Source organism: Glutamicibacter soli, assembly GCF_052322135.1.
GTDB classification, from domain to species: Bacteria; Actinomycetota; Actinomycetes; order Actinomycetales; family Micrococcaceae; genus Glutamicibacter; species Glutamicibacter soli.
On sequence record NZ_CM125969.1, the window covers coordinates 1,312,824 to 1,426,358 of the forward strand.

Annotated in this window: 107 protein-coding genes, 1 tRNA gene, 1 other RNA gene and 2 pseudogenes (2 of these 111 running past the window's edge); 77 read left to right on the forward strand and 34 right to left on the reverse strand. The window is 67.2% G+C overall.

All coding sequences use genetic code 11. From position 1 onward, the window contains the following. Positions 1-307, reverse strand: partial view of a hypothetical protein gene (locus tag ACTX90_RS06245; protein ID WP_443443506.1) — the 5' portion only. The gene continues 128 nt to the left of window position 1, outside the view; 307 of the gene's 435 nt are visible here — the first part of the coding sequence; the start codon lies at positions 305-307; the stop codon falls past the left edge of the window. Further along, entirely contained in the window at positions 304-1,077 is a 774-nt protein-coding gene (locus ACTX90_RS06250; RefSeq protein ID WP_053797763.1) for an alpha/beta hydrolase, read from the reverse strand. The genes ACTX90_RS06245 and ACTX90_RS06250 overlap by 4 nt, the downstream gene beginning before the upstream one ends. Positions 1,078-1,222: 145 nt before the next feature. Between ACTX90_RS06250 and ACTX90_RS06255 the strand changes: the two genes are divergently transcribed. Further along, the gene (locus ACTX90_RS06255; protein ID WP_047118685.1) at positions 1,223-1,897 is read left to right on the forward strand and encodes a lysophospholipid acyltransferase family protein; all 675 of its coding nucleotides are present in this window, start codon (positions 1,223-1,225) and stop codon (positions 1,895-1,897) included. 104 nt (positions 1,898-2,001) lie between these two features. Next, the gene (locus tag ACTX90_RS06260; protein WP_047118686.1) at positions 2,002-3,393 is read left to right on the forward strand and encodes a class II 3-deoxy-7-phosphoheptulonate synthase; all 1,392 of its coding nucleotides are present in this window, start codon (positions 2,002-2,004) and stop codon (positions 3,391-3,393) included. A gap of 88 nt (positions 3,394-3,481) precedes the next feature. Here the strand turns inward: ACTX90_RS06260 and ACTX90_RS06265 are convergent, their stop codons facing one another. Both ACTX90_RS06265 and ACTX90_RS06270 read right to left on the reverse strand, forming a co-directional pair. Next, positions 3,482-5,704, reverse strand: a complete 2,223-nt coding sequence (locus ACTX90_RS06265; RefSeq protein ID WP_443443509.1) for a Stk1 family PASTA domain-containing Ser/Thr kinase — start codon at positions 5,702-5,704, stop codon at positions 3,482-3,484. A 202-nt stretch (positions 5,705-5,906) separates the two neighbouring features. After that, positions 5,907-6,155 (reverse strand): WhiB family transcriptional regulator, encoded by a 249-nt coding sequence (locus ACTX90_RS06270; protein ID WP_047118688.1) that lies wholly within the window; start codon positions 6,153-6,155, stop codon positions 5,907-5,909. Between the two features lie 349 nt (positions 6,156-6,504). Between ACTX90_RS06270 and ACTX90_RS06275 the strand changes: the two genes are divergently transcribed. Continuing rightward, a complete protein-coding gene (locus ACTX90_RS06275) occupies positions 6,505-6,918 on the forward strand; it encodes a hypothetical protein (protein ID WP_053797765.1) in 414 nt (137 codons plus the stop codon). On the opposite strand, the gene ACTX90_RS06280 is transcribed toward ACTX90_RS06275, so the two are convergent. Further along, complete coding sequence (locus ACTX90_RS06280) at positions 6,919-10,641, reverse strand: FtsK/SpoIIIE domain-containing protein (protein ID WP_443443512.1); 3,723 nt, start codon at positions 10,639-10,641, stop codon at positions 6,919-6,921. It lies immediately after the preceding gene. Positions 10,642-10,926: 285 nt separating this feature from the next. Between ACTX90_RS06280 and ACTX90_RS06285 the strand changes: the two genes are divergently transcribed. The 14 genes from ACTX90_RS06285 (at position 10,927) to ACTX90_RS06350 (ending at position 21,963) form a co-directional block, all read left to right on the forward strand. Then, positions 10,927-12,153 carry a TadA family conjugal transfer-associated ATPase gene (locus tag ACTX90_RS06285; protein WP_424679068.1) on the forward strand — a complete coding sequence of 409 codons (1,227 nt, stop codon included), beginning with the start codon at positions 10,927-10,929 and terminating at the stop codon, positions 12,151-12,153. Continuing rightward, on the forward strand, positions 12,150-13,001 hold the full coding sequence (locus ACTX90_RS06290) for a type II secretion system F family protein (RefSeq protein WP_443443514.1): 852 nt from the start codon (positions 12,150-12,152) through the stop codon (positions 12,999-13,001). Before ACTX90_RS06285 ends, ACTX90_RS06290 begins: the two co-directional genes overlap by 4 nt. Further along, positions 12,998-13,939 carry a type II secretion system F family protein gene (locus ACTX90_RS06295; protein ID WP_053797769.1) on the forward strand — a complete coding sequence of 314 codons (942 nt, stop codon included), beginning with the start codon at positions 12,998-13,000 and terminating at the stop codon, positions 13,937-13,939. Before ACTX90_RS06290 ends, ACTX90_RS06295 begins: the two co-directional genes overlap by 4 nt. Positions 13,940-13,994: 55 nt before the next feature. Beyond that, a complete protein-coding gene (locus ACTX90_RS06300; RefSeq protein WP_231735973.1) occupies positions 13,995-14,228 on the forward strand; it encodes a hypothetical protein in 234 nt (77 codons plus the stop codon). Positions 14,229-14,235: 7 nt separating this feature from the next. Then, positions 14,236-14,655: a TadE family protein gene (locus ACTX90_RS06305; protein ID WP_424679124.1), complete on the forward strand. Its 420-nt coding sequence runs from the start codon at positions 14,236-14,238 to the stop codon at positions 14,653-14,655. Then, entirely contained in the window at positions 14,648-15,094 is a 447-nt protein-coding gene (locus ACTX90_RS06310) for a hypothetical protein (protein ID WP_443443516.1), read from the forward strand. Before ACTX90_RS06305 ends, ACTX90_RS06310 begins: the two co-directional genes overlap by 8 nt. Next, positions 15,087-15,548: a hypothetical protein gene (locus ACTX90_RS06315; protein WP_443443517.1), complete on the forward strand. Its 462-nt coding sequence runs from the start codon at positions 15,087-15,089 to the stop codon at positions 15,546-15,548. The genes ACTX90_RS06310 and ACTX90_RS06315 overlap by 8 nt, the downstream gene beginning before the upstream one ends. A 49-nt stretch (positions 15,549-15,597) precedes the next feature. Beyond that, positions 15,598-16,713, forward strand: a complete 1,116-nt coding sequence (gene prfB / locus ACTX90_RS06320) for a peptide chain release factor 2 (protein ID WP_047118712.1) — start codon at positions 15,598-15,600, stop codon at positions 16,711-16,713. A 328-nt stretch (positions 16,714-17,041) separates the two neighbouring features. After that, positions 17,042-17,848, forward strand: coding sequence for a cell division ATP-binding protein FtsE (ftsE, locus tag ACTX90_RS06325; RefSeq protein WP_047118713.1), 807 nt, complete (start codon positions 17,042-17,044; stop codon positions 17,846-17,848). After that, positions 17,845-18,759, forward strand: coding sequence for a permease-like cell division protein FtsX (ftsX, locus tag ACTX90_RS06330; RefSeq protein WP_047118714.1), 915 nt, complete (start codon positions 17,845-17,847; stop codon positions 18,757-18,759). The genes ftsE and ftsX overlap by 4 nt, the downstream gene beginning before the upstream one ends. A 59-nt stretch (positions 18,760-18,818) precedes the next feature. Then, on the forward strand, positions 18,819-20,252 hold the full coding sequence (locus tag ACTX90_RS06335; protein ID WP_053797773.1) for a M23 family metallopeptidase: 1,434 nt from the start codon (positions 18,819-18,821) through the stop codon (positions 20,250-20,252). Positions 20,253-20,306: 54 nt separating this feature from the next. Next, the gene (gene smpB, locus ACTX90_RS06340; protein WP_047118716.1) at positions 20,307-20,786 is read left to right on the forward strand and encodes an SsrA-binding protein SmpB; all 480 of its coding nucleotides are present in this window, start codon (positions 20,307-20,309) and stop codon (positions 20,784-20,786) included. 130 nt (positions 20,787-20,916) lie between these two features. Beyond that, positions 20,917-21,285, forward strand: a transfer-messenger RNA (tmRNA) gene (gene ssrA / locus ACTX90_RS06345). A gap of 171 nt (positions 21,286-21,456) precedes the next feature. Then, positions 21,457-21,963 carry a DUF2568 domain-containing protein gene (locus ACTX90_RS06350; protein WP_424679126.1) on the forward strand — a complete coding sequence of 169 codons (507 nt, stop codon included), beginning with the start codon at positions 21,457-21,459 and terminating at the stop codon, positions 21,961-21,963. Positions 21,964-22,051: 88 nt separating this feature from the next. On the opposite strand, the gene crcB is transcribed toward ACTX90_RS06350, so the two are convergent. From crcB to aroA, 7 genes are all read right to left on the reverse strand, one after another. Beyond that, positions 22,052-22,435 (reverse strand): fluoride efflux transporter CrcB, encoded by a 384-nt coding sequence (crcB, locus tag ACTX90_RS06355; RefSeq protein ID WP_047118718.1) that lies wholly within the window; start codon positions 22,433-22,435, stop codon positions 22,052-22,054. Next, the gene (locus ACTX90_RS06360; RefSeq protein ID WP_082123841.1) at positions 22,432-22,938 is read right to left on the reverse strand and encodes a fluoride efflux transporter FluC; all 507 of its coding nucleotides are present in this window, start codon (positions 22,936-22,938) and stop codon (positions 22,432-22,434) included. The genes crcB and ACTX90_RS06360 overlap by 4 nt, the downstream gene beginning before the upstream one ends. 62 nt (positions 22,939-23,000) lie before the next feature. Further along, complete coding sequence (locus tag ACTX90_RS06365) at positions 23,001-23,477, reverse strand: universal stress protein (RefSeq protein WP_052772303.1); 477 nt, start codon at positions 23,475-23,477, stop codon at positions 23,001-23,003. A 57-nt stretch (positions 23,478-23,534) separates the two neighbouring features. Next, complete coding sequence (locus ACTX90_RS06370) at positions 23,535-24,161, reverse strand: metal-dependent transcriptional regulator (protein WP_443443522.1); 627 nt, start codon at positions 24,159-24,161, stop codon at positions 23,535-23,537. Between the two features lie 6 nt (positions 24,162-24,167). Further along, positions 24,168-24,971, reverse strand: coding sequence for an inositol monophosphatase family protein (locus ACTX90_RS06375; protein ID WP_053797778.1), 804 nt, complete (start codon positions 24,969-24,971; stop codon positions 24,168-24,170). 12 nt (positions 24,972-24,983) lie between these two features. Beyond that, positions 24,984-26,078, reverse strand: a complete 1,095-nt coding sequence (rsgA, locus tag ACTX90_RS06380; protein ID WP_181728172.1) for a ribosome small subunit-dependent GTPase A — start codon at positions 26,076-26,078, stop codon at positions 24,984-24,986. Beyond that, positions 26,078-27,523 (reverse strand): 3-phosphoshikimate 1-carboxyvinyltransferase, encoded by a 1,446-nt coding sequence (aroA, locus tag ACTX90_RS06385; RefSeq protein WP_443443525.1) that lies wholly within the window; start codon positions 27,521-27,523, stop codon positions 26,078-26,080. Before aroA ends, rsgA begins: the two co-directional genes overlap by 1 nt. 194 nt (positions 27,524-27,717) lie before the next feature. Here aroA and ACTX90_RS06390 point away from each other — a divergent pair, with 194 nt between their 5' ends. Both ACTX90_RS06390 and rsrA read left to right on the forward strand, forming a co-directional pair. Next, positions 27,718-28,365: a sigma-70 family RNA polymerase sigma factor gene (locus tag ACTX90_RS06390; RefSeq protein WP_047118721.1), complete on the forward strand. Its 648-nt coding sequence runs from the start codon at positions 27,718-27,720 to the stop codon at positions 28,363-28,365. Position 28,366: 1 nt separating this feature from the next. Next, the gene (gene rsrA, locus ACTX90_RS06395) at positions 28,367-28,627 is read left to right on the forward strand and encodes a mycothiol system anti-sigma-R factor (protein ID WP_047118722.1); all 261 of its coding nucleotides are present in this window, start codon (positions 28,367-28,369) and stop codon (positions 28,625-28,627) included. Between the two features lie 92 nt (positions 28,628-28,719). Here rsrA and ACTX90_RS06400 read toward each other — a convergent pair whose 3' ends face one another. From ACTX90_RS06400 to ACTX90_RS06410, 3 genes are all read right to left on the reverse strand, one after another. Next, a complete protein-coding gene (locus tag ACTX90_RS06400; protein WP_369299107.1) occupies positions 28,720-28,794 on the reverse strand; it encodes a 50S ribosomal protein bL37 in 75 nt (24 codons plus the stop codon). 126 nt (positions 28,795-28,920) lie between these two features. Continuing rightward, positions 28,921-29,526: a GDSL-type esterase/lipase family protein gene (locus ACTX90_RS06405; protein ID WP_181728173.1), complete on the reverse strand. Its 606-nt coding sequence runs from the start codon at positions 29,524-29,526 to the stop codon at positions 28,921-28,923. A 169-nt stretch (positions 29,527-29,695) separates the two neighbouring features. Continuing rightward, complete coding sequence (locus ACTX90_RS06410) at positions 29,696-33,430, reverse strand: multifunctional oxoglutarate decarboxylase/oxoglutarate dehydrogenase thiamine pyrophosphate-binding subunit/dihydrolipoyllysine-residue succinyltransferase subunit (protein ID WP_443443528.1); 3,735 nt, start codon at positions 33,428-33,430, stop codon at positions 29,696-29,698. Between the two features lie 430 nt (positions 33,431-33,860). Between ACTX90_RS06410 and ACTX90_RS06415 the strand changes: the two genes are divergently transcribed. From ACTX90_RS06415 to ACTX90_RS06430, 4 genes are all read left to right on the forward strand, one after another. Continuing rightward, a complete protein-coding gene (locus tag ACTX90_RS06415) occupies positions 33,861-35,180 on the forward strand; it encodes a hemolysin family protein (RefSeq protein ID WP_047118724.1) in 1,320 nt (439 codons plus the stop codon). Continuing rightward, positions 35,177-36,247, forward strand: coding sequence for a hemolysin family protein (locus ACTX90_RS06420; RefSeq protein ID WP_047118725.1), 1,071 nt, complete (start codon positions 35,177-35,179; stop codon positions 36,245-36,247). The genes ACTX90_RS06415 and ACTX90_RS06420 overlap by 4 nt, the downstream gene beginning before the upstream one ends. 195 nt (positions 36,248-36,442) lie before the next feature. Continuing rightward, on the forward strand, positions 36,443-37,315 hold the full coding sequence (locus ACTX90_RS06425) for a metal ABC transporter ATP-binding protein (protein ID WP_231735972.1): 873 nt from the start codon (positions 36,443-36,445) through the stop codon (positions 37,313-37,315). 2 nt (positions 37,316-37,317) lie between these two features. Beyond that, positions 37,318-38,175, forward strand: a complete 858-nt coding sequence (locus ACTX90_RS06430) for a metal ABC transporter permease (protein ID WP_047118727.1) — start codon at positions 37,318-37,320, stop codon at positions 38,173-38,175. A gap of 170 nt (positions 38,176-38,345) precedes the next feature. On the opposite strand, the gene ACTX90_RS06435 is transcribed toward ACTX90_RS06430, so the two are convergent. Then, the gene (locus ACTX90_RS06435) at positions 38,346-38,582 is read right to left on the reverse strand and encodes a hypothetical protein (RefSeq protein WP_443443531.1); all 237 of its coding nucleotides are present in this window, start codon (positions 38,580-38,582) and stop codon (positions 38,346-38,348) included. Positions 38,583-39,059: 477 nt separating this feature from the next. Between ACTX90_RS06435 and ACTX90_RS06440 the strand changes: the two genes are divergently transcribed. Further along, the gene (locus ACTX90_RS06440) at positions 39,060-39,251 is read left to right on the forward strand and encodes a hypothetical protein (protein ID WP_047118728.1); all 192 of its coding nucleotides are present in this window, start codon (positions 39,060-39,062) and stop codon (positions 39,249-39,251) included. A 217-nt stretch (positions 39,252-39,468) separates the two neighbouring features. Here ACTX90_RS06440 and ACTX90_RS06445 read toward each other — a convergent pair whose 3' ends face one another. After that, positions 39,469-39,873, reverse strand: a complete 405-nt coding sequence (locus ACTX90_RS06445; RefSeq protein ID WP_047118729.1) for a Fur family transcriptional regulator — start codon at positions 39,871-39,873, stop codon at positions 39,469-39,471. 169 nt (positions 39,874-40,042) lie between these two features. Between ACTX90_RS06445 and ACTX90_RS06450 the strand changes: the two genes are divergently transcribed. The 3 genes from ACTX90_RS06450 (at position 40,043) to ACTX90_RS06460 (ending at position 42,127) form a co-directional block, all read left to right on the forward strand. Next, positions 40,043-40,783 (forward strand): MBL fold metallo-hydrolase, encoded by a 741-nt coding sequence (locus ACTX90_RS06450; RefSeq protein WP_053797780.1) that lies wholly within the window; start codon positions 40,043-40,045, stop codon positions 40,781-40,783. Further along, complete coding sequence (locus tag ACTX90_RS06455) at positions 40,780-41,622, forward strand: sulfurtransferase (protein ID WP_120990266.1); 843 nt, start codon at positions 40,780-40,782, stop codon at positions 41,620-41,622. The genes ACTX90_RS06450 and ACTX90_RS06455 overlap by 4 nt, the downstream gene beginning before the upstream one ends. Positions 41,623-41,698: 76 nt before the next feature. After that, positions 41,699-42,127 (forward strand): HIT family protein, encoded by a 429-nt coding sequence (locus ACTX90_RS06460; protein WP_047118731.1) that lies wholly within the window; start codon positions 41,699-41,701, stop codon positions 42,125-42,127. 135 nt (positions 42,128-42,262) lie between these two features. On the opposite strand, the gene hrpA is transcribed toward ACTX90_RS06460, so the two are convergent. Next, on the reverse strand, positions 42,263-46,255 hold the full coding sequence (hrpA, locus tag ACTX90_RS06465) for an ATP-dependent RNA helicase HrpA (RefSeq protein ID WP_443443534.1): 3,993 nt from the start codon (positions 46,253-46,255) through the stop codon (positions 42,263-42,265). A 399-nt stretch (positions 46,256-46,654) separates the two neighbouring features. Between hrpA and ACTX90_RS06470 the strand changes: the two genes are divergently transcribed. The 3 genes from ACTX90_RS06470 (at position 46,655) to ACTX90_RS06480 (ending at position 49,460) form a co-directional block, all read left to right on the forward strand. Then, positions 46,655-47,653, forward strand: coding sequence for an ABC transporter substrate-binding protein (locus tag ACTX90_RS06470; protein WP_053797783.1), 999 nt, complete (start codon positions 46,655-46,657; stop codon positions 47,651-47,653). A gap of 102 nt (positions 47,654-47,755) precedes the next feature. Beyond that, on the forward strand, positions 47,756-48,676 hold the full coding sequence (locus ACTX90_RS06475; protein ID WP_053797784.1) for an ABC transporter permease: 921 nt from the start codon (positions 47,756-47,758) through the stop codon (positions 48,674-48,676). Then, positions 48,669-49,460, forward strand: coding sequence for an ABC transporter ATP-binding protein (locus tag ACTX90_RS06480; protein WP_161449476.1), 792 nt, complete (start codon positions 48,669-48,671; stop codon positions 49,458-49,460). The genes ACTX90_RS06475 and ACTX90_RS06480 overlap by 8 nt, the downstream gene beginning before the upstream one ends. Before the next feature lie 146 nt (positions 49,461-49,606). On the opposite strand, the gene ACTX90_RS06485 is transcribed toward ACTX90_RS06480, so the two are convergent. Next, positions 49,607-49,682: transfer RNA gene (locus ACTX90_RS06485), tRNA-Arg, on the reverse strand. 152 nt (positions 49,683-49,834) lie between these two features. Here ACTX90_RS06485 and argS point away from each other — a divergent pair. The 20 genes from argS (at position 49,835) to ACTX90_RS06585 (ending at position 71,216) form a co-directional block, all read left to right on the forward strand. Next, positions 49,835-51,478, forward strand: a complete 1,644-nt coding sequence (gene argS, locus ACTX90_RS06490) for an arginine--tRNA ligase (RefSeq protein WP_047118736.1) — start codon at positions 49,835-49,837, stop codon at positions 51,476-51,478. A gap of 6 nt (positions 51,479-51,484) precedes the next feature. Next, positions 51,485-52,906: a diaminopimelate decarboxylase gene (gene lysA, locus ACTX90_RS06495; protein ID WP_443443537.1), complete on the forward strand. Its 1,422-nt coding sequence runs from the start codon at positions 51,485-51,487 to the stop codon at positions 52,904-52,906. Beyond that, positions 52,907-54,196: a homoserine dehydrogenase gene (locus ACTX90_RS06500; protein ID WP_443443539.1), complete on the forward strand. Its 1,290-nt coding sequence runs from the start codon at positions 52,907-52,909 to the stop codon at positions 54,194-54,196. Position 54,197: 1 nt separating this feature from the next. Then, positions 54,198-55,298 (forward strand): threonine synthase, encoded by a 1,101-nt coding sequence (thrC, locus tag ACTX90_RS06505; RefSeq protein ID WP_443443541.1) that lies wholly within the window; start codon positions 54,198-54,200, stop codon positions 55,296-55,298. Between the two features lie 139 nt (positions 55,299-55,437). Further along, positions 55,438-56,367, forward strand: coding sequence for a homoserine kinase (thrB, locus tag ACTX90_RS06510; protein ID WP_053797787.1), 930 nt, complete (start codon positions 55,438-55,440; stop codon positions 56,365-56,367). Positions 56,368-56,704: 337 nt separating this feature from the next. Further along, positions 56,705-58,894 (forward strand): transcription termination factor Rho, encoded by a 2,190-nt coding sequence (gene rho, locus ACTX90_RS06515; RefSeq protein WP_443443543.1) that lies wholly within the window; start codon positions 56,705-56,707, stop codon positions 58,892-58,894. A 155-nt stretch (positions 58,895-59,049) separates the two neighbouring features. Continuing rightward, complete coding sequence (gene prfA, locus ACTX90_RS06520; RefSeq protein ID WP_047118742.1) at positions 59,050-60,123, forward strand: peptide chain release factor 1; 1,074 nt, start codon at positions 59,050-59,052, stop codon at positions 60,121-60,123. A gap of 17 nt (positions 60,124-60,140) precedes the next feature. Further along, entirely contained in the window at positions 60,141-61,016 is an 876-nt protein-coding gene (prmC, locus tag ACTX90_RS06525) for a peptide chain release factor N(5)-glutamine methyltransferase (RefSeq protein WP_443443545.1), read from the forward strand. A 37-nt stretch (positions 61,017-61,053) separates the two neighbouring features. Next, positions 61,054-61,740 (forward strand): L-threonylcarbamoyladenylate synthase, encoded by a 687-nt coding sequence (locus ACTX90_RS06530; RefSeq protein WP_047118744.1) that lies wholly within the window; start codon positions 61,054-61,056, stop codon positions 61,738-61,740. Continuing rightward, entirely contained in the window at positions 61,737-62,855 is a 1,119-nt protein-coding gene (locus ACTX90_RS06535; protein WP_047118745.1) for an MraY family glycosyltransferase, read from the forward strand. The genes ACTX90_RS06530 and ACTX90_RS06535 overlap by 4 nt, the downstream gene beginning before the upstream one ends. A 166-nt stretch (positions 62,856-63,021) precedes the next feature. Continuing rightward, a complete protein-coding gene (locus ACTX90_RS06540) occupies positions 63,022-63,456 on the forward strand; it encodes a hypothetical protein (protein WP_047120647.1) in 435 nt (144 codons plus the stop codon). A 263-nt stretch (positions 63,457-63,719) separates the two neighbouring features. Continuing rightward, positions 63,720-64,532, forward strand: a complete 813-nt coding sequence (gene atpB / locus ACTX90_RS06545) for a F0F1 ATP synthase subunit A (RefSeq protein WP_047118746.1) — start codon at positions 63,720-63,722, stop codon at positions 64,530-64,532. 105 nt (positions 64,533-64,637) lie between these two features. After that, a complete protein-coding gene (locus tag ACTX90_RS06550) occupies positions 64,638-64,844 on the forward strand; it encodes an ATP synthase subunit C-like protein (RefSeq protein ID WP_022876338.1) in 207 nt (68 codons plus the stop codon). A gap of 80 nt (positions 64,845-64,924) precedes the next feature. Further along, the gene (locus ACTX90_RS06555) at positions 64,925-65,479 is read left to right on the forward strand and encodes a F0F1 ATP synthase subunit B (RefSeq protein WP_047118747.1); all 555 of its coding nucleotides are present in this window, start codon (positions 64,925-64,927) and stop codon (positions 65,477-65,479) included. Then, on the forward strand, positions 65,479-66,291 hold the full coding sequence (locus tag ACTX90_RS06560) for a F0F1 ATP synthase subunit delta (RefSeq protein WP_047118748.1): 813 nt from the start codon (positions 65,479-65,481) through the stop codon (positions 66,289-66,291). The genes ACTX90_RS06555 and ACTX90_RS06560 overlap by 1 nt, the downstream gene beginning before the upstream one ends. Positions 66,292-66,415: 124 nt before the next feature. Continuing rightward, complete coding sequence (gene atpA / locus ACTX90_RS06565; RefSeq protein WP_443443548.1) at positions 66,416-68,053, forward strand: F0F1 ATP synthase subunit alpha; 1,638 nt, start codon at positions 66,416-66,418, stop codon at positions 68,051-68,053. 78 nt (positions 68,054-68,131) lie between these two features. Continuing rightward, entirely contained in the window at positions 68,132-69,025 is an 894-nt protein-coding gene (locus tag ACTX90_RS06570) for a F0F1 ATP synthase subunit gamma (RefSeq protein WP_047118750.1), read from the forward strand. 33 nt (positions 69,026-69,058) lie between these two features. Then, positions 69,059-70,507 (forward strand): F0F1 ATP synthase subunit beta, encoded by a 1,449-nt coding sequence (atpD, locus tag ACTX90_RS06575; protein WP_047118751.1) that lies wholly within the window; start codon positions 69,059-69,061, stop codon positions 70,505-70,507. Positions 70,508-70,509: 2 nt separating this feature from the next. Then, entirely contained in the window at positions 70,510-70,779 is a 270-nt protein-coding gene (locus ACTX90_RS06580) for a F0F1 ATP synthase subunit epsilon (RefSeq protein ID WP_047118752.1), read from the forward strand. 8 nt (positions 70,780-70,787) lie between these two features. Continuing rightward, complete coding sequence (locus ACTX90_RS06585; protein WP_052772306.1) at positions 70,788-71,216, forward strand: DUF2550 domain-containing protein; 429 nt, start codon at positions 70,788-70,790, stop codon at positions 71,214-71,216. Between the two features lie 199 nt (positions 71,217-71,415). Here ACTX90_RS06585 and nagA read toward each other — a convergent pair whose 3' ends face one another. Continuing rightward, on the reverse strand, positions 71,416-72,624 hold the full coding sequence (gene nagA / locus ACTX90_RS06590) for an N-acetylglucosamine-6-phosphate deacetylase (RefSeq protein WP_443443550.1): 1,209 nt from the start codon (positions 72,622-72,624) through the stop codon (positions 71,416-71,418). A 9-nt stretch (positions 72,625-72,633) separates the two neighbouring features. Next, positions 72,634-73,329, reverse strand: a complete 696-nt coding sequence (gene nucS / locus ACTX90_RS06595) for an endonuclease NucS (protein WP_053797791.1) — start codon at positions 73,327-73,329, stop codon at positions 72,634-72,636. Positions 73,330-73,389: 60 nt separating this feature from the next. On the opposite strand from nucS, the gene ACTX90_RS06600 reads away from it, so the two are divergent. Continuing rightward, positions 73,390-73,770: an Rv1322 family protein gene (locus ACTX90_RS06600; RefSeq protein WP_047118755.1), complete on the forward strand. Its 381-nt coding sequence runs from the start codon at positions 73,390-73,392 to the stop codon at positions 73,768-73,770. 27 nt (positions 73,771-73,797) lie between these two features. On the opposite strand, the gene ACTX90_RS06605 is transcribed toward ACTX90_RS06600, so the two are convergent. Next, entirely contained in the window at positions 73,798-75,201 is a 1,404-nt protein-coding gene (locus ACTX90_RS06605; RefSeq protein WP_443443551.1) for an AI-2E family transporter, read from the reverse strand. 161 nt (positions 75,202-75,362) lie between these two features. Here ACTX90_RS06605 and ACTX90_RS06610 point away from each other — a divergent pair, with 161 nt between their 5' ends. The 4 genes from ACTX90_RS06610 to ACTX90_RS06625 all read left to right on the forward strand — a co-directional run bounded on the left by ACTX90_RS06610 (position 75,363) and on the right by ACTX90_RS06625 (position 80,437). Further along, on the forward strand, positions 75,363-77,078 hold the full coding sequence (locus ACTX90_RS06610; RefSeq protein ID WP_443443552.1) for a hypothetical protein: 1,716 nt from the start codon (positions 75,363-75,365) through the stop codon (positions 77,076-77,078). Between the two features lie 2 nt (positions 77,079-77,080). Continuing rightward, positions 77,081-77,992 carry a co-chaperone YbbN gene (locus ACTX90_RS06615; protein ID WP_047118757.1) on the forward strand — a complete coding sequence of 304 codons (912 nt, stop codon included), beginning with the start codon at positions 77,081-77,083 and terminating at the stop codon, positions 77,990-77,992. Between the two features lie 139 nt (positions 77,993-78,131). Further along, positions 78,132-78,896: an ABC transporter ATP-binding protein gene (locus ACTX90_RS06620; protein ID WP_113607943.1), complete on the forward strand. Its 765-nt coding sequence runs from the start codon at positions 78,132-78,134 to the stop codon at positions 78,894-78,896. Continuing rightward, on the forward strand, positions 78,872-80,437 hold the full coding sequence (locus ACTX90_RS06625) for a transporter (protein WP_443443553.1): 1,566 nt from the start codon (positions 78,872-78,874) through the stop codon (positions 80,435-80,437). Before ACTX90_RS06620 ends, ACTX90_RS06625 begins: the two co-directional genes overlap by 25 nt. A gap of 78 nt (positions 80,438-80,515) precedes the next feature. Here ACTX90_RS06625 and ACTX90_RS06630 read toward each other — a convergent pair whose 3' ends face one another. Further along, positions 80,516-82,453: an HNH endonuclease signature motif containing protein gene (locus ACTX90_RS06630; RefSeq protein ID WP_443443554.1), complete on the reverse strand. Its 1,938-nt coding sequence runs from the start codon at positions 82,451-82,453 to the stop codon at positions 80,516-80,518. A 310-nt stretch (positions 82,454-82,763) separates the two neighbouring features. On the opposite strand from ACTX90_RS06630, the gene ACTX90_RS06635 reads away from it, so the two are divergent. From ACTX90_RS06635 to ACTX90_RS06655, 5 genes are read left to right on the forward strand one after another with little or no spacing between them, the layout of a single operon-like run. Beyond that, positions 82,764-83,015 carry a DUF3039 domain-containing protein gene (locus tag ACTX90_RS06635; protein ID WP_443443555.1) on the forward strand — a complete coding sequence of 84 codons (252 nt, stop codon included), beginning with the start codon at positions 82,764-82,766 and terminating at the stop codon, positions 83,013-83,015. A 58-nt stretch (positions 83,016-83,073) separates the two neighbouring features. After that, positions 83,074-84,840: a DEAD/DEAH box helicase gene (locus ACTX90_RS06640; protein ID WP_047118762.1), complete on the forward strand. Its 1,767-nt coding sequence runs from the start codon at positions 83,074-83,076 to the stop codon at positions 84,838-84,840. Positions 84,841-84,891: 51 nt separating this feature from the next. After that, a complete protein-coding gene (locus ACTX90_RS06645) occupies positions 84,892-86,583 on the forward strand; it encodes a bifunctional lysylphosphatidylglycerol flippase/synthetase MprF (RefSeq protein WP_443443557.1) in 1,692 nt (563 codons plus the stop codon). Beyond that, on the forward strand, positions 86,583-87,458 hold the full coding sequence (locus ACTX90_RS06650) for a DMT family transporter (RefSeq protein WP_443443559.1): 876 nt from the start codon (positions 86,583-86,585) through the stop codon (positions 87,456-87,458). Before ACTX90_RS06645 ends, ACTX90_RS06650 begins: the two co-directional genes overlap by 1 nt. Beyond that, on the forward strand, positions 87,455-88,177 hold the full coding sequence (locus tag ACTX90_RS06655; RefSeq protein WP_443443561.1) for a DUF998 domain-containing protein: 723 nt from the start codon (positions 87,455-87,457) through the stop codon (positions 88,175-88,177). Before ACTX90_RS06650 ends, ACTX90_RS06655 begins: the two co-directional genes overlap by 4 nt. Positions 88,178-88,256: 79 nt before the next feature. Here the strand turns inward: ACTX90_RS06655 and ACTX90_RS06660 are convergent, their stop codons facing one another. Both ACTX90_RS06660 and ACTX90_RS06665 read right to left on the reverse strand, forming a co-directional pair. Continuing rightward, positions 88,257-88,850 carry an isochorismatase family protein gene (locus ACTX90_RS06660; protein WP_047118764.1) on the reverse strand — a complete coding sequence of 198 codons (594 nt, stop codon included), beginning with the start codon at positions 88,848-88,850 and terminating at the stop codon, positions 88,257-88,259. An 89-nt stretch (positions 88,851-88,939) separates the two neighbouring features. Further along, on the reverse strand, positions 88,940-90,238 hold the full coding sequence (locus ACTX90_RS06665) for a nicotinate phosphoribosyltransferase (RefSeq protein WP_443443562.1): 1,299 nt from the start codon (positions 90,236-90,238) through the stop codon (positions 88,940-88,942). A 143-nt stretch (positions 90,239-90,381) separates the two neighbouring features. Between ACTX90_RS06665 and clpS the strand changes: the two genes are divergently transcribed. The 6 genes and pseudogenes from clpS (at position 90,382) to ACTX90_RS06695 (ending at position 94,460) form a co-directional block, all read left to right on the forward strand. Continuing rightward, positions 90,382-90,666, forward strand: coding sequence for an ATP-dependent Clp protease adapter ClpS (gene clpS, locus ACTX90_RS06670; RefSeq protein ID WP_047120652.1), 285 nt, complete (start codon positions 90,382-90,384; stop codon positions 90,664-90,666). Positions 90,667-90,668: 2 nt separating this feature from the next. After that, complete coding sequence (locus ACTX90_RS06675; RefSeq protein WP_443443564.1) at positions 90,669-91,247, forward strand: DUF2017 domain-containing protein; 579 nt, start codon at positions 90,669-90,671, stop codon at positions 91,245-91,247. Between the two features lie 5 nt (positions 91,248-91,252). Beyond that, positions 91,253-92,176 carry a glutamate racemase gene (gene murI / locus ACTX90_RS06680; protein ID WP_047118767.1) on the forward strand — a complete coding sequence of 308 codons (924 nt, stop codon included), beginning with the start codon at positions 91,253-91,255 and terminating at the stop codon, positions 92,174-92,176. Further along, a pseudogene (locus tag ACTX90_RS06685) lies at positions 92,173-92,967 on the forward strand (MBL fold metallo-hydrolase); the annotation flags it as partial. The gene murI and the pseudogene ACTX90_RS06685, both read left to right, overlap by 4 nt. Positions 92,968-93,168: 201 nt before the next feature. Next, entirely contained in the window at positions 93,169-93,783 is a 615-nt protein-coding gene (locus ACTX90_RS06690; protein WP_443443565.1) for a DUF6308 family protein, read from the forward strand. A gap of 227 nt (positions 93,784-94,010) precedes the next feature. Then, a complete protein-coding gene (locus tag ACTX90_RS06695) occupies positions 94,011-94,460 on the forward strand; it encodes a PACE efflux transporter (protein ID WP_443443566.1) in 450 nt (149 codons plus the stop codon). Between the two features lie 100 nt (positions 94,461-94,560). On the opposite strand, the gene ACTX90_RS06700 is transcribed toward ACTX90_RS06695, so the two are convergent. From ACTX90_RS06700 to ACTX90_RS06715, 4 genes and pseudogenes are all read right to left on the reverse strand, one after another. Then, positions 94,561-94,797 (reverse strand): oxidoreductase C-terminal domain-containing protein, encoded by a 237-nt coding sequence (locus ACTX90_RS06700; RefSeq protein ID WP_443443994.1) that lies wholly within the window; start codon positions 94,795-94,797, stop codon positions 94,561-94,563. Between the two features lie 147 nt (positions 94,798-94,944). Further along, positions 94,945-95,738 (reverse strand): annotated as a pseudogene (locus tag ACTX90_RS06705) (NAD(P)/FAD-dependent oxidoreductase); the annotation flags it as partial. Beyond that, positions 95,735-96,457, reverse strand: a complete 723-nt coding sequence (folE, locus tag ACTX90_RS06710; protein WP_443443568.1) for a GTP cyclohydrolase I — start codon at positions 96,455-96,457, stop codon at positions 95,735-95,737. The gene folE and the pseudogene ACTX90_RS06705, both read right to left, overlap by 4 nt. Beyond that, positions 96,454-96,927, reverse strand: a complete 474-nt coding sequence (locus ACTX90_RS06715) for a hypothetical protein (RefSeq protein WP_443443569.1) — start codon at positions 96,925-96,927, stop codon at positions 96,454-96,456. Before ACTX90_RS06715 ends, folE begins: the two co-directional genes overlap by 4 nt. Before the next feature lie 90 nt (positions 96,928-97,017). Here ACTX90_RS06715 and ACTX90_RS06720 point away from each other — a divergent pair, with 90 nt between their 5' ends. Genes ACTX90_RS06720 through rdgB form a run of 3 tightly spaced genes read left to right on the forward strand, consistent with a single transcriptional unit; the run spans position 97,018 to position 99,089 of the window. Then, complete coding sequence (locus tag ACTX90_RS06720) at positions 97,018-97,677, forward strand: helix-turn-helix transcriptional regulator (RefSeq protein ID WP_443443570.1); 660 nt, start codon at positions 97,018-97,020, stop codon at positions 97,675-97,677. Positions 97,678-97,722: 45 nt separating this feature from the next. Next, complete coding sequence (gene rph / locus ACTX90_RS06725; RefSeq protein WP_047118770.1) at positions 97,723-98,457, forward strand: ribonuclease PH; 735 nt, start codon at positions 97,723-97,725, stop codon at positions 98,455-98,457. Next, positions 98,454-99,089, forward strand: a complete 636-nt coding sequence (gene rdgB, locus ACTX90_RS06730) for an RdgB/HAM1 family non-canonical purine NTP pyrophosphatase (protein ID WP_424572170.1) — start codon at positions 98,454-98,456, stop codon at positions 99,087-99,089. Before rph ends, rdgB begins: the two co-directional genes overlap by 4 nt. 114 nt (positions 99,090-99,203) lie before the next feature. Here rdgB and ACTX90_RS06735 read toward each other — a convergent pair whose 3' ends face one another. From ACTX90_RS06735 to ACTX90_RS06745, 3 genes are read right to left on the reverse strand one after another with little or no spacing between them, the layout of a single operon-like run. Then, complete coding sequence (locus ACTX90_RS06735) at positions 99,204-100,856, reverse strand: CotH kinase family protein (protein ID WP_443443571.1); 1,653 nt, start codon at positions 100,854-100,856, stop codon at positions 99,204-99,206. 11 nt (positions 100,857-100,867) lie between these two features. After that, positions 100,868-101,659 carry a polyphosphate polymerase domain-containing protein gene (locus tag ACTX90_RS06740; protein ID WP_443443573.1) on the reverse strand — a complete coding sequence of 264 codons (792 nt, stop codon included), beginning with the start codon at positions 101,657-101,659 and terminating at the stop codon, positions 100,868-100,870. After that, on the reverse strand, positions 101,656-102,324 hold the full coding sequence (locus tag ACTX90_RS06745) for a DUF4956 domain-containing protein (protein ID WP_120990312.1): 669 nt from the start codon (positions 102,322-102,324) through the stop codon (positions 101,656-101,658). Before ACTX90_RS06745 ends, ACTX90_RS06740 begins: the two co-directional genes overlap by 4 nt. 333 nt (positions 102,325-102,657) lie before the next feature. On the opposite strand from ACTX90_RS06745, the gene ACTX90_RS06750 reads away from it, so the two are divergent. The 5 genes from ACTX90_RS06750 to ACTX90_RS06770 all read left to right on the forward strand — a co-directional run bounded on the left by ACTX90_RS06750 (position 102,658) and on the right by ACTX90_RS06770 (position 106,482). Further along, positions 102,658-103,017 (forward strand): GntR family transcriptional regulator, encoded by a 360-nt coding sequence (locus ACTX90_RS06750; protein ID WP_047118773.1) that lies wholly within the window; start codon positions 102,658-102,660, stop codon positions 103,015-103,017. Between the two features lie 36 nt (positions 103,018-103,053). Next, positions 103,054-103,971, forward strand: coding sequence for an ABC transporter ATP-binding protein (locus ACTX90_RS06755; protein WP_047118774.1), 918 nt, complete (start codon positions 103,054-103,056; stop codon positions 103,969-103,971). Positions 103,972-103,979: 8 nt separating this feature from the next. Then, positions 103,980-104,663: a hypothetical protein gene (locus ACTX90_RS06760; RefSeq protein ID WP_231735970.1), complete on the forward strand. Its 684-nt coding sequence runs from the start codon at positions 103,980-103,982 to the stop codon at positions 104,661-104,663. A 331-nt stretch (positions 104,664-104,994) separates the two neighbouring features. Next, positions 104,995-105,996 carry a 3'-5' exonuclease gene (locus ACTX90_RS06765; RefSeq protein ID WP_047118776.1) on the forward strand — a complete coding sequence of 334 codons (1,002 nt, stop codon included), beginning with the start codon at positions 104,995-104,997 and terminating at the stop codon, positions 105,994-105,996. A 96-nt stretch (positions 105,997-106,092) separates the two neighbouring features. Beyond that, positions 106,093-106,482, forward strand: coding sequence for a hypothetical protein (locus ACTX90_RS06770; RefSeq protein ID WP_443443576.1), 390 nt, complete (start codon positions 106,093-106,095; stop codon positions 106,480-106,482). Between the two features lie 71 nt (positions 106,483-106,553). Here the strand turns inward: ACTX90_RS06770 and ACTX90_RS06775 are convergent, their stop codons facing one another. Next, positions 106,554-107,495 carry an ADP-ribosylglycohydrolase family protein gene (locus ACTX90_RS06775; RefSeq protein WP_052772310.1) on the reverse strand — a complete coding sequence of 314 codons (942 nt, stop codon included), beginning with the start codon at positions 107,493-107,495 and terminating at the stop codon, positions 106,554-106,556. Positions 107,496-107,547: 52 nt separating this feature from the next. Here ACTX90_RS06775 and ACTX90_RS06780 point away from each other — a divergent pair, with 52 nt between their 5' ends. The 3 genes from ACTX90_RS06780 to ACTX90_RS06790 all read left to right on the forward strand — a co-directional run bounded on the left by ACTX90_RS06780 (position 107,548) and on the right by ACTX90_RS06790 (position 113,203). Then, positions 107,548-108,714 (forward strand): exonuclease SbcCD subunit D, encoded by a 1,167-nt coding sequence (locus ACTX90_RS06780; protein WP_443443578.1) that lies wholly within the window; start codon positions 107,548-107,550, stop codon positions 108,712-108,714. After that, complete coding sequence (locus ACTX90_RS06785; RefSeq protein WP_443443579.1) at positions 108,711-111,815, forward strand: AAA family ATPase; 3,105 nt, start codon at positions 108,711-108,713, stop codon at positions 111,813-111,815. The genes ACTX90_RS06780 and ACTX90_RS06785 overlap by 4 nt, the downstream gene beginning before the upstream one ends. Before the next feature lie 158 nt (positions 111,816-111,973). After that, positions 111,974-113,203 (forward strand): MFS transporter, encoded by a 1,230-nt coding sequence (locus ACTX90_RS06790; RefSeq protein ID WP_443443581.1) that lies wholly within the window; start codon positions 111,974-111,976, stop codon positions 113,201-113,203. 105 nt (positions 113,204-113,308) lie between these two features. On the opposite strand, the gene ACTX90_RS06795 is transcribed toward ACTX90_RS06790, so the two are convergent. Beyond that, on the reverse strand, positions 113,309-113,535 hold the 3' end of the coding sequence (locus ACTX90_RS06795) for an IclR family transcriptional regulator (RefSeq protein WP_424572180.1). The gene runs 469 nt beyond the window's last position; 227 of the gene's 696 nt are visible here — the last part of the coding sequence; its start codon lies off the right edge, out of view; its stop codon occupies positions 113,309-113,311.

A 113,535-nucleotide genomic window follows, 5' to 3' on the forward strand; every position in this document is an offset into this window, starting at 1 on the left:
TCACGCACAGCAGCAAGCCGATGGGCCCGCCGGCGGCCATCGTCCAGGCGAGGTTGACCATCGGGTTGCCGGAGCCCAGCGCCGCCGGCTCGTCGGGGATGAACTCCTCCTCGGTGTCCTCGACCTCGTAGTCGCGGGGGCCGGTGACCGCGCCGGGGCCGGTGGAGAACAGTTGGCGCAGCTCGGCCTGGCGCTCTGCGGCGCTCGGTTCGCGCGTGGTGCCCTGGTCCAGGGTGCGGAAATTCTCAACGAGTTCGTCCCAGCGCGGATCATCGGCGCCGGACGGCTTATTTTCTGCAGGGTTCATGGCCTGCCCTTCGGGGAGTGCGTGGCCTGCCCGGCTAGGTGGTGGAAGAACCGGGCGGATTCCTCGAAAATCTGCGCGGCGTCGTAGTCAAGGGTCGCGACATGCTTCGAATGCAGCAGCTGGTGGTGTTCGGCCAGGGTGCCGGGGTTCAGCCCTTCGGTCAGCGCGTGCACCGAGGCGTCGGAGACCACGTTGTCCACCGTCGAACGGAACAGCTGGACCGGCGCGGTGACCAGGCCAAGCCTGCTGCGGGTCTGCGCGAACAGCTGGTACAGCTGGTGCACCGCGGCCACCGGGGTGCGCCCGTAGGCCTTTTCGTCGGCCCCGCGTTTGGCGATGTCGTTGCTGATCGGGGCGACCGAACGCACCATACGCCGCAGGTACTTGGTATAGGGGGCCAGCGGACTGTCCACGACCAGCCCCGGATTCACCAGCGAAACCCCGGCGACGTTGCGCCGGGTAGCCAGGTGCAACGCCAGCGCGCCGCCCATCGACAGCCCCGCGACGAACACCTGCTCGTGCGTTGCTGCAAGTTCGTCGAACGACTGCTCGGTGGCCAGGATCCATTCGGAGAAATTCCGGCCGATCATGTCCTGCCAGGAGGTCTCATGGCCGGGCAGGACCGGGCACAGGGTGTCGAATCCGGCGGACTCGAGCGCCTGCGCCCACGGCAGCATGGCGGTCCTGGATCCGGTGAACCCGTGGATCAGCAGTACGGCAGGCTTCCTTGCCGGCTGGCCAGCCGCGCCCTGATGTACGTCGTGGCTCATCACGTCCCCCTTGAGGTGCTGCGTTGTACTGCATTCTTATTCGAGCGTAGTGCACAATTGAAGGGTACGGACCCACGCCAGTCAACACCTCGACGGGCGTGTCCGCCCACGACGCCTGATGACGAGAAGAAGGAACCGCCCCATCGTGCTGTACGACTTTCTGAAACGCTTCGCGGTCAAGCCGCTGCTGCGAATCTTCTTCAAGATTGACATCCAGGGCATCAATAATATTCCCGTCGCGGGCGGCGCGATCCTTGCCTCCAACCACCTCTCGGTCAGTGATTCGGTGTTCCTGCCGGCGATGATCGAGCGGCCGGTCGTGTTCCTGGCCAAGGACGACTACTTCAACGGCAAGGGCCCCAAGGGACGGCTTGTCGCCTGGTTCTTCCGCAACATCAACCAGCTGCCGATGGACCGTTCGGGCGGCCGTGGCTCGGCCGCCTCCCTGGCCAGCGCCAATACCGCCCTGGCCGAGGGCAAGCTGCTGGGCATCTACCCCGAAGGCACCCGTTCACCCGACGGCCGGCTCTACCGGGCGAAGCTCGGCGTCGCCAAGCTGGCCCTGGAATCCCGCGTGCCGGTGATCCCGATCGCCATGATCAACACAGACAAGGTGCAGCCCATCGGCCAGCGCCTGCCGCACCCGGGCCGCATCGGCATCAAGATCGGCAAGCCGCTGGACTTCTCCCACCTCGCCGAGCAGTCAGGTGACCCGGCGGTGCTGCGCCAGGTGGCAGACGACATCCGCAAGGCCATCAACGTGCTGTCCGGGCAGAGCTACGTCGACGTCTACGCGCCGACCAAGGCCAAAAAGAAGTAGCCGGCGCCCGGGGCAGGGGAACCAGCGGGGAGCGTGCCCTGTGTTACGTCCGGTTGTTACATTGCACGCGGTGCTTTGCGCGCAAGGCACGTAGACTTGTCAAGGTGAGCGAAGAAAACCGAACCCCATTGCCCGGCTCATCCGTAGCCGGCCCCGCCACCGACCCGCAACTTGATCTGTGGCGTGATCTGCCTATTGCCCAACAGCCCACCTGGAGTGAGCACCCGGACTATAGTGCTTCCATTGCTGAACTGGGTTCGCGTCCGCCACTGGTTTTTGCCGGCGAGGTCGACGTTCTGCGTGAACGCCTGGCTCAGGCGGCCCAGGGCAAGGCCTTCCTGCTTCAGGGCGGCGACTGCGCCGAGACCTTCGCCGACGCTACCGCGGACAAGATTTCCGCCCGCGTGCGCACCATTTTGCAGATGGCCGTCGTGCTGACCTACGGCGCCTCGATGCCGGTGATCAAGATGGGCCGCATGGCCGGACAGTTCGCCAAGCCGCGTTCCTCGAACGACGAGACCCGCGACGGCGTCACCCTGCCGGCGTTCCGTGGTGACATCGTCAACGGCTACGACTTCACCCCGGAGTCCCGTGCCCACGACCCGAAGCGCCTGGTCCAGGCCTACAACACCTCCTCGGCCACGCTGAACCTGATCCGCGCGTTCACCCAGGGCGGCTTCGCCGACCTGCGCAGCGTGCATTCCTGGAACCGCGGCTTCATGGCCAATCCGGCGCACTCGGCCTACGAGCAGCTGGCTGGCGAAATCGACTCCGCCATCCGCTTCATGGACGCCTGCGGCGCCGGCTTCGAGGGCCTGACCCGTACCGAGTTCTTCGCCTCCCACGAGGCGCTGCTGCTGGACTACGAGCGTGCGCTGACCCGTACCGATTCGCGCACCGGCCTGCCGTACGACACCAGCGGGCACTTCCTGTGGATCGGTGAGCGCACCCGCCAGCTGGACCACGCCCACGTGGACTTCCTGTCCCGCGTGCGCAACCCGATCGGCGTGAAGCTCGGCCCGAACACCTCGGTCGAGGACACCCTGGCCCTGATCGAGAAGCTGGATCCGAACCGCGAGCCCGGCCGCCTGACGTTCATCACCCGCATGGGCGCCAAGAACATCCGCGAGAAGCTGCCGAACCTGGTGGAGAAGGTCACCGCCACCGGTGCGCAGGTCCTGTGGGTCACCGACCCGATGCACGGAAACACCGTCACCAGCAAGAACGGCTACAAGACCCGCAACTTCGACGACGTCATGGACGAGGTCCGCGGTTTCTTCGAGGTGCACGACTCGCTGGGCACCAACCCGGGCGGCCTGCACGTGGAGATGACCGGCGACGATGTGGCCGAGTGCCTCGGCGGCGCCGATCCGATCCGCGAAGAGGACTTCGACGAGCTCTACGAGTCGGTCTGCGATCCTCGCCTGAACCACCGCCAGTCCCTGGAAATGGCCTTCCTGGTCTCCTCGGCACTGCAGAGCCGCGCTCGCCGCTAGGCGCGCACCGGAGAACTGAAAAGGTCTGGCCCGTCACCCCTCGGGGGGATGATGGGCCAGACCTTTTGCGTGCACCGGCTGTTGCCTGCTAGAACGCGTAGATGCTGATTTCGCTGCCCAGCTCGATGCTCTGGTTCAGCGGCGACTGCATGCGCACCGTCTGCGAGAAGTCGCCGAGCACATGGTGCGCCTTGACGGTGAACCCTGCCTCTTCCAGCACGCGGGTCGCCTCCTCGACACCCAGACCGATCACCGAGGGGACCTGGGCGAACTCCGGGCCCTGCGACAGGTTCACGATCACGGAGCTTCCCACCTCGGCGGTGCCGTTCTGAGGTGACTGCGCGGCGACCAGGCCCGAAGGGACCTCGCGGGAATACACCGGATCGCCCACCTGCAGGCGCAGTCCCGCTGACTCGAGGGCCGCAGCGGCGTCGTCTTCGCTTAAGCCCTGCAGCGCCGGAACCTGCACCGGGGCCGGTCCCTTGGACACCGTCAGTGTGATGGCGTCCTTGCGCGCGGCGGTCTTGCCCGCGGCCGGCGAGGAGGAGATGACCTTGCCCTTCTCCACCTCTGAGGAGTATTCGCGGACCTCCTTGACCTTGGCCAGCTCGTGCTCGGCCAGCAGCTCGGTGGCCGACTGGAGGCTCTTGCCCTCTACCTGCGGGATCTCGAAGCGTTCGGGGCCCTGCGAGACGATCAGCTCGACCCCCTGGAACTTCATGATGTTCTCGCCGGTGGCCGGATGCGAGTCGACGACGCGCCCGATGGCGATCTCGTCGTCGAAGGCGGAGCCGAGCCTGACCGGGACGCCCTGCTCGGACATCTGCGAAACCGCCTGTTCCTGCAGCAGGCCGTTCAGCGACGGGATGCGGATCACCGTTCCGGGGCCGCGCCCGAAGAACCAGCCTGCGGCGGCCACCAGCGCCACGATCAGCACCCATGCCGCGATGAACCCGGTCTTCTGCGCTGCGGTCCTGGGCTTGCGCAGCCGGTGCGTGGGCACCTGGGCTTCCTTGCGCCACTGCTTCTGCGCCGCCTTGGTGGCACGCTTCTCGCCGCGCGGGGAGCGCGCGGCCGGCTGTGGATCCTGCTCGTTGGGCTCACCGGCGCCGAAGGTTTCGATGTCTGTCCGCGAGTAGGCGGCGGTGGCATCTGCTCCGGGGGAGCCTGCGCCGGCCGTTGGGGCGTGGACCACGGTGGCCTGCGCATCGCGCAGATCCAGCACCTCGGTGGCATCCGACGCGGCGATGATGGTGGTGGTCTCTTCCGGATCGGGCTGCGCGTCCAGCGAATAGCCGTCCGCCGTGGCGCCGGTTCCCTGCAGCTGCCAACGGCGTTCGCGGGCTTCTTCGCGCTCGCGCTGCCAGTCGTCCAGGCGCTGCTGCACGGTGGTGGGCATGTGTGCCATGGAGCCAGGGGTCAGGTCCTCGATGCCACCCAGCGTGTCCGCGTCGAAGTCCAGCTGCTCTTCGCTGAGCGTCGAACGGATCTGGATGACCTCGTCCAGCAGCAGCTCGGCGTTCTGCGGCCGCTTCTCGGGGTCCTTCTCGGTGCACCACTGCACCAGCTCGTCCAGATCGGTGGCCAGCCCGGGCACGACATCCGAGGGCAGCGGCATGGGGGAGTCCAGATGGTGCTTCATCAGCGCGGCCGCATTGGTTTCCGAATACGGCAGGCGCCCGGTGAGCATTTGGTAGATCATGATGCCGACCGCATAGATGTCGCTGCGCGAATCGGCCGGTGCGCCGGAGACCAGCTCCGGGGAGACATGGGAAAGGGTGGCCACCAGCGTTGCGGACTGGGTGTGGGCGCTGGCCGCGCGGGCCAGCCCGAAGTCGGTCACCTTGACCTCGCCGGTATCCGCCAGCAGCACGTTCGCTGGCTTCATGTCGCGGTGGATGATGCCTTCGGAGTGGGCGGCGCCCAGCCCGTGGCAGACCTGCTCCAGCACGCTGAGCATCTGGCGCGGCGTGAACCGACCGCGTTCGGAGATCACCTGGTCGAGGTTGCGTCCGCGGACGTACTCCATCACCAGGTAGACGATGTTGTCCGTGACGTTGTGGTCGCGGATCGACACCACGTTCGGGTGGGTGATGTTCGCTGCGATCACGGCTTCTGATTCGAAGCGCTCGCGGACGGTGGACTCGCTGGCGAAGTTGTCGTTCAGGATCTTCACGACCACCGCGCGGTGCAGGCGCTTGTCCATGGCGCGGTAGATCCTGGACATCCCGCCCAGCGCGAGCAGGTGGTCGATGCGGTAACGGTCATCGAGGGTCGTCCCCAGATTGGGGTCGGCAAGAGCAGGGCTCATGGTGCACGCACTCCTGACTTGGGATGGCGCGCCGCATAGGCGTGATTCACCCACTGCTCCTTTCGAACATGATTACTACCTTTTAATGTACCCAGCCGACCTGAGAATTTCCGGTTTAAAGCCGAAATCCGCCAGTGGTGTCTACCTCTGGCGGATTTCGTGCAGCTTCCCGGGTTGCGAGATCTACCTCGGGAGCGGTCTCTTAGGATGCGCGGCGGGCACGTGCAGCGCGGCGCTTCAGAGCGCGACGTTCGTCTTCGCTCATTCCACCCCACACACCAGCGTCCTGACCGGACTCGATGGCCCACTGTAAGCAGGTTTCGGTCACTTCGCACCGACGGCAGACGCTTTTGGCCTCTTCGATCTGTAAGAGGGCCGGACCGGTGTTACCCACCGGGAAGAAAAGTTCCGGGTCCTTATCCAGACACGCCGCGCGGCTACGCCAATCCATGCTTATTGATGCTCCTTGAAATCTTTGAGGGGGGACGAAATGCTCATGATCTGAACACACGAACGCCCCGCCTTGGAAAGGTCAGCGGGGGACGGTGTTAATGCCGTAGTGCTTTTCGCATCGTCGGACGTGAACGACGGGGTCATCGTTTTGCCAACCACATAAGGTTTTCATGTTACGAGAAAGTAAACAAGGGTCAGTGATGCGAAATATGTCGTATTGCCTGAGTGCTTTCTCACATGGAAATCGGCCTAGGCTTAGGCTAGTTGACGCGGATGTGGCAGGGGCTACAAGCCCGTTGCGGCGCTGTCGTTTGAGTTCCGCAAGCGCCTCAACGAAAATGGTTGGGGTGAGCAACGAAGAAACTAAAATCCCGCGTCCGAGCAGTGTCATTGCCGTCGCAGCACTGGTGATGTTCGAGGCGCTGGCGGTGCTTGCCTACGCCGTCGACTACGCCATCCATCTCACCTCGGATGGCGTGGTGAACATCGGCGGACGTCTTTTCATGCTTGCGCTGTGCCTCTTCTTGGCCATCTGGCAGGGCTCGGTGGCCATCAACTTCTTCCGCGGCAGGGCGTACACCCGAGCCCCGATCATCGTCTGGCAATTGTTCCAGTTGATCCTCTCGGTCTCCTTCTTCCAGTCCGATATGCCGATCGTCATTTCCGCGGCGGTTTTGTCGATCATTGTGGCCGGAACGACCGTAGTGCTGCTGTTCGCGCCGAAGACCACTCAATTCCTCGGAGACCGTCCCTCGCAGTAGTCATGGCCCGATGATGATGGCGCGTGGTTGCCCGGCAAAGCCGGCGATCGCGCGCCATTGCCTTTTCCCGCACGAGCCGCGGCCTGCCGCAGGGGGCAGCGGGCGCCAGGCCAGCGGCAACAGGTCCTGCGGATGGCATGCCTCCACGGCAATCGCCTGCCGGTCATCGAGCATCATGCCCGGCAACCCCAGATCGTAGGCGAGCCTGGCCGAGGGAGGGAGAAACAGCACCGCCCGGGTGCCCAGCGCGGCGGTTCGCTGGCGCAGCTCGGCAAGCCTAGGGTCGGAGGTGTCGTGCAGCACGACGCAGATCGTTGGCGCTGCAGGTCCCGCACCTTCAGCTTCGAACTCCTGGACCCAGCGCAGCCAGGGCGCGGCGCCATCAACCATGGCCGCCTGCCAGCGTTCGGCCAGGAAGGCAGCGAGCTCCTGCCTGTCGCGTTCGCGAGGGCAGATGGCCAGTGCCGTTTGGGGTTGGTCGAAGCCGAAAGCCTGCCCGGTGAATGCGGTCCGCCCCACCGCAAGATCGCGCGGATTCCCATCGCCCACGAACGGCTGCTGCGCGGGCCACAAAGTCCCGGGCAGGCAATCCGGTTCCTGCTTGGCGGTCACGGCCGTCAACTGGATGGTCATCGGCCCGTTGGCGGGACTGAACCTGACCCCTCGGCCTGGCAACTGGCTGGCAGGCGGAAGCTTGGGCCAGGACATGCGCAGGGAATCGGTGGCATTAAGCGGGAAGTACCATTGCTCGGCGCACAGCCCGGCGGCCTTGAGCAGATTCAGGTCGCGGTCGGCCAGCAGGACCAGCTGCGCCGGGGCCGAAGCTCCATGCCGCAACAGTTCGATGAGCGCCTGGTCGAATCGCTGGAAGACTGCCGGATCCAGTTGGGACTGCAGCCGGGCGATGCCGTGCACCAGCACCAGCGTCAGGCGGTCAGGGGGCAGCGACTCAAGATAGTCGAGCGCTTCCAGGAATTGATACTGGTCTTCTCCACCCACGGTGCGCACCCCGGGCATTAAGGCGGGATCCGGGAACAGGGCCTCGCCGAAGCACAGGATCCGGCGCTCCAGGCGGGCGAACCCCTCGAGCAGGCGGCGGCCGCCGGCCTCCGGGACGCCGCACACCAGCAATCCCTGGCCGCGGGCTGGATCTACGCTCAAGTCCTCCAGCCGGCCCGCGGCGAGGTTGTCGACGACTCCGCAGTAGATGGTGCCGCCCTCGGCGCCCTCCCACTGCTCCGGCAACGGCGCCGCACTCTGGGGCGGCGGCAGCTGCGGGGCAAAGGGGCACGGTGGAAGGTGCGAATGCTCCCAGGTTTCGGCCAGCAGGCGCACCTGCCGGCGCAGGGCCTGTCCCTCCGCCTCGGGATCAGGCCGGCCGAAGCTTCCCACGGGATGCAGCACCAGGTTCCCGGGGCCGCGTTCGGCAACGCTCCCGTGCGGGGCGGGGCTGACCGCCAGGGCGAACTGGACCTGGCGGTTGGCATGACCGGGACCCGCGATGATCGCGCTGCCCGGGCCGGACAGCCGGGCGGCGGCCGGGGAACCGACCAGTTCCATGGACTCGGCCGCGTCGTGGACCCGCAACGCAATGACGGTGTTCAGGTTCGCGCGGGTCTGCCCGGACAGAGAGCCGGCGGCCCGCTGGGTGCTCAGCAGCAGATGGATGCCCAAGGACCTGCCGACCGCCGCCAGCCGGTCAATGCGCGCGGCGGCTTCGGGCAGGGATTCGGTGAACACCCTGAATTCGTCGACCACCACCAGCAGCCGGGGCAGCGCGGGCACATCGGCCAGCCGGACGTACTCCGAGCGGTCGCTGCAACGATGCGCTGCCAGCAGGCGTTCACGGCGGGCCACCTCCCGCTCCAGCTGCGCCAAGGTCCGCTGGGCTCCGGCGGCATCCAGGTCGCTGGCCGACAGCTGCACGTGGGGCAGCGGCTCGAAAACCGCCAAGCCCGCGCCGCCCTTGAAGTCGACCAGGGCGAACGCCAGCTGCTCGGGGCTGCACCGGCCGGCCAGATCCGCGATGATCCGCCGCAAGGCCTCGGACTTGCCCGACCCGGTGGTGCCGCACACCAGCACATGCGGCCCGTCCGCGTCGAAGTCCAGCAGCTGCTGCCCATGGGAATCATCCTCTCCGATCACCGCGGCCAATCTTGCCTGCTCCGGCGGCGGCCCGGCTGGCGCGGGTTCATCCGGGCGGAGCGCCAGGCAGGCCTGGACGATCCGGGCCAGCCTCCCCGCATCCAAGCGGTCCGGCGATTCCAGATGCAGGCTCCCGTCGGGCAGCTGGGCGCGGCAACCCACCGGATCAACCCAGTAGTCGCACTGCGCCGCGGGCACCGGATGAAGGCTGATCACCAAGGTGCGCGGCAGCCGGACCGGGCTGAGCATGGTCAGGAAAATCCGTTCGATCACCGGTTCCGGCGCTGCCGTGTTCCCGAGACCGCCCGATGCCCCGGCGGCACCGGGAGCCGGCTCAGCGTGCCGAGCCAGCTGCCCGGCGGTGCCCTGGCGTGCATGCGGCAACAGCATCAGCTCTGCCGGAAGCCGGGTGACCGACGGATCGACGACCAGCTCGATGCGGCCGGCGGCCACGTGCGGCAGGAACCTGGCCAGCAGCGCAGCCAGCAGGCGGTCCACCGCCGGGTCGTCGCCGCCGCGCAACTGCCACACCTGCGCGGCGGCCGGCGCGAAGACCGGGACGCCGGCGATCCTGCGAGCAGAGCGCCTACCGCCGGGCACCCTGCGCATCCTCCGGGCGCCGCCCGCCCGGGGAGGCTTCCCTCCCGGAAGCTGCCAGCTGCCGCGGCCGAACACCAGGGGAGGCAGCCCCGCGGGAAGCACCCCCAGCTGCGCCCGGTCGATGCCAGCGACCACTGCGACCCCCAGCGGGCAGGCGAAACGGCCGCGCGCCTGCACCACACTGCGCTGCTGGTCACGCACCGCGCGCTTCCACCGGCGGCGCTCGCCGAGCAGCTGCGCCGCAGGGACCACACCCAGCAGCGCGGAGAGCCCGGTGACCGCAAGGAACAGCATGGACCCGGTCAGCGCCGCCAGCAGCACCCCGGAGAGCACCGGGACCAGCGCGGCCACGCACAGCGTCACCAACCGGCCCAGCTCGGGACGCGGCGGGAGGCTGAACTGGAGCTGGCCGTCCTCCACCGCCAAACCCGCCTCGGTGCGCGCGGGATCGCCGACCTCCAACACCGTGCCGCCAAGCTGGATCCGGCTGCCCGCATGCAGCTCCACCTCCCCGCGAACCGGCACCGCACCCCGGTCGGAGAGCACCAGCAGCCGCTGTCCGCCAGCCGCCCGCACACGCAGGGAACGCTCGTCGACCAGCAGGTGGGCGTGCACCCGCGAAACCTGCGGATCGCCCAGGCGCAGCGGCGCGCCGCGGCCGATGTCGTAGGCGCCTCGCTCCAACTGCATCCAGGCCCCGGCATCCGGCCCCTCGGGGACGAACAACTTCAACCGCGTGCTGCCGGCCGACGCCGCGAACCCGGGGCCCGGGACATCGGCCAGCAGCAGCGGCCTGCCCGGAACCAGCGCTCCCAGATCCGCCAGCGGCGTCGATCCCACGTACCAGCGGGTGCCCGGCACCTGCTCGTCGAGCACCGACGCCAGCTGCGGGCCGTCCAGGGCCGCGGAGACCCGCAGCAGCAGCTGCCTGGGATTGAGCAGCGTGCGCGCGGACAGCAGCAGTTCATAATGCAGCATCTTCCCTCCCAGCCCGGCCGCGTCCAGCAGTTTGACCAGCCCATCACGACCACCGCTTTTACCGGGTCAGCGAAAGCCGGACTGGGGATAACCGCCAGTAGCTTTATCCACAAATTCGCGAAACGTCTTGAAAGGACTTGGCGTCGGGGCTAGGCTCCACAGACATATCCAGAAATAGGGCTCGGGCCGGTCCCGAGGCCCACCGCTGCACCGGCCGCGCGCTCGCCGATGGACCCCGAGAATTCCGGGAACGCCGAACTCCCACAAGGCCCGAAGGATCTTGACGTGGATGCCCTGTCCATCGTGGAAGATGAAGTGCGAGAGCTGGTCCGACGCCGCGGCCTGGACCCTGCCAAGCAGCCCGCATTGATGAAGTCGCTGATCGAGGACGTCGTGCGGGACTACGACGAACGCGCGCTGCTCGGCGCGGTCCCTGCCCTGGGATCTCTGGAGCAGGCCCGGCGCACGGTCTACGACAACGTCGCCGGATTCGGCGCCCTGCAGCAGCTGCTCGACGATCCGAGCGTGGAGGAAATCTGGATCAACTCCCCGCACCAGGTGTTCTGCGCCCGCGGCGGGCAAAGCGAGCTGACCCACATCAGGCTGGACGCCGCGGAGGTCGCCGGACTGGTCGAACGCATGCTCAAGTCCTCCGGGCGGCGGCTGGATTTGTCCCAGCCGTTCGTGGACTGCCAGCTGCCCGACGGCTCCCGGCTGCACGTGGTCATCCCGGACATCACCCACGAGCACTGGGCGGTGAACATCCGCAAGTTCATCGCCCGGGCCGCCCGGCTCGAAGACCTGGTGGATCTCAAGTCGCTCAGCCCCGCGGCGGCCACCTACCTGGGCTGGGCGATCTCCGCCGGGTTGAACGTCATCGTCACCGGGCCGACCCAGGCCGGCAAAACCACCATGCTCAACGCGCTGTCCTCCTCCATCGGGTCGCGCGAACGGGTCATCACCATCGAGGAGATCTTCGAACTGAACCTGGCGCTGCGCGATGTCGTGGCGATGCAGACGCGGCTGGCGAATCTGGAGGGCACCGGCGAAATCACGATGCGCCGGCTGGTCAAGGAGGCGCTGCGCATGCGCCCTGACCGCATCATCGTCGGCGAGGTGCGCGAGGCCGAATCCCTGGACCTGCTGGTTGCGCTGAACTCTGGTGTGGCCGGCCTGTGCACGCTGCACGCGAACTCGGCCCGCGACGCGATCATCAAGATCTGCACGCTGCCGCTGCTGGCCGGGCCGAACATCACCAGCGACTTCACGATCAAGACCGTCGCCGCCTGCCTGGACCTGGTGGTGCACTGCGTGCGCGATGCCTCCGGCAACCGCTATGTCAATGAGATCCTCGCGGTGCGCAACCGGGTGGAGGGCGGGGCGATCGAAACCTCCACGCTGTTCGAACGCCGGGCCGGGGAGCTGGTGCCGGCTTCCGGCGCTGACTGGTCGCATGAGAAGTTCAGCCTGGCCGGGCTGAACGTCGCCGAGCGGCTGGGGCAGGAATCATGAGCATTTTCCTGGGGCTGCTGGGCGGGCTGGGACTGGCATTGCTGGCCGATTGGCTGCTGTTCGCGCCCTGGGAACGCATGCGCAGCCGGCACTCGAAGATCGGGCAGGCGCTGCTGCGCGCCGGGGTCACCGCGGTAAGCCCGGCCAAGTTCATGCTGATCTGCCTGGCCAGCGGGGTGGTGTTCGCGCTGCTGACCTTGGGTCTGACCGCCTCCTGGCTGTTCGCCTGCGTCTTCGCGATCTTCGGGGTGCTGGCCCCGTGGGTGTACCTGCGCCACCAGGCGGCCAAGCGCCAGAGCGCGTTGCACGAGCAGTGGCCCGAGGTCGTCGACCACCTGCGCAGCGCCATCCGCGCCGGCCTGTCGCTGCCCGAATCGCTCAGCCAGCTGGCGCAGGTCGGACCCGAGACGCTGCGCCCGGTGTTCCGCGACTTCGCCCTGGACTACCGGGCCACCGCGAACTTCAGCACGGCGCTGGACCAGCTGGGCGAACGTCTTGCGGACCCCGTGGCGGACAAGATCCTGACCACGCTGCGCATCACCCGCGAGGTCGGCGGCACCGACCTGGGCCAGACGCTGGCCACGCTAGCCGCGTTCCTGCGCGACGACGTGCGCACCCGAGGCGAGCTGGCCGCCCGCCAGTCCTGGATCGTCTCCGCCGCCCGGCTGGCCGTCGCGGCCCCGTGGATCCTGCTGCTGGTGCTCGGCACCCAGCCGGCGGCGAAGGACGCCTATCTCACCCCGGCCGGGGTCTTCGTGCTGCTGGCAGGGCTGGTCGTCTCCTTCCTCTGCTACCGGGTGATGCTGCGGCTGGGCGCGCTGCCGATCGAGGAACGGGTGCTGTCATGAACAACTACACCGCGTGGGCGGCGCTGTGCGGGCTGGGATTCGGGGCCGGGCTGTGGCTGATGCTCCTGCGGCTTCCGGCCTGGCGTCCCATGGCCTTCGCCGACCGGGTCGCCCCGCACATCCGCGTCGGCGTGCGCTCCTCGCGCATGCTGCAGGATTCCTGGCAGCAGGATGCGGCCACCCCGGCGCTGTGGCAGCTGGCCCGCCCGCTGCTGCAGCAGGCCAGGAAACTGGCCAACGTACACAGCCCCTCCTCGGCCACCGTGCGCAAGCGGCTGCAAGCCGCAGGGCTGCGCTTGAGCCTGGTCGACTACCGCTCCCAAGAGCTGCTGTGCGCGCTGACCGGGCTGGTCATCGGTTCGGCGCTGATGGCGCTGCTGGCCTTCCGCCAGCCGGTGTCGCTGCCGCTGGCGGTGACGGTGGTGCTGGGCTGCGCGGTCATGGGCTACTTCCTGCGCGGCTGGTGGCTCGGCGAGCAGGTCAAGCGCCGCGCCCGCCGGATTTTGACGCAGTTCCCCACCGTCGCCGAGGTGCTCGCGCTGACCGTGGGCGCCGGGGAATCGACCACCGGCGCGGTCGAGCGCATCTCGCGCATCTGCCACGGCGACATCGGCGCCGAGTTCACCCACACGCTCAACGACATCCACTCCGGCACCAGCATGGTGCAGGCCATGTCCAACATGTCCGACCGGGTGCAGATCGGCGCGATGACCCGCTTCGTGGACGCCATCGTCGTGGCCACCGAACGGGGCACACCCCTGGGGCAGGTGCTGCGCGATCAGGCGCAGGACGTGCGCGATGCCTCCAAGCGCGAGCTGATGGAGATCGCCGGCAAACGCGAAATCTCCATGCTGGTGCCCATCATCTTCGGCGTGCTGCCGCTGACCATCGTCTTCGCGATCTTCCCGGGACTAGCGCTTTTGGAGATGAGCTACTGACGGGTCCGACATTGAAACCATCACACCGCACCACCTACACGAAGGAGGGGCCACCATGTCACGGCTCCACATGATGATGTTCACCCTCAGCCTGCACGTCGCCGACGCGGGCCGGGACCTCTGGGACCGGGCGGCCGCCCGGGCCCGCGACCAGCGCGGCGACGTGCCCGGATGGGTCATGATCACGTTGATGAGCGCCCTGCTGGTGGCCGCCCTGCTGGCGATCGCCGGACCCCGGCTGCAGGACTTGTTCAACCAGGCCATCGACAGGGTGTCCGGGTTGGGCTAGGACCGGCATGCGCAACCGTACGGGCCGGCGTACCGGCAGCGCCGGCAGGCTCGGGCAGGACGGGGAACGCGGCTCGGCCGTGGCCGAATTCGTCATGATCACCACGTTGCTGATCGTGCTGGCCTTCTCGATCATGCAGCTGGCCTTGGCGCTGCACGTGCGCAATACGCTCACCGACGCCGCCGCCAACGGCGCCCATTACGGCGCGCTGGCAAACCGTTCGCCCGCCGACGCGGTAGGCCGCACCCGCACGCTCATCACCGAATCGCTGCACGCCGGCTTTGCCAGGGACGTGTCCGTGTCAACCACGGCCATCGGCGGCACCCAGCTGGTGACAGTCACCGTCAACACCAGGGTGCCGCTGATCGGTCTCCTGCCCAACGGGTGGGAGCTGAGCGTCAGCTCGGATGCGGTGCGTTATGGCTAGGGCCAGCCGCAAGCTGCTGCGCCGGTGTCGCACGGCGGCCGCCGCGGAGCGGGGCAGTGCGATCGTGGAGTTCATCTTCGCCGCCACGATCCTGCTGATCCCGATGATCTACCTGGTGCTGGCCGCCGCGGCGCTGGAAGGCGGCAGCTACGCGGTGGTCTCCGCCGCTGACCAGGCCGCCAAAGTGTTCGCCGTGTCCGAGAACCCGGCGCAGGCCAGGTCCAACGCGCAGGCGGCGGCCGACCGGGCCATGGCGAACTTCGGATTCAGCGGGTCGAACACCGCCATCGCCTGCAGCGGCGAATGCCTCAGCCCGGGCTCGGTAGTGACCGTCACCGTCAGCTTGGACGTCCCGCTGCCCTTCGTCTCCGACTACATCTCCGCCTCGGCCTTCACCGTGGACGCCACCGCGGCCCAAAGGGTTGACCGTTTTGGCTAGCCGCGGCCTGCGCCGGCTGCGCCTGGCCGCGCGGCGCGAAGAGGGCCAGTCGCTGGTGCTGGCCATCGGCTTGTGCGCAATCACGCTGCTGACCATCTCCGTGGTCCTCGCCGCCAGCGCGGTGAACCTCAAAGCGCGGCAGCTGCTCTCCCTGGCCGACGGGGCCATCGTGGCGGCGGTGGACGAATTCGAATTCGTCGCCGACGGCGGCGCCCCGCGCATCCAGCTCAGCGCAGACCAGGTCCAGCAAGGAGCCCGGCGCTACCTGGCGGACGTCGGCGCTTCGGGGCGCGTCGACAACCTGAGCATCGCCTCGGTCCACGTGCTGCCCGGGGGACAGGGCGCCGAAATCGTGCTTACCGGCACCGTCAGCCCGCCCATCATCGGCTGGATCGTGCCCGCCGGGATCCCCATTACCGTGCATTCCACCGCGCGAACCGTACTCAGCCGCTAGCGACGCAAAATCCTGAACCGAACCGCACATGGCGTAGGCTTAGAACACCATGGCAAATACTGACTTCCCCGCTGAAATCCGCTCACTCCGCGCGACCTTCGCCGCCATCGAGGAGGTGAGCGACGTCGATCAAATCAAGGCTGACATCGCCGTACTTTCCGAGGAAGCCGGTGCCCCAGACCTGTGGGACGATCCTGCCAGCGCGCAGATCGTCACCAGCAAGCTCTCCTACCGCCAGTCGGAACTGGAGCGCTTGACCAAGCTGCACACCCGCATCGACGACCTGGAAGTCCTGGTCGAACTCGCGGAGCTGGAAGACGACGCGGACACCCTGGCGGAAGCCGACAAGGAACTGCTCGCCATCCGCAAGTCGCTGGACGACCTGGAAATCGTCACCCTGCTCAATGGCGAGTTCGACGCCCGCGGCGCCGTGGTCACCATCCGTTCAGGTGCCGGGGGCGTCGACGCCGCGGACTTCGCTGAAATGCTGCTGCGCATGTACCTGCGCTGGGCGGAGAAGCGCGGCTACAGCGCGACCGTTATGGACACCTCCTACGCCGAAGAAGCCGGGCTGAAGTCCGCCACCTTCGAAATCGACGCGCCCTACGCGTTCGGCATCCTTTCGGTCGAAGCCGGCACCCACCGTCTGGTGCGCATCTCGCCGTTCGACAACCAGGGCCGCCGCCAGACCTCCTTCGCCGCGGTGGAAGTCATCCCGCTGATCGAGCAGACCGACTCCATCGAGATCCCGGAAAGCGAAATCAAGGTCGACGTCTTCCGCTCCTCGGGTCCCGGCGGGCAGAGCGTGAACACCACCGACTCCGCGGTGCGCATGACCCACATCCCGACCGGCATCGTGGTGTCCATGCAGAACGAGAAGTCGCAGATCCAGAACCGCGCCGCCGCGCTGCGTGTGCTGCAATCCCGAATCCTGCTGCAGAAGAAGGCCGAGCAGGACGCGCAAAAGAAGGAACTGGCCGGCGACGTCAAGGCGTCCTGGGGCGACCAGATGCGCTCCTACGTGCTCAACCCGTACCAGATGGTCAAGGACCTGCGCACCGAGCATGAAGTCGGAAACACCGCTGCAGTGCTCGACGGGGAAATCGACGACTTCATCGACGCCGGCATCCGCTGGCGCGCCACGCAGCGCCGCCCGGGCAAGTAGCCCGCACGATCCCTCGCGACCCGCTCCGGCGCGGGTCGCTTCCGCAGGTCCGGGGGACCGGATGCTTGAGAAAACTCACGTCCCCGAGGCCGCCTGCTGATCCTGCGACAGCGACCGGTAAAAACTGGTTGCCAGCGCAGGATTCGGCGGCCGGAACAAAATTTGGGTCAGCTGTTAGTAGCTGATGAATCTGGCAACACACCCGCGAATGCTTTCATGATGGCCGCCGCGCCCCGATAAGGTTTGGTTGATTGGCGCATCAGAAGACGTTTGCTCTCGAGATTGGTTTTCGTGGGTCGCGCCCCGACGAAAACTGGCGATTGAAGACATGATTAAATTCGAAAACGTCTCGATGGTTTACGAGCCCAAGCAGAAAAACGCTGCCTTGGACGACGTGAGCATCGAGATCAACCGCGGCGAGTTCGCGTTCCTTGTCGGCGAATCCGGCTCCGGTAAATCTACCTTCCTCAGCCTTGTCCTGCGTGAGAAGCGCGCCACCGACGGTGCGGTCTACGTGGCCGGCCAGAACCTGAATCGCATCCCGAGCCGCCGCGTGCCGAAACTGCGCCGCAACATCGGCTTCGTCTTCCAGGACTTCCGCCTGCTGCGCGAACGCACAGTTTTCGACAATGTCGCCTTCGCGATGGAAGTCATCGGCGCCTCCCGCGCGCAGATCCGCGACCGGGTCCCCGACGCATTGAAGCTCGTAGGCCTCGAGGACAAAGCCCGGCGCAAGCCAACCGAACTTTCCGGCGGCGAGCAGCAGCGCGTAGGCATCGCCCGCGCGATTGTGAACAAGCCCGCCATCCTGCTGGCCGATGAGCCCACCGGCAACCTCGACCGCAAGAACAGCATTGAAGTCATGAACGTGCTGGACCGCATCAACCAGAACGGCACCACCGTGCTGATGGCGACGCACGCCCATGAGCTGGTCAGCGAGTACCGCCACCGCGTCATCGAGCTGAGCTCCGGACGCGTTGTGCGAGATGAAGCGCAGGGCCAGTACACGCCGATGACGACCGTGGTGAACCAGGACGGATCCCGCGCGCTGCTCTTCGGCGATGCCTCTGCCGAGCCGAACGAAGAGCGCGAACCGCTTGAAGCCATGGATGAAAAGAAGGACGAAGACCAGTGAGACTAGGATTTATCCTGCGCGAAGCCGTCAAGGGCCTGCGCCAGAACGTCGTCATGGTCGTTTCGGTGGTGCTGGTGACCTTCGTGTCGCTGACCTTCGTCGGCGCTTCGGCGCTCCTGCAGCTGCAGATCAACCAGATGAAGGGCTACTGGTACGACCGCATGGAGGTCGCCGTGTACCTCTGCGACGACACCAGCGCTTCGCCGAATTGCGCAGGCAAGCCGGTCACCGACGATCAGCGCAACTCCATCAAGGCCATGCTTGAATCCGAGCAGCTCGCGCCGTACGTCAAGGAAATCGCCTACGAATCCAAGGAAGACGCCTACAAGAACTTCCTTGACCAGTACAAGAACTCCTCGCTCGTCGACCAGGTCAAGGCCGACCAGCTGCCCGAGTCCTTCCGCGTCGCCCTGGTCGATCCTGAGAAATACCAGGTCATCAACGAGGCATTCTCAACCGTTGCAGGCGTGGATTCGGTGGTCGACCAGCGCGAACTGCTGGAAAAGGTCTTCCAGCTCGTTCGCGTCGCCTCTGCCGCAGCCGCCATCGTGGCGATCGTCATGATCGCCTGCGCCGTGCTCCTCACTGGCACGACGATCCAGCTGTCGGCCATGCATCGACGGCTGGAAACCACGATCATGCGTCTGGTGGGCGCTTCCAAGGCAACAATCCAGCTTCCGTTCATCATCGAGGGCGTTATCGCTTCCATCATTGGCGGCGTGCTGGCTTCCGGGACGCTCTGGCTGCTGATGAAGTTCCTCGTTGAGGACAAACTCGCAAGTGAGAACGTCGGAGTGGCTTTCATTTCCACCGGTGAGGTCTGGCTCATAGCTCCGGTGCTCTTGATAATTGGTATCGTTTTGGCAACAATTTCATCAGTGGTAACGTTGAAGCGTTACCTGAAGGTTTAGCTTCACTTCGACCTTTGTGTCGTGTTCAACCTGCTTTTCGCACTTCTCTAAGGAGACCTATGCTGTCCAACGCAGTTCGGCGCAAGTTCCTGCGCGCCACCCTCGGTGGAGCAATGGCTCTCGCCCTGACACTGCCAGCTGGTCTCGTTGTCGCCGATGAACTCGATGACAAGAAGGTCGAGGTTCAGGAGAACATCGACAACCTGGAACAGGACATGGAGTTCCTGGATGCAGACATCCAGGAAACCGACCAGAAGCTGCGTGACCAGCAGTCCCAGGTCCCGGTCCTGCAGGCGGCATTGGCCGATGCGCAGAACCGCGTCGCCAACGCCCAGGCAACCGTGGCGGACCTGAACGACCGGTTGATCAGCGCCCAGGGAACCCGTGACAAGGTCGCAGCGGAGATCGAAGCGAACAACGCGGAAATGGCCAAGGCGGAAGACGCCATGGCCAAGATCGCTTCCGAAGCGTACAAGCGTGGCGGCGTATCCGGCGGCTTGGACATGATCCTGAACATGGAATCGGCGACGGCCATGGCCGACGGCCTCGACATGGCCAACCGCGCCATGGAATCGCAGAACTCCGCCTACAACGATCTGGCGCAGGAGAAGGCGAACAACGAGAACAACAAGGTCCGACTGGCTGCGGTGGAGAAGGAAATTTCCTCGCTGAAGTCACAGGCTGAAGAAGCGCTGGCCCAGGAGGAATCCGCCCGCAATGCGGCGCAGTCCGCCAAGGACGAGCTGGATGCGCTTGTTGTCAGCACCGAGTCCCTCAGCGCGCAGCTGGAAGCGAAGAAGCCACAGATCCAGGCCAAGCTGAAGGCCCAACAGGCCGAGTACGCGCAGGTGCAGGCCGATATCAAGGAGCGCCAGGAGCGCCTGCTGCGCGAAGAGCAGGAACGCAAGCGCAAGGCGGCCGAAGCCGAAGCCAAGCGCAAAGCGGCCTACGAGGCCCAGCAGGCCAAGCTGGCCGCGGAAGCCAAGGCCAAGAAGCAGACCTATACCAAAAAGAAGTACGTTCCCAAAGAAACCTCCGCTCCGGCCGCGCCGCAGTCGTCAGGCTCCAGCGCCTGGGGACTGGTCAAGCCGACTACCGGCAACCGGATCACGTCCAGCTTCGGCTGGCGCCCGACGCCTGCCGGCACCATCGACTACGGCGGACGCGGCGGCTACGTGCACGCCGGCCTCGACTGGGGCTTCGGAGGCCAGTGCGGTTCGCCGATCACTGCAGCCGCCGACGGCGAAGTCTGGATGGCAGGCTGGGGAGGCTCCTCGGGCAACAAGGTGACAATTTCGCACGGCGTCGTCAACGGCAAGGCGCTGGCAACGAACTACCACCACATGTCCAAGATCGCCGTCAGCGTCGGGCAGAAGGTCTCCCAGGGCCAGGTCATCGGATACGTCGGCACAACCGGCAACTCCACCGGATGCCACCTGCACTTCGAAACGATTGTCAACGGCCAAGCCGTGAACCCATTGGGACTTCTCTAACGCTAGACTTGATATTTGTGCGCGGGAAACCGCCCGCGACATGCAAGGAGTGTCATGGCCAAGAAGAACCAGGAAGATCGTGTCATCGCGAGCAACCGCAAAGCTCGCCACGATTATGAAATTCTCGACACATTCGAAGCCGGTATGGTGCTGACCGGCACCGAAGTGAAGTCCTTGCGCGAAGGCAAGGCATCGCTGGTGGACGGCTTCGGCCAGTTCTATCGCGGCGAACTGTATATCGAGAACTGCTACATCCCGGAGTACCTCAACGGCTCCTGGACCAACCACGCGGCTCGTCGCCGTCGCAAGCTCCTGCTGCACCGCCAGGAGCTCACCAAGATCGAGCGCAAGATCTCCGAAGCCGGCCTGACCATCGTGCCGCTGAGCCTGTACTTCAAGTCGGGGCGCGCGAAGATCGAGATCGGCATCGCGCGAGGCAAGCGCGAATTCGACAAGCGTCAGACGCTGCGCGAGAAGCAGGACAACCGTGAAGCACTGCGTGCCATGCGCGAGCGCAACCGCGGTCATGCCTGATCGGGCTGTAGCTACGCGCTGAATCGGTGGCGCATCTCTCGTTGGGGTTCCAGCGGGAGGTGCGCTATGATTAATTAACGCACTTCGGTGCGGTTGCATCCGGGGAAACCCGGAACTGACAACAAAATACGGGGATGATCGGTTTCGACGGTGTAAGTCGCGACAGATGAAGCGGGCCGAGGACGCAAAGTTATCTCGTAAACGCTCTTTGCAAAACAATAAGTGCCGAATCTAAGCGCACTGACTTCGCTCTCGCTGCCTAAGCAGCCAGACAGTCCGTTAGCCAGGGGATGCTATCGCCCCTGTTCCTAACGTCATTTAGATAGCCACTGTATCCGGCAGTTGTTGCCGCTGTTGGGTACATATCTAGGCAACTGTGCCCGGACCAGCCACTTGTTTGCGTGATGGCTGGGGCAGAGAAATTCCGCAGCAAACTGCGCCCGGAGAAGACCTGGCAACACTACATCGGACGGGAGTTCAATTCTCCCCATCTCCACCAACGGCCCCGGAACTTCGGTTCCGGGGCCTTTTGCTGCCCGGAATCGGGTTGGAGGTGCTGTACCTCTCGCGCGAGCCTGCTCGCGGGCGTTCTGTTTACCACATAGAATTGAGTAGTTACCGAGAGCATCCTTGGGCGAAAACATGCGGAATTAGAGTGAGGCAGTCAGCCATGGGCAAGAGCAATACCCAGAAAGTTTCACCCATCCTCTCTTCGCTCTACGCGGCCGTCGCCTTCCTGCTGGAGGTCGGTCTGCTGTTCGCCGCGGCACTTGCCGCCATCGCCTATGTGCACTGGCCGACGATCCCCGCGATCCTCGTGGTGGTGGTGCCGTTGCTGGCGCTCTGGTCGGTGTTCTTCTCGCCGAAGGCCGTCGTCAAGCTTCGCCTGCGCACCAGGCTCACGCTCATCCACCTGATCTACCTGGTCGGCTCCTATGTGCTCTGGTTGAGCATCGACCGGTCGTTCACCGAGCAGTCGCAGATCTGGGCCATCGCCATGCTCGTGCTCACCGGCGTGAGCGCGATCCTGATCCTCGCCACCGGCGGCTACGTAGTACCGCATGACCGGACCAAGCCCCAGCCCAGCCCCCGGCCACAACCGCAGCCGGTGGGCGCCCGAACTGCCCAGTCCGCGCAGTCGCCAGCACCAGCCCGCGGCCGCCGCGCCGCACGCTGAGCCGCACCACCCGAGTTTTCAATCAGTAGAGCCAGGCCGACAGGCCTGGCTCATGCTTTTTCATCGTGCTTACTAATCGTTAGTCCGGTCACGAGCACAGCCATGCGGCGGCCCACAGTCCGAGCCCGGCCGCAGCGAGGGCGCCGAGCAGGGTGCCGAAGGCATTAGCCGCGCTGGCTACCGGCTTGCGAGCCTGCAGTAATCGCACAGTCTCGACACTGGCGGTGGAGAAGGTCGTGTAGCCGCCCAGGAACCCCGTTCCGACTGCGAGCTGCCACGCCGCGGGAAGCAGGTTGCCGGCGGCCAAGCCCGCGAGCAGGCCCAGCAGGAATGATCCGCTGAGATTGATGAGGATCGTGCCCCACGGCATGGACCCTGCAAGGCGGGAGGCGACCAATCCGTCCAGCGCGTAGCGGGCGCAGGCCCCGAGGCCGCCGCACAGGCTCAAAACGATGAATAACGTGGCGGTCATCGGGCATCCTCCGCGCGGGCTCCGCGGCGGCGGCGCGTGGCCCCGAGCAGGATGCCGCACCAGCTGGCCGTCGCGCCGAGCACGACGCAGCCCAGCGCGTACAGCACGCCGAGGCCGACGGAGCCTGCGCCCAGCAGCAACGCAGCGTCCACCGCGAAGGTGCTGTAGGTGGTGAAGCCTCCCATGAACCCGGTGCCCAGCAGCAGCCGCATCCGCCGGGCGCTCTTGGGGCTGGAGCCGGCGCGGTCCAGCGATTCAAGCAGCAGTCCGAGCAGCAGCGCACCGAGGATGTTCACGGCGAAGGTGGCGCTCGGAAAGCCGTGCAGCGCAGGGAGCAGCAGAGTCACGGCCTCGCGGCCCGCGGTTCCCGCCGCGCCGCCGAGGAACACCAGCAGCAGCTGGCCCGGTCGCAGGTGCGCCCGGCGCTTCCGGCGCCGCTGCGCGCGCAGGGCGTCGGCCGGCTCGGGGCCCGGGGGCAGCGGCTGGGGGAGGTCTTCGGTCATTGCTCAGCGTTCGTCGGTAGCGGATGGGGGCACGAGGCGGTGGGCACGGTCACGACCCGGGCTCAGGAGCGCTGCGCGGCGGGAACCACGAGCACCGGGCGCAGCTGGTTCCGGGCGAGCTGCGCCGCCACGGAGCCGTTGAGCAGTTCGTGCAGGGAGGCGCGCAGCGAGGGCCGTCTCGCGCCGATCACGATCATCCGGGCCTCGATCCGTTCGGCCAGGGCTGACAGCTCTGCGCTGGGGCTCCCGGCCAGCGCATGGGTCCGCCAGCGCACCGCCAGCGGGTCCAGTAGCGCTGCCAGCTGCGCGTTCAGCTGCGGCGGGAACGGCTGGACGGCTACATCCTGCACTTCGGGGTCGATGGGCGCCGAGCGCACGGTGCCGTCGGCAAGCCGCTGCACGGTGTAGCGGGCGGGATCGACCCAGGCGCAGTGCAGTTCGGCGCCCAGCTGCGCGGCAAGGGCGGCGGCCTGGGCCGGGGCGGACGGATCCTGCTCCCGGCAGACGCCGAGCAGCAGCACGCCGGAGCTGTCGGTCATCGGGTGCTCCTGTCTGCCGGCGGGGTCCTGCCACCATTTTTGCACACGCCCGGGCGCTCAGGCCGGGCGCACCCATACCAGCGAGGCGTCCACGAAGTCCAGGCCGTGCGGCAGGGTGATCGCCGCGCCGGGCACCAGCCCGCGGTCCCTGGCCCGGCGCAGGAAGTCGGGGTCCTCGTCGCTGATCCGGTCCACGATCGCGGCGCCGCCGGTGAAGTGGTCGAGGCGCACCGCCCGGCTGGCAGGCAGCGTGCCGTCGGCGGCGGGGATCGCGTCCCCGTGCGGGTCGCGCTGCGGCCGGCCCAGGCGCTGGTCCAGCGCGTCGATGAAGCGGTCGGTCACGGTGTGCTCCAGCGCTTCGGCCTCGTCGTGCACCTCGTCCCAGCCGTAGCCCAGCTCGTCGCGCAGGAAGGTCTCCAGCAGCCGGTGGCGGCGCACCATGCGCAGCGCCTCGCGCCGCCCGGTCTCGCTGAGCGTGATGGCCCCGCGCGGCACGTGGTGCACCAGCGACTTCGCTGCCAGCTTCTGGACCATCGGGGTGGCCGAGGCGGGGGTCAGGCCCAGCTGGTCGGCCAGTGCGCCGGTGCTCACCTCGGTGTCCTCCCACTCGGTGAGCAGGTACAGGGCCTTGAGGTAGTCCTCTTCGCTGGTGGTCAGCGCGCGCGGGTCGCGGTTGCGGGGCATGGGCGGCTAGCGGTTCAGGTAGGGCAGGATGATCTCGTGCAGCGCGCCGTTGGTGGCCAGCGCGTTGCCGCCATGGCAGCCTTCCTCGCCGGCGACGGAGGTGAAGCGCCCGCCTGCCTCGCGCACCACCGGCACCAGGGCCGCCATGTCGTAGAGCTCCAGTTCGGGTTCGAACGCGGCGTCCACCGCGCCCTCGGCCAGCAGCGCATAGGAGTAGAAGTCGCCGTAGCCGCGGGTGCGCCAGGCGGTCTCCAGCAGCTCAAGCAGCCCGTCGAGCTTGCCGGCATCCTTCCAGCCGTTCAGCGAGGCGTAGGACAGCGACGCGTCGGACAGCTCGCTCACCCCGGAGACGCTGATTTGGCGGGTGGCGGTGGAGCCGACCTCGGCGCCCGGCTCGGTGACGAACGCGCCCAGCCCGGTGGCCGCGTGCCAGCGGCGGGCCAGCGCCGGGGAGGAGATGACCCCGAGCACCGGCTCGTCGTCGATAAGCAGCGCGATCAGCGTGGCCCACACCGGCACGCGGCGCACGAAGTTCTTGGTCCCGTCGATCGGGTCGATGACCCAGCGGCGCGAGGAGTCCCCGTGCACGCCGAACTCCTCGCCGAGCACGGAGTCCTCCGGGCGGTGCTCGGCCAGCTGCGCGAGGATCAGCTGCTCGGCGCCGCGGTCGGCGTCGGAGACCGGGGTCATGTCAGGCTTGGTCTCGACCTTGAGGTCGTTGGCGCCGTAGCGGGCCAGGGTGAACGCGTCGACCTTGTCGGCCAGCGCGAGGGCGAAGTCGAGATCCTGCTGCAGGGTGTATTCAGCCATGGTGGTGCGGCGCTAGTGCGCGCCGAGCTCCTTTTCGTGCGTAGTTTCCTCGGTGGTGACCAGCCGGCGGTAGGACGCCAGCCGGGCGGCGGCCTGGGCGCCGGTGGATTCGTCGTCGGCCCAGGCCTGCAGGGCGCAGCCTGCCTCGCCGGCGGCGTGGGTGCAGCCGCGCGGGCAGCCGGTGGCGATGTCGGCCAGGTCCTCGAAGGCGGCCAGGATGTTCTCCGGGTCCACCAGGCCCAGCCCGAAGGAGCGGATGCCAGGGGTGTCGATCAGCCAGGAGCCGGGGGTGTCGCCCAGGCGCAGCGCCAGCGCGTTGGAGGAGGTATGGCGTCCGCGCCCGGTGACGGCATTGACGTGCCCGGTGGCGCGCTCGGCGCCGGTCAGGGCGTTGACCAGGGTGGACTTGCCCACGCCCGAATGGCCCAGCACCACCGAGACGCAGCCGGCGAGCATGCCCTGCAGTTGCTCCAGCGCCGCGGAGTCCAGCCGGGCGCTGGCCCCGTCGGCGCTGCGCGCGTCGATGCCGGAGGCCTCCGCGGCGGTGGTGCGGGAAATGACCACCGGCAGCTCCAGGCCCTCGTAGTGCGCCAGGAACTCGGCAGGGTCGGCCACGTCGGCCTTGGTCACGCAGAGCACCGGCTGGATGCCGGCGTCGTAGGCGGCGACCAGCGCGCGGTCCACGAAGCCGGTGCGCGGTTCCGGGTTGGCGGCGGCGACCACGATGACCAGCTTGTCCACGTTCGCCACGACCACCCGCTCGGTGGCGTCGGTGTCGTCGGCGCTGCGGCGCAGCAGCGTGCTGCGCTCCTCGATGCGCACCAGCCGCGCCAGTGTGTCGGGCTTGCCGGAGGTGTCCCCGACCAGTGCGACCATGTCCCCGGGCACGATGGCCTGGCGGCGCAGCTCGCGGGCGCGCGCGGCGATCACGATACGCTCGGCGGCGGTGTCCTCGTCGAGGATCGCCGTGTAGCGGCCGCGGTCCACGGTGATGATGCGCCCGATCACCGCCTTCTCATGGGCCGGGCGGTCCTTGGTGCGCGGGCGCGAGCCCTTCTTGTTCGGGCGGACGCGGACCGAGGATTCGTCGTAGTCGGAGTAGCGCATCAGCGGGAACCTTCCGCGGCCGGGTTCGCGGCGGTGGCCGCTATCGCCGCCCACTGCTTCGGGAAGTCCGGCATGGTCTTGGAGGTGGTGGCGATGTTTTCCACCCGCACCCCGTCGATGGCCAGGCCCAGCAGTGCGCCGGCGGTCGCCATGCGGTGGTCCTCATAGCTGTCGAGGTCGCCGGGCCTCAGCGGGCCCGGGGTGATCTCCAGCCCGTCGTCGGTGACGGTTACCTGCACCCCCACCTTGCCCAGTTCGGCCTGCAGCGCGGCCAGCCGGTCGGTTTCGTGCCCGCGCAGGTGCCCGATGCCGGTCAGCTTGCTGGGGGAGTCGGCCAGCGCGCACAGCGCGGCCAGGGTCGGGGCCAGCTCGGAGGCATCCGCGTACTCGATGCCGCGGATCGGCCCGGTGCCGCGCACGGTGAGCACCGAATCCGCGCCCAGGGACACCTGCGCGCCCATGGCCTGGAGGATCTGCACCCACTTGCCGCCCACCTGGGTGGTCGTGGCCGGCCAGAACGGCACGCGCACCACGCCGCGGGTGGCCAGCGCGGCGGCCAGGAACGGCCCGGCGTTGGACAGGTCGGGCTCCACGGTGACGGTGAAGCCCGCAATCCGCTGCGGCTGCACGCTCCAGCCGCGCCCGTCTTCATCGAGGTCCACCACGGCGCCGAGTTCGCGCAGCGTGGCCACGGTCATCGTGATGTGGTCCGGCGAGGCCAGCGGGCCTTCGGCGGCGCGCAGGCGCAGCCCGCCGGGCAGCGCCGGGGCGGCCAGCAGCATCGCGGAGATGAACTGGGAGCTGGCCGAACCGTCGATCTGCACGTCGGCGCCGGCCTCAAGCCGCCGTGCGTCCATGGTGAAGGGCAGCATGCCGGGGGCCCCGTGGAAGCTGAACTGCACCCCGAGCCCTGCCAGGGCGTCGAGCACCGGGGCCATCGGGCGCACGCGGGCCGCCGCGTCGCCGTCGAAGTCGGCCTGCGCGCCGGCCACGGCGGCCAGCGCCGGGACGAAACGCATCACGGTGCCGGCCAGCCCGCACTGCACCGTCAGCGGCCCGGCCGCCAGCCGCTCCGGAGGCACCACGCGCACGGTGGTGGAGCCGTCGGCTTGCGCGGTGCGCTCCAGCTGCACGCCGAAGGCTTCCAGGGCGTTGAGCATCAGCTCGGTGTCGCGGCTGATCAGCGTGTTGTGGATCGTGGAGGGGGAGGAGGCCAGCGCGGCGAGGATCAGATACCGGTTGGTCAGCGACTTGGAAGCCGGCACGAGCACCGTCGCGTCCAGCGGCGCGGCGGCGAAGGGGGCGGGCCACCACTGCGGCTCGACATGGTGCGAAGGGGTGGTTCCAGTGCTGGGTGCGGTGTTGATGGGGCTGATCCTAACTGTGGGGCCTGGCTGCTGCGGCGTCGGAGCATGGGATGTTCTGGCGCCTGCCGGGGCGTTCATCGCCCCGTCCCGCCTGCTTAAATCCTAGCCGAGATCGGCGCGGGAATAAGGGTTGGACGCCGTTCGTTGAACCGAGTGTGACGACGATTGAAGACATCAGCACCCTGGCAGGCGCCGGAGCCCCCGCGCAGGAGACCCTGCGTCCGGGGCGTTCCCTGTCCGGAAACCCCGGACAGCGCGTAGACTCGAGGGCGATGACTAACGAGAGTGTGGACGCGAACCTTCCCGATGCGGGCGCCGAGTCCGAGGCGCAGCGCCGCGAACGCTTTGAGCGGGACGCGCTGGTCTACGTGGACCAGTTGTATTCTGCCGCGCTGCGCATGGCGCGCAACCCGTCGGATGCCGAGGACCTGGTCCAGGAGGCCTACACGAAGGCGTATTCAGCCTTCCACCAGTACAAGCCGGGCACGAACCTGAAGGCCTGGCTGTACCGGATCCTGACCAATACCTACATCAACCTGTACCGCAAGCGCCAGCGCGAACCGCTGCGCACCAGCACGGACACGGTGGAGGACTGGCAGATGGCCCAGGCGATGGAGCATTCGCCCACGGGCCTGCGCTCGGCCGAGGTCGAGGCGCTGGACCACCTCCCGGATTCGGATGTGAAGGCGGCCCTGCAGTCCATTGGCGAGGATTTCCGCCTGGCGGTGTACTTCGTCGACGTCGAGGGCTTCAGCTACAAGGAAGCCTCGGAGATCCTCGGGGTGCCGATCGGCACGGTCATGTCGCGGCTGCACCGCGGGCGCAAGCAACTGAGGGAACTGCTGGCGGACTACGCTGCAGAACGCGGAATCCAGGCGGCGGCCAACCCCGCAGCCCAGGTCGATGGAGGGACGAAGTAAGATGGACTGCAATTCTTTGGGGGACTGCTCCGACGCGCGCATCGTGCGCATCTACGAGTACCTCGACGGCGCCCTCACGCTGGCCGACCTGAAAGAGGTCAAGGCCCACCTGGACCACTGCCCGGAGTGCGCCGAGCAGTACGATCTGGAGTGCATCATCCGCTCGGTGGTGCGCCGCAGCTGCCAGGAGCACGCCCCGGAACAGCTCAAGGCCAACATCATCACCCGGATCTCGCAGATCAGGATCGAATCCGGCCACTAGCATCCGGCGCGGCGCGCACCGGAACGTGGAAAGAACCCCGTATCGCTCGAAAGATTTCGAGTGGTACGGGGTTCTTCGTCTGTTCGCATCGCTTAGCTGTTTGGGCGCTTGCCGTGGTTGGCACCGCCACGCTTGCGATCGCGACGCTTACGAGCGCGCTTCGACATGGTGACTCCTTAGAGGGATCATTTCAAACTGCTCGATGGGTATCGAGCCGACTAATAGTCTTTCACATTCCGGTGGCAAAAGCCTAACGGGGCCCGCGTGGGCCGGGTCTCGCCGAGGCGCCGCCGCTAGCCTGCGCTGGGCTCGGGCAGCTGCAGCCAGGAGTACCAGCCGCGGTGCAGCACCAGCCACGCCATCAGCCCGTAGCCGGCCTGCCCCGGCACGCCGCCGGAGGCGTTCAGGTCCGCGCGCCACTGGGCGTGGGTGCGCAGCGGGGCGAAGGTGTCCACGTAGTGGTGGTTGCGGCGCATGGCCACGTCAGCGTACACGCGGTTCAGCTCGGCCACGCGGTCGTTGCGCGCGTCGTCCAAGCCGGGGGCGGGGCCGACCAGCAGTGCCTTGATGTTCATCTGGGAGGCCGAATCGAGGATGTTGGCCAGGTTCAGGCGGCTGCGCGCGGTGCTGACGCCCAGGTCGACGTCGCGGTCCGACAGCGCGATCACCAGGCGGTTCTCGAACTGGTCGCTGAACCGGCGCGAGGCTTCGCCCAGCCAGCGTTCGGCCAGGGCTTCGGAGCCCTCGGCGGGGGCGGCGAGCACGAAGGACTGCAGACGCAGGGCCGGGTCCTGGGTGCGGGCCATGACGCGGCCGAACCAGCCCAGGCCCCGCGGGTCGCCGTGGCCTGCCAGAAGTTCATCACCGATTGCGGTAATGCGGATGGTGCGTAACTCCAACTTGGCGGCCTTTCGTTGGGTAATAAGGTGAATCGCTGTCAACATTATCAGTGTTGCAGCGTGTGCTCGGGGATGTCGCACCCCATTAAACACCTAGACCGGCGAACCATGCCCCCTGGAAAGGGAGCCGGTTCGCCGGTCGGGGTATGCGATGCAGACGCGGGGCGGACTAGCGGGCGAAGGCCTGCTGGATCAGCACCGCGTTCTCAGCCTCGTGGCGCTTGGCGGTGCCGGCCGAGGTGGCGGCCGATGCCGGACGCGAGACCAGGTTGATCTTCTGGTCCAGGTTCGGTGCCACGTACAGGCCGAAGAACGGCCATGGGCCCTGGTTCGCAGGCTCGTCCTGGACCCAGCTCGCGGTCGCGTTCGGGTACTTGGCCAGCTCGGCGGCGATCTGCTCGACCGGTGCCGGGTAGAGCTGCTCGACGCGGACGATCGCGGTCTTCGAGTCCCCGGCCTTGGTGCGTGCGGCCAGCAGGTCGTAGTACACGCGGCCCGAGCACAGCAGCACCTTGTCCACGGCGTTCGCATCCGTGATCGAGGCGTCGCCGATGACTTCCTGGAAGCCGCCGCTGGTGAAGTCCTCCACCGCGCTGGCGGCCGCCTTCAGGCGCAGCAGCTGCTTCGGGGTGAACACGATCAGCGGCTTGCGCGGACGGGCGTAGGCCTGGCGGCGCAGCAGGTGGAAGTGGTTGGCGCCGGTGGATGGCTGGGCCACCACCATGTTGTTCTCTGCGCACAGCTGCAGGAAGCGCTCGATGCGGGCCGAGGAGTGGTCCGGGCCCTGTCCCTCGTATCCGTGCGGCAGCAGCATGACCAGCGAGCTGGACTGCGACCACTTCTGCTCGGCCGAGGAGATGAACTCGTCGATCACGGTCTGGGCGCCGTTGACGAAGTCGCCGAACTGCGCTTCCCACATCACCAGCGCGTCAGGGCGCTCCACGGAGTAGCCGTACTCGAAGCCCAGGGCGGCGTACTCGGAGAGCAGCGAGTCGTAGATCCACATCGATGCCTGGTCCTCGGACAGGTTCTTCAGCGGGTACCACTCGGTGTCGTTCTCGCGGTCGTGGAAGACCGCGTGGCGCTGCACGAAGGTGCCGCGGCGCGAGTCCTGGCCTGCCAGGCGGACCGGCACGCCTTCCATGGACAGCGAGCCCAGGGCTGCCAGCTCGGCGAAGCCCCAGTCGATGCCGCCTTCGCGGGACATCTTGGTGCGGCGCTCAAGCAGCGACTTCAGCTTGGTGTGCATCACGAAGCCCTCCGGGATCGCCGAGTGGGCGTCGCCGATGTGGGCCAGGGTCTGCGCGGAGATCGCCGATGGACGGGCGCCGTCCATGGTGTTCTCGTCTGCGGCCTGGGCGAACGGCTTCTCCAGGTCGTTGATGGTCGAGCCCGGGGTGATGATCGGGATCGGCGAGGTCTGCGCCGCGTGGGTCTCGGCGAAGATGCGCTCCAGGTTGGCCTTGTACTCCGCCAGTGCGTTGTCGGCCTCTTCCTGCGTGATGTCGCCGCGGCCGACGAGGGCCTCGGTGTACAGCTTGCGGGTCGAGCGCTTGGCCTCGATCAGGTTGTACATGATCGGCTGGGTCATCGACGGATCGTCGCCCTCGTTGTGCCCGCGGCGGCGGTAGCACATGAGGTCGATGACGACGTCCTTGCCGAACTTCTGGCGGTACTCGAAGGCCAGCTGGCCCACGTGCACCACTGCCTCCGGGTCGTCCCCGTTGACGTGGAAGATCGGGGCCTGCACCGTGCGGGCCACGTCGGAGGCGTAGACCGAGGAGCGCGAGGAGGACGGCGCGGTGGTGAAGCCGATCTGGTTGTTCACGATCACGTGCACGGTGCCGCCGGTCTTGTAGCCCGGCAGCTGGCTCATGGCCAAAACCTCGGAGACCACACCCTGTCCGGCGAATGCGGCATCGCCGTGCACCAGGATCGGCAGCACTGCGTTGCCCGAGCCCAGGCGGTCCAGCTTCGCGCGGGTGATGCCCTCGAGCACCGGATCCACGGCTTCCAGGTGCGACGGGTTGGCCGCCAGGTACACCTTGGTCTCGTTGCCGGCGTCCGAGGTGTAGGAACCCTCGGTGCCCAGGTGGTACTTCACGTCGCCGGAGCCCTGGACGGAGCCCGGGGTGGCGGTGCCTTCGAATTCGCGGAAGACCTGTGCGTAGGTCTTGCCGGCGATGTTGGTCAGCACGTTCAGGCGGCCGCGGTGGGCCATGCCGATGGCCACCTCGTCCAGCTGCTCGTCGGCGGCGTCGGAGATGATGGCGTCAAGCAGCGGAATCAGCGATTCGCCGCCTTCCAGCGAGAAGCGCTTCTGGCCGACGAACTTGGTCTGCAGGAAGGTCTCGAAAGCCTCGGCGGAGTTCAGCTTGGACAGGATGCGCAGCTGCTCTTCGCGGGTCGGCTTGGCGTAGCCGCGCTCCAGCTTGGACTGGAACCACTCGCGCTCTACCGGGTTCTGCAGGTGCATGTACTCGGTGCCGATGGTGCGGCAGTAGGCGTCGCGCAGGATGCCCAGGATGTCGCGCAGCTGGGCGCGGTCCTTGCCGCCCAGGCCGCCGGAGATCCACTCGCGGTCCAGGTCCCACAGGGTCAGGCCGTAGGACTTGATGTCCAGGTCCGGGTGCTTGCGCTGGACGTATTCCAGCGGGTTGGTGTCGGCCATCAGGTGGCCGCGCACGCGGTAGGAGTTGATCAGGTGCTGGATGCGGGCGACCTTGTTGACCTGCAGGTCGATGTCGACCTGGTTGTCCACGGCCCAGCGCACCGGCTCGTACGGGATGCGCAGCTGCTCGAAGATCTCGTCGTAGAAGCCCTGCTCGCCGAGCAGCAGGCTTTCGACCAGCTTCAGGAACTCGCCCGAACCCGCCCCTTGGATGACGCGGTGGTCGTAGGTGGAGGTCAGGGTGATGTGCTTGCCGATGCCCATGCGGGCCACGGTGGTCTCGGCCGAACCGCGGAACTCTGCCGGGTATTCCAGGGCGCCGACGCCGATGATGGCGGCCTGGCCCTTGGACAGGCGGGGCACCGAGTGCACGGTGCCGATGCCGCCCGGGTTGGTCAGCGACACGGTGGTGCCTGCGTAGTCGTCGGCGGTCAGCTTGTTGCCGCGGGCGCGCTTGATCAGGTCCTCGTAGGTGGCCCAGAACTCGTTGAAGCTCAGGGTCTCGGCGGCCTTGATGTTCGGCACCGCCAGCATGCGGGTGCCGTCGGGCTTGGGCATGTCGATGGCGATGCCGAAGTTGACGTGGGCCGGCTGGATGGCGGTCGGCTTCTTGTCGATCACGTCGTAGGTGACGTTCATCGAAGGGATCTGCTTCAGCGCACGGATCACGGCGAAGCCGATCAGGTGGGTGAAGGAGATCTTGCCGCCGCGGGCGCGCTTGAGGTGGTTGTTGATGACGATGCGGTTGTCGATCATCACCTTGGCCGGCACGGCGCGCACGGTCGTGGCGGTCGGCACGGTGAGGCTGGCGTCCATGTTGGTCGCGATGGCCTTCATCGGGCCGCGCAGCGCGGTGCGCTTTTCCTCGCCGAACAGCCCGGTCGACGGGGTCGGCTTCGGGGCCTGAGCTGGAATTGGAGCGGTCTTCGGCGACGGCTCGGCCTTCTTGACTGGTGCTGCGGATGCCGGGGCCGGCTCCGAGGCGCGGGCTTCTGCGGCCGCGCGCGGAGCGCCCTTGACGACAGGAGCTGCTGGTGCGGCTGGAGCGGCGGCTGCCGGCTTCGATGCCGGTGCGGCCGGGGCCGACTTCTCCGCAGCGAGGGACTCGAAAATCTCCCACCACTTCTTGTCTACCGAGTTCTTGTCAACGAGATACTGTTCGAACAGCTCATCTACTAGCCATTCGTTTCCACCGAACTCTTCAGTCAGCCGGTGGTGTGCTTGCTCTGGCACGTGCAACGCCTCTTCCCTGATTTCTACGTTGTTCTAGCTTGAGCCGGTGGTCTGACGAGGACGTGATAATGACCGCCGAACTCACTTTGATTTCTAGACCTGCCGACCAGTCTAGTAACTTTTCTACGCGCTTGGCCACGGCACGTATCAAAACTCACGAAAGTGGCGCGAATGACATCCCGTTCATCGGGTGGCAGATACCGCTGGTCGCCAGCCGCGCGGGGTAATGCGGATTTCGGCTCCATTAGTTAGACTGAGTCGCACTATGGAATCACACTCTCCTAGCCGGCCCGACGCCCGTAGGCGCAGCGCCGGCCACGTCAGTCCATCTCCGTTAAGTTCCGGCGCCGCATTGGAGCCTTCTAGTTGCCCCCAACTGGGCATCGGAGAAATATCACCTCAACCTTTGCGCGGGTGGAGCTAACCACCCATGGAATGGCTTTACATACTTTTCGGCCTGCTGCTGATTCTCGGCACCGGCTTTTTCGTGGCAGTGGAATTCGCGCTGGTCGCACTCGATAAGAGCACCGTGCAGCAGGCGGTGGACGCCGGAGAACGCGGTGCCAAGCCGCTGATGCAGTGCCTGACCTCGCTGTCCACGCAGCTGTCCAGCTGCCAGCTGGGCATCACACTGACCACGCTGCTCACCGGCTACGTGCTCGAGCCCTCGCTGAGCAAGCTGCTGGCCCCGCTGCTGGAAGCCGTCGGCATCGCCGGGACCAGCGCCACCGCGATCTCCGTGGTCGTCTCCATGCTGATCGCCACGCTGCTGTCGATGCTCATCGGCGAGCTGGTCCCCAAGAACATGGCCATCGCCCAGGCCATGGCCGTGGGCAAGGCGCTGGCCCGCCCGCACCTGGTGTTCACCGCGGTCTTCAAGCCGGCCATCGTCGTGCTGAACGGATTCTCCAACGCGGTGCTGCACCGCTTCTTCGGGCTCGAGGCCAAGGAGGAGATCTCTGCGGCCCGTTCGTCGCAGGAACTGGCCTCGCTGGTGCGCCGTTCGGCGCAGCTGGGCACCTTGGACCTGCAGACCGCCCGCTTCGTGCAGTCAACCATCGAATTCTCCGAGCGCACCGCCGCCGACGTGATGACCCCGCGCACCTCGATGTCCACCATCGACTCCGAGGCGCCGCTGTCGGAACTGATCGCGGTCAGCGCCGAAACCGGCTTCTCGCGTTTTCCGGTCACCGAGGGATCCAGCGACGAGATCCAGGGCGTCTGCCATATCAAGGCGGTCGTCTCGGTGCCGCGCGAACGCCGCGCCGCGCTGCAGGTGGGGGAGTTCGCCCACGACGCGCTCTACGTCCCGGAGACCATCCACCTCGACGTGCTGCTGGAGCAGCTGCGCGAGGCCGAGTACCAGCTGGCCATCGTGATGGACGAGTACGGCGGAACCGCCGGGCTGGTGACCCTGGAGGACCTGGTCGAGGAGATCGTCGGGCAGGTGTCCGACGAGCACGACGAGGACGAGGAAGAAGCAGTCACCCAGCCCGACGGCAAGTGGCTCTTCCCGGGCATGTACCGCCCGGACGAGGTCAACGAGCACGTGGGCGGCGAGGTCATCCCGGATGACGCCTCCTACGAAACCATCGGCGGCTACATGCTCGCCGAGCTGGGCCGCCTGGCGGAGCTGAACGACCAGGTCTGCACCGCGGCCGGCATCTTCACCGTCACCGAGCTGGACGGGCGGCGCATCGCGCAGATCCGCTTTGAACCGGCGCCGCAGCCGCAGGAGGAGGACGAATGAGCGACTTCATGGGACTGATCTGGCTGGTCATCCTGCTGGCGTTCAACGCCTTCTTCGTGGCCGGCGAATTCGCTGTCATGTCCGCGCGCCGCTCGCAGATCGAGCCGCTGGCCGAGGCCGGCAACAAGCGCGCGAAGATCGCGCTGTACGCCATGGAGCACGTGTCGATCATGCTGGCAGTGTGCCAGCTGGGCATCACCGTCTGCTCGCTGCTGATCCTGAACATCTCCGAGCCTGCGATCCACCACCTGCTGGCCGAGCCACTGATGGCCCTGGGCCTGGCGGAGGCCGCGGCGGACACCGTCGCGTTCCTGATCGCGCTGGTCCTGGTGACCTTCCTGCACGTGACCTTCGGCGAGATGGTGCCGAAGAATATCTCGGTCTCCGTGGCAGACAAGGCGGTGCTGCTGCTGGCCATGCCGCTGGTGGGCCTGTCCAAGGTGCTCAAGCCGTTCACCGCGCTGCTCAACGGGGCGGCGAACCTGGTGCTGCACGCCTTCGGCATCGAACCCAAGGATGAGGTGGCCAGCTCCTACACGGCCGCCGAGGTGCGCACCATCATCCACACCTCCTCCGAGGAGGGGGCGCTGGAGAAGGAGGACGCGCTGCGCCTGACCAAGGCGCTGGAGTTCTCCAGCGTCACCGCGAAGACCTGCATGGTGCCGCTGGACGACCTGTTCACCCTCGAATGGGGCGCCGCCACCGCGCGCGAGTTCGAGAAGAAGGTCGGCAAGACCGGCTTTTCCCGCCTGCTGATCACCCGCGACGAGGTCCCGGTGGGCTACTGGCACGTTAAGGACGTGATGCTCATCGACGATGCGCATTCAACCGCCCCGCTGCTCGACCTGGACCTGCATCCGCTGGGCAAGCTGAAGCAGGACACCGAGATCGAGGACGCGCTGGAGACCATGCGCCAGGAGGGCAACCATCTCTCCGCGGTGGTCGACGACGCCGGTGCCACCCTGGGCGTGGTGTTCCTGGAGGACATCATCGAGGTGCTGGTCGGCGAGATCAGCGACTCCACCCGGAAGCGCGTGGCCCCGCCGCGCAGCCACCCGGAGGGCTGATCCAACCGGGCCGGAGGGGGTTTAAATTCAGCCTCCGGCCCATCGCGTATTGCGAATGACTCGCAACTGGTAGGATTAACTGCGGTACCGCTTCGGCGGTGCCGCAGTTTTTCATTCCCGCCCGAATCCGCACCCCCCTGGGCGCACCCCGGACGGGGGACACCGCATGCAGCACCTGCTTAGAAAGCCGCCCCCATGAGCCCTACCCCGATGATCCCGAACCCGATCGTCACCTTCGACAACGCGCGACTGGCCTATGGATCCAGGGTCCTCTGGGAGGGCCTGGACCTGCAGGTGCAGCCGGGGGAGTTCCTGGCGGTGCTCGGGCCCAACGGCTCGGGCAAAACCAGCTTCATCAACACCATGCTGGGCACCACCTCGCTGGACGCCGGCACCGTGTCCATCGACGGGGCCCCGGTGCGCCGCGGCTCGGATTCGGTGGGCCTGATTCCGCAGCAGCGCCCCTTCGGGGACAACGTGCCGCTGCGCGCCCGCGACCTGGTCGCGCTGGGCATCGACGGCACCAAGCCGGGCATCCGGCTGGCCCGCCGCGCGGTGCGCGCCAAGGTCGACGAGCTGCTCGAGCTGGTCGGCGCCAGCGGCTACGCCAACCGCGCGGTCAGTGACCTCTCCGGCGGCGAGCAGCAGCGGCTGCGCGCGGCCCAGGCGCTGGCCGGGAACCCCAAGGTGCTGCTGTGCGACGAACCGCTGCTCTCCCTTGACCTGCACCACCAGCAGGCCATCAGCGAGGTCATCCACCACCAGGCGGTGCAGCGCGGCAGCGCCGTCATCTTCGTCACCCACGAGATCAACCCGATCCTGCCCTACGTGGACCGGGTGCTCTACCTGGCCGAGGGCCGCTTCCACCTGGGCAGCGTGGACGAGGTCATGCGCACCGAGGTGCTCAGCGAGCTCTACGGCGCCCCGGTGCAGGTGCTGCGCGTGAACGGGCGCATCGTGGTGGTCAGCGGCGACGGCAACCGCGCCCTGCCGCCGGACGGGCACGACCACGCCGAGGACGCCGGCCCGGCCGCCGGAACGCCGAACACCACCGGAAAGCGGGCCTGAGCATGGATTTCGCAGACCTCATCGAGAAGGCCTTCAACTTCCAGGACTACGCGCTGCTGCTGCCATTGGTCAGCAACTCGCTGATCGCCGGCGCCGCGCTGGGCGTCGTCGGCGGGCTGATCGGCATCTTCATCATGATGCGCGACATGGCCTTCGCGGTGCACGGCATCGCGGAGCTGTCCTTCGCCGGCGCCGCCTTCGCGCTGCTGATCGGCGCGGACGTGGTCACCGGCTCGGTCTTCGGCTCGCTCATCGCGGCGCTGATCCTCGGGATGCTGGGCACCCGGGCGCGCGACCGCAATTCGATCACCGGCGTGCTGATGCCCTTCGGCCTGGGCTTGGGCATCTTGTTCCTCTCGCTCTACGAGGGGCGCAGCGCCAACAAGTTCGGGCTGCTCACCGGCCAGATCGTCGCGGTCGACGACGTGCAGCTGGGCGGCATGCTGGTGCTCAGCGCCGTGGTGGTGCTCGCGCTGGCGTTGATCTGGCGGCCGCTGACCTTCGCCAGCGCCGACCCGGTGGTGGCCAACGCGCGCGGCGTGCGCACCTCGGGGCTGTCGATCATCTTCATGATGGTGCTGGCGCTGGCCGTGGCGGTGACCATCCAGGTGGTCGGCGCGCTGCTGGTGCTCGCGCTGCTGATCACCCCGGCCGCCGCGGCGATGCGCGTGAGCTCCACCCCGGTGCTCACCGTGATCCTCTCGGTGGTGTTCGCCGAGCTGGCAGTGGTCGGCGGCATCCTGCTGGCGCTGGCCGGCTCGCTGCCGATCAGCCCCTACGTCACCACCATCTCCTTCGTGATCTACCTGGTTTGCCGGGCGATCGAGGCGGTGCGCTCCCCGCGCCGTCACCAGGTCTAGCGCTTCGCCCGCCCTGCGCCGGAACTATGGGCTGGCGCACGGCGCGGACTCAGCGTTCTCATAGCCGGGGGTCGTAACGTGGAAAGTACCTCAAAAGGTGCGAGTGATGATTCAACCGCGGCCCCGTCAGTCTTGTGACGGGGCCGCGGTTGGTTTAAGCGCGCTGCAGGCTAGCGGTCCCGCTTGGCCTGGCGCTGCGCGCCCTGCGAGGCGCTGGAGGCATCGCGCTTGATCCCTCCGGTGATTTTGGAGTGCTCGCGGGCGATGCCCGCACCCACCCCGGCGCCCGAGACCGCGTCGCCCGCGCCGTCCGGCCCGGTGTTGCGGTTGGCCTGCGCCATCGCCGGGCGCTCGGCCTTCGGCCGCTCGGCTTCCTGGCGTGCGACGGCGGCCAGCCTGGCCGACACGATGGACAATGCCTCTTCGAAGGCTTCGGCGCGATGGCGCGACTTGCCGCGCTTGGGGTGCGCCGCCCCGCGCCCGGCTTCCTCGGCCACGGAGGCTGCCGCCTTGCGGCGGTAGTTCTTGGGTGCTTCTTCCTGGCCCGGCGCACCCGGCGGTGCAGTGCCAGCAGTTCTTCTTCGTCCAGCGGTTCAAGCCGAGCCGGCACGAGTTCCCGGATCAATTCCTGCTCCGATTCCTTCACGACCCGCAGATAGTTCTCCATGCCGCCTTCTCCTTGCTAGGGCTGATCCCCGGTGCAGGGGGTTCCGAGGGCGTGGATCCGAGCTATTGCCCAAGGCGGTGCCTGGCAAGCACCGCGGGTACGCCCGCGACGGGCACGCATCCGGAGTATGGGTATTTGCTGGGAACCAGCTGACGATGTTGGAGCGGCCGCGGCACTCATTGCTACGGTGTCAGCAACCGATGAAAGGAGCACCGACATGGAGAATAACGCGGATTTCCCGAACCACGGCGATGCCGTGCAGCCCGAGTCAGCTGAGGACCAAGCGGCCGCTGCCCAGCGGGACCACCTGTCCGATCCGGCCCGCAACGACGAGGTCGGACACGACTGGACCGACGAAGGCGGCGCCACGCCCGACGGCCCCGCAACCGAGGGGAACGAGGAGCGCTAGTTCCGCCCTCTGGCCCCAGCCCCCGCGCGGTTCCGCGCAGCGTCGCACTGCGCCGCGACGGACCGCCCGGGGGCTTTGCCGCATCCAGGGCCCGACCCGGTGGTGGCGCACCTTCGCGGCACCGCGCGGGGCGCCGGACAGGCTTCACGCAGCGCCTGCCGTGCGCCGGCCGGGACCCGGATCGGCTGGTCCCCAGCCGGCACCGGGCCCCTGAGCCCTAGTCGCCGGCTTCGCGGCAGGCGGCGCAGATGCCGTAGATTTCCACGGTGTGCTCCGGGTCGGTGAAGTCGTTCTCCGCCGCGACCCGGGCGGCCCAGCGCTCGACGGAGGGGGCGAGCACCTCCACGGTCTTGGAGCACACGCGGCAGATCAGGTGGTGGTGGTGCGCCTCGGTGATGCAGCGGCGGAAGCGGGCCTCGCCGTCGGCGCTGCGCAGCACATCGACCAGTCCGTCGTCGGACATGGATTGCAGCAGGCGGTACACCGTGGCCAGCGAGACCTTCTTCTCGGCCTCCTGCAGCCAGCGGTGCAGCTCCTGGGCGGTCGCGAAGTCGTCGACCTGTTCCAGCGCCTCCTCCACCGCGACCCGCTGCTTGGTGATCCGGGTTTCGGGCTGTGCCATGGCCGTGCACCATTCCTCTCCTGCTAGGGGATGTTCGTGGTTGCCGCGCCGGCCTGCGGGTGTCGAATCGACCCCAGCCACCGGCGGTTTAACCCAATTTTAGCCAACTTTGGGCCGCAGGGCGTGTCTGGTGGTGGCACGGTACGCCGCCGGAGCCTACGCTAAGGACATGCGTATCACATCCAGAGGGCATTCGTGCCTGGAACTGAGCACCGTCGACGGGTCGCTGCTGCTGGACCCGGGATCCTTCAGCGATCTGGACGGGGCGTTCGAGAACAAGGCCGCGGTGCTGGTCACCCACCAGCACCCTGACCACGCCGACCATCCGGCGCTGGCCGCCGCGCTGGAGGCCGACCCGGTGCTCCAGGTGTACGCGCCGGCCGGGCTGGCCGACGCGCTGCGCACCGAGCTGCCCGCCGCGCGCCGCGCCCAGGTGCACACCGTGCACGAAGGCATGGACTTCATCGTCGGCGGGATCCGGGTGCGCACCTTTGGCGGCACCCACGCCACCATCCACCACTCGATCGACCCGATCGCGAACGTGGGCTATCTGGTGGGCGACGGCGCCGTGGGCCGGGTACAGGTTTTCCACCCGGGGGACAGCTACCAGGTGCCGATCGGCGTGCGCCCGGACGTGCTGCTGCTGCCGGTCATGGGCCCCTGGGGCAAGATGGCCGAGGCCGCCGACTTCGCGGCGGCAGTCGGCGCCCCGGTCTGGGTGCCGATCCACGACGGGCTGCTCAATGGCCGCGGCACCGGGCTGTTCGACCGCCAGCTCGGCGCGATCGCCGCGCACCAGGGGGCGAACTACCAGCGCCTGGAGCCCCTGACGGAGTACCGCGCCGCTGAGCTGCTGGCCGCCGCCGAGTCCTCGCAGACCGACGCGGGCAGCGTGGAGGGGCACGCATGAACCCGCTGATTTCCGCCGCCGCGCTGGCCGCGCTGCTCGACGCTCCGGGCCCCTCGCCGGTGCTGCTGGATGTGCGCTGGTCGCTGGGCCGCAGCGACGGGCGCGAGCTCTACGCCGCCGGGCACATCCCCGGCGCGGTGTTCGTCGACCTGGAACGCGAGCTGTCCTCCGCTCCCGGGCACCAGACCGGCCGCCACCCGCTGCCGCTGCCGGCCGATTTCGAGGCCGCCGCCCGGCGCTGGGGGATCAGCCAGGACTCGCAGGTGGTGGTGTACGACGACTCCGGCGCGCTGGCCGCCGCCCGCGCCTGGTGGCTGCTGCGCCATGCAGGCTTCGAGAACGCGGCCGTGCTGGACGGAGGACTGGATGCCTACAGGGCGCTGCCCGGCACACAGCTGGCCACCGGGGAGCAGTCGAACACCCCGGGCGACGTCACCCTGTCCTGGGGGCGCATGCCGGTCATCGAGTTCGAGCAGCTGGCCGGATTTTCCGGCACGCTGATCGACTCGCGCGCCACCGCCCGCTACCTGGGCATCGAGGAGCCGATCGACCCGGTCGCCGGCCACATCCCGGGCGCCCGCAACCGCCCGACCACCGACAACCTCGACTCGCAGGCGCGCTTCCTGCCCGCCGCGGTGCTGCGCGCCGACTTCGCCAAGCTCGGCGTTGACACCGGGGACGCCGCGGCCTACTGCGGCTCCGGCATCACCGCGGCCCACCAGGTGCTCGCCGCGCACACCGCCGGGATCGAGCTGGCGCTGTACCCGGGCAGCTGGTCCGAGTACTGCTCGCACCCCGAGGCCCCGGTCGCCACCAGCGACGAGCAGCACCGCCACTAGATGTCCGCGCGGCGCGCTCCACCAGGAGCCGCCGCGCGCCCGCAACCGCCCGCCGACGCGGGCAGAAAGGCAGCCCATGAGTACGCTGTTCACCAAAATCATCAACGGCGAGATCCCCGGCCGCTTCGTCTGGTCCGATGCGCAGTGTGTCGGCTTCCTGTCCATCGGCCCGCTGTCAGACGGGCACACCCTGGTGGTGCCGCGCGCGGAGATCAACGAGTTCACCGACGCGCCCGACGAGCTGGTCTCCCACCTGACCCTGGTCGCCACGAAGATCGGCCGCACCCAGAAGCGCGTGTTCAACTCCGCCCGCGCCGGGCTGATGATCGCCGGCTTCGAGGTCCCGCACCTGCATGTGCACGTCTGGCCGACCAACTCGCTGGCCGACTTCGATCTGGCCAATGCCGCGGTCAACCCGGACCCGGCGCAGATGGACGCGAACGCGCAGACGCTGCGCGACGGGCTGCGCGCCGACGGCCACTCGGAATTCGTCCCGGCCGACTAGCGCCGCCGGCCCCGGCTCAAGAACGCCGAATGCCCGCCGGAACCGGCCATGCAGGTCGGCTCCGGCGGGCATTTTCCGGCCCCGGCGCGGGCCGGGGCGCCGGCGGCTGGAGCGTCGTCGGCTCCAAGCCGTCGGCTACAGCGCCGACAGGCCGTCCTTGATGGCCTTGCGGATGCGCTTCTCGCTGACCGAATACGCGGTGCCCAGCTCCTGGGCGAACAGCGAAATGCGCATCTCCTCCAGCATCCACTTCACCTCGCGCAGCCCCGCCGGCAGGCGCGCGCCCTCCGGGACCTTGTCCAGGGCGGCGTCGTACTCGTCCTCCAGCTTCTGGATCACGACCAGCGCCTGCGAGTCTCGGGTGACCGCGCCGCCGGCGAGCTTCTCCAGCCGCTTCTCGATGCCCGCCAGATAGCGCGGCAGGCGCAGCAGGTGCGCCGCACCGGTGGCGGCGATGAACCCGGGGTAGATCAGCTGCTCCAGCTGCGAGCGGATGTCGGTGATCGCGGCGTACATGGCCAGCGAGCGGGTGGCCTTCAGCTCCTTGGAGATCCGCGTGGCCGCGGCGAAGACCTTGGCCACCACCGCGGTGATGGAGAAGACCGTGTCGATCTGCTCCGCGCGCACCACCACGAACAGCGCCTCGAACGCCGCGCGGTCCATCGGCAGCTGCTCGGGCACCAGCTTGTCCACCGCCGCCATGGTGCAGTCGCTGATCAGGTGCTCGATCGAGCCGTGCGGGTTCTGCGTGAACGCCAGCTTCTCGGAGTTGTCCAGGTGCGAGATCACGAACTTCGCCGCCGGCGGCAGGCGCAGCATCAGCAGCCGGATCACGCCGGTGCGGTGCGCCGCGTCGCGCTCCACGGCCGAGCGGAACACCGTCAGGTCCACGCGCTCGCCCTGGGCGATCAGGCCCGGGTACGCGGTGATCTGCTGGCCCATCACCGTGGTGGTGACCTTGTCCGGCAGCCTGTCGCCCAGCGTGTCCCCGGCGGCGTCAAGCTGCGGCCAGGCATCGAGCTTTTGCTGGTCCCAGGCCCCCGCGGCGTTCTTCGCGCCCCGGGTGCCCTTGCCGGCCTTGTTGCCCTGCCGGCCCGTGGCCGTTTTGCCCTGCCCGCCCTTGGCGGCTGCGGCAGGGGTCCCCGGCTTGCCTGGTTTGCCCGGAAGAGCTGCGCCGGGGGAGTTGACCCCGCTGGCCAGCGCGGCGCGGTTGGCCGCGGCCAGCTTGTACTGCAGCTTGCCCAGGTCGTCGCCCTGGCCCAGCACCTTGCCGGAGGCGTCGGTGACGGTGAAGCCGAAACGCAGGTGCGCGGGCAGCGTGGAGAAGTCGAAAACGGCCGGGTCCACGACGATGCCGCGCAGCCGCCGCAGCACCAGCGCCAGCGACTGGGCCAGGTCGTCGGAGGCGGGATCGAAATCGGCCTCCAGCATCGCCAGCGCCTTGCCCGCCACGTCCGGGGCGGGCACGAAGTTCTTGCGGATCGCCTTGGGCATGGAACGGATCAGCGCGGTAAGCAGCTCGTGGCGCAGGCCCGGGATCAGCCAGGCGAACCGCGCCGGATCCAGCTGGTTCAGGAACACCACCGGCACGGTCAGGGAAACGCCGTCGCCCTCGCCGCTGGCGGCGGCCGGGTTGTACTCGTAGCTCAGCGGCAGGTGGATGCTGCCCAGCGCCCAGGTTTTCGGGAAGGCGGTCTCGTCCAGCGCCTGCGCGTCGGCGGCCAGCAGCGCCTCGGGATCGAAGTCAAGCAACGCCGGATCCGCGGCGCGCGCCTTCCTCCACCAGCGGTCGAAGTGCCGCTCGGAGAGGATGTCCTGCGGCAGCCGGGCATCGTAGAACGCGAACAGGTCCTCATCGCTGATTCGCAAATCGTGCCGGCGCATCCGGGTTTCCAGCTCCTCGACTTCCTCCAGCAGCGCGCGGTTCTTCGCGAAGAACTTGTGGTGCGTGCGCCAGTCGCCCTCCACCAGCGCGTGGCGGATGAACAGCTCGCGGGCCAGCGCCTTGTCCACGCGCCAGTAGTGGAACTGGCGGCGCGGCACGATCGGCAGCCCGAAGAGCGTGAGCTTCTCGTAGCCCATCACCGAACCGTTGCGCTTGGACCAGTGCGGCTCCGAATAGGTGCGCTTGAGCAGGTGCGGGGCCAGCTCCTCCACCCACGCCGGATCGATCACCGCATTGGTGCGCGCCCACAGCCGGGAGGTCTCCACCAGCTCGGCGGCCATCACCCAGGTCGGCGACTTCTTGAACAGCCCGGAACCGGGGAAGATCGCGAAGCGGGTGCCGCGCGCTCCGACGTAGTCGCGCTTGCGCTCGTCGTAGAGCCCGATGTGCCCCAGCAGCCCGGAGAGCAGCGACTTGTGCACGGCGTCCTCGTTGGCGGCCGGCTCGATCGGCGCGGCGGCCACGGTGATGCCCAGGGGCTTGGCCAGCTGGCGCAGCTGCGTGAACAAGTCCTGCCATTCGCGAACCCGCAGGTAGTTGATGTGCTCGGCCTTGCACAGCCGGCGGAACGCGGAGGAGGACAGCTCGTTCTGCTGCTCGCGCACGTACGCCCACAGGTTCAGCAGCGCGGTGAAGTCCGACTTGTCGTCGGCGAAGCGCTTGTGCAGCTCGGCGGCGCGCTCGCGCTGGCCGGTGTCCTCGGAGGGGCGTTCGCGCGGATCCTGGATGCTCAGCGCCGCGGCCAGCACCATCAGCTCCTTGGCCACGCCGCGTCCGGCGGCCTCCACGATCATGCGGCCCAGCCGCACATCCAGCGGCAGCTGCGCCAGCTGGCGGCCCACCGGGGTGATGCCCGCGCGCTTCTGGCCATCCAGCGCCCCCAGCTCGCGCAGCAAGTTCACGCCGTCGGAGATCGCCCGCGATTCCGGCGGCTGCACAAACGGGAATTCGGAGACCTCCGCGGCCGAGGCCACCACGCCCATGGAGATCATCTGCAGGATCACGCTGGCCAGGTTGGTGCGCAGGATCTCCGGGTCGGTGAACTCCGGTCGGCTCTGGTAGTCGTCCTCGGAGTAGAGGCGGATCGCGATGCCCTCGGACACGCGGCCGCAGCGGCCAGAGCGCTGGTTCGCGCTGGCCTGGGAGACGCGCTCGATCGGCAGGCGCTGCACCTTGGTGCGGTGCGAGTAGCGCGAGATGCGCGCGGTGCCGGTGTCGATCACGTACTTGATGCCCGGCACGGTCAGGGAGGTTTCGGCCACGTTGGTGGCCAGGATGATGCGCGGGGCGGCGCCCGGGTGGAAGACCCGGTGCTGCTCGGCCAGCGAGAGCCTGGCGAACAGCGGCAGCACCTCGTAGCGCGGCAGGCGCTTGTTGGAGGCGACCAGCGCGCGCAGCGCATCGGCGGCGTCGCGGATCTCGCGCTCGCCGGAGAAGAAGATGAGGATGTCGCCCGGGGCCTCGCCGGCCAGCTCGCGGACCGCGTCGGTCACCGCATCCAGCGGGTCGCGGTCGTCCTCCAGCGACTCGGCGTCCGCGTCCTCGTCCAGGTCGACCTCGGCGGCCAGCGGGCGGTAGCGCAGCTCCACGGGGAAGGTGCGCCCGGAGACCTCGAGGATCGGCGCCGGGACCAGCTCGCCCTCCGCGTCCAGCGTGCCGAAGTGCGCGGCGAAGCGTTCGGGGTCGATGGTCGCGGAGGTGATGACGATCTTCAAGTCCGGGCGCCTGGGCATGATCTGCTTGAGGTAGCCCAGCAGGAAATCGATGTTCAGGCTGCGCTCGTGCGCCTCGTCGATGATGATCGCCGAGTACTTCTTCAGGAGCTTGTCGCGCTGGATCTCCGCCAGCAGGATGCCGTCGGTCATCACCTTCAGCTTGGTGCGCTTGGAAACCTCGCCGGTGAAGCGCACATGGAAGCCGACTTCCTCGCCGATGCTCGTGCCCATTTCCTCGGCGATGCGCTCGGCCACGGTGCGCGCCGCAAGGCGCCGCGGCTGGGTGTGGCCGATCATGCCCTTCTCGGCCAGCCCGAGCTCGATGAGCATCTTGGGCAGCTGGGTGGTCTTGCCGGAACCGGTTTCGCCGGCGATCACGACCACCTGGTTCTTGGATACCGCGTCGAGGATGTCCTCGCGGCGACCGGAGACGGGCAGGGCTTCGGGATAGGAAATGGTTAGCGCCATGATGCCCCCATTCTATGCGCGTTCGCGCCGCGTCGCCCGCCGCGCCCCGGAGCGGCTTTTCGCTTCGCGAACCGACGTGACCCGGATCGCGTTCGACGCAAGTCAAGTTCGCATTTCGTCCAAACAATCGTCGCCAGCTTGAGGCTGTGGAATACAAAAGGTGTCCATTGCGCGGTTTTGCGCTCGATTTTGTGCGGCGTTTGCGCCCGATCAACACGCAAATGTCTTCAATACGGCGTTGATTGTAGTCAAGGTGAGGTCGTTCACATGTAAGATCGGGGGTAATCACCGTCACCTGGTCCGGATCGTTCCCGAGCCGACAGCGAGCCTGGCGGCTCTCCGGAACCAGTGAAGTCTCGGTGGTTATCACTCGCATAGGGAACTTTGAAAGGAACCTTCATGAAGCGCTTTACGGCTTTGAAATTCGCGGCCATCGCCGCCACCGGCGCCCTGGCCCTGACCGCCTGCGGCAGCAACGATTCCGGCAGCAACGACGCAGCCAAGACCGACGAGCCGGTCAAGATCGGCATCGCCCAGTACGTGTCCCACCCGTCGCTGGACGCCGTGGCCAGTGGCTTCAAGAAGGGCATGGAGAACGCCGGCTACACCGGCGACAAGATCTCCTACGACGAAAACAACGCGCAGGGCGACCAGGCCACCAACACCTCCATGGTCGGCAAGCTCGCCTCGGACAGCGACATCGACCTGGTCCTGGCCATCGCCACCCCGACCGCCCAGGCCGCCGCCCAGGCGATCACCAGCGTCCCGGTGGTCTTCTCCGCCGTCACCGATCCGGTGGACGCCAAGCTGGTCGCCTCCAACGAGGCGCCGGGCGCCAACGTCACCGGCACCTCGGACAAGAACCCGGTCAAGGAGCAGCTGGAGCTGCTCAAGGAACTGGCGCCTGAAGCCAAGAACGTCGGCATCGTCTACTCCTCGGGCGAAGCGAACTCTGCAGTCCAGGTCCAGTGGGCCAAGGACGCCGCCGCCGAGCTGGGCCTGACCATCAAGGAATCCGCGATCTCCGCCCCGAGCGAGGTCCAGCAGGCGGCCAGCTCGCTGGACGTCGACGCGTTCTACGTGCCGACCGACAATGCAGTGGTTTCCGCCCTGGAAGGCCTGCTGCAGACCGCCCAGTCCAAGAAGGTTCCGGTCATCTCCGCCGACGGCGAGTCCGTCAAGCGCGGCGCGACCGCCACCTACGGCATCAACTACGAGAAGCTGGGCGAGCAGACCGCCGCCATGGCCGTGAAGATCCTCAAGGGCGAGGCCAAGCCGGCCGAGATGCCGGTTGAGACCATCTCCCAGGTCGAGCTGTACCTGAACGAGGAAGCTGCCAAGAAGGTCGGCATCGAGTTCTCCGACGACATGAAGTCGAAGGCCGTGCAGACCTACTAAGGCTCGCCGGACCAAACCTGCGGCACGAAGGCGGGGCGCGCACCATGCCGCCCCGCCTTCGTCGCGACTACCCACAAATTTTGACAACTCAAGGATCCGAACATGATCACCGCAGTTGAACTCGGGCTGATTTACGCCATCATGGCGCTCGGGGTGTACCTGACCTTCCGCATTCTGGACTTTCCCGACCTCACCGTCGACGGCAGCTTCACCACCGGCGCCGCCGTGGCGGCTGTCAGCATCGTCAACGGGGTCAATCCCTGGCTGGCCACCCTGCTGGCATTCCTCGCCGGCATGGCCGCAGGCGCCGTCACCGGCCTGCTGCATACCAAGGGCAAGATCGACGGCCTGCTGGCCGGTATTCTCACGATGATCGCGCTGTACTCGATCAACCTGCGCATCATGGGCAAGGCGAATACGCCGCTGCTAGGCGAGGAAACGCTCATCAGCCCGATGCGCGCCGCCGGCATCCTCGGCTCCTGGACCTCCATCGGCATCTTCTTCCTGGTCAGCCTCGTGCTGGTCGCGGCCGTGGTCTGGTTCCTGCACACGGAGATGGGCATGGCCATGCGCGCCACCGGCGACAACCAGGAAATGATCCGCTCCTTCGGCGTGAGCACCGACAACCAGAAGATCCTGGGCCTGGCGCTGTCCAACGGACTGGTCGGCGCCTCCGGCGCGGTGGTGGCCCAGTACCAGGGCTTCGCCGACGTCGGCATGGGCATCGGCGTGATCCTGATCGGCCTGGCCTCGGTCATCGTCGGCCAGGCGATCCTCACCCAGCGCTACATCTGGCTGGCGGCCCTGGCCGTCGTCATCGGCGCGGTGCTCTACCGCCTGGTCATCCAGCTGGCCCTGGTCGCCGGCCTGGAGGTCAATGACATGAAGCTGATTTCCGCCGTGCTGGTCGTCATCGCCCTGCTGCTGCCGAAGTGGAAGGGCTTCCAGAAGATCGTGAAGTCCTTCAAGCGCACTCCGGCGCCCGTCACCGACTCCAAGGAAGAGGTTCGCACCAATGCTTGAGATCAAGAACCTGTCCCGCACGTTCTTCCCCGGCACGGTGAATGAACGCAAGGCGCTGCGCAACATCAACCTGACCCTGGGCAATGGCGAATTCGTCACCGTGATCGGCTCCAACGGCGCCGGCAAGTCCACGGTGCTGAACATGGTGGCCGGCAAGCTGCAGCCGGACGCCGGAACGGTGGCGATCGACGGGAAGAACGTCACCAAGTTGGCCGACTTCCGCCGCGCCAAATACATCGGCCGCGTGTTCCAGGATCCGATGGCCGGCACCGCGCCGACCATGTCGATCGAGGAGAACATGGCCCTGGCCTACGCCCGCGGACGCTTCCGCGGACTGGGCGCCGGGGTCGGGGCCAAGCGCCGCGAGCTGTTCGTCGAAGAGCTGAAGTCCCTGGAGCTCGGGCTGGAGAACCGCCTGAAGACCAAGGTCGGCCTGCTCTCCGGCGGCCAGCGCCAGGCGCTGAGCCTGCTCATGGCCACGTTCTCCGAGCCCAAGATCCTGCTGCTCGACGAGCACACCGCCGCGCTGGACCCGCAGCGCGCCGCGCTGGTGTCGCGCCTGACCAACCAGATCGTCGAACGCCACCAGCTGACCACGTTGATGGTCACGCACAACATGGAGCAGGCGCTGCAACTGGGCACGCGACTGATCATGATGCACGACGGGCAGATCATCCTGGACCTGGATTCCGAGCAGAAGCAGCAGATGACCGTCAAGGACCTGCTGGGCGAGTTCGAGAAGATCAAGGGCGCCCAGCTCGATGACCGCACCATGCTGCAGTAGCAGCCCGCGTCGCTGAACTGGCAACGGCCCCGCCGGATGGGAATACTCCTCGCCGGCGGGGCCGTCGCCGTCCCCGCCACCGGGCGGCGTCCGGGTGGACGCAGAAAAACCGCAGGTCCCGGCGTAAACCAGGACCTGCGGTGAGGTGGTGCCCCTGAAAGGAATCGAACCTTCGGCCTTCTGCTCCGGAGGCAGACGCTCTATCCACTGAGCTACAGAGGCGTGTTGCCGGGCAACGAAAAAATACTATCAGGTCGCAAGGCCAAACGTGGAATCCGCGCCAACGGCGGTTTGCGCGGCGAATGCCTACATGATCACAGCCTGCGGCGTCATGAATGCCCGTGGGGAGCGCGAAAAACCGGTAGTCTTGATGGGTGACTCCTGAAGAACTCTCCGCAGCAATATCCGCATGCCTCACCCAGGCCGTAGCAGCCGGCGAAATCTCCGTCGACATCCCCGACGTCGTGCGCGTGGAGCGACCCAAGAGCCGTGAACACGGCGACTGGGCGACCAACATCGCGCTCCAGCTGGGCAAGAAGGCCGGCATGGCCCCGCGCGACTTCGCGCAGCTGCTGGCCAACCGCCTGGCCGAGGTACCGGGAGTCGGCGCCGTGGACATCGCAGGCCCCGGCTTCCTGAACATCACCCTGGACGCCGCCGCCGCCGGCGAGCTGGCCCGCACCATCGTCGAGGCCGGCAAGGCCTACGGCACCAACGACTCCCTGGCCGGCCATGTGGTCAACATGGAGTTCGTCTCCGCGAACCCGACCGGCCCGCTGCACATCGGCCACACCCGCTGGGCCGCGCTGGGCGATGCGATCGCCCGCGTGCTGCGCGCCTCCGGCGCGGATGTCACCAGCGAGTACTACATCAACGACGCCGGCAACCAGATGAACGTGTTCGCCCGTTCGGTCTACAACCGCATGCACGGCCTGCCGGTGCCCGAGGGCGGCTACCCGGGCGAGTACATCAAGGAACTGGCAGACATCGTCGAGGCCGAAGCCCCCGAGCTGAAGGGCCTGGACGAGGAGACCGCGCTGCCGCAGATCCGCGAGCTGGCCTACAAGGCGCAGATGGCAGACATCAAGAAGACCCTGGCGGACTTCGGCGTCAGCTTCGACGTGTTCTTCTCCGAGACCTCCTTGCACGAGGGCGGGGCCGTGGCCGACGCCGTGGCGCGCCTGCGCGAACAGGGCCACATCTTCGATCAGGAGGGCGCCGTCTGGCTGCGCACCACCGACTTCGGCGACGACAAGAACCGCGTGCTGATCCGCGCGAACGGCGAGCCGACCTACTTCGCGGCCGACGCCGCCTACTACCTGTCCAAGAAGGACCGCGGCTTCACCGAGAAGATCTACCTGCTCGGTGCCGACCACCACGGCTACGTCAACCGCCTGAAGGCCATCGCCGCCTGCGCGGGCGACGACAAGGAAAAGAACATCGAGGTGCTGATCGGCCAGCTGATCAGCGTCAACGGCGCGAAGCTGTCCAAGCGCGCGGGCAACATCATCGAGCTGCGCGATTTGATCGACTGGCTGGGCGCCGACGCGCTGCGCTACTCGCTGGGCCGTTTCCCTGCCGATTCGCCGATCGCGCTGGACCCTGAGCAGCTGAAGAAGAACACCAACGACAACCCGGTGTTCTACGTGCAGTACGCCCACGCGCGCTCCGCCGCCGCGGCCCGCAACGCCGCGGAGAAGAACGTGACCCGCGAGTCCTTCGACGCCAGCGAGCTGACCGACCCCACCGAGAACGAGCTGCTGGCAGTGCTCGGCCAGTTCCCGTCGGTGGTTGCCGGCGCCGCCGAGTTCCGCGAACCGCACCGCATCGCCCGCTACCTGGAGCAGGTCGCCGGCGCCTACCACTCGTGGTACGCCGCCACCCGCATCACCCCGATCGGCGAGGACACCAACGTGCTGCCGGTGCATTCCGCGCGCCTGTGGCTGAACGACGCAACCACCACCGTCCTGGCCAACGGCCTGGAACTGCTGGGCGTTTCCGCCCCGGAGAGGATGTAATACCCTATGGCCGCATCGCCGCTGGCTCCAGCTTGGCTGAACTTCCCGAACGACGTAAACACGCTGCGCGAGATCGAATGGGCCACCGGTGTGGCCCGCGGCGCCGATGGCCAGCTGGCCGTGCAGGGCATCCCCGTCGCGCAGCTGGCGCAGGAATTCGGCACCCCGCTGTTCGTGCTCGACGAGAACGATTTCCGCGCCCGCGCCGCCGGCTTCAAGTCCGCGTTCGACGCGGCCTTCAAGGACCTGTGCGGCGGGGTGGACGTCTACTACGCCGGCAAGGCGTTCTTGTGCACCGAGGTCGCCCGCTGGGTCACCGCCGAGGGGCTGCGTCTTGACACCTGCTCCGGCGGCGAGCTGGCAGTGGCCGCCGCGGCCGGCGTACCGGGGGAGAACCTCTCGCTGCACGGCAACAACAAGTCGGCCGCGGAAATCACCCGCGCCATCGAAACCGGCGTGGGCCGCATCGTGGTGGACTCGCTGGACGAGTTGGAACGCGTCATCCGCATCGCCGATGCGCTGGGCCAGCGCGCGAACGTGATGCTGCGCATCACCCCCGGCGTGCACGCCTCCACCCACGAGGCCATTGCCACCGCCCACGAGGACCAGAAGTTCGGCCTGTCCATCCTGGCCAACGACTCGGGCACCTCCCCGGCGCTGGACGCCGTGGCCCGCGCCCTGGATGCGGACAACGTGAACCTGCTGGGACTGCACGCGCACATCGGCTCGCAGATCTTCGAGGCCGAGGGCTTCGCCATGGCCGCACGCACCATGCTCGGCATCCTGGCGCAGATCCGCCAGCTCCACGGCGTCGAACTGGGCGAACTGGACCTCGGCGGCGGCTACGGCATCGCCTACACTTTGCAGGACCATCCCTCCACCCCGGTGAAGCTGGCCGCGCAGATGGCGCAGGTCGTCTCCGCGACGTGCGCCGAGCTGGACCTGGCCTGCCCGCGCATCTCCATCGAGCCGGGCCGCGCCATCGCCGGCCCGTCGACCTTCACCCTCTACGAGGCGGGCGTGCGCAAGGACGTCCAGGTCGAGGACGCCTCCGGCACGCTGCATCCGCGCCGCTACCTGTCGGTGGACGGCGGCATGAGCGACAACCCGCGCCCGGTGCTCTACGACGCCCAGTACACCGCGGTGCTGGCCAGCCGTGTGACGCGCAGCGACGTAATTATTTCTCGCGTAGTTGGGAAACACTGCGAGTCAGGTGACATAGTCGTGAAGGACGTTTACCTGCCCGAGGACGTTGCCGCCGGCGATCTGCTGGCCGTGCCGGCCACCGGAGCCTACTGCTGGGCCCTGTCGAGCAACTACAACTACCTCACCCGCCCCGCGGTGGTAGCCGTACGCGACGGCCGAGCCCGTCTGATCGTGCGCAGGGAAACGGAAGCTGATTTGTTGGCCCGCGACATGGGAGTTTAATTGACCGCTGAAAAGAGCCTGAAGGTCGCCCTGCTGGGCTGCGGCACGGTCGGCGCGCAGGTCGCGCGGATCCTGCTTGAGGACGCGGCGGCGCTGGCCGACCGCAGCGGCGCGGCGCTGGAGCTGACCGGCATCGCCGTGCGCAACACCGCCTCCGAGCGCGACGTGCAGCTGCCCGCGGAGCTGTTCACCACCGACGCGAATTCGCTGATCGACCAGGCCGACGTGGTCATCGAGCTGCTCGGCGGGCTGCACCCGGCCGGTGACTACATCGCCCGGGCGCTGAAGCGCGGGGCGAGCGTCATCACCGGCAACAAGGCGCTGATCGCCGCCCAGAGCGCGCAGCTGAACCAGCTGGCCGCCGAGCACGGCGCCCAGCTGCGCTACGAGGCGGCCGTGGCCGGGGCCATCCCGATCCTGCGCCCGATCGCCGATTCGCTGGCAGGCGATCACATCACCAAGGTGATGGGCATCGTCAACGGCACCACGAACTTCATCCTGGACGCCATGGACTCCACCGGCGCCGCGTTCGACGACGTGCTCGCCCAGGCCCAGGCGCTGGGCTACGCGGAAGCCGATCCGACCGCCGACGTGGGCGGGCACGACGCCGCCGCGAAGGCCGCGATCCTCGCCTCGCTGGCGTTCCACACCACCGTCTCCTCGGACCAGGTGCACACCGAAGGCATCACCGAGGTGAGCGCGCAGGACGTGGCCGCCGCCGCCGAGGCCGGCTACGTCATCAAGCTGCTGGCGATCGCGGAGCACGCCGAAGCCGGAGTCTCGGTGCGCGTCTACCCTTCGCTGATCAAGCGCAGCCACCCGCTGGCCAGTGTCCGCGGCGCGTTCAACGCGGTGTTCGTCGAGGCGGAAAACGCCGGGGACCTGATGTTCTACGGCGCCGGCGCGGGCGGCAACCCGACCGCCTCGGCAGTCATGGGCGACGTCGTCGCCGTGGCCCGCCAGCTGGCCGCCGGGGCCGGGCTGCCTAACGGCTCGGCCGACCAGCCGGTGAACCTGCTGGACTTCGAGCAGATCACCACCAGCTACTGGATCGGGCTGTCGGTCAAGGACCAGCCGGGCGTGCTCGCGAGCATCGCCGCGGTCTTCGGCGAGCACGGCGTCTCGATCGAGTCCATGAGCCAGCACAGCGATGCCGACGGCGAGGGCTCCGCGCTGCGCATCCTGACCCACCGGGGCGCCGAAGCGGCCCTGCGCACCACCGTCGACGCCGTCGCGGCGCTGGACGCGGTGCACTCTGTTACATCCGTTATGCGAGTTGAAGGAAACTAACGTGGCCCACCAGTGGCGCGGAGTCATCCGCGAATATGCCGACCGTCTGCCAGTAGACGAGAACACCAAGGTCATCACGCTCGGCGAAGGCGGCACCCCGCTCGTCTTCGCCCCCGCCCTGTCCCAGCTGACCGGCAGCGAGGTGTACCTGAAGGTCGAGGGCATGAACCCGACCGGCTCCTTCAAGGACCGCGGCATGACCATGGCGATGACCGCCGCGGTCGCCGCCGGCGCCAAGGCAGTGGTGTGCGCCTCCACCGGCAACACCTCCGCCTCCGCCGCAGCCTACGCCACCCAGGCCGGGCTGAAGTGCGCGGTGCTGGTGCCGGACGGAAAGATCTCCATGGGCAAGCTCTCCCAGGCGATCGCGCACGGCGCCGACATCATCCAGATCGACGGCAACTTCGACAACTGCCTTGAGGTCGCCCGCAAGCTGAGCGAGAACTATCCGGTGTTCCTGGTCAACTCCGTGAACCCGGCCCGCATCCAGGGCCAGAAGACCGGCGCCTTCGAGGTCGTCGACTTCCTGGGCGACGCCCCCGACTACCACGTGCTGCCGGTGGGCAACGCGGGCAACATTACCGCCTACTGGAAGGGCTACAAAGAGTACGCCTCCGAGTTCACCAACCAGGCCGGCGCCGTGCTCGCCGCGGTATCCACCAGGACCCCGATCATGTGGGGCTTCCAGGCCGCCGGCGCCGCACCGATCGTGCTGGGCCACCCGGTGACCGAGCCGGACACCATCGCCACCGCCATCCGCATCGGCAACCCCGCCTCCTGGGCCCAGGCCGAGGAAGCGCGCGACGAGTCCGGCGGCCTCATCGACTCGGTGACCGACGACGAGATCCTCGCCGCGCACCGCTGGCTCTCCTCCCGCGAGGGCGTTTTCGTGGAGCCGGGCTCCGCGGCAGGCGTCGCGGGCCTGATCAAGCACCACGCCGCAGGCAACGTGCCGTCGGGCAAGAAGATCGTGATCACCGTGACCGGCCACGGCCTGAAGGACCCGGACTGGGCCCTGAAGCAGGCCGACGGCTCGGCCGTCGCCCCCACCAAGGTCGGCTTCGACGTGGTGGAAGTCGCCACCGCACTGGGCCTGTCCTAGACGCCGCCCGCTGCCTGCCGGCCCGTCGCCGCCGCACCGGCACCCGGTGCGGCCGTGGCGGGCCGCTGCGCGTTCCGGCGCCCCTCCGCACTCATCACCCCTAGCTCACCACCTGAAGCTCACCACCTCGAAGGAACCCATGCAGCAGATCGCCCTGGGCCAGCACCTGGTCGTCGCCCCGCCCGCCACCACCGCCAACCTGGGCCCCGGGTTCGACTCGCTGGGCCTCGCGCTGGAATTCCGCGACCGGCTGGAGATCCGCACCGCGCCGCAGAGCACCGTGCAGATTAGCGGCGACGGGGCCGACAGCCTGCCGCGTGACGAATCCCACCTGATCATCCGCGAGATGCACCGCTACTGGGAGCAGCGCGGCTTCGCGCCGGTCGGCATCGAGCTGAAGGCGGCCAACAACATCCCGCACGCCCGCGGCATGGGCTCCTCCGCCGCCGCGATCGTCGCCGCCTACGCCGCGGCCGATGCGCTGCTGCCGGCCGCCGAGCGCGGGGGACTGGACGCAGTCTTCCAGGCCGCCGCGGCCTGGGAAGGCCACCCGGACAACGTCGCCCCGGCGGTCTACGGCGGGCTGAGCATTTCCGCGACCAATGCCGACGGGACCTTCAGCTGCGCCCTGGTCCCGGTGCACACGCAGGTCCGCGCGGTGCTGGCGATCCCGTCCAACGGCCTGTCCACCGAGGTGGCCCGCGGGGTGCTTCCCGCGCAGATCGCCCACGCAGATGCGGCGGCGAACACTGCCTCCGGCGCGCTACTGATCCACGCGCTGAGCAACGACCCGTCCCACCTGCTCGGCGGCACCGTCGACTACCTGCACCAGTCCTACCGGGCCGCTTCGATGCCCGAAAGCAGCGCGCTGATCGCGCTTTTGCGCGAGCACCAGCTGGCCGCGGTGGTCTCCGGGGCGGGCCCGACAGTGCTTGCGCTGGTGGCCGGCGACGCCCAGGAACGCCTGGCAGGGGAGCTCATCGAGCAGTTCTCCGCACAATCTTCGGTTTCCTGGCGTGCTGAATTTCCGCGCCTGGCCGCCAACGGTGTTACAGTAGAAGTGCTGTAGCACTCAAGGCAGACCGGATCATGCGGGCGCCAGCCCGATGATGAACCTTATGGCGAGTGTTGAAGCGGACGCGATCGGCGCACCGTGCCTGTCGCAGCCGTCCAGCCGTTCCGGATTTTTCCTGCAGCTCGCAGCACCCTTGATATCCCACATCCATGCACAGTCGTGCCGTCGAGATATCAGTTTTCAAACCCAGTTTCCCGCCATCACCGGTGATACCTGAGGGCGGGTCGGGTTTTCGGTGGAACAGCCTCTCATTCTGGGCTGCAACACCTCATATTTACGGCACAGTGGGACTGCCGCAGGCAGCCCATCCTACGAGTCAGAAGGAATTTTCGTGACCGAAACCACGAGCCTCAACGAAGGCGTGGACACCAAGACTTCCGAGACCAAGAGCTCCGGCCTGGCCTCCTTGAAGATGACCCAGCTGCAGCAGCTGGCGTCGCAGCTCGGCATCACCGGCGGATCGCGCATGCGCAAGGCCGACCTGGTCGCCGCCATCAGCTCCCACCAGCGCGGCGGCTCGATCGCCGCCAAGGACGCGGAAGCTGCCAAGGCCGCCGAGCCGAAGGCTGACGCAGCCCAGGCGCCAGCCGCCAAGGAAGCGCCGGCCAAGACCACCCGTACCCGTCGCGCACCGAAGGCCGCCGCAGAGGCCCCGAAGGCCGACGCAGCCCCCGCCCAGGAAGCAGCTGAGGCCCCGCAGGCCGCAGAGCCGAAGGCTGAAAAGCCGGCCCGCGCCCGCCGCACCTCGCGCCGCGTGACCGACTCCGGCAAGATCACCGCCAAGGACGACGCCGCCAAGGCAGCGACCACCGAGGCACCGGCCCAGGCCGAAGCCGCAGTGGACGCGCCGGCCGAGGAAGCCGCCGCACCGGCCAAGGAACGCGCACCGCGCCAGCGCCGCAACACCCGCGCCGCTAAGGCAGAGCAGGCATCCGAGGCTCCGGCACAGGATGCCGACGCCCCGGCCGCCGAGGCCAAGACCGCTCCGGCCGAAGCCGATGCCGCGGAGAACGCCGAGGCGGAGAAGTCCGGCGAGCAGCGCGAAGAGCGCCGCGAGCGCGGCAACCGCCGTGAGCGTGGCAACCGCCGTGAGCGCAACAACGACCGCAACGACCGTGGCAACGACCGAAATGACCGCGGCGGCGACCGCAACGAGTCTTCCGAGCAGGACGCGTCCGAGCAGTCGGAGGAGCGCCGCGATCGCAACCAGGAGCGCAACGAGCGCAATGAGCGCAACGCCAACCGGCGTGAGCGCAACAACGACCGCAGCGAGCGCGGCAACCGCCGCGATCGCAATGACCGCAACCAGGATCGCAACGACCGGAACAACCGCAACCGCCGCGGCCGCCGCGAGGACGACGAGCCGCAGCTGAGCGAGGACGACGTGCTGCTGCCGATCGCCGGCATCCTGGACGTGCTGGAGAACTACGCATTCGTCCGCACCGCCGGCTACCTGCCCGGCCCGAACGACGTCTACGTCACCCTGGGCCAGGTCAAGAAGTACAACCTGCGCAAGGGCGACGCCATCGTCGGCGCCATTCGCGCACCGCGCGAGGGCGAGACCCCGAACCCGCGCCAGAAGTTCAACGCCCTGGTGCAGCTGACTTCGGTGAACGGCAAGAAGCCGGAGGACAACCGCGAGCGCGTCGAATTCAACAAGCTGGTGCCGCTGTACCCGACCGAGCGCCTGCGCCTGGAGACCGATCCGAAGCTGGTCGGCCCGCGCGTCATCGACCTGGTCGCACCGATCGGCAAGGGCCAGCGCGGCCTGATCGTCTCGCCTCCGAAGGCCGGCAAGACCCTGATCCTGCAGTCCATCGCGAACGCGATCACCACCAACAACCCAGAGGTGCACCTGATGATGGTGCTGGTGGACGAGCGTCCCGAAGAAGTCACCGACATGCAGCGCACCGTCAAGGGCGAGGTCATCGCCTCGACCTTCGACCGCCCGGCCGACGACCACACCACCGTGGCCGAGCTGGCCATCGAGCGCGCCAAGCGCCTGGTGGAAATGGGCATGGACGTCGTCGTGCTGCTTGACTCGATGACCCGCCTGGGCCGCGCCTACAACCTGGCCGCCCCGGCTTCGGGCCGCATCCTGTCCGGCGGTGTGGACTCCGCGGCGCTGTACCCGCCCAAGCGCTTCTTCGGCGCCGCCCGCAACATCGAGAACGGCGGCTCGCTGACCATCCTGGCCACCGCCCTGGTGGAGACCGGATCCAAGATGGACGAGGTCATCTTCGAGGAGTTCAAGGGCACCGGCAACATGGAGCTGCGCCTGTCGCGCCAGCTGGCCGAGAAGCGCATCTTCCCGGCGGTCGACGTCAACGCGTCCTCCACCCGCCGCGAAGAGCAGCTGATGAGCGCCGAAGAGGTGCGCATCATGTGGCGCCTGCGCCGCATGCTCTCGGGCATCGATCCGCAGCAGGCGCTGGAGGTTCTCACCGGCAAGATCCGCGAGACCCAGTCCAACGCAGAATTCCTGATGCTGGTGAACAAGACCACACCGGACAAGCACTAGCGTTCAAAAACCCATGGCGTCCAGCCGGCCGGCACCTGTCCGGCCGGCTGGACGCCATCGGCGCGTCACATACCATGGCGCTTAAGACATAGAATTTAACCCGGCCCTTCGTGGCCGCTGGCCAGAGCCGCGCAGAACAAAGGAAGAGCAGCCCCATGTTTGAATCCGTCAAGTCGCTACTTGAGGAGCACGCCGAGATTCAGGCGAAGCTCTCCGACCCGTCCGTCTACGCCGACCAGTCAGTGGCCCGCAAGCTCGGCCGCCGCTCCGCGCAGCTGAACGGCATCGTCGAGGCCTACAACAAGTGGAACAGCGCCACCGAGGACCTGGAAGCCGCCAAGGAAATGGCCGACGAAGATCCGGACTTCGCCGAAGAGGTCGAAACCCTCACCGCGCAGCTGCCCGAACTGGAGGAGAAGCTGCGCCGCCTGCTGATCCCGCGCGACGAGAACGACGCGCGCGACGTGATCCTCGAGGTCAAGGGCGGCGAGGGCGGCGACGAGGCCGCCCTGTTCGCCGCGGACCTGCTGCGCATGTACACCCGCTACGCGGAGCACAAGGGCTGGAAGGTCGAGATGATCTCCTACAACGAGTCCGACCTCGGCGGCTACAAGGATGCCCAGGTCGCGATCAAGGGCAAGTCCAGCGACCCGGCAGAGGGCGTCTACGCCCACCTGAAGTTCGAGGGCGGCGTGCACCGCGTACAGCGCGTGCCGGTCACCGAATCCCAGGGCCGCATCCACACCTCGGCCGCCGGCGTGCTGGTGCTGCCAGAGGTCGACGAGCCCGAAGAGGTGGACATCCACGCCAACGACCTGAAGATCGACGTCTACCGCTCCTCGGGCCCCGGCGGCCAGTCGGTGAACACCACCGATTCCGCCGTGCGCATCACCCACCTGCCTACCGGCATCGTGGTCGCCATGCAGAACGAGAAGTCGCAGATCCAGAACCGCGAAGCCGCCATGCGCGTGCTGCGCTCGCGCCTGCTGGCCCACCAGCAGGAGATCATCGACGCAGAGAACTCCGCCGTGCGCGCCAGCCAGATCCGCACCATGGACCGCTCCGAGCGCATCCGCACCTACAACTACCCGGAAAACCGCATCGCGGACCACCGCACCGGGTACAAGGCCTACAACCTGGACGCGGTGATGGACGGCGACCTGGAGCCGGTCATCGAATCCTGCATCCAGATGGACGAGGAAGAGCGCCTGGCGGCGCTGGGCGAGTAGCAGGCGCCCGCGCACCCGTGGAGAATCCGCTATCCGTCCGCGAGCTGTCCGCCGTGCGCCGCGCCGCGCTGGGACAGCTCGCCGCAGCCGGCGTGCCCAGCCCCGCGGTCGACGCCGACCTGCTGGCCTGCCACGTGCTGGGCATCGGGCGCTCCCAGCTGAAGCTGCGCGAACTGCGCGGGGATTCCTTCTCCGAGCCGCAGTTCGCGCAGTACGCCGCGCTGCTCGAACGCCGTGCCGCGCGCATCCCGCTGCAGCATCTGACCGGCGAAGGCCACTTCCGCTACCTGACCCTGAAGGTCGGGCCCGGAGTGTTCTCGCCGCGCCCGGAAACCGAGACCGTGGTCCAGCTGGGCCTGGACTTCCTGGCCGAGCAAGGGCTTGCGGCCCCCCGCTGCGCTGACCTGTGCTCCGGTTCCGGGGCCATCGCCGCCGCGCTGGCCAGCGAGGTCCCGCAGGCCTCCGTGTGGGCCGTGGAGCTCTCCGAGGACGCCATCGGCTACACTCGGGCCAACTGCGAGCCGCTGGGCGTCACGGTGCTGCACCGCGACGCCTCCGCGCTGCCGGCGCCATTGCACGGCAGCATGGACCTGGTGATCTCCAACCCGCCCTACATCCCGCCCAATGCGGTGCCGCGCGAACCAGAGGTGCGCGACCACGACCCGCAGATGGCCCTCTACGGGCTGGGCGAGGACGGGCTGCAGATCCCGCGCGCCATCGCCGCCGAGGCGCTGCGCCTGCTGCGCCCCGGGGGACTGTTCGTCATGGAGCACGCCGAGGTGCAGCAGGATTCCGCCGCCCAGCTGCTGCGCGACGCTGGTTTCACGGCCGTCGCCGGGCACCCGGACCTGTCCGGGCGCCCGCGCTCGACCAGCGGCCGCGCGCCGCGCTGAACTACCCACCCACCACCCCACATGAAAGAATGATCCCGTGAGCACACGATTTTTGGTCAGCAACGAGCAGGAACACGCTGCAGGCATCGAGGCGGCGCGCACCGCGCTGTCGGCCCAGCGCTGCATCGTCCTGCCTACCGATACGGTCTACGGGATCGGCGCCGACGCGTTCAGCGCGCAGGGCGTGGCGATGCTGCTGGCGGCCAAGGGCCGCAGCCGCACCATGCCGCCGCCGGTGCTGATCGCCCAGGCCGCCACCATGGACGGGCTGGCCCGCGACATCCCTGACGAGGCCCGCAAGCTCGCCGAGGCCTTCTGGCCCGGGGGACTGACCCTGATCCTGCAGGCGCAGCCCTCGCTGACCTGGGATCTGGGGGAGACCCGCGGCACCGTGGCGCTGCGCGTCCCGAACGATGAAACCGCCCTGGAGTTGCTGGCCGCCACCGGTCCGCTGGCCGTCTCCTCCGCCAACCGCACCGGCAACCCGGCCGCCACCACCGCCGACGAGGCCGTGGCCCAGCTGGGCGATTCGGTGGACGTGTACCTGGACGGCGGCTCGCGTGCCGCACAGGACGACGCCGAGACCCTGCCCTCGACCATCGTGGACTGCACCGGCGCGCGGCTGCAGGTCGTGCGCTCCGGCGCCATCTCCATCGAGGAGCTGCGCGTGGTCGTCCCCGCCATTCTCGACTTGGGACAGGACGACTCCGGCCAGGGCGCATGAGAAGCTACGTCCTGCTGATCGCGTTCAGTTTCGCGGTCTCCTTCCTGCTTACCCCCATCGTCCGCTCGGTGGGCGAGAGGTTCACCGGCAACCAGAAGGTCCGTGCCCGCGACCAGCACGAGAAGCCGATCGTGAAGTTCGGCGGCGTGGCGATCATCGCCGCGTTCGCGCTCGGGCTCGGGCTGGCCAGCCAGCTCAGCTTCTTCCGCGGGGTCTTCGGGAACACCGAACCCATCACCGGCATCGTGCTGGCGCTGCTGGTGATCCTCATCCTAGGGCTCGCCGACGACATGTTCGATCTGCGCTGGTGGATCAAGGCCAGCGGCCAAGTCCTGGTGGGCGGGATCATCGCCGGGCACGGAATCGTGATCCAGTCGCTGCCCGTGGGTTCCTGGCAAATCGAGCACACCTGGATCCAGATCGCCATCACCATCTTCCTGATCGTGCTCACGATGAACGCGATCAACTTCTCCGACGGGCTCGACGGGCTGGCCGCCGGGCTCGCGGCCATCGGCGCGGCCACGTTCTTCGTCTACTCCTATGTGCTGGCCACGCACGTCAGCGCCGACGACTACGCCAACATGGGTGCGCTTTTGTGCTCCCTGCTGCTGGGCGCGTGCCTGGGGTTCCTGCCGCACAACTTCAACCCCGCGAACATCTTCATGGGGGAGAGCGGCGTGCTGGCCATCGGCATGATCCTCTCGGTGGCCACGATCGCGGTGACCGGTGACGTGCAGGGCTTGGAAGCCCAGCGCTTCCGCAACATCCCGGCCTACATGCCGATGTTGCTGCCGATGGTGATCGTCTTCCTACCAGTACTGGACCTTGTGCTCTCGGTGCTGCGCCGGCTGGCCAACAAACGCTCACCCTTTTCGCCGGACGCCAAGCACATCCACCACAAGATGCTCGCGCAGGGTCACTCGGTGCGCCGTGCGGTGATCCTGCTGTACCTGTGGGCCGGCTTCATCGCCGTATCGGTGGTCTCGATCGCGTTCATCCCCGTCGTTCTGATGGTTCCGATCGTCATCTTGCTGTTTATCGGTGTGGGACTTGCCACATGGAAACCACTGGTGGTCGACCGGTTGGGTGCGCTACGCAAGAAGTTGTCCAAGTAGCCAATTCGGGTATCATGCCGCCGCCTCCCACAAACTGTTTCTATCTCGTGTAGAATTCAATATGGATCTTCTCCCGGAACAGTTTTGTTTGCAGGGGGTTTTGAGTTTCATCAGCATCGATAGGTGCACCATGGATCATCGATTTAGACGAAGGAAGGATGCGGACTTGGCTTCTGGTTCTGCCCGCGTCAGTGCTTCGTCTGGATCGAAGTCCATCTGGTTGCCGATTCTGGGCCTGTCAATGGTGTACTCGATCATCGCGACCGCAGCCTTTTTCCTGATTTCTTGGCTGCTTGCCGATCTTGAGTACGCGTTATCCGGCGCTTTTGCCGCCGGTGTGGTTATTGGCTTTTTCGCTATTGGCATTCTGATCGCTGAAGCTGCAGGACGAATCCGCCGCTCGTGGGCCATGCCCGCGTTCTTGGCGACATTCGTCATCAAGGTGTTCGGCGTCGCCTTCGTTCTGTTGAGCCTGGGATTGCCCGCTTGGGTTGATCGTCAGGCTTTCGTACTCGCTGCAGCCGTATCCCTTGTTGCCTGGCAGGTCGGCGAGGTCCGAGCCTTCATGAAGGCTCGCCTTGCCATCTATAACGAGGAATAGGGCTAAGAGCTCTGACGCTTATGTCAGAGAGATGCTGTGAGTTTGATAAGCTTACTAACGGGTCATTTTCGGCCGTGCGCTTAATTGCCTGCGGACGAATCGGAAACATCCTCGGGGAAACCCGGGGTCGCACTTATCAGAGTTGATGCTACCGGCGACAGCTGTGAGAAGTACCCGTTTGATCTTTTCTTCACACGGTGAAAGGCAGTTACCGCCAGTCACCGCCTTTTGCCCGTGACCGTTACTGCAGAGAGGACAGCGCGTTGTTCGCGTTTGCGCTCCCAATGGCCTCAGAAGAAGGCGGATTTGTCCCGCCAACCGTATCCGATACCCACCTCCCGGAGATTTTCCCGTGGATGGCTGAGTACGGTACGGGTTTCGGCAAGCAGATGCTCATGATCGTCCTGTCGATCGTGCTTATCTCTTGGTTCTTCACCGCAGCTATCAAGAACCCTAAATTGGTTCCAGGCAAGATGCAGTACCTCGCTGAGTCCGGCTACGCCTTCGTGCGTAACGGCATCGGCCGCGACATCATCGGCGAAAAGAACTTCCGTCCTTGGATTCCGCTGCTGTTCGCGACGTTCTTCTTCGTCTTGCTGAATAACCTCTTCGGTGCCATCCCGTTCCTGCAGCTTCCATCGTTCTCACACGCTGGCTCTGCATACGCAATGGCAATCATCATCTACGGCACCTGGATTGCCGTAGGTCTGAAGAATCACGGTATTCGTTACTTCAAGCTGGCAGTTACTCCAGCGGGCGTGAGCCCGGTGATGCTGATCCTGCTGGTGCCTTTGGAAATCATTTCGAACTTTATCGTCCGCCCACTGACGCACTCGCTGCGTCTCATGGCAACGATGCTGGCAGGCCACATCATCGTGATGCTGGCAGCCTCAGGTGCACGCCACTTGATCGTCGTTCAGGAATCGCTGGCACTGAATGGTGTTGGTGTTCTGGTCATCGCCGGTTCGGTAGCTATGTACTTCCTCGAATTGTTGATCATGGTTCTGCAGGCGTTCGTGTTTACGCTGCTGACCGCGATCTACATCCAAGGCGCGCTTGAAGCCGACGCCCACTAAGGCCATTTCTTCTTTACTCAAACCCAATAGTTCTTCCTTGATTGATTCAAGGAAAACCTCACAACCTACCGGCAAGAAGCACGGTATCTTGAAAGGAATAATCGCATGAGCGGCTCCCTGAATATGATCGGTTACGGTCTGGCAGCAATTGGTTCGGCTATCGGCGTTGGTCTGATCTTCGCTGCTTACATCAACGGCGTTGCACGTCAGCCAGAAGCACAGCGCATCCTGCAGCCAATCGCTATGCTCGGCTTCGCACTTGCTGAAGCACTGGCCATCCTGGGCCTGGTTTTCGCCTTCGTTATCAAGTAAGTCTTTCCCGGCTGTAGTGGCCTCGCCACTATCGCGAGGCGTACACACAAGTGGAAACTAATAGATAAGGAATGGTGAGTATGAATAGCACTGACTTCATCCTCGCTGCGGGCGAATCGGTCAATCCGCTGATGCCAAATCCGTGGGAAATTCTCGTCACGGGTGTTGGTTTCGCGGTCCTTCTGTTCATCGTCATCAAGGTGATTGCTCCGAAGTTCGAGCAGTCCTACGAAGATCGCGTCACCGCGATCGAAGGTGGCCTGGAGAAGGCCGAGGCAGCACAGAAGGAAGCAGAGGAGACCTTGGCACAGTACAAGGCCCAGCTTCTGGAAGCTCGCACCGAGGCTAACCGCATCCGCGAGGAAGCTCGCAGCGAAGGTGCTCAGATCCTCGAGGATCTGAAGACCAAGGCAACCGACGAGGCTACTCGCATCAGCGAGCAGGCTCAGCGTCAGATCTCGGCCGAGCGCACCGCCGCTCTGTCGTCGCTTCGCACCGACGTGGGCGCTTTGGCCACCGAACTTGCAAGCAAGATTGTTGACGAAGCTCTGAAGGACGATGCCCGTGCCCAGCGCGTGGTTGATCAGTTCCTGAACGATTTGGAAGCTCAGCAGAACGCAGGTGCATCGAACTAATGGCAAGTGTATCGAGCGAGTCATTGGCAAAGGCTTTGGAGTTCCTGGAACCCAAGTTGGCACTGGCATCTTTGGAGCTGCCGAAGGAACTGTTCGCGGTCCTGGAAGTACTGGATGCAAATGCCGGTCTTCGCCGAGCATTGACTGATCCGGCCCGTGAAGCTGCCGAGAAGGCAAGCCTGTTGGCACAGCTGCTGCGCGGAAAGGTTTCGGCTGACGCCGAGTCCACCGTCGCCCAGCTGGCTTCCACTCGCTGGAGCTCGGAACGCGACATTAGCGATGCGCTCGAAACGCTGGCTGTCACTGCGGTGACCGCAGTGGCCGAGCAGCAGGACGGCGCTTCGGGGCTGGCCAAGCTGGAGCAGGATCTGTTCTCCTTCATCGAGGTAGTTCGTTCTAACCACGAACTGCAGCGTGCGTTGGATGATGCGCAGGCCCCAGCCGAGGCAAAGAGCGCTCTGGCGCTCAAACTCGTGCCCAACGCGTCGCGGACCGCGCAGGTGTTGATCTCCCAGGCAATTTCGGCCCCTCGCGGGCTGAAGCCCATTGCTCTGATTGAGCGTTTCGTTGAGCTTGTGGCCAAGCGCCAGCAGCGTTGGATCGCCTCGGTGACCAGCACTGTGAAGCTTTCCGAAGCTCAGCTTGAGCGCCTGGAGACCAGCTTGAACAAGGTTTACGGTCGCCAGCTGAAGCTCAACGTCACTACCGATCCGTCGCTGATCGGCGGCCTGGTAGTCAAGGTGGGCGACGAAGTTGTCGACGCTTCCGTGGCATCTCGTGTGGCCGAGTTGCGCCGCGCCCTGGCCGGCTAGAACTTTTGCCAGGGGCTGTGCCCCTGGCAAAAGTTCCGGCTCGCCGGGACCAACACAGACTTCATTCACATCGATCCACCAATGATTTTGGGTGGATCACAATTTAGGAGAGCAGGGACTGCAGATGGCCGATTTGACCATCAATGCCGACGACGTCCGTAATGCCCTAAACGAGTTCGCATCTTCCTACGAACCGGGTAAGGCAGAGCGCACCGAGGTGGGACGCGTTGTCGCAGCAAGCGACGGCATCGCCAAGGTGGAAGGTCTTCCTTCCGTCATGGCCAACGAGCTGCTGAAGTTCGAAGACGGCACCCTGGGCCTGGCCCAGAACCTCGACACCCGTGAAATCGGCGTCGTGGTGCTCGGTGACTTCACCGGCATCGAAGAGGGCCAGAAGGTCGAGCGCACTGGCGAGATTCTCTCGGTTCCAGTAGGCGACGGCTTCATGGGCCGCGTGGTTGACCCGCTGGGTGAGCCACTGGACAACCTGGGCCCGATCGAGTCCGAGGGCCGCCGTGCACTGGAACTCCAGGCACCAGGCGTGACCGAGCGTAAGTCGGTTCACGAACCGCTGCAGACCGGCATCAAGGCCATCGACGCCATGATCCCGATCGGCCGTGGCCAGCGTCAGCTGATCATTGGCGACCGCCAGACCGGCAAGACCGCTATCGCCGTCGACGCCATTCTGAACCAGCGCGCCAACTGGGCCACCGGCGACCAGACCAAGCAGGTTCGCTGCATCTACGTTGCAGTGGGCCAGAAGGCTTCGACCATCGCAGCCGTGCGCCAGACCCTCGAAGAGCAGGGCGCCCTGGAGTACACCACGATCGTGGCCTCCCCGGCATCCGACCCTGCCGGCTTCAAGTACCTGGCACCATACGCAGGCTCGGCCATCGGCCAGCACTGGATGTACGGTGGCAAGCACGTTCTGATCGTGTTCGATGACCTGTCGAAGCAGGCTGAAGCCTACCGCGCCGTGTCGCTGCTGCTGCGCCGTCCGCCAGGACGCGAAGCTTACCCGGGCGACGTCTTCTACCTGCACTCCCGTCTGCTTGAGCGTTGCGCCAAGGTTTCGGACGAGCTGGGCGCAGGTTCGATGACCGGTCTGCCGATCATCGAAACCAAGGCGAACGACGTCTCGGCCTTCATCCCGACCAACGTCATCTCGATCACCGACGGCCAGATCTTCCTGCAGTCGGACCTGTTCAACGCCAACCAGCGCCCAGCTGTCGACGTGGGTGTTTCGGTTTCCCGCGTGGGTGGCGCCGCACAGGTCAAGGCCATGAAGAAGGTCTCCGGTACCCTGAAGCTGGAACTGGCTCAGTACCGCGACATGCAGGCTTTCGCCATGTTCGCTTCGGACCTGGATGCCGCTTCCAAGCAGCAGCTGGCCCGTGGTGCACGTCTGATGGAACTGCTGAAGCAGGGCCAGTACCAGCCGTACGCCGTCGAGGATCAGGTTGTCTCCGTGTGGGCCGGCACCAACGGCTACCTGGACGATGTTCCAGTGGAAGACGTGCTGCGCTTCGAGCGCGAGTTCATCGACTACCTGCGACACCGCACCGAGGTTCTGACCGTTCTGGCTCAGACCGGCAAGCTGGAAGACGAGACCGTCGACGCCATGAAGGCGGCCATTGCTGACTTCAAGGCCGGCTTCTTCGGCCAGGGCGACGACCAGCTGGTCGCCGCAGGTCACGAAGAGCACGACGCTCTGGATGCCGAGTCCGTCGACCAGGAACAGATCGTCAAGCAGAAGCGCTGACAATTTCCTTGACGTTTAGGGGTACGGCGCCGGCGACGGCGCCGCACCCCAAACGTTGGGAATAAGGAAAGGACACACATGGGAGCCCAGATTCGGGTCTACCGCCAGAAGATTGCCTCGACCTCGTCGATGCGCAAGATCTTCAAGGCGATGGAACTGATCGCTGCATCCCGCATCGGCAAGGCACGTAGCCGTGTTTCGGCTTCGCTGCCGTACGCCAATGCGATCACCCGTGCAGTTACCGCCGTCGCGTCCCAGGCCGATGTTGAACACCCGCTGACCACGGAACCGGCGAATGTTCGCCGTGCCGCGGTGCTGGTGATGACTTCGGACCGCGGACTCGCCGGGTCCTACTCCGCCAGCGTTCTGAAGCAGGCAGAGCACCTCGTGGAACTCCTGCGTGGAGATGGCAAGGAAGTCAAGACCTACTTGGTCGGCCGCAAGGCCCAGGCTTACTTCGATTTCCGTTCGCGCGAGTACGCCCGAGTGTGGACCGGGAACACCGATTCCCCGCAATTTGAAACCGCACGCGAGCTGCGCGAAATCCTCCTTGAGGACTTCGCTAACGATTACGAGCAGGGTGGCGTGGACGAGATCCACGTTGTTTACACCCAGTTCAAGTCGATGGTCACGCAGGAACCGACGGTTATCCGTCTGTTGCCGTTGGAGGTTGTCGAGGGTGAAACCGAGACTCCTACCGACGAGCTGTTGCCACTGTACGAATTCGAGCCGTCGCCGGAGGAAGTGCTGGACGCACTGCTGCCGCGTTACATCGATTCGCGTCTGTTCAACGCCCAGCTGCAGGCCGCAGCCTCCGAGCTCGCTGCACGTCAGCGCGCGATGAAGGCCGCAGGCGACAACGCCGGCGAGTTGATCAAGAAGTACACGCGACTGCGTAACAACGCCCGTCAGGCTGAAATCACCCAGGAGCTTTCGGAAATCGTCGCCGGCGCAGACGCGCTGAACGACTAGCCGAAACCTCCTACCAGACAAGAAGTGAGAAAGATGACTGCCCAACTCAACGAGCAGGTTACCGCAGGGGCCACCGGTCGTATTGCCCGCGTGATTGGCCCGGTCGTGGACGTCGAGTTCCCTGCCGATGCACTGCCTGCAATCTACAACGCACTCACCGCTGAGCTGACCCTCAACGGTGTAACCAAGACCATCACCTTCGAAACCAGCCAGCACCTCGGTGACGGCCTGGTTCGCGCAGTATCGCTGCAGGCCACCGACGGCCTGGTCCGCGGTGCAGCCGTGAAGGACACCGGCGCTTCGATCTCCGTCCCGGTTGGCGACGGCGTCAAGGGCCACATCTTCAACGTGCTGGGCGACGCCCTGGACGTTGACAACTCGGAGATCCAGGTCACCGAGCGCTGGCCAATCCACCGCCAGGCACCGAAGTTCTCCGATCTTGAGGGCTCGACCGAGATGCTGGAAACCGGCATCAAGTCGATCGACCTTCTGACCCCCTACATCAAGGGTGGCAAGATCGGTCTGTTCGGTGGCGCAGGCGTGGGTAAGACCGTGCTGATCCAGGAAATGATCACCCGTGTTGCACGTAACTTCGGTGGTACTTCGGTATTCGCCGGCGTAGGCGAGCGCACCCGTGAAGGCAACGACCTCTGGGTCGAAATGGACGAGGCCAACGTTCTGAAGGACACCGCCTTGGTGTTCGGCCAGATGGATGAGCCACCAGGAACCCGCCTGCGCGTGGCACTGTCCGCTCTGACCATGGCGGAGTACTTCCGCGATGTGCAGAACCAGGACGTGCTGCTGTTCATCGACAACATCTTCCGCTTCACCCAGGCCGGTTCCGAGGTGTCGACCCTGCTGGGCCGCATGCCTTCCGCCGTGGGTTACCAGCCGAACCTTGCCGATGAAATGGGCCTGCTGCAGGAACGCATCACCTCGACGAAGGGCCGCTCGATCACCTCGATGCAGGCAGTCTACGTCCCGGCCGATGACTACACCGACCCGGCTCCGGCGGCAACCTTCGCCCACTTGGATGCAACCACCGAGCTGTCGCGTGAAATCGCGTCGCGCGGTCTGTACCCGGCAATCGATCCGCTGACCTCGACCTCGCGAATCCTGGATCCGCAGTACATCGGTCAGGCTCACTATGATACGGCCATCCGCGTGAAGGCCATCCTGCAGAAGAACAAGGAACTGCAGGACATCATCGCGATCCTCGGCATCGACGAACTGGGCGAAGAGGACAAGGTCGTCGTGGCACGTGCACGTCGTATCCAGCAGTTCCTGTCGCAGAACACCTACACCGCAAAGCAGTTCACCGGTGTGGAGGGTTCGACCGTTTCCATCAAGGACACCATCGAGGGCTTCACCGCCATCTGCGATGGCGACCTGGACCACATCGCAGAGCAGGCGTTCTTCAACGTCGGTGGTTTGGACGACGTCGAGCGCCAGTGGGCTGAGATCCAGAAGGCCAGCAAGTAACGATGGCCGAACTTCAGGTCGAAATCGTTGCGGCCGACCACTTCGTGTGGTCCGGCCCGGCGAAGCTGGTCAAGGCTCGTTCGGTAGACGGCGAGATCGGAGTTCTGCCCGGTCACGTCCCGATGCTGTCGGTGCTTGCCGCTGGGGATCTGGAAATCGATCCGGTTTCCGCATCCCGCTTCACGGTCCAGATCGATGGAGGGTTCTTCTCGGTCGACTCGGATCGCGTCGTGATCGTTGCTGACAACGCTGTTCTGGAAAACGCAGCGTAGGCGATGAATTGATTGAGATTACCGCACCAGTTCTCATAGCGCTGCTGGTTCTAGCCGGCATCGTCATGTTTTTTGGCGCCATGGCCGTGCGCCGCATTCAGTTGCGGCGCACGCTGGGCACCTTCGACGCCTCCATCCTCACGCCCAAGGGCAAGTGGATGATGGTGATCGGCCGCTACGGCGGCGGACATGTGGATCTGTTGCGGTTTTTCTCTGTCTCGCCGATCCCCAGCTTCGTGGTCGAGCGCCGCGGGCTGGATGTCACGGGGTGGCGTCGCGCCGACGAGCAGGAGGCCTTGCGGATTCCGCCGGGCTTCGTGATCGTCGAGCTGACCCGCAACGGCGAACCCCTGCTGCTGGCGATGGACTACCGGGACTATACCGGGTTCTCGTCCTGGCTCGAAGCAGGGCCGATTGCCGGCTCCTGGCAGATCTAGACAAAAACTTCTGATCCCGCCTCCGGGCGGCCGTTCCATTCGTGGAACGGCCGCCCGGAGGCGGGATTTTTTGCGACCTCGCACCGGATGCGCCGGGCGCGCAGAGTCGGGGCAACGGGGGAGCCTATGCCAAGGCCCGCCGCTTCGGAAGCTGGTTCCGAGGCGGCGGGCCCGATGCATCATGCGGACGGCGCTGCGGCTAGAGCAGCTGGCCCTTGCGGAAGGTTTCCACCAGCTGCAGCTCGGCATCGAGCACCAGCACGTCGGCGGCGAAGCCGTAATGCAGGGAGCCGACCTCGTCGGCCAGCCCGATCAGCGAGGCGGGGTTCACGGTGGCCGCGTAGACGGCCTGCACCAGCGGGATGCCGGCGGCCACTGTCTCGCGCACGATCTGCAGCAGCGTGGCGGTGCCGCCGGCCAGCGAGCCGTCGGTGGCCAAGCACGCCTGCCCGTCGGCGACGTTGACCTCCTGCGGGCCCAGCGAGTAGCTGCCGTCGGCCAGCCCGGTGGCGGCCATGGAGTCGCTGACCAGCAGGATGCTGCGGGCGCGCACGAGGTTGAACATCAGGCGCACGGTATCGGGGGACAGGTGCACCCCGTCGCCGATCAGCTCCACGTAGGCGTCCCCGCGCTGGGCGGTCTCCAGGCAGGCGGCCACCGGGCCGGGCTCGCGGTGGTGCAGCGGCGGCATGCCGTTGAACAGGTGGGTCACCGTCGGCTTCTCGGTGAAGCCGTCCACGCCGGCGCTGCGCAGCTGCTCGCGGGCGAACATCAGCGAATCGGAGGTCTGCGTGGCGGTGGCGTTGGTGTGGCCCAGCGACGGGACCACGCCGTAGGAAACCAGCTGGCTGATCAGCTCCTCGCTGCCCTCCAGCTCCGGGGCGTAGGTCATGGTGCGCAGCTGGCCGCGTGAAGCGGCGAACAGCTCGTCGACGAACTCGGGCTGCGGATTGGACAGGAAGCGCGGGTCCTGGGCGCCGCAGCGCGCCTCGGAGAGGAACGGCCCTTCGGCGTGGATGCCGGCGATCAGCCCTTCTTCGGCGAATTCGGCGAGGATTTCCGCCGCCTCCACCATGGCGCCGCGATCGGCGGTGACCAGGGAAGCCAGCAAGGTGGTGGTGCCGGCCTTGTGCAGGTAGCCCAGGGCCTCGGTGACCGCCTGGTGCTCCGGGGCCGCGAAATCGGCGCCCGCCGCGCCGTGGCAGTGCAAGTCGATCAGTCCGGGGATCAGGACGGCGCCCTCGGGCACCGGATGCACGGCGAATTGGCCGGCGTCCTCCTTGGCGAGGAAGTCGTCGCGGTTGCCGGCGAAGGCGATGCGGTCATCTTCGATGGCCAGTGCGCCATCGGTGACCTTCATTCCGTCGGAGACCAGGGTGGCGAACAGTACTAAGCGCGAAGCAGTCATGCTCCTAGCTTAGAAGAGACGGCCCTCCGAGTCATCGACGCCGCGCATTGCATCGTAATCGAGGGTGAGGCAGCGGATGCCGCGGTCCTCGGCCAGGGTGCGGGCCTGCGGCTTGATCTGCTGGGCGGCGAACACCCCGGAGACCGGCTTGAGCAGGGGATCGCGGTTGAGCAGCTCCAGGTAGCGGGTCAGCTGCTCCACGCCGTCGATGTCGCCGCGGCGCTTGAGCTCCACGGCTACGGTGGCGCCTTCGCCGTCGCGGGCCAGGATGTCCACCGGGCCGATCGCGGTCATGTATTCGCGGCGGATGAGCTTGTGCCCGGCGCCGAGCAGCTCGATCTGCTCGGCCAGCAGGCGCTGCAGGTCGGCCTCCACACCGTCCTTGATCAGGCCCGGGTCGTTGCCCAGCTCGTGGGCCGAGTCGTGCTCGATCGAGTGGAACTGGATGGTCAGCCGGTCGTCGGTCTTCGCGCTGGCCACGGTCCAGGTGGTCACCGAGCCCAGTGCGGCGGCCTCCTCGTCGGGCGAGCCTTCCCGCAGGGTCAGCGGCGGGTTCATCCAGTTCAGGGGCTTGTAGCTGCCCCCGTCGGAGTGGATGAGCACCGAGCCGTCGGCCTTCACCATGATCAGGCGGGTAGCCAATGGGAGGTGGGCCCGCAGGCGGCCTTCGTAATCTACTGAACACTTCGCAACCACTAAACGCACCTGACACACTCTACTAGGTGCGTGCGGTGCACGCGCCCGGGATACGGCATGATTAATGACATGCCACGTTCGAACCGCCCCCGCCGCCAGTCCAAACCCCGAGGCAATTCCCGGGGTGCCTCCGGCGGAGGATCGCGCTACGAGGCCGACTCCGAGGCGGATTTCGGGTCGGCGCGCCGCGAGGACGACTGGATGCAACGGGCCCGCTACGGGGTGGTCATGCTGCAGGACGCGCCCGACGGCCAGTGGCATGTGCGCAAGATTTCCCCGCTGAACGCCCAGAAGACCTACACCTGCCCGGGCTGCCACCGGCAGATCACCGTGGGAGTGGCGCACCTGGTAGCCTGGCGCGCGGATCACTGGTCGGGGGACGACGCAGCGGCCACCGCCCGGCGCCACTGGCATCCGCGCTGCTGGGAAACCCGCTCCTACAAGTACTAGCTGCCGCAGGACAGCCGCAGGGAATTCCTAGAGTCGGTCCTGCCGGGCGATGAACACCTCGCGCAGCAGGATCATCGCGCTGGCGGCGACCGGGATGGCCATCAGGGCTCCGGTCACCCCGGCCAAGGTGCCGCCGGCGATCACGGAGATCACCGCGACAGCGCCGGGCACCGCCACCGCGCGGCGCATGATGCGCGGCGAGACGAAGTACGCTTCGAGCTGCAGGTAGCCGAAATAGCACAGCGCGTAGATCAGCGCCGTCTGCCAGCCCAGCGAGAGCGTCACCAGCGTGACCAGGATGCCGGCGATGACCCCGCCGACCAGCGGGATGAACGCCAGCACCGCGACCAGCAAGGTGAGCAGCGCCGCGAACGGCACGCCCAGGATCGTCATCAGCAGCAGCGCCACCAGCGAATTGAGGAACGCGACGGTGGCCTGCCCCATCACGTAGTTGCCGACGGAACTGGTGATGCGCACCGCCAGCTCGCCGGCGCGTTCGCGCTTGGAACGTGGGGCCAGGCGCAGCCCGAAGGCCATGATGGCGGGCAGCGAGGCGAGGAAGTAGATCGCCAGCACCAGCACGATCAGGATGCCGAACATCGACTGCGCCACGGTCTGCGAGACGCCCAGCACGCCGCCGAAGACGTTGGTGATCGCGCCGGAGTCGCCGAAGAATCGGTTGACCTCGTCGTCGAGCCGCTGCGTTAACGCGTACTGGCGGTCGATCTGCACCAGCCAGTCGCTGCTCAGGAAGTTGTTGATGATGGTCGGCGCATCGGTGATGAACGAGGTGATCTGCGTGACCAGCGTCGGGATGATGAGCGCCATGAATCCGCCGAAGAGCGCCAGGATGCCGAACATCGTGGCGGTCACCGCCAGCGGACGGCTGAGCCCCCTCGAGACCATCCAGCGCACCACCGGGTCCAGTCCCAGCGCGATGAACAACGCGATCGCGATCCAGGTAAGCAGCGATCCGACATTGGTCAGCACGTAGTATCCGCCCAGGGCCAGGCCCACGCCGGTGGTGCCCAGGAAGCCCATGGCGATCGGGTGCAGCGCCGGGATCGGATCCGGTGCGCCCTGGTCGTCATAAGGCACCTCGCCCAGCGCATCGTGGCGCGGGGTGTTCAGCATGGCCGTCAGACGCCGGGCGAGCCGGCGGCGCAGCGAAGCCTTCTCGGCTGGGGCGGGGGACTCGCCGCGCGGGGCCGCAGGCTGCGTCCCGGGAACCCGCGGAGTTGATGCGGTATCAGGCGCCGGATGCTCAGCGGCGGATTCAGCGTCAGGGTCGCGGTGCTGGCGACGGGGAAGCTGGTGCAGCGGATCGGCCGGCGACGGGTTCTGCCGGCCGTCCGATTCCCCCGCGGCGGAGGGGATCTGGCCGGTGTGCGGAGCTGGCTCGTGTGGCTCGTGCGGCTGATCTGACTGCATGGCACCGAGCATACCGCGCAAACGGCTTTTCGGTGTGCCCAAAGACACCGCGGACTTGGGCGATTGAGACAGTTCACAGGCAGTGGCAGGAACCATGCGGGCACCGGACTCGTTAGACTGGGGATAGTACAGCTGTGAGACGTAGGTGAATAGGTGAAATCGTGCGAAAAGTAATCTCCGTGATCGCGATGCTGCTCGGGGCCGCGGCCCTGATTGTCGGCATCGGGCAGAAGACCTTTTGGGCTCCGCCCGAAACGGTGACCGCTACCATGCCGCAGTTCGACGGCAAGGCCCCGCTGACGCTGATTGAATCCAGCGTGAACTCCGAAAAGCTCGCCCCGGTCGAACTGGTCATCAGCGGCGAGGGCGAATTCACCGCCTCGCTGGGACGCAGCTACGACGTCGAGGCCTGGGTAGGCAAGACCGCCCACGCAGCCGTCACCGGCATCGACACCGAAAACCACCAGATGCAGGCCAACTTCGTCGAGGGCGACGCCACCGCGCCGGATCCGAAGAACGCCGACATCTTCTTCGACTCGCAGACCGCGCAGGGCACCATGACCTACCGCTGGACCGCCCCGGACACCGGCGACTGGTCGCTGCTGCTGGCCGCCGGCGGCAAGGACGCCGCCCCGGTGGACATCTCCGTCACCTACGCCAACGACGAAGCTATGCCGTTCGCGCTGCCGCTGATCATCGCCGGCGCGCTGCTGCTGGTCTTCGGGCTGGCGCTGCTGGTGATGCGCACCGCAAAGCCAGGCGCCGCCGCACCGGCCAAGGCCAAGAGCACCACCCAGAACTCCGTGGCCGCCGTGGCCGTCGTCGCGCTGGCCGTCTCCGGCGTGGCCCTGCCGATGACCCCGTCCGAGGACGCCTCGCAGTCGCCGGCCCAGAACGCCACCGAAAGCGCTTCGCCGAGCGCCACCGAGCAGGCCAGCGAGTCCGCCGAGGCATCCGCCCCGGCCGAGTCCGAGCCGACCGCCTTTCCGGTGGTCACCGAGGAGCAGCTGACCCGCATCCTGGGCGATGTGCAGAAGCAGATCGGCAACGCCGATGAGAAGCGCGATAAGAAGCTGCTCGAATCCCGTGCAGCGGGCGCGTTCAAGTACATCCGCTCCAGCCGCTACGACATCCTGAACGACGACATCAAGGTCGCCAAGCCGCTGACCCTGAATACCTCGGTGATCCGCTCGGCCGCCGTGCCCAACACCTCGGACGCCAGCTTCCCGCGCGTGATCACCGTGGTGACCGCCAAGGATTCGGACGCCGAGACCCTGCCGCAGGCGCTGACCCTGGTGCAGGCCACCGCCCGCGACAACTACCAGGTGATCTTCGCCGAGCAGATGCTGCCCGGCGCCAGCTTCCCGGGCATCGCCGTCGGCGACCCGTCGATCAAGCAGCTGGACGCGAACGCCAAGGGCCTGCAGCAGACCCCGAAGGACGCGCTGAAGTCGCTGGCCGACGTGCTGACCAACGAGAAGTCGAAGAACAAGGACAAGTTCGCCGAGTCCGAGTTCATCAAGGCCATCCACGCGGGCCAGAAGACCGAGTCGCAGAATGCGAACGAAGCGAAGGTCAAGTACGCGCGCACCGTGACCGAGGGCGACACCCGCGTAGTCTCCACCCCCGACGGCGGCGCGATCGTGACCGGTAAGCTGAACCAGCGCGCGGTGTTCGAGCGCACCGAGGACTCCGATCCGCTGGAGGGCACCGACGAGCTGACCAAGAAGCTGCTGGGCAAGGCCAGCTCCACCGGCGACGTGGAAATCAACTACGCCGAACCGGTCATGTTCTACCTGCCGGCCGAGGGCTCGGAGGATAAGATTCAGCTGATTGCGGCCGAGGTAGTGCTGCTGAACGTGAAGGAAGTGAAGTAACCGTGAGCGAAGAGCCAACGATCCCATCGTCCCGCGGCGCCGTGGACCTCAGCGCGCTGTCCTCGCACCGCCTGCAGGCCACCGACGCGACTGCGCCGGAAGCCGGCGCGACCTGGACCATGGAGCTGGACGAAGCGGCATTCCAGCAGTTCGTGGGCCTGTCCCAGCGGGTTCCGGCCATCGTGTCGCTCGGTTCCCCGCGCGTGCCTGCCTCGACCGAGCTGGACGCCTCGCTGCGCAAGCTCGTCGACGCCCGCGGCGGCAAGTTCGTGCTCGGCCTGGTCGACGCCGAGGCGCGCCCGCAGATCGCCCAGGCCTTCCAGGCCCAGCAGATCCCGCTGGTGGTCGCGCTGGTCAACGGCCAGCCGGTGCCGCTGTTCCAGGGCCCGGCCGGCGAGGAGCAGATCGAGCAGGTCTTCGGGCAGCTGGAGCAGCTGGCCGCGCAGCAGGGGCTGGGCGGCACCGTGCCTCCGTTCGCCGGAGCCCCTGCGGAGCCTGCGCTGCCGCCGCTGCACCAGAAGGCAGTGGACGCCATCGAGGAGGGCGACTACGCCGCCGCCGAGGCCGCCTACATGCAGGCCCTGAACGAGAAGCCGAACGACCACGAAGCCCAAGTGGGCCTCTATCAGGTGCGCCTGCTTTCGCGTACGCAGAACCTTGATTTGAACCAGGCCCGCGCCGAGGCGGCCTCGAACCCCGACGACCTGAACGCCCAGCTGAACGTGGCTGACCTGGACATCGTCGGCGGCCATGTGGAGGATGCCTTCTCCCGCCTGGTGTCGCTGGTGGCCCGACTGGCCGACGAGGACCGCGAACGCGTCCGCCGCCGCCTGGTCGAGCTCTACGCGGTGATCGGCACGAACGATCCGCGGGTCGCCGCCTCGCGCCAGAAGCTGGCCCGCGTGCTCTTCTAGCAACGCGGTTCCACGCCAACGCCCAGGGCGCCGGTGCACCTCGAGAAGTATTCTCGTGAGGCATCGGCGCCCTTTGTCGATCGCGGATTAATTCAAAAGGATGATGATGGATGACTTGGGCTGTTGCTAGGCTCGAGGCATGAATCCGATCGCACTAGATATTCGCTCCCTGGCCAAGCAATTCGGGGCCAAGGTCGCAGTGAACAACGTCAGCCTGCAGGTTCCCGCCGGCTCCTTCTATGGGTTGGTCGGGCCCAACGGCGCCGGCAAGACCACGATGCTTTCCATGGCCACCGGGCTGCTGCGCCCGGATGCGGGCTCCGCGCTGGTCAACGGGATCGACATCTGGGCGGACCCGCACGCGGCCAAGGCCACCCTCGGGGTGCTGGCCGACGGGGTGCGCCAGTTCGACCGGCTGACCGGCCGCCAGCTGGTGACCTATTCGGGCCTGCTGCGCGGCATGGACCGCGAGGAAGTCGCGATCCGCACCGAAGACCTGCTGCGCGTCATGGACCTGACGCAGGACGGCGACAAGCTCGTCGTCGACTATTCCGCGGGCATGACCAAGAAGATCTCGCTGGCCACCGCGATGATCCACTCGCCGAACCTGCTGGTGCTCGACGAGCCCTTCGAAGCGGTCGACCCGGTCTCCGCGGCGAACATCCGCGACATCCTGAACGGCTACGTCCAGCTGGGCGGCACCGTCATCGTCTCCTCGCACGTGATGGACCTGGTCCAGCGCATGTGCACGCACGTCGCGGTGATCGCCGACGGCGTGCTCAAGGCCCAGGGAACCGTCGACGACGTCCGCGCCGGCAAGTCCCTGGAAGAACGCTTCGTCGACCTGGTCGGCGGACGAGCTACGAACGAGGGGCTGTCATGGTTGCGCACATCCTCCAACTGAAACTCCGTCTGCTGGGCAACGGCTTCAAGCGATCCACCGGCCAGCTGGTCGCGGTGATCATCGGCGGCCTCTATGCATTGGGCATGGTCGTGCTGCTCTCCGGGGCGAGCTGGGCTACCGCGGAGCAGAACCCGTTCCCGGGCCAGCTGACCATCGTCATCGGTTCGGCCGTGGTGCTGGGCTGGGCGGTCATTCCTCCGCTGCTCACCGGTGTCGACCTGACGCTGGAGCCGGCCCGCTTTGTGCATTTCGGCATCGATACCAAGGTGCTGGCCCCCGCGCTGGTGCTCGCCGGGTTCATCTCGGTGCCCGCCGTGCTGACCTTCCTGGGCCTGCTGGGCGCCTCCATGATGTGGCGGCTGGATCCGGCGGTGCTCGCTCTGGCCATGGTCAGCGCGGTTGCCACCGCGATCATGGCGGTGCTGGTCTGCCAGTACCTGACCATCATGGCCACTGCGCTGCGCTCCAAGCGGCGTTTCCGCGAGTTGACCTTCGCCCTGCTCTTCCTGCTGCTGGTCTCCCTCGGGCCGTTGCTGTCGTCGGTGTTCGCCGCGGCGGAGAGCATCGCCGACTGGATCAACCCGATCTCCGCGGTGCTCGCCTACACGCCGCTCGGCGCCTTCGCCGCCCTGCCTGGGGCACTGGTCGCCGGGAACATGGCGCAGCTGGCGCTGTGCGCCGTGCTGGGAGTCGTCTACCTGGTGGGCCTGTACCTGCTGCTGGTCCGGGCTACCGGGGCCGCGACCGTCGCGCCGCCTGCGCAACAGCGTGCGGCCACTGCCCGCGGGCTGGGATTCTTCAAGCTGCTGCCGGCAACTCCCACCGGAGCCGTGGCGGCACGCTCGCTGACCTACTGGTTCAAGGATCCGCGGTACGCGCTGAGCATCCTGATGGTGCCGATGCTGCCGCTGATCTTCTGGTTCGCCGGACGCCAGTCGGGGGAGTACACGATGATGTTCGCGCTCGGCCCGCTGATCGGCATCCTGATGGGTTTCGCGATCTCCGCCGATGTCTCCTATGACAACACCGCTTTCGCCCTGCATGTGCTGACGGGGGTATCGGGCAAGGCCGACCGGGCTGGACGCGTCATGGCCTGCTTCGCCATCGGCATCATCCCGCTGCTGCTGGCGGCAACGCTTCCTGCCATCCTGTCCGACCAGCTGTGGCGTCTGCCAAGTGATCTGGGCTTGTCGCTGGCCGCGTTCCTGGTATCGCTGGGCGTCTCATCCGTTGTCTCGGCACGCTACACCTACGCCGTGCCGCTGCCGGGCGAGAACCCGATGAAGACACCTCCGGGCAACGGCCTGCGTGTAGCGCTGACCCAGATGGGCACCATGGGTTTCATGGCAGTGCTGCTGATTCCAGTGGTCATCCCGGCTGTGATTTCCTGGACGACGCAGTCGCAGGTTGCAGGGTTCATCGCGCTGGGTATTGGACTCCTGCTCGGTGTCGGGATGCTGATCGGTGGCGTGCATTTGGGTGGCAAGTGGTTCGACCGTCGCCAGCCTGAACTCATGCAAGCGGTCATGATCAACCGATAGCTGGTGCACATGGTGGGGCTGCCATTCGAATAGTCGAATGGCAACCCCACTTTTTCGTGGGTACCGCTGGGAGAGGAATCAGCCGGAGTCCGGTAGCGGGATGCTGGTCGGGACGCCCGGTGGACTGTAATTCCTGCGCAACCGCTGCGCCGGATCCCTGTCCTTGGGCAGCAGCACCCACGGCAGGCCCTTCACCCACACGATCTTGATCACCTCATGGTCGAACTCGATGTGGTGGTTCTTGCACCCCGGAGCGATCTTGTCCAAGTTCGTTTCCCCGCCCAAGGCGTACGGGTCGGTGTGGTGGAATTCCAGCTGCTCCACCGTCGCGGTGCACCCGGGCACCAGGCAGTACCGGTTCCTGGCCAGCACCGCACGCTGCAGCACCTCGGGCACGAAGCGTTTGGTCCGCCCGAAGTCCAGCAGCACCCCGTCCGTGTTGAACACCGCCGGGATCAGATCCGCCTGGCACAGCAGCTGCCGCAACGCGGCCGGCGGCAGATCCACCCCGTGCGCGGTCTGCGCCGTCGAGGAGGCCAAGTGTTGCAGGTCGTTCAGCTGCAGGTGGGCGATGACCACCGGCCGCAACCGCTTGCGCTTGCGCTGTGGCGGGGATCTGTCGGGGTCCCCGGCGGAGCACTCCTCCCCGTCCTCGGCCCAGCCGGCCTTGCCGGCGCTGTCCTCGTCGGCGTTCGCGGGGTCGGAATCGAAGAGGGATCCCTGGCCCGGACCGCCGTCCCCGAAGGCGGTTCCGGGCGGGTCCTCGCCGGTGGCGTCCAGCAGGATCTCCAGCAACGCGTTCAACGCGCGTTCGGGCGGGGTCGCTTCGGGGATGAACAACTCGTCATCGTCCCAGCGCAGCTGCTCGGATCCTTCGGGCAGCAGGTCCTGGATGGACCAGCCGCCTTCCCCGTCGGGGCCGGCCCCGGTAGCTCCGGCCCCGGTGGTTTCGCTCTCGGTGGCGGCATCCGCCTGCGGCTGCGGGTCCTGCCCCGTGGGCTGGTTCGGATTATCGGCCGGGTCCTTGAAAAACGACGCCCCCGCCACCGGCCCGCCTGAGCCCGGCCCCCGGTTCGGGTTCGCCGAGGCAGGGTTCCTCCGCGCGGCCTGCCCGGCCCGGGTGCTGGCCTTGTTCGCCGCCGCGATCAACGCATCCACCCACGCCCCCTCCGCCGTGGAAGTCCGCACCAAAAACTCGCGGAAGTGCGGGCTGCGGATCGGCAACGGGAACACGCCACGGCGCAGCGAGGCCGGCGGGATTGGCCCGGACCGGTTGATGGCCTCCAGGATCAGGCAGGCGATCTTCTTCACCGCCGCGAACGGGATGAACTCCTCGGCCAGGACTTGGGCGGCGTGTTCCTCCACGGTGCGCCCATCGGCATGCAACAGGGTCGGGCTGGTGGCGGTGCCTTCGAAGGTGCGGTCTTCGGGTTCGACCTTGGCCAGTTTCCGGCTGGCCTGCCGCACCACCGTCGGATCCACCCCGGACTCGAAGAGCAGGGCGGCCAGGTGCTCGAACCGCGGGGCAACCCGGGCCCCGGTGAAGTCCTTGCGCCCCACCAGGTCCATGGAATCCAGGATGAGGCGGTGGGTGTGCCAGTAGGGGGTGCGGGTCCAGGAGGCCAGCAGTTCTTCGGGGTTGCGGTAGCAGGCGCGTCCGGAGGCGCGCACCGGGGTGCTGGTGGTGTCGGCGGGGTGCTCGCGCAAGTGCTCCAGTTCGGTGTGGGCCAGGGTGTGGGCGGCGGTGGCGGCAGTGCGTTCGGCGGCGACCAAATCCATGCGGGTCGCTTCGAAGCCGAGCTGCTGGGCGGTGGTCGCCAGTTCCAGGGCCAGGCGGGGATCGGTGGTATCGGAGAGGGTTTCGCGCAGGGCGGCGAAGGTGTCCAGCAGGCTGGTGGCCAGGTCCCGCAGCTGGGTGCCCGATAGTTCGGGCAGGGCGGCACCGGGCGCGGGACGTACCTGGGCCAGTACGTGGTGCAGGCTGGTGAGGCCTTGGGCCAGTGCGGTGGTGTTCATGGCTCCAGTGAACGCCCGGGCGCACTGGCTGGTGGTGGGTGGGGTGCGGATTGTGGAGAAGTGCCGGAAAAATTTTTTGCGGGTTCCGGACATGCCACGCGGCACCATGGCGTGTGGGACACGGCACTGGACGCTGTCCGGCGCGGATGCGGCGGGCCGACGGAGCGGTCGAACATCGATAGAACACTCTGTGACCTGTAGATACCGTGCGCGGCGGAAGCGCCGGGAGGCGGGGGAGGAGCGGGCGATGTGGACAAGCTCCCATGCCTGTGCGCCCCATGAAAGCGTCGTACGTACTAGACTGGATGGCATGGTGGAACAGTCTGATGAAACCCGCGGTGGCACGGCCACGATCGAACGCACCGAGACGAGCCAGAGCGTCGAGGCCGGCGATCACGAGCGTTTTGCGCACTATGTGCAGAAGGACAAGATCATGGAGTCGGCGCTGTCCGGCGAGCCGGTGATCGCCCTGTGCGGCAAGGTCTGGACCCCTGGCCGCGACCCGAAGAAGTTCCCGGTATGCCCGGAGTGCAAGGAAATCTACGAATCCTTGATGGGGTAGTGCGGCGTTTCAAGCACGCACTTCCTACAACTTCTGCACGCGGCCGGGAAAAGGGTAAATGACGCAGGCACTTTTTGACTTTGGTGACAAGCTTCCTCTGGAAGACAAGCTACCGGTAGCGTATCCGGAGCGAGCGGCCTGGGGCACCGGGCCGAAGCTCCGCGCCTGGCAGGCCGAGGCGCTGGCCAAATACTTCGAGGCGGAGCCCAAGGACTACATGGCCGTGGCGACCCCCGGAGCGGGCAAAACCACGTTCGCGCTGCGCTTGGCCAAGGTGCTGATCGACTCCGGCAAGATCAACCGAATGATCGTCGTCGCGCCTACCGACCACCTGAAGAAGCAGTGGGCGGACGCGGCGGCGCGCGTGGGCATCGCGCTGGATCCGAACTACAAGAATTCCGACGGGCGCCACGGCTCGCACTACATGGGCGTCGTCGTGACCTACGCCCAGGTGGCGCTCAAGCCCGCGGTGCACCGCGCGAAAACCGAGAACGCGCGCACCCTGGTGATCATGGACGAGGTCCACCACGCAGGCGACGCACTCAGCTGGGGCGATGGCATCCGCGAGGCCTTCGAGCCCGCCGCCCGGCGCCTGGCGCTGACCGGCACCCCGTTCCGTTCCGACGCGGCCCCGATTCCCTTTGTGCAGTACGTCGACGAGGGCGACGGCATCCGCCGCTCCAAGGCCGACTACACCTACGGCTACGGCAGCGCGCTGGCGGACCACGTCGTGCGCCCGGTGCTGTTCATGGCCTATTCGGGCAACATGCGCTGGCGCACCGCCGGCGGGGAGGAGATGGAGGCTAACCTCGGCGAGGGCTTCACCAAGGACGTCACCGCGCACGCCTGGCGCACCGCGCTTGACCCGCACGGCGACTGGATCCCCTCGGTGCTGCAGGCGGCCGACCGCCGCCTGTCCGAGGTGCGCCGCACCGTGAAGGACGCCGGTGGCCTGGTGATCGCCACCGACCACGAGGATGCGCGCGGCTACGCGGCCCAGCTGGAGGCGATCTGCGGGGAGAAGGTCACTACGATCCTCTCCGACGACCCGAAGGCCTCGGAAAAGATCGACGAATTCTCCGCGTCCGATTCGCGCTGGATGGTCGCCGTGCGCATGGTCTCCGAAGGCGTCGACGTGCCCCGGCTGTGCGTGGGCGTGTACGCCACCTCCACCTCCACCCCGCTGTTCTTCGCGCAGGCCGTGGGCCGCTTCGTGCGAAGCCGCAAGCGCGGCGAAGTCGCCAGCGTGTTCCTGCCCTCCGTGCCGGTGCTCATGGCGCTGGCCAACGAGATGGAGGTCGAGCGCGACCACGCGCTGGATCGCGAGGGCGACAAGGTCGAGGACGGCCTGGACGATGCGCTGCTGGAAGAAGCCAACAAGGAGGACAAGGCCAGCGACGAGCTGACGCGCAACAAGTTCGAGGCGCTGAACTCGCAAGCCTCCTTCGACCGCGTCTTGTTCGACGGCGGCGAGTTCGGCACCGGCGCCGACATCGGCAGCGACGAGGAGCTGGGCTTCTTGGGCATCCCCGGGCTGCTGGACACCGAGCAGGTCTCCGAGCTGTTGCGCGCGCAGCAGAACAAGCAGATCAGCCGCGGCGCCTCCAAGCCCGCCCCGGTCTCCGACCACCGCCGGATGATGGACCTGCGCACCAAGCTGTCCAAGAACGTGTCGGCCTGGTCCGCGCGCACCGGAACCCCGCACGCGCAGATCCACACCAAGCTGCGCACCGTGTGCGGCGGGCCGGCCGTGCCGCAGGCCACGGCCGAGCAGCTGCAGGCCCGGCTGGACAAGCTCTCCGACTGGTTCGTCGGCCGCAAATAAGCCGCCGGAACCGGGCGCACGCCGCCCGGCTTAAGTGGCATACTTCCTGCTATGACCAGCAGGAATCCTTCCATCGCCGTCCGGGTGCAGCGGCGCGACCGCTCCCGGGCGGCGTCCGCGTACCTGGGCATCGGACTCGGGCTGCTCAGCCTGCTCTCCGCGCTGCTGCGCCCGCTGCACTCGTGGCTGCACGGGCCGCTGGCGGTGCTGCCCGAATTCCTCATCCAGGTCTCCGCGATCTACGTGGTGTTCGGCTCCTTCGGCCTGTTCGTCCTCGCGCGCTACCTGCGCTCGGGCAACCGGGTGGCCTGGGCCGGATCGGTGCTGCTGCTGGCGCTGATCGCGGTGCTGCACGCGGGCAAGCGCGCTGACTGGCCGCTGGCGGCGCTCTGCGCGGCGGCCGCGCTCTGGCTGGGGCTGCAATACCGCGCCTTCCCAGTCTGGCCCGGGCGGCTGGCCTTGAAGCGCGCGCTGCTGGTGGCCGGGGCGGCGCTGGCGCTGGCGAGCCTGCTGGTCGGCGCGCTGGTGCTGCGCCTGGCCCTGGCCACCGACCAGGACCTGGGCTCCGGCGTCCGGCAGTTCGCCGCGGTGCTGGACGCCGAACTGCATGAACACCACCTGGCGCTGAGCTTCGCGCTGGTCGCCGCGGTGCTGCTGGGCCTGGCCGGACTGCTGTGGTGGTACCAGTACACCGGCTCGCACACCGCCCCCGCCGATGCCGCCGCGCACCTGGCCGACCGCGAACGGGCACGGGAGATCGTCGCCCGCCACGGCGGCGGCACCCTTGACTATTTCGCGCTGCGCGACGACAAGCGCTGGTTCTTCCTCGGGCAGAGCGTGATCGCCTACGCGGTGCGCGGCTCGGTCTGCCTGGTCTCCCCGGATCCCATCGGGCCGGCCGCCGAGCGCGGGGAAACCTGGGCCGAATTCATGGTGTTCGCCGAGCAGCGCGGCTGGTCAGTCAGCGTGCTGGGCGCCGCGGAAAACTGGCTGGAGACCTACGAGCGCTCGGGCCTGCGCACGGTGTACCTGGGCGACGAGGCGATCGTGGACAGCGCAAGCTTCAGCTTGGCGGGCAAGAAATCCAAGTCGCTGCGCCAATCCCACGCCCGGCTGCTGCGCGCGGGCTACCGCGTCGAGCACGTGGACCCGCTGCGGCTGGATCCGGCGGTGCGCGCCCGGCTGGCCGACCTGGCCGGCGAGAGCCGGCGCGGGGAGGCTGAGCGCGGCTTCTCCATGACGCTCTCGCGCCTGTTCGACCCGGCGGACACCGGCCTGCTGCTGTCCATCGCCTACGACGGGGCCGGCACCCCGCAGGCGTTCATCCAGTGGGTGCCGGCCCCCGCGCTGCGCGGCTGGTCGCTGGATGTGATGCGGCGCAGCACCTCCGGGCAGCTGCCCGGCGGCCTGATGGACTTGTTGATCATCGAGATGCTCGGCAAGCTGGCGGGCGAGGGTGGCGGCGAGCTGGGGCTGAACTTCGCGGTGCTGCGCGAGGCGGTGGCCGGCGGGCAACAGGCAGCCGGCGGCTGGTTCGAACGCCTGGTCGCCAAGCAGGCTTCCAAGCACGCCCAGGTGGAGTCGCTGTACCGCTTCAATACGAAGTACGATCCGCGCTGGCAGCCACGCTACGCCGCGGTGGGCACCGTGGATTTGTGGCTCTCCCAGGGCCTGCGCATGGCCCAGGCCGAGGGGCTGGCCGAGCTGCCGGCGCTGCCCAGGCTGCGTCCGGAGCGTGCCTGATGCTGCCGGGGCTCACCGCGGCGCTGGCCGCCAGCATCGGCTACGGCACCGCCTCGGTGCTGGAAGCCGTGGCGGCGCGCCGGGTCGGCGGGGCGAAGGTCTACGCCCACCCGCTCTACCTCGCCGGGATCGGCCTGGACCTGTTGGCCTGGCTGTGCTCGCTGCTGGCCCTGCAGCATCTGACCCTGTTCACGGTGCAGGCGTTGCTGGCTGGATCGCTGGTGGTCACCATGCTGCTGGCGCGCTGGGTGTTCGCCAGCGAGCTGAGCCGCGCGCAGCTTCTCGCCATGGGCCTGCTGATCGCAGGGCTGGCGGTGCTCGCCCTGTCCACCGGAACCCAGCCAGCGCAGCCCGCCGCCCAGCCGCTGGTCTGGACGCTGGCCGGAGCGCTGCCGGTGCTCGCTGCGGCTCTGGCAGTGCTCTACCGGAAGCGGGCGCCGATGCCGACCGCGGTACTCGCCGGGCTGGCCGCCTCCGGCGCTGCGCTGGGCGCCCGCGGGCTGGTGCTGGACGGCGGGGTGATCCAGCTGCTGCGCGAGCCGATGCTCTGGCTGGTGCTCGGCTTCGGGGTGGTGGCGATGGCCGGCTACACCCGGGCGCTGGAATTCGGCCACGTGGGACCGGCGAGCGCGGTGTTCACCGTGATCGAGGTGGTGGTGCCGGGCATTGCAGGCATGCTGCTGCTGGGCGATGCGGCCCGCGAGGGCTGGGAGCTGGCCAAGTACGGCGCCATCGCGTTGAGCCTTGGATCCTGCCTGTGGCTGACCCTGGGCAGCCCGGGCGCAGGACTGCCGGCCGAGCCGGCGCTGAAGGCGGGCGGCTCCGAGAGGGAGCACGACGCAGCGGAGCACGGCGAAGGGAGCGCAGGAGAATGAACGAAATCCAAGACCCTGGCGGGGGCGCGGAACTGCGGCGTGCGAGGATCCGGGCGGCGGCGCTGGGCGCGGGCGCCGCGGCCTACTCGCTGGGCATCCTGGGGGAGGCGGTGCTTGGCTGGCCGCTGGATCCGCGCACCGCCATGCTCTCCGAGCTCGCGGCCCGGGACCGCTGGCATCGGGGGCTCTTCCAATGGACCGATATGGCCTCGGCCGGGTGCTACCTGGTGGCGGCCTGCGCCTCTCGGCCGGGGGACTCGGCTCCGCCCGGGCTGCTGAGCGCGTCGCTGGCCGCCTTCGGGGCCGCGACCATCGGCGATGCGCTCAGCCCGCTGGACTACCCGGTGTCCTTCGACGATCCAGGATCCCCGCGGCGCGCCGAGCGCCCGGAAGGCTCCGGAACCAGCGCCAGCCACGGGCGCCACTATGTAACCACGGCGCTGGCCTCGGCCGCTTCGATGGGGCTGGTGGCGAGCTACTGGCGGGAGTTCGGCCGGCAGCCAGGGGCCTCGGCGCGCCGCCGGCTGGCGGCTCCCGCGGTGCTGGGCCTGCTGGCGGCCAGCGCGGCGAGCCTGGCTTCCCCGAAGCTGCACCCGGGCACCGTGCAGCGCCTCTACACCCTGGGATTCAGCGCGCTGTGCGTGGACTTCGCCCGCCGGGACCTTGCCCGCAGCAATCCGGCCAGCAGCGGCCCGGCCCACGCCGTCGCACCGCGCTAGGCGGTACCAGTCAGCGCAACGCAACAGTCCGCCGCCGGAAAACCGGCGGCGGACTGCCGCAGGAGCGTGGAGGGGAAAGCTAGCCCAGGGTTAGCACCGTGACCCCGGCGGCGCGCAGCTGGTCGTTCACCGCCGGCATGTTCTCCGGGGAAACCGCGGCGGTCAGCGGGGCGAGCACGGTGGTGGCGAAGCCCGCCGCGGCCGCGTCCAGGGCGGTGGCGCGCACACAGTGGTCGGCGGCCAGGCCCACCACGTCCACGGCGGTGATGCCGCGTTCGGTGAGCCAGTCGCCCAGCAGCGCACCGGACTCGTCGGCGGGGTCGGCGGCCGGGTCGAGCCGGCGCGCCTCGAAGCCCGAGTAGGCGGCGGCGAAGCGGCCCTTGGCGAAATGCGCGTCGACCTGGAGCCCGGCGATCTGCGGGTGCAGGGCCGCCCCGTCGCTCCCTGCCACGCAGTGCACCGGCCAGGAGTCGATGAAGTCCGGCTCCTGCGAGAAGTGCGCCCCGGGATCGATGTGCCAGTCCTGGGTGGTGGCGATCGCGGCGTAGCTTGCGCGGCGCGAGCGCACGTCGCCGGCGATGCCCGCGGCGACCAGGTTGCCCCCGGCCACGGCCAGCGCACCTCCTTCGCAGAAGTCCGGTTGCACGTCGATGATCAGCAGGGCGCGGTTCATGGCAGCCTCCTTGGGGCGTGGCGGTATAACGCTCGGGTGGATGGATCTTAACGCCCGCCGCTGTGCGCGTGGTGGGCGTCGGGTGCGGGTTAGCTGCGCACCATGACGGTGGGGATGACCGGTTCGCCGCGCTGCAGCTTGCGGGCCTCGCCGGGCATTTCCTGGATCGAGGCGCGGTGCCGCGCGGCGGCCTTGGCCACGCCCTGCGCGCCGATGAACGAAGCATCGATCTCGCCGTTGACCACCAGCGGGACCATCAGGTCGCGCTCGGGTCCGCCGGTGGTGTACTCGGAGGTGGAGACGACCTCGGCGACGGCGCGGCCGCGCTCGTTCAGCTCGCGCACCGCGTACTTGCGTCCGCCCACGCTGGCCTTGTTCGCGGCGGCCTTGGCCACCGGGATCCAGTCGCCGGCGTCGTTCTGCCGGGAGACCAGCTTGTAGACCATGGAGGCGGTCGGGTGGCCGGAACCGGTGACCAGGGCGGTGCCCACGCCGTAGGAGTCCACCGGGGCGCTGGCCAGCGCGGCGATGGCGTATTCGTCCAGGTCCGAGGTGACGGTGATCTTGGTGTTCCAGTTGCCCAGATCGTCCAGCAGGGCGCGCACCCAGCCGGCCTGCTGGACCAGGTCTCCAGAGTCCAGGCGCACGCCGCCCAGCTCGGGACCGGCCACCTCCACCGCGGTGCGCACGCCGGTTTCCACGTCGTAGGTGTCCACCAGCAGGATGGTGTCGCGGCCCAGCGAGGCGACCTGCGCTTCGAAAGCCGCGCGCTCGGTGTCGTGCAGCAGGGTGAAAGAGTGCGCGGAGGTACCCACGGTCTTCAAGCCGTAGCGGGCCCCGGCCTCCAGATTGGAGGTGGAGTCGAAGCCGGCGATGATCGCGGCGCGGGCCGCGGCGACCGCGGATTCCTCGTGGGTGCGGCGCGAGCCCATCTCGATGCACGGGCGGTTCGCGGCGGAGGCGATCATGCGCGAGGCGGCGGAGGCGATGGCCGAGTCGTGGTTCATCACCGAGAGCAGGTAGGTCTCGATCACGCAGGCTTCGGCAAAGGTGGACTCGACCATGAGCAGCGGCGAGTTCGGGAAGTACAGCTCGCCCTCGGCATAGCCGGTGATGGTGCCGGTGAAGGTGAAGTTCTCCAGGTACTTCAGGGTCTCGGCATTCACGACCTTGTTGTCCGAGAGGAACTTCAACTCGTCATCGCCGAAGTGGAAGTCGGCCAGTCCTTCGAGCAGGCGGCCGGTGCCGCCGACCACGCCGTAGCGCCGTCCCTCGGGCAGCCGGCGCGAGAAGGCTTCAAACACGCTCGGGCGGTGCGCCGCGCCGGAGGCCAGGGCGGCCTGCAGCATGGTCAGCTCGTAGTGGTCGGTGAAGAGGCTGGTGCGCATGAACGCTCCTGAATCGTGTGTGTGCTCTGGACTCTGCCGCCTCCCAGGAGGCGAACCAGCTTTTACTGTATAACGGCTGACCGCATTGCCGTGATTCGGGGCGGACGGCGCCGCGCTCAGGAAGCGGGCGTAAAATGGTTGGCATGACCGCAATGCCCGATGTACTTTCCTCCCCTGAGATCCGGGAATCCACCGAGAAGGCCTGGCGCCTGATCGTGTGGAACGACCCCGTCAACCTGATGAGCTACGTGTCCTACGTGTTCCGCTCGTACTTCGGTTTCAGCCCGGAAAAAGCCGACAAGCTGATGCTCCAGGTGCATCACGACGGCTTCTGCACCGTGCGCAGCGGCGCGCGCGAGGCGATCGAGTCCGACGTGCACGCCATGCACGGATTCGGACTGCAGGCCACCATGACCCAGGAGGCCTAGGCGTGGCGAAAGCCTTCAAGTACGGCTCGCGGGGCATCTCCGGCTCGCTGCATTCGGCCGAGCGCAAGCTGCTGCGCGACCTCTTTTCCGACATCATCCACATGCTCGAAGAGCGCGCCGAGATGCACCGCCTGCCCGAGGACATCGATCCTCTGTACGCGCTGACCGGCATGCGCCCGGCGGACTTGAAGCTGCCGCCGATCAGCGACCTGGCGCTGGCCCGGCTGCTGCCCGACGCGAGCGATGACCCGCAGGTTGCCGAGGAGCACCGCCGGCTGACCGAATCGGATCTGATCGGTGAGAAGATCGGCCGGCTGCGCGAGGCGCAATTCCTGCTGGAAACCGACAAGATCGTGCTCGACCCGGCCGGGGCCCGGCGTTTCGCCCAGGCGCTGAACGACGTGCGCCTGGTGCTCTCCGAGCGGCTGGAAATCCGCAGCGAGGCGGACTCCGAGCGCATCTCGCAGATTAACGACGCCAAGGACGTGACCACCCCGGAGGAATACCTGGGCCTGGTCTACAACCTGGTTTCCTGGGTGCAGGACACCTTGATGCACGCGCTGATGAATGCGGAGTACTAGCACACGTGAACTCATTTTTCGCCACCGGACAGGTTTCCGCACCGGACGCCGACACCCCCATCGGCATCTTCGACTCGGGCGTGGGCGGGCTGACCGTCGCGCGCGCCATCATCGACCAGCTGCCCGGGGAGTCGCTGATCTACGTCGGGGACACCAAGAACTCTCCCTACGGCCCGCTGCCCATCGCCCAGGTGCGCGCGAACGCGCTGGGCGTGATGGACGAACTGGTGGACGCCGGGGTGAAGCTGCTGGTCATCGCCTGCAACTCGGCCTCCGCCGCGGTGCTGCGCGACGCCCGTGAACGCTACACCGCCCGCTACGGCATCCCCGTGGTCGAGGTCATCCAGCCGGCCGTGCGCCGCGCGGTGGCAGGCACCAAGAACGGCAAGATCGGCATCATCGGCACCCAGGCCACCGTGGGCTCGCGCGCCTACGAGGACGCCTTCGCCGCCGCCCCGAACCTGGAAGTGACCTCCGTGGCGTGCCCGCGGTTCGTGGAGTTCGTCGAATCCGGCATCACCGCCGGACCGGAGCTGCTGGGCATCGCCGAGGAGTACCTGGCCCCGCTGCAGGCCAAGGGCGTGGACACGCTGATCCTGGGCTGCACCCACTACCCGCTGCTCACCGGCGTGATCTCCTACGTGATGGGGGATTCGGTGACCTTGGTGTCCTCCGCGGAGGAGACCGCCAAGGACGCGTTCAGGGCGCTGACCAAGCATTCCCTGGTCCGCGAGGACGGGGCGACGGCGCGTCACGAATTCCTTGCGACGGGCAACGCTGATAGCTTTGGGGTACTGGCACGCCGCTTCCTCGGCCCCGAGGTATTGCAGGTGCGCCATGTGGACCATGTGGCCGCCCACTATCCGACCGGAGCCATCGCGCGGATTACCCCGCAGATGATCGCCGCGTCGAAAGCGAGAACCGAATGAAGTTGACCATCATTGGATGCACCGGGTCGTTCCCGGGGCCGGGCTCTCCCGCGTCCTGCTACCTGGTGTCGGCCTTTGATGGCACGCGCGACTGGAAGATCCTGCTGGATCTGGGCTCCGGCGCGCTCGGCGTCCTGCAGCGCTACACCGATCTGAAGGACATCGACGGGATCATGATCTCGCACCTTCATCCGGATCACTGCATGGACTTGTGCGGCCTGCACGTGGCGATCCGCTGGGATCCCACCGGCTGGGGCCGCGAGAAGATGCTGGTGCACGGCCCGGCCGACACGGCCAACCGCATCGAGACCGCCTACGGGCTGCCCGAGGGCGACACCATGCACCAGGACTACAACTTCCAGGTCTGGGAGCCGCTGACGCCGGTGCACCTTGGACCGTTCACGATCACCCCGTACCCGGTGCGCCACCCGATCGAGGAGGCCTACGCCCTGCGCGTGGAGGCCCGCGAACCGACCCCCGAGGGCGAGATCATGACCAGCGTGCTTACCTACTCGGGCGACACCGACACCTGCCAGGGCCTGGTCGATGCAGCCCACAAGGCGGACATGTTCCTGTGCGAGGCAGCCTTCGAGGAAGGCCGCGACGACGCGATCGACGGCGTGCACCTGACTGGCAAGCGCGCCGGCGAAATGGCGACCGCCGCGCAGGCCGAACGCATGCTGCTGACCCACATCCCGGTGTGGACCGACATCAACAAGGTGGTCGAAGAGGCTCGGGAAACCTACGACCGCGGCATCGCCGTGGCGGTTTCCGGTGTCACCTACGGCGTGTACTCGGGCAGCCTGAAGGACGGCAAGGATCCGGAGCTGTTCAAGGGCGACCGCGGCACCGACTACATCGTCTCGGAAACCGGTACGCTGCCGGTGGTCAAGTACGAGAAGACCCGCAAGTTCCCGCTGCTCAAGCGCAAGAAGTAGCAATCCAGATCCGGCGCTGGCCACCAGCGCCCCCACAGAAAGCGGTATTCGGCCGTGCCTTCACGTAGCCTCGCGGAATTGCGGGAGACAGCGAAAGAGACGCTGGAAAAATACACGTCGACAAGCAACTGGTATGCGTTTAATACCTATGATGTTCTCGGCAATCCGTCGGAGCCGCTGTCCCCGGCTGATGTGCTCATGGCGAATCTCCTGAGCCTGAAGCTCAGCGCCCCTGAAGTTATTCCGCTCTTTACCGAGGGGCTCGAGGATGCGCAAAAGCTGCGGGCGGCGCTGGACCACGCGCTTGAAACGTTCAAGGATGCGCCAGCATTTGAAAGCTTCAGCGACATTGAATCCCTGGAAGCATGTGTCGCTCCTCTCGCGGCAGCCAATACCGCATCAATCGCAATGCCGAAGTGGACCGCGGTTACCGTCTCCAAGGTCCTTCACCGTCGCGCGCCCCAGATTGTCCCGATTATCGACTCGCGTGTTCGGAAGTTCTACGGTGTCACTTCGCCCGCTAAGGTACGCCGTGCTCTATGGCATGACCTTCGCAATGAAATTGATTGGCTGGCTCCGCTTGCAGCAGCGCAGGAGACACCGGATGGCCGCGCTATGTCAGTATTGCGCCTGGCTGACATCCTGATCTGGATGGCCGAAACAAAATAGTCATCGTGAACAAGGCCCGGAACCGGTATCACCGGTTTCGGGCCTGATGAGTTAATGCGCAGGTGGTGAGCTTGATTACCAGTTAATGCCCCGGTGTTTCCTTGGTGCTAGCGTTAAATCAGCAGGGCCGGCAGGATTACCGCCGCCTTGCCGGTTTATTCACTGACCATGGACGCGAAACCTCATCGAGGACTTCCTGTGGCATCAACGTATTGAGAGAGATTTTCGTGTCCGCCACGCTTCGCCGGGTTGTTTACGTCGTCAGCTATGAGCTCATCGCCATTGTCGCGACCACCTTCGGCCTTTCGCTTCTCGGGTTTTCCGGATCGCATTCATCCACCGTCGCAGTCGTTTTCTCGGCGGTCGCGCTGATCTGGAACTACCTCTTCAACATGATGTTCGACGCGTGGGAGCAGCGGCAGGACAACACCCAGCGCACGCTGCGCCGCCGCATTGCCCACGCGCTGGGCTTCGAGGGCGGACTGGTGGTCATCCTGGTCCCCATCCTCGCGCTCATCCTCGGCGTCACGATTCTTGAGGCGCTGATGCTGGAAGCAGGCCTGCTGGTCTTCTTCCTGATCTACACCTTCGTTTTCGCCTGGGTCTTCGACAAGATCGTCCCGCGCGCCAAGCAGAAGGCAGCCGCGCCGTCCACGGAGCACTGCGCGAGCATGTAGCCGCTGGCTGCCGGCCAAGGCAATCGGCCATCCGGGACTTCCCAGAAGGGAGGTTCCGGATGGCCGACTGCTTTAACCAGATGGTGCCTGAACGGATCTCCTAGAACAGATCGCCCAAGTGAACTGACGGATCGGAGAGCTTGGCCGGATCAACGCCCTTCCGGGACAGGATCAGTGCCTTGAAGTCGTCCATGACATCCCAGATGTTCACATTCATGCAGGCGAGCACCTGGTTCCGGGCATTGACCCAGAACGCCATGAATTCGCGCACTGATGGATCCCCGCGCACGATGATGCGGTCGTAGGATCCGTGGGGCGCGTACCCGATGTACTCCATCCCCAGGTCGTACTGGTCGCTGAAGAAATAGGGCAGCTCCGTATACTCGGTGCGTGTGCCGGTGATGCTCGCCGCCACGGCGGCCGGCTGGTTCAGCGCGGTGGCCCAGTGCTCCACGCGCACCCGGCGTTCGAGGACCGGATGGTTGTGGTTCGCGATGTCGCCCACCGCGTAGATGTCCGGATTGCTGCTCTGCAGCGCGGAATCCACCAGCACGCCGTTCTTGGTTTTCAGCCCGGCGGCCTGCGCCAGCTCGATCTGCGGGGCGACGCCGATGCCGATGACCACCGCATCGGCCGGCACCACCTCGCCGTCACGCTGCAGCGCAGGTTGACCCCGTGGTCGGTGTGCAGCTTGGCGAAGTGCGGGGAGATCTCCGGGCCGAGCACCGCCAGCAGCGGCTGCGCGGCTCCCTCCAGGATGGTCACCTCGGTTCCTGCCAGTTGCGCTGCGGCGGCGACCTCGAGTCCGATCCAGCCGCCGCCGATGAGCACCAGCCGCCGGCCGGGCCCGAAGTGCTCGCGGATCGCGGTGGAGTCCTCGACGGTGCGCAGGTAGTAGACGTTCTGAGCGTCGGTGCCGGGCAGCGGCAGGCGGCGCGGGACGGAGCCGGTGGCGAGGATCAGGGTGTCCCAGTCCACTGTGTCCCCGGCCGAGGTCCGCAGCTTCTTGTCCACCGGGTCGAGCGCCACGACGCTGGTTGCCTGCCGGACATTGACGTGGTTGACCGCGTACCACTGCTTGGGGTGCACCAGCGCCTGGTCGAACTCAGACTTGCCCTGCAGGTAGTCCTTGGAAAACGGCGGGCGCTCGTAGGGCAGGTGGTCCTCGCCGGCGAAGATCGTGACCGGCCCCGCGTAGCCCTGCAGCCGCAGGTGCTCTGCGCTCTTTGCCGCGGCCAACCCGCCGCCGACGATCACCACATGTCCATCGGTGCTCATTGGATGTTCCTTTCACTAGGCGTGCAGTCCGGGCAAAGCGCTGTCGAGCCGGAATCTCGGCTGTTCATCAGGCCGGAGAAGGACAGGAATTCCTGCCGTGCGCCGGCGTTGTCCCGCAGGTGCCCGAGCAGGGCGGAGGTCACCGTGCTGGTGCCCGGGATGTTGGCCCCGCGCAGGCTCATGCACGAATGCTCGGCGGAAATCACCACTCCGACCGCCCGCGGGCTCAGCACCTTGCGCAGCCAATCGGCGATCTGCTGGGTCAGCCGTTCCTGGGTCTGCGGACGGCAGGCGAAGTGCTCGACGATGCGCGCCAGCTTCGACAGGCCCACGCTGCGCTCGCCGGGCAGGTAGCCCACGCCGGCCCGCCCGGTGAAGGGGAGCAGGTGGTGCTCGCACACCGAGCGAACCGGAATATCGCGCAGCACCACCAGCTGGTCGTAGTGCTCCTCGTTGGGGAATGTCGTGAAGGAGAAGTCGCGCGGGGTCAGCATCTGCGCCCAGGCTTGCGCCATGCGGGCGGGGGTGCGCTGCAGATGCACCGCGCCCAGGTCCATGCCCAGTGCACGCAGGAATTCGCCGGCGGCGTGTTCGGCCGCCGCGAGGTCCATTTCCCCGGCCTGCTGAGGAGACAGCACCCGGGCGGGCAGGCCGGGAGCCTGCCCGTCAAGTTCCTCCACCTCGGCCAAGGCCTCGCCGAGTTGGTCGAGAGGATTCATGAGGTGCGTGCCTTCCGCTGGCGCGCACCGAAGGGCGGATCGAATTCCGCGGCGAGGCGGGAGAGCGCCAGCGCCGCGATGAGCAGCCCGACATCGCGCAGGGCGACATCCAGCACGCCGCCGAGCAGCAACAGGTTCACGATGATGCCAAGCAGCCAGAGGGCAACGATGTAGCTGGCATAGCGCGGCTTGATCGCGATCGCGATGCCTGCGATGATCTCCACCGCCCCGACCAGGTACATCGCCGTGGCCGCCGAGAACGGCAGCAGCGAGAGAACCCACGGGGCCAGGTAGTCCGGCCAGTAGGTCATGACGTTGAAGAACTTGTCCACGCCCATCAGCAGCGGCAGGAGGACAAAACCGATGCGCAAGATCCAGAACGCACCGAACGACGGATCACTGAAGATCCGTGCACCAAAAGTTGCCGGGGCCAGGGACGCAGGGAGACGCCCGCTGTAGGCAGCATTCATGATCACCACCCTCTAAAACTAATGTATGTGCATCTTAGAATTCTCCGCTTAACCCTATTTGTCAAGATCTATTGTTGATAGAATTCGGTCATGTCGAAGATGCAGAAACCCATGACCCAGCAAATGCTCAAAACGCTGACGGATCCGGTGCGCCGCCGCCTCTTCGACTACGTCCTTTCCCGCAGCGAGCCGGTTAGCCGGGACGAGGCGGCGGCCGCGGCCGGGATCAGCCGCACGCTGGCCGCCTACCACCTGGACAACCTGAGCGAGGCCGGGCTGCTCGCGACCACCTATGCCCGGCTGCAGGGGAAAACCGGGCCCGGCGCCGGCCGTCCGGCCAAGCTCTACGAGCCTGCGCAGCAGGAGATCTCGCTGACCGTGCCGCCGCGCAACTACCGGCTGCTCGGAAGCCTGCTGGCCACCGCTGCCGCGAGCGATAGCAGCGGCGTCGTGATGGGTGCGCTGCTGGCCGCCGCGCGCAGCGAGGGGATCGAGCTGGGGGAGTCGGGCGAGGACTTGATGCAGCTGCTGCGCGAGCTGGGCTACGAGCCGGTGCAGGAGGAGAACGGCGACATCACCATGGCCAACTGCCCCTTCCACCTGGTGGCCCAGCACCAGACCCAGATGGTCTGCTCGATGAACCAGGAGCTGATCTCCGGGGTGCTCGCCGGATGCCGCTGCGATGCGCGGCGCGCCGAGCTCAGCCCCGCCGAGGGGCGCTGCTGTGTGGTGATCCACCCCGAAGCGTAGGCCCGATGTGCGCGGCGGAGCCCGGCCAGTGGATAGGATGGAAGCATGACTTTACGTGCCGACGGCCGAGGCGCCGCGCAACTTCGAGACATTACCATCACCCGCGGCTGGTCCGCCCAGGCCGAAGGCTCGGCCCTGATCGAATTCGGCAACACGCGCGTGCTGTGCACCGCGTCGTTCACCGAAGGCGTGCCGCGCTGGCTGAAGGGCGAGGGCACCGGCTGGGTCACCGCCGAATACGCCATGCTCCCGCGTGCCACCAACACCCGCAACTCACGCGAATCGGTCAAGGGCAAGCTCTCCGGACGCACCCATGAGATCTCCCGCCTGATCGGCCGCTCGCTGCGCGCCGTGGTGGACACCAAGCAGCTGGGCGAGAACACCATCGTGCTCGACTGCGACGTGCTGCAGGCCGACGGCGGCACCCGCACCGCCGCGATCACCGGCGCCTATGTGGCGCTGGCCGAGGCCATCGAGTGGGCCCGCTCCCAGGGCATCCTGAAGCAGAACGCCAAGGTGCTGACCGACTCGGTCGCCGCCATCTCGGTGGGCATCATCGACGGCACCCCGATGCTTGACCTGCCCTACGAGGAAGACGTGCGCGCGGAGACCGACATGAACGTCGTGGTCACCGGCTCCGGCGACTTCGTCGAGGTGCAGGGCACCGCCGAGGGCGCGCCGTTCAAGCGCGCCGAGCTGGACGCGCTGCTGGACCTCGCCCTGGGCGGCACCAACGAGCTCGCGCAGATCCAGCGGGAGACCCTGCGGGCCGCCCAGTGAGCGCGCCCGTGCTGGTCCTGGCCTCGCACAACGCCGGCAAGCTGCGCGAACTGCGCGAGCTGCTGCGCGGCAAGGTTCCGGGGCTGGACGTCGACACCCAGGTGATCGACGCGGCCGCCGCCGGGGCCAGCGACCCGGTCGAGGACCAGGTCACCTTCGCCGGCAACGCGCTGAAGAAGGCCCGCGAGGTCGCCGCCTCCAGCGGGCTGATCGCGCTGGCCGACGACTCCGGGCTGAGCGTCGACGTGCTGGGCGGCGCCCCGGGCATCTTCTCCGCCCGCTGGTCGGGCGTGCACGGCGACGACGAGGCGAACATCGACCTGCTGCTCGCTCAGCTGGGGGATATCGCCGCAGAGCACCGCGCCGCGCAGTTCGTCTGCGCCGCCGCGCTGGCCACCCCGGCCGGTGCCGAGCACGTGGAACTGGGCACCTCGGCCGGAGTGCTGCGCACCCAGCGCGCCGGATCCCACGGCTTCGGCTACGACCCGATCTTCGAACCCGAGGGCTCCGGCAAGACCATGGCCGAGCACACCCCCGAGGAGAAGAACGCGATCTCGCACCGCGCCCGCGCGTTCGCCGCGCTGCTGCCGGTGATCATCGACGAGGTGACCAAGGCGCTCGCCGCCCGCTAGCAGCCGGCTGCCACATCACAATCCGGCATCCTTCCGCCTCGCAGCGGCGGGATGCCGGATTTTTTCCTGCCCCTGGATGGTTCAGGACTGGCCGGAGTCGGGGTCCGCCGTGTTTTACGTCGCCTCGTCCTGCCGGGAACCGCGCTGCGGAGCCTGCCCCGGAACCAGACCCGGCGCCTGGCCCGCGCCCGAGCCGGTGTCCTTGGTGAAGTAGGCGCTGATCGCTTCCGCCTCCGATGCCACCGTATCCGCGTCGACCAGGTCGCCTGCCTGGCTGGTGAGCAGCGCGCTCCAGGTGTCCAGGATCTGCTGCGCCGCCCCCGAATCGTAGAGCTTCGCGGTCAGTTCGGTTTTCGCCTGTTCGACCTTGGCACTGAAGTCCGTGTTGGCCAGGAACCGGGTGACCAGCGGATTGTCGTTCGCTGCGCGCGGGCGCCCTGCCGGTACATCGCCCTGCCCGTCGCCCTGCGCCCCGGGGTCGGCAGATCCGCCTGCGTCCTGCTGCCCGGGGCGCTGCCCGTCCTGCGGTGACAGGCCGGCGGGCATCTCGCCCTTGGCCAGCTGCTGCAGCACCTGCAGCAAGGTGGTGTCCCCGGTGAGCTTCATGCCTTCGGGCAGGGCCGCGCCCTCGGGCACGATTCCCCGCGTGATCTGCGCCGCCGCCGCCTGCACATCCGCGCCGGCGGGAAGGAAGCGTTCGAGCATCGCGTCGGTCACCGGGCCGCTCCCGCCTGGGCCGTCGGCGCCGCCGCGAGCACCGCCCATGCCACCCATGCCGCCGAAGGACAGGTTCTGGTCCCACGCGACCACGGTCATCGTGCCGCTGGAGGTGTCGTAGCGCAGGAACGAGTTGTTGCCCGGCCCGTCGATGTCATCGGAATTCGCGACCAGGTCCTGCATCGCCAGATAGGTCGCGAACTGGTCGACGTCCAGATGCTCGGCCAGCTGCGCGGCGAAGTCCGCGTCGGAGGAGTTGTTCACGAAGTCCAGGAACTCGGCGATCGGCGTCAGGTCCTCGGCCCCTGACTCCACGCTGAAGGCGCTGTCGTAGTCGCTGCCGCTGGCGCCTCGGTAGGTGTAGTCGCCGCTGGAATCGGCCTTGTAGGTGATGCCTTCACCGGTGAACACCGCCGCGCTGTACAGCTCATCAGAGGGATTGTCGATGACCAGCCGGAGCTGGGCCGCGGAGCCGTTAAGCGTGAACCGGGTGGCCGCCGCCTGCTCGGTGGCCAGCCCCGCCTCGCCGAGCAACGCCAGCGCCACTGCCTCGTTCAGCGAGGTCTGCGAGGTGTTGGTGCGCACCACGAACTGCGTGCGGCCCGCGTAGCTCTGGCCGTCGACGAATTTGTCCAGCCGGATCTGCCAGGGCAGGTCCTGCGGGTCCGAAACGGTGTCCGCCTGGCGCAGCGTGGAATTGCCCTTCAGCCGCAGGCCGGCGTTCTGGAATACGGTGCCGTCGATGGTGACGGTTGCGCTGATCCATTCCTTGGACTGCTCCGACTCATAGGCCTCCAGCGCTGCGGCCACGTCCTGCTCGTCGGCCTCGACGTTGATCTCGTGTACCGAATCGCTGTTGAAGAAGCTCGCGGTCTCGGCGCTGACCTGGGTGTTGACGATGCCGTCGGTGGCCTGGGCGCCGGGGACCGGGCTGCAGCCGGCCAGCGCCATGGCGGCGATGGACAGCGTCGCGGCCATGGTCATCAGGTTGCGGGCGCCGCGCCGGGGACCGTCGGGGGCGGAATGCGTGAATTTGTCGCGGGGATACATGTTCCGTGCTCCTAGTCCTGGAGGGAAAACTCGGTGGTGATCTTGTATTTGGTGCTCTGGTGCCAGCGGTTCGCCGGGAGCCCTGCGTGCAGCAGGCCCATTCCGGTGGCGAACTTGGAGATGCGCGAGGGGCGCACCCCGTGGCGCCACAGCAGCCGGTCGACCTCCCCGGCATTCAGCGCCGACTTGGTCTCCAGCACCACCTCGTTGCAGCGCAGCAGGCCGCGCCCGAGCGGATCGGCCCAGCGCAGCTGCTCGTCGATCGTGACGCGGCTGCCGGATTCGGCCCGGTAGAGCGTGGTGCGCCGGTAGGAGGACTCGATGACCGGTGCGAGCAGTTCCACGTCGATTCGGCAGTCGCCCAGTTCGTGCTCCAGCGTCTGCCGGACGTAGTCGCGGGCTTCGGCGTCCAAATTGCTGCGTTCAGCCGGGTTGTGTTCGATGCGCTCCTTGACCGTCTGCTCCCGTGCGCCTTCGGTCTTGACTTCCAGGAAACAGGCTCCGGTGTCCAGGTAGCTTCGGGTGCGGACCTTGAAGCGCCGCCGCCGCGGGTGGGCCGCGAGGTGGAAGCTGGCCAATTCGGGGGTGTCGAAGTAGACCGACGAGTACCTGAAACTGCGCAGCTGGTCGATCTGCAGCACCTGGGCCCCGGCGGCCAGCACCGGAAGCAGCTGACCTGCTTGCGCTGCGGTGAGGATGTACTTGCGGTCGACACGGGTTTGCAGCGCCGCGTTGTCGTTGAGCTCCTCCAAGGTGATGGAGGGAAGCTGATGGACCCAATCCGTGACGGTTTCCCGGTTCATCGCGACTCCTGGGAGATGGCTTCATGGTTTTCGGCGGTCAGTGCGGTGCCGGCCGGCTTCGTGCGCGGCAGCGGCGGAACGGGTCTGGCCGAAGCAGGGCCGCCAAGCCCGCTGGACGGCGCGGCGGCGGAGAAGCGGACCTTGACGATCGTTTTGTCATTGACCAGATCCACCTGCTGCACCGTGCACTGGTGGATCCAGGCACCGGGAAGGACCGAGGACAGATAGGCGTGCAGCTCCTCGTCGCCGCCCAAGGCCCGGTCCAGGACGATTTCCTGGTGTCGGTAGCGGGGCAGCACCTTGGAGCCGTCGGCGGCGAACATGACCAGCAGGATCAGCGCGATCAGCGCGATCGGCAGCCACAGCGGATCCGGGGCCATGCCCGCAATCAGGCCGATGGCCAGGGCACAGAAGTAGTAGGCGATCTCATGCTGCTCAAGCTCGGTGGAACGCAGGCGGATGATCGACAGAACGCCGAACAGGCCGAGTCCCATGCCGATGCCGACGGAACTGCCGGATAGGGCCGCGGCCACGGCGAAAACGCCGACGTTGATGCCGAAGTAGGACACCACCAGATCGCGTCGTCGATGCCGGGGCAGGTAGAGGCCGATGGCCAGCACCGCGATGGCTACCAGGTCCACGGCGGCGAAAAGCAGGATATTCATGGGGTTTCTTCCTTGGAGGGGACGTTGGGGAGGGGCGCTTTCAGCTTTGTACCAGTGACTGTGTGCTTTCTTTGGCTGCCTCCTGAAACACCTAAGGCGCAGGTCAGATGCGGGTCAACGGGCTTCCGGCGGAGCTTTTTGCTGTGAATGGAATCGCTGGATTTCCGCGGGAATCCGGGCGTTGGACGACTTTGCTTGAGCAAGCAGTTTGAGAATTCTTAGAATCCATTCGCCCCGAGGTATTGCGTCACCATTGCCAAGGTCCTATGGTTAGTTACATGAGTAACGAACCCACTAAGTAAGGTGTGGGATCGGGCGTGGAGAGGAGCAAAGATGATCGATGATTCCAAGCCGATCTTCATGCAGATTTCCGAACTGATCGAAAACGACATCATTTCCGGAACCCTGCCCGAAGAGTCGCAGGTTCCATCCACCAACGAGTTCGCCGCCTTCTACCGGATCAACCCGGCAACCGCCGCTAAGGGCATCAACAGGCTGGTGGAAGAGGGGCTTTTGTACAAGAAAAGGGGCATCGGAATGTTCGTCGCCCAGGGCGCGCCGGCCAAGCTGCGCAGCAGCCGCCGGGAACACTTCGCCAAACAGTTCGTCACCCCCTTGACCGCCGAAGCGGCCAAGCTCGGGATCGAAATGGATGAACTGATTGCCATGATCAAATCAACCTCGGCCGGTTAACACCGCCGGACTTAGAAGCACAGGCAGGAATGAGCCATGAGTGAAACACCAGCCATCACCACCCGGGACCTGGCCAAGACCTACAAGGATGTCAGGGCGCTGGATGGGGTCAGCCTCAATCTCGCGCCGAACCGGATCTACGGGCTGCTCGGACGCAACGGAGCGGGCAAAACCACGTTGATGTCCATCCTCACCGGGCAGAACTTCGCGGACCGGGGCACGGCTGAAATTTTCGGGCACACGCCCTTTGAGCATGACCCCACCTTGGCGCGGCTGTGCTTCATCCGCGAATCGCAGAAGTACCCTGACGATTTCAAGGTCCGACAGGCATTCAGCGCCGCGGCTATCTTCTTCGAGAACTGGAACGAGCAGCTCGCCCAGGACCTGGTGAAGGCCTTCAACCTTCCGCTCAATCGGCGGATCAAGAAACTCTCGCGCGGCCAGCTTTCCGCGGTGGGCGTGATCATCGGGATGGCCTCGCGTGCCGAGATCACCTTTTTCGACGAGCCCTACCTGGGACTGGACGCCGTGGCCCGGCAGATCTTCTACGACCGCCTGGTCGAGGACTTCGCGCAGCACCCGCGCACCATCGTGCTCTCCAGCCACCTGATCGACGAGGTCGCCAACCTGCTGGAGCACGTGATCGTGATCGACCAGGGCAGGATCATCATCGATTCCGAGGCCGAGGATCTGCAGGGCGCGGCCGTCACCGTCACCGGCAGCGCCCAGAAGGTCGAGGAATTCATCGCCGGCTACCCGGTCATCCACCGCGATGCACTGGGCTCGCTGGCCAGTATTTCCATCCGCGCCCGGCTCACCGCCGAACAGCGCGAACGGGCGCAGATCCTGGGGCTGGAACTCAGCCCCGTATCGCTGCAGCAGCTGGTGGTCCGCAGCACGCTGAGCTCCCAATCGGACCGGGAACAGACTACCGAGAGGCAGGCCATCAAATGAGCCGCATCATGAAAGTCGCACGCATGCAACTGATCAACAAGTGGACGTTCATCGGCATCCCCCTGATCGTGCTGGCCGGATCGTTCCTGTTCACCCTGGCCGTCTGGTACCTGGTACGCCGCGGCGGAGGCGAAGGAACCCTCTACGGCGGAGGTGCCCAGGCGCCCATGTGGTACTTCCTGGCCCTCGGCATCCAGGCCCTGACGCTCACCTTCCCGTTCGCGATGGCCATGAGCGTCTCGCGGCGCAGCTTCTACCTGGGAACTCTCGCGCTGTTCGGCGGCTGCGCCATGGTGCTGGCAGTCTTCTACTACCTGATGGGCCTGCTGGAGGAGGCCACCGGTGGCTGGGGAGTGGACGGCCGGTTCTTCGCCCTGCAGTGGATCGCCGAGAACAACTGGCTGACGCAGATCCTGTTCTACTTCATGCTCACGGTGCTGCTGTTCATGGTCGGCTTCTACGCCGCGACGCTGTACATGCGCTGGCGGACCACCGGAGTGCTGGTCTTCACCATCGGACTGGGGCTTGCCCTGCTGGGAACGGTTGCGCTGATCACGCTGACCGAAAGCTGGCCCGAGGTCGGCCGCTGGCTGGCAGGCTGGACCGCGGCGGGGGTCACGGCACTCGGCGCAGGACTGGCCGTCCTGCTGGCGGGATCGTCCTACCTGACCCTGCGCAAGGCCACCATCTAGGGCACGGGAGACGAAGTCCTGGAGATACGGCGGACCGGGAAGCCTGTGCGGAATGCGGCAGGACCCCGGTCCGCCGTTGCCATGCCCGCTCGTCGTGCGGCCATGTGAGACGCCTTGCGGGGTGGATGCGGAAACCAGAAAGTAGTCGCGGCCCGGCAGGTCGTTCGAATACCGATGAAAACACTGGTCACCACGAAGATGCGGGGATCTGGAGCGGCACCTTGGCAACTCGGCCCGCAACCCGCCCGCCCACGAGAAGGTGCCGCCGGGAGCGCGCCCCACCGGGCCTGCGTCACAGCCAGGAGCTGCAAAGCAGAGTAAACTGTGTGGCGTGGCTTTGGACTTCACTGCAGTAGATTTTGAGACAGCAAACGGATTTATCGGCTCGGCCTGCTCGGTCGGCCTGGTCAAGGTACGCTCCGGGCGCATCGTTGAAACCGAGCAATGGCTCATGAAGCCGCCGGCAGGGTTCGACCATTTCGACCCGCGCAACGTCTCCATCCACCACATCACCGCAGACATGGTCGCCGACGCTCCGCGCGTGGATACGAAGCTGCCTGACCTGCTGGACTTCGTCGGCTCCGACGTGCTCGTGGCGCACAATTCCGCCTTCGACTCCGGGGTGATCCGCGCGGCTTCCGAGGCCAGCGAGCGCCCGGTGCCGCAGATCGCGCACCTGTGCACCGTCAAGCTCTCCCGCAAGGCCTACGACCTGCCCAGCTACTCGCTGCCGTTCGTGGCCGAAGAAGCCGGCCATCCCATCGAGAACCACCACGAGGCGCTCGCCGACTCCGTGGCCTGCGCCTGGGCGATGATCGACATGGCCGAGCGCAGTGGCACCAGCTCGGTGCTGCAGACCGCCGACCACTACCGCGTGGGGCTTGGCCTGACCCAGGCCTGGAACCCGGGCGACGCGCTTTCCCGTGCCACCCGCGACGCGCAGGGCTGGCTTGCCTCCGGCAACCCGCTGCCCCCGCAGGGTGAGTTCGGCAACTGGCCGCAGGAAGGCCCCAACCCGCAGCCGAACCTGGATTCGGATCCCAGCCACCCGCTCTACGGCCAGGTCATCGTGTTCACCGGCAACCTGAGCCTGCCGCGGCCCAAGGCCAAGGAAATGGCGGCCGAGCACGGCGCCCAGTCGGCATCCCGCGTCACCCGCGCCACCACCGCGCTGGTGGTCGGCGACGGCTTCGTCCCGCAGGATCTGGCCACCGGCCGGCTGACCAACAAGGCCAAACACGTGCTGCGCCTGCGCGAAAAGGGCCAGCGCGTGTCCATCATCTCCGAGGGTGAATTCCTGCAGATGGTCGGCGGTTTCGGGCTGACCGCCTAGGTGCCAGTTCACTGGGAATACCGCTGGTGTTCACCTCCGGCACGCCGCGCAGCTGATAGGTTTGCACTGAACTAGCCGCCGAACGAAGCACTGTGCATGATCGATTTTCTTTCCGAACCGCCTGCAGGTTTTGTCCTGTCGCTGGCGGGACTGCTTTTCGCCGCCTGCCTGGCCATCTTCCTGGCCCGGCGCACCCGCATGGCCCGTTGCGGCGCCTGCATCGCCGGGGGCGCGGTCCTGCTGACCGGCGCTGCAGCGCTGGCCATGCTGTGTCCGCTCTCCTTCCAGGGGGCCGCCTGCGGCATGCCCGCCGGGGCACTGGATCTGGGCGCCGCGGCCGGCGAATGCGGGATCGTCGCCAAAACCGTGTTCGACACCGCGCTGTGGCTGGGCCTGGCCGGAGTCGCCGCAGCGTTCCTCAGCTTCGCCCCGGGACTGCGCACCACGCAGCCGGGAAGCGCCGACCCGCACGGCACGCACGCATAGCAGGCCACCTAATACAGAACGCCGCACACCCCGAAGGGTGCGCGGTGTTTTTTATCCGGGCTTGGTGCGGGCTAGACGAGCAGCGCCATCCAGCGGTCGTGCAGCTCGGAGATGATGTCATCCAGCGCGCTGGCTGGGCGTTCGCCCACCGCATCCGAGCCGTGGATGGCCGACAGCAGGGCCACCGCGTAGGCGTCGACCTCCGGATCGCGGACCACCTCGGCCTGGGAGGAAGCTGCCGGCATGGCGGCGATGTCCGAGTCCTCCTCGGCCTGCTCCTGCTCGTCCTCGGCGAAGTAGGCGTTGTAGGCGTCGACCGGCGACTGGCCGAGCCCCTCGCCGACGCGGGACACGATCTCGCGCAGCGCCTGCGCGGCGGTGCCTTGAAGCGGCTCCAGCAGCTGCTGCCACTCGGCGGCGGCGTCCTCGCCGCGTTCCATGGCGGAGCGGATGATCTTCGCGGCGGCGATGCAGGTCTCGGCGGCCTGGGCGTCGTGGGTGAGGTACGCGGCAGCGCGGGCCAGGGTCGCGGTGGTGCTCACCGGCACGCGCCCGAGCAGCGCGGCGATCGCGGCGCGCGGCAGCACGCCGGTGGAGTCGGCGCCGGGACCTGTCGGGCGCCCGGGCTGGCCCATGTCCTTGGAGTCCAGGCCGGCAAGGTTCAGCGGGTCGCCGGGGTGGATCGTCTCGAAGATCTCCACGCGGGAGAATTCCTCGTCGATCCAGCGGTTCAGCGGCTGCGGGGCGTTGTCCGGGAAGGACCCGGCCAGCTTGTTGTAGCCGCGCAGCGCGGCGAGCCACATGCAGGCGGCTTCGTCGCTGGCCACCCCGTCGTTGGCCCATTCGAGGGCTTCGAGCAGGCCGTCGGCCAGGTAGAGCGGGAGGATTTCGGTGGCACCGGGATCGATGTCGTCGCGGGCGTGGGTTGCGCCGTCGGCCAAGCCGAGCAGGATGGCGAACACCTTGTCTGAGTAGTTCTCTGGCAGGAGTGCAATTTCACCGGTTTCATTCACATCTCCCAGTCTAATGTCCTTTGTGTCGGTGGTTTTGCATAAGGTGGGATTTATGCGATTGCTTCACACCTCAGACTGGCATTTGGGCCGCACCTTCCACGGCGCTTCGCTGCTTGAATCCCAACGGGCGGTCCTCCAGGAGATCATCGACATCACCCGCGAGCGGAACATCGACGCGGTGCTGATTGCCGGGGACATCTACGACCGGGCGCTGCCCCACGTGGATGCGGTGAAGCTGTGCAACTGGGCGCTGCGCGAGCTGGCCGGCACCGGGGCGCGGATCATCATGACCAGCGGCAACCACGACTCCGCCTCGCGGCTGAACTTCGGCGCGGACCTGCTGGACGCCGCCGGGGTGCACATCATCGCGGATCTCGAGCGCATGCTGCAGCCGGCGGTGCTCGACGCGCCGGACCACCGGGTGGCGATCTACGGCATTCCGTACCTGGAGCCGCGGATGGTCATGGACCAGCTGGGCGTGCAGAAGGCCACCCACCATGCGGTGGTGGCCGCTGCCATCACCCGCATCGACGAGCACCTCGAACAGCTGCGCGCCGAGGGCACCGCGGTGGTCTGCGTGTCGCTGGCCCACCTGTTCGCCGCCGGGGGCGTCGGCAGCGATTCGGAACGCGAACTGAGCACCGGCAACCTGGACGTGGTCCAGGTGGAGCTGTTCGAGCACTTCGACTATTCGGCCCTGGGCCACCTGCACGGCCGCCAGCAGGTGCGCGAGCATGTGCGCTACTCGGGCTCGCCGCTGGCCTATTCCTTTTCCGAGGCGAACCACAAGAAGGGCGTGTGGATTATCGAAACCGGCCCGCAGGGGATCGCCGGCATCGAGGAAGTGCTGCTGGGTGTCCCGAAGCAGCTGGTGATCCTGCGCGGCGAGCTGCAGCAGCTGCTGGCGGACCCCGAGCTGGAATACGCGGCGGACGCCTGGTGCCAGGTCACGCTCACCGACCCGGAACGCCCTGCCGACGCCATGCAGGCGGTCCGCGGCCGCTTCCCGGACACCGTGGTGCTGAACTTCGACCCGCAGGGAATCGAGGACAAGGACAAGCCGACCAGCTACGCCGAACGGCTGGCCAAGGCAGCCAGCACCGAGGAGGTTGTCCAGGACTTCATCGAGCACGTACGCGAACGCGCGGCCGATGAAGCCGAACGCGATATCCTCCAGTCAGTCATCCAGCGCACCCGAGAGGCACAGGTCAGCCGATGAGAATCCACAAGCTGCAGATCCAGGCGTTCGGCCCGTTCGCCGAAACCGAGGTGGTCGACTTCGACGAGCTCGCCGAGGGCGGGCTGTTCCTGCTCGACGGACCCACCGGCGCCGGCAAGTCCAGCATCCTGGATGCCATCTGCTATGCGCTCTACGGCTCGCTGCCCGGCAACCGCACCGGCAGCCGCCAGATCCGCTCGGACCACGCCGCCGCCGGGCTTGAACCGCAGGTGGTCTGCGAACTGACCATTGGCAACCGCCGCTTCGAGGTGACCCGCTCCCCGGCGTGGATGCGCCCGGCCAAGCGCGGCAAGAACAAGGTCACCGAGCAGAAGGCAGTGAGCCTGCTGCGCGAATTCACCGGCGGCGCCTGGGAACAGCTCTCCACCCGCAACGACGAGGTCGGGCAGGTGCTCGGCGGGCTGCTGGGGCTTGACCGCGACCAGTTCACCAAGGTCGTGATGCTGCCGCAGGGCGGCTTCGCAGATTTCCTGCGCGCGAAGGCCAAGGACCGCGAGGACCTGCTGGCCAACCTCTTCGACACCAGCGACTATGCCGCCATCGAGGTCGAATTCGCCGCACGCCTGGCCGCCGAGCGCCAGAAGACCGAGGCGCTGGAATCGACGCTGGCCGCCAGTGAGAATGCGATCCGCGCCGAGGCCACCGGCTTCCTGGCCGTCCATGAGGTTCTCGAACCGGTTGCACAAACGGGTGGCGGCGCCGAGCCCGCCGTGGACATCGCGGAGGAAATCGGGGACGACCCGGCCGCCGAGGCAATCGGCGTGGAGCAGGAATTCGAGGCCTACCAGCAGCGGATCGTGCGCACCCACCACCGGCTCGCCGACGCCGCAGGCCAACTGCGCACCAAGCTGTCCGCCGCGCGGGAGCGTTCGGCCAACCTGGCCGAGCAGGTCCGGGTGTTCGCCCGCCGCCAGGAGCTGGCGCAGCTGAAGGCGGCCTACGCCGAACAGCATCCGGCCGCGGAAGCCGCCGGGGAGAAACTCGACCGCGATGCCCGGGCCGTTGCCGTCAAGGCCTACAAGGAGCAGGCCGACCAGGCCGCGCAGAAGCACCGGGCCACGGCCGCCGCCTGGCGCGAGATCCAGGCCAAGCTTGCCAAGGAATGGGATGTCACCGGCCAGGCCGACGCCGACACCCAGCAGCGGCTGGCCAAGCTGCTCAAGGACAACGAAGCGGAGCTGACCCGGGCTAAGGACGCGGCCGCTGAGGAGGCCGGCCGTGCCGGGCTCGTGTCCAAGCTCGACGCGCTCACCGCCCAGGTCGCCGCCCAGCAGAGCGCCAAAACCGCAGCCGACCAGCAGCTTGCCGCCCTGCGCGCCGAACGCGCAGCTCTGGAAGAACAGGATTTGGACCAGGAATCCGCGGCCGCGCTGGTGCAGCAGCTGCGCGAATCCACCCAGCTGCTGGCCAGCCGTCTGGAGCATGCGAAGACCCGCGACAAGCTGGAAAAGACCGTGGCAACGGCCGAATCGGACTTCGCCGCACAAAGCCTGAAAGTTGTCGAGGCCGAAAAGTCGCTGGTTGCGCTGCAGCGCCAGCAGCTGGAACAGAGTGCCCTGCGCTTGGCCGCGGCGTTGGAAGACGGCCAGGCCTGCCTGGTCTGCGGCGCCACCGAGCATCCGAACCCCGCCCAGGCCGATGCCGGGGCGGAGCTGGTCGACGACGAGCAGATCCAGCGGCTGGACGACGCAGTCCGCGCCGAACGCGCCACACTGGATGCGGCCACCAGCAAACGAGACATCGCCGTCACCAAGTTCGAGGCCGCCAGCGAAGCGGCCGCCGGGCAGCCCGTCGAGGTGCTCGGCGAGCAGCTGGCGGCCGGTGCCAAGCAGCTGGAGACCGCCGAGCAGGAACAGGCCCGGATCGCCGCGGTGATCAAAAAAATCGATCAGCTGCGCACCCGGATCGAATCGGAAGCGGAGCGCGCCACGCAGGCAGCGGTGGAGCATGCAGCCGCGGTGAAGGCCGCCGAGGCGCTGGCCGAGAAGCTTGCGGACCTGGATGCCAAGCTGGAGAAGGTCCGCCAGGGCCAAGGCAGCCTGGAGCAGCTGGTCGACAAGCTGCAGCGGGCCGTGGCCGACTACACGCGGGGGCACAACGCCGTCTACCACTATCGCGAGGCCGATGCGGCGGCGCTGAAGGCGGAGAACACCTGGCACACCGAGCGCAAGGCCGCAGGCTTCCCGGATCCGGCCGCCCACGAGGCCGCGCTGCTTCCTCAGGCCGAGCGCGCACAGCTGCGCGCGCTGGCCGCAGCGGATGCCGACCGGGCCAGCTCCATCACCACCCTGGAAGCCTCGGAGGACTGCCGTCGCGCCGCGAAGCTGGCCGCCGAGGGCATCGAGCCTCCCACCGCACTGGATCTCGAACTGGCCGCCGAGTCGGTGGCCCAGGCGGATGCCGATTTCGAGCAGGCCCGCGAGCGCGAAGTGCTGGCGCAGACCACCGCCACCCGGCACGAGCAGTCGGTGGCGGCGTTGGAGGCGCTGCGCGCGGATTCAGGGCCGGTGATCGAGGCCTACCGGCGGCTTCGCGGGCTGGCCGACGTCATCCGCGGCGGGGGAGAAAACCTCTACAAGATGACGCTGAGCACCTACGTGCTCGCCGCGCGCCTGGAGGAGGTAGCAGTGGCCGCCTCCCAGCGCCTGGATGTCATGTCCGGCGGGCGCTACTCGCTGCACCACGACGACTCCAAGCAGGGCAACAACAAGTCGGGGCTCGGCCTGCGCGTGCTGGATGCCTGGACCGGCAAGCACCGCGAAACCCAGACGCTCTCGGGCGGCGAGACCTTCATGGCCTCGCTGGCCCTCGCCCTGGGGCTGGCCGACGTCATCTCGCACCACTCCGGCGCGGTGGACATGCAGACCTTGTTCGTGGACGAGGGCTTCGGCTCGCTGGACGCCGAGACCCTGGAGCAGGTCATGAGCGCGCTGGAGAACCTGCGCGCCGGCGGGCGGACCATCGGCCTGGTCTCGCACGTGGCGGAGATGAAGCAGCGGATCACCAACCGGGTGACGGTGGTGAAGACCCAGCATGGTTCGCGCATCGAACGCGAGGTGCAGCCGCTGGTGTCCATCTAGAACTGGACATGTCCGGTGGGGCTGGCTATGTTGAGGATAGTGCCAATCGGCATATTTGGGCAGATTGTGCGTCGGGGGGTGTGGGACGACGCACGCTTCGTCATGGAGTTGTGTTGTCTCAACATATCTTGTCGCGCGAAAATGCTGAGGAATCCGCGATGAAATCCGGATATTCGGCGCTGGTCCCCATGGTGGGACTGCCATACATTCCGCTGACCTTCCTGGCCCGCCTTCCGCTGGCCATGCTCACCATCGGTTCGATGACCTTGGTCACCGCCAACACCGGTTCCTACGGCCTCGGCGGCCTGGCCGCTGCGATGGTCGGGCTCGGCTCGGCCGTGGGCGGGCCGAGCATCGGCTACCTGGCCGACCGGCGCGGACAGCGTCCGGTGCTGCTGGCCGCCGCGGTGCTGCACACCATCTTGCTGGTCACCTTCACGCTGTTCGCCAATTCCGGCTCCGAGCTCGCGGTCGGAACCCTGGTCGCCCTGAGCCTGCTGGCCGGAGCCACCGGTCCGCAGGTCGGCCCGATGTCCAGGGTCCGCTGGATCGCCATGTCCCGCAGGCAGAACCAGAAACCCAAGACGCTGACCGCCGCCTTGAGCCTGGAATCCATGCTCGACGAGCTCGGCTTCGTGTTCGGACCGGTGGCGGTCGGCCTGCTGGCCTCGCTGGTCTCCCCGGTGCTTCCGCTGTATCTGGCCGCCGCGCTGACCATCGTGCTCGTGCCGCTGTTCGCCATGCACCGCACCGCCGGGGGTCTGCAGCTGGGAGCCGCCGCCCATTCCGCCGCCAAGGTGAAGATCACCGCGGGACAGGTGGCCGCGATCGGTTCGCTGGTGCTGAGCATGATCGCGCTGGGCACCGTCTTCGGTTCAACCGCCGCCGGCACCCTGGCCTTCGCCGGCGCGCAGGGCGACTCGAACCAGGGCGGCCTGCTCTACGGCGCCATGGGCGTCTCCAGCGCCATCGCCGCGATTTCCGTCGCCGCCTGGCCGCAGGGCTTCAGCCAGATCAGCCGTTGGATCGCCTGCGGCGCCGCGCTGAGCGTGCTCAGCTTCGGGCTGCACGTGGCCGATTCGACCCCCTGGATGCTGGCCGCGTTGTTCGTGGCAGGCTTCGCGGTGGGCCCGGTGATCGTGACCGTGATGACCCTTGGCGGCGAGGTCGCGCCGCCGCAGCGACTGTCCACCGTGATGACCATGCTCTCGGCGGGCATCGTCGTGGGCACCGCCATCGGCAACGGACTGGCAGGCCTGCTGGCCGACTCGCTGGGCTACCTCGGAGCATTCTGGGTCGCCACCGGGGGAGCCTTCGTGATCCTGCTGGCCGGCGTGATCATGAAGGTCCTCGCCTCCCGGGCCGCCTCCCTGAAGCGCGTCCGCTAGGACCTGCAGCTTCACGCACGAACCCGCCGATGGAATTTCCGGATTCCATCGGCGGGTTTGTTTTTCGCGCTCGTATTTCAGCCAGCGTGTCCAGCCGGCTGGCGCTTAGCTGCCCAGCTCCTCGGCGATGTTCAGCGCTGCTTCCTTCAGTGCGCGGATCACGCTGTTCCGGTCGGTGACGGTGCTGGCCGCGAATACCACTGCGAGCGACGCCGGGGTGGTGAGCGGGCTGGGGATCGGCACGGCGATGGACGCAACGCCTTGGATGACCTCGTTCTCGCTCGTGGCGTATCCGTCGATCCGGGCTTCGCGCGCCTGCGCCCGGTATTCGA

Bases quoted from the DNA above. Each gene is read 5' to 3' on its own strand.
- ACTX90_RS06250 (WP_053797763.1), bottom strand. From the start codon at position 1,077: ATGAGCCACGACGTACATCAGGGCGCGGCTGGCCAGCCGGCAAGGAAG.
- ACTX90_RS06265 (WP_443443509.1), bottom strand. From the start codon at position 5,704: ATGAGCCCTGCTCTTGCCGACCCCAATCTGGGGACGACCCTCGATGAC.
- ACTX90_RS06270 (WP_047118688.1), bottom strand. From the start codon at position 6,155: ATGGATTGGCGTAGCCGCGCGGCGTGTCTGGATAAGGACCCGGAACTT.
- ACTX90_RS06280 (WP_443443512.1), bottom strand. From the start codon at position 10,641: ATGCTGCATTATGAACTGCTGCTGTCCGCGCGCACGCTGCTCAATCCC.
- ACTX90_RS06290 (WP_443443514.1), top strand. From the start codon at position 12,150: ATGAGCATTTTCCTGGGGCTGCTGGGCGGGCTGGGACTGGCATTGCTG.
- ACTX90_RS06295 (WP_053797769.1), top strand. From the start codon at position 12,998: ATGAACAACTACACCGCGTGGGCGGCGCTGTGCGGGCTGGGATTCGGG.
- ACTX90_RS06300 (WP_231735973.1), top strand. From the start codon at position 13,995: ATGTCACGGCTCCACATGATGATGTTCACCCTCAGCCTGCACGTCGCC.
- ACTX90_RS06305 (WP_424679124.1), top strand. From the start codon at position 14,236: ATGCGCAACCGTACGGGCCGGCGTACCGGCAGCGCCGGCAGGCTCGGG.
- ACTX90_RS06310 (WP_443443516.1), top strand. From the start codon at position 14,648: ATGGCTAGGGCCAGCCGCAAGCTGCTGCGCCGGTGTCGCACGGCGGCC.
- prfB (WP_047118712.1), top strand. From the start codon at position 15,598: ATGGCAAATACTGACTTCCCCGCTGAAATCCGCTCACTCCGCGCGACC.
- ftsE (WP_047118713.1), top strand. From the start codon at position 17,042: ATGATTAAATTCGAAAACGTCTCGATGGTTTACGAGCCCAAGCAGAAA.
- ACTX90_RS06335 (WP_053797773.1), top strand. From the start codon at position 18,819: ATGCTGTCCAACGCAGTTCGGCGCAAGTTCCTGCGCGCCACCCTCGGT.
- smpB (WP_047118716.1), top strand. From the start codon at position 20,307: ATGGCCAAGAAGAACCAGGAAGATCGTGTCATCGCGAGCAACCGCAAA.
- ACTX90_RS06350 (WP_424679126.1), top strand. From the start codon at position 21,457: ATGGGCAAGAGCAATACCCAGAAAGTTTCACCCATCCTCTCTTCGCTC.
- crcB (WP_047118718.1), bottom strand. From the start codon at position 22,435: ATGACCGCCACGTTATTCATCGTTTTGAGCCTGTGCGGCGGCCTCGGG.
- ACTX90_RS06360 (WP_082123841.1), bottom strand. From the start codon at position 22,938: ATGACCGAAGACCTCCCCCAGCCGCTGCCCCCGGGCCCCGAGCCGGCC.
- ACTX90_RS06365 (WP_052772303.1), bottom strand. From the start codon at position 23,477: ATGACCGACAGCTCCGGCGTGCTGCTGCTCGGCGTCTGCCGGGAGCAG.
- ACTX90_RS06370 (WP_443443522.1), bottom strand. From the start codon at position 24,161: ATGCCCCGCAACCGCGACCCGCGCGCGCTGACCACCAGCGAAGAGGAC.
- ACTX90_RS06375 (WP_053797778.1), bottom strand. From the start codon at position 24,971: ATGGCTGAATACACCCTGCAGCAGGATCTCGACTTCGCCCTCGCGCTG.
- rsgA (WP_181728172.1), bottom strand. From the start codon at position 26,078: ATGCGCTACTCCGACTACGACGAATCCTCGGTCCGCGTCCGCCCGAAC.
- aroA (WP_443443525.1), bottom strand. From the start codon at position 27,523: ATGAACGCCCCGGCAGGCGCCAGAACATCCCATGCTCCGACGCCGCAG.
- ACTX90_RS06390 (WP_047118721.1), top strand. From the start codon at position 27,718: ATGACTAACGAGAGTGTGGACGCGAACCTTCCCGATGCGGGCGCCGAG.
- rsrA (WP_047118722.1), top strand. From the start codon at position 28,367: ATGGACTGCAATTCTTTGGGGGACTGCTCCGACGCGCGCATCGTGCGC.
- ACTX90_RS06415 (WP_047118724.1), top strand. From the start codon at position 33,861: ATGGAATGGCTTTACATACTTTTCGGCCTGCTGCTGATTCTCGGCACC.
- ACTX90_RS06420 (WP_047118725.1), top strand. From the start codon at position 35,177: ATGAGCGACTTCATGGGACTGATCTGGCTGGTCATCCTGCTGGCGTTC.
- ACTX90_RS06425 (WP_231735972.1), top strand. From the start codon at position 36,443: ATGAGCCCTACCCCGATGATCCCGAACCCGATCGTCACCTTCGACAAC.
- ACTX90_RS06430 (WP_047118727.1), top strand. From the start codon at position 37,318: ATGGATTTCGCAGACCTCATCGAGAAGGCCTTCAACTTCCAGGACTAC.
- ACTX90_RS06440 (WP_047118728.1), top strand. From the start codon at position 39,060: ATGGAGAATAACGCGGATTTCCCGAACCACGGCGATGCCGTGCAGCCC.
- ACTX90_RS06445 (WP_047118729.1), bottom strand. From the start codon at position 39,873: ATGGCACAGCCCGAAACCCGGATCACCAAGCAGCGGGTCGCGGTGGAG.
- ACTX90_RS06450 (WP_053797780.1), top strand. From the start codon at position 40,043: ATGCGTATCACATCCAGAGGGCATTCGTGCCTGGAACTGAGCACCGTC.
- ACTX90_RS06455 (WP_120990266.1), top strand. From the start codon at position 40,780: ATGAACCCGCTGATTTCCGCCGCCGCGCTGGCCGCGCTGCTCGACGCT.
- ACTX90_RS06460 (WP_047118731.1), top strand. From the start codon at position 41,699: ATGAGTACGCTGTTCACCAAAATCATCAACGGCGAGATCCCCGGCCGC.
- hrpA (WP_443443534.1), bottom strand. From the start codon at position 46,255: ATGGCGCTAACCATTTCCTATCCCGAAGCCCTGCCCGTCTCCGGTCGC.
- ACTX90_RS06470 (WP_053797783.1), top strand. From the start codon at position 46,655: ATGAAGCGCTTTACGGCTTTGAAATTCGCGGCCATCGCCGCCACCGGC.
- ACTX90_RS06475 (WP_053797784.1), top strand. From the start codon at position 47,756: ATGATCACCGCAGTTGAACTCGGGCTGATTTACGCCATCATGGCGCTC.
- ACTX90_RS06480 (WP_161449476.1), top strand. From the start codon at position 48,669: ATGCTTGAGATCAAGAACCTGTCCCGCACGTTCTTCCCCGGCACGGTG.
- lysA (WP_443443537.1), top strand. From the start codon at position 51,485: ATGGCCGCATCGCCGCTGGCTCCAGCTTGGCTGAACTTCCCGAACGAC.
- thrB (WP_053797787.1), top strand. From the start codon at position 55,438: ATGCAGCAGATCGCCCTGGGCCAGCACCTGGTCGTCGCCCCGCCCGCC.
- prfA (WP_047118742.1), top strand. From the start codon at position 59,050: ATGTTTGAATCCGTCAAGTCGCTACTTGAGGAGCACGCCGAGATTCAG.
- ACTX90_RS06535 (WP_047118745.1), top strand. From the start codon at position 61,737: ATGAGAAGCTACGTCCTGCTGATCGCGTTCAGTTTCGCGGTCTCCTTC.
- ACTX90_RS06550 (WP_022876338.1), top strand. From the start codon at position 64,638: ATGAGCGGCTCCCTGAATATGATCGGTTACGGTCTGGCAGCAATTGGT.
- ACTX90_RS06555 (WP_047118747.1), top strand. From the start codon at position 64,925: ATGAATAGCACTGACTTCATCCTCGCTGCGGGCGAATCGGTCAATCCG.
- ACTX90_RS06560 (WP_047118748.1), top strand. From the start codon at position 65,479: ATGGCAAGTGTATCGAGCGAGTCATTGGCAAAGGCTTTGGAGTTCCTG.
- atpA (WP_443443548.1), top strand. From the start codon at position 66,416: ATGGCCGATTTGACCATCAATGCCGACGACGTCCGTAATGCCCTAAAC.
- ACTX90_RS06570 (WP_047118750.1), top strand. From the start codon at position 68,132: ATGGGAGCCCAGATTCGGGTCTACCGCCAGAAGATTGCCTCGACCTCG.
- atpD (WP_047118751.1), top strand. From the start codon at position 69,059: ATGACTGCCCAACTCAACGAGCAGGTTACCGCAGGGGCCACCGGTCGT.
- ACTX90_RS06580 (WP_047118752.1), top strand. From the start codon at position 70,510: ATGGCCGAACTTCAGGTCGAAATCGTTGCGGCCGACCACTTCGTGTGG.
- nagA (WP_443443550.1), bottom strand. From the start codon at position 72,624: ATGACTGCTTCGCGCTTAGTACTGTTCGCCACCCTGGTCTCCGACGGA.
- ACTX90_RS06600 (WP_047118755.1), top strand. From the start codon at position 73,390: ATGCCACGTTCGAACCGCCCCCGCCGCCAGTCCAAACCCCGAGGCAAT.
- ACTX90_RS06605 (WP_443443551.1), bottom strand. From the start codon at position 75,201: ATGCAGTCAGATCAGCCGCACGAGCCACACGAGCCAGCTCCGCACACC.
- ACTX90_RS06620 (WP_113607943.1), top strand. From the start codon at position 78,132: ATGAATCCGATCGCACTAGATATTCGCTCCCTGGCCAAGCAATTCGGG.
- ACTX90_RS06625 (WP_443443553.1), top strand. From the start codon at position 78,872: ATGGTTGCGCACATCCTCCAACTGAAACTCCGTCTGCTGGGCAACGGC.
- ACTX90_RS06630 (WP_443443554.1), bottom strand. From the start codon at position 82,453: ATGAACACCACCGCACTGGCCCAAGGCCTCACCAGCCTGCACCACGTA.
- ACTX90_RS06635 (WP_443443555.1), top strand. From the start codon at position 82,764: ATGGTGGAACAGTCTGATGAAACCCGCGGTGGCACGGCCACGATCGAA.
- ACTX90_RS06640 (WP_047118762.1), top strand. From the start codon at position 83,074: ATGACGCAGGCACTTTTTGACTTTGGTGACAAGCTTCCTCTGGAAGAC.
- ACTX90_RS06645 (WP_443443557.1), top strand. From the start codon at position 84,892: ATGACCAGCAGGAATCCTTCCATCGCCGTCCGGGTGCAGCGGCGCGAC.
- ACTX90_RS06650 (WP_443443559.1), top strand. From the start codon at position 86,583: ATGCTGCCGGGGCTCACCGCGGCGCTGGCCGCCAGCATCGGCTACGGC.
- ACTX90_RS06655 (WP_443443561.1), top strand. From the start codon at position 87,455: ATGAACGAAATCCAAGACCCTGGCGGGGGCGCGGAACTGCGGCGTGCG.
- ACTX90_RS06660 (WP_047118764.1), bottom strand. From the start codon at position 88,850: ATGAACCGCGCCCTGCTGATCATCGACGTGCAACCGGACTTCTGCGAA.
- ACTX90_RS06665 (WP_443443562.1), bottom strand. From the start codon at position 90,238: ATGCGCACCAGCCTCTTCACCGACCACTACGAGCTGACCATGCTGCAG.
- clpS (WP_047120652.1), top strand. From the start codon at position 90,382: ATGACCGCAATGCCCGATGTACTTTCCTCCCCTGAGATCCGGGAATCC.
- ACTX90_RS06700 (WP_443443994.1), bottom strand. From the start codon at position 94,797: ATGGAGTACATCGGGTACGCGCCCCACGGATCCTACGACCGCATCATC.
- folE (WP_443443568.1), bottom strand. From the start codon at position 96,457: ATGAATCCTCTCGACCAACTCGGCGAGGCCTTGGCCGAGGTGGAGGAA.
- ACTX90_RS06715 (WP_443443569.1), bottom strand. From the start codon at position 96,927: ATGAATGCTGCCTACAGCGGGCGTCTCCCTGCGTCCCTGGCCCCGGCA.
- ACTX90_RS06720 (WP_443443570.1), top strand. From the start codon at position 97,018: ATGTCGAAGATGCAGAAACCCATGACCCAGCAAATGCTCAAAACGCTG.
- rph (WP_047118770.1), top strand. From the start codon at position 97,723: ATGACTTTACGTGCCGACGGCCGAGGCGCCGCGCAACTTCGAGACATT.
- ACTX90_RS06735 (WP_443443571.1), bottom strand. From the start codon at position 100,856: ATGTATCCCCGCGACAAATTCACGCATTCCGCCCCCGACGGTCCCCGG.
- ACTX90_RS06740 (WP_443443573.1), bottom strand. From the start codon at position 101,659: ATGAACCGGGAAACCGTCACGGATTGGGTCCATCAGCTTCCCTCCATC.
- ACTX90_RS06745 (WP_120990312.1), bottom strand. From the start codon at position 102,324: ATGAATATCCTGCTTTTCGCCGCCGTGGACCTGGTAGCCATCGCGGTG.
- ACTX90_RS06750 (WP_047118773.1), top strand. From the start codon at position 102,658: ATGATCGATGATTCCAAGCCGATCTTCATGCAGATTTCCGAACTGATC.
- ACTX90_RS06755 (WP_047118774.1), top strand. From the start codon at position 103,054: ATGAGTGAAACACCAGCCATCACCACCCGGGACCTGGCCAAGACCTAC.
- ACTX90_RS06760 (WP_231735970.1), top strand. From the start codon at position 103,980: ATGAAAGTCGCACGCATGCAACTGATCAACAAGTGGACGTTCATCGGC.
- ACTX90_RS06770 (WP_443443576.1), top strand. From the start codon at position 106,093: ATGATCGATTTTCTTTCCGAACCGCCTGCAGGTTTTGTCCTGTCGCTG.
- ACTX90_RS06780 (WP_443443578.1), top strand. From the start codon at position 107,548: ATGCGATTGCTTCACACCTCAGACTGGCATTTGGGCCGCACCTTCCAC.
- ACTX90_RS06785 (WP_443443579.1), top strand. From the start codon at position 108,711: ATGAGAATCCACAAGCTGCAGATCCAGGCGTTCGGCCCGTTCGCCGAA.
- ACTX90_RS06790 (WP_443443581.1), top strand. From the start codon at position 111,974: ATGAAATCCGGATATTCGGCGCTGGTCCCCATGGTGGGACTGCCATAC.